Below are 115343 nucleotides of genomic sequence, written 5' to 3'. Positions count from 1 at the left end.
GGCCAGTTAAGTTTATTTAATATTCCAACGCAGGGACTTTCTATAACAAAAGCTTCTGACAGTTATATTACAGATTCTGCTGCCGGAGCAACCGCAATGGCAACGGGACATAAAACAAACAACAGATTTATAAGTGTTGATGAAAGCGGAAAACCTTTAGAATTAATTACGCAGCAATTGGCTAAAAAGAATTATAAAACAGCGATTATTTCAGCAGGAAATATCACAGATGCAACTCCGGCCGCTTTTTATGCACATCAGCCAGAAAGAAGTTATAACGAGCCTATAGCAAATGATTTCTTAAGCAATCCGTCGGATATTTTAATTGGCGGAGGAACAAAAGAATTTAAAGCCAGAAAAGACGGTAAAGATTTATATAAAGCATTAATCGAGAAAGGATATACTTTTTCAGATAAATTCAGCGCTTTAGATACTATTAAAAACAGCAAATTTGTTATTGCAGATGATGCAGCGGTAGTTTCAATGAAAAATGGAAGAGGAGATTTCTTAACTAAATCCTTTGCTAAAACGGTAAGTACTTTTGCAAAATCAAAAAATCCGTTTTTTATGATGGCCGAAGGTGCACAAATCGATTACGGCGGACATAGCAATAATGTAGAATATGTAGTTCGTGAAATGCTTGATTTTGACAAGTTAGTAGGGCAGGCAATGGAATTTGTAGATAATAATCCTGAAACTCTTTTAGTCGTTACGGCAGATCATGAAACAGGCGGACTTTCCTTAATCGACGGAAGTATCGAAAAAGGTTATGTTCACGGAAGTTTCAGCACAAACGATCATACAGCAGTTTCGGTTCCTGTTTTTGCATACGGAGCAGGAGCTCAGAATTTTGCTGGGGTTTATCAAAACACAGCCATTTATACTAAGATTATAGAACTGCTTAATACGAAGTAAAGTTCAAAAAAAAACAGCAGCAATAACCTCCAAATCTATTAGTTTTGGAGGTTATTTAGTTTTATGAAGCAAAGAATTTTAATAAATAGGACAGTGATTTTTTATTTCTAATTAAAAGAGTTTCTGAATTCTAAAGGAGTCAGATTTGTTTTAGTTTTAAACAGCTTACTAAAAGATTGTGGATGTTCGAACCCTAATTCATAAGCAATTTCTGTGGCCGATAAATCTGTCGTCGAAAGTTTTAGTTTAGCTTTTTCTATGACCTTTTGATGAATGTGCTGTTGGGTATTTAAGCCCGTTAAAACTTTAAGCAATTCACTTAAATAGTTCGATGACATATTGAGTTTTTCAGCAACTTTATGTACCGTTGGTAAACCGTTACTAGTCAGTTTTTCATCATTAAAATAATCGTTTAGAATATTTTCTAAATTTTCTAAAATTTGATGGTTCGTTTTTCTTCTTGTAAGGAATTGACGTTGATAAAATCGCTCAGCATAATTTAGCAAAACTTCTAGTTGCGCAATGATGATATCATGACTGAATTTGTCAATATTAGAATGGTATTCCTGCTTAATGCTTTCAAGAATATTATTAAGAACGCCTTCTTCTTTTTGCGAAAGAAATAAGGATTCATTAACCGAATAATCAAAATAGTTGTATTTCTTTATATTTTTTGCAAGCGAAGTATTCCAGAGAAAATCTGGATGAATCAGTAACATCCACCCAGAATGTTGTAATCTGGCATTTTGATCTATTTCGATTTTTAAAACCTGCCCCGGAGCCATAAAAAACATAATTCCTTCATCAAAATCATATTTTTGCTGACCGTAAAACAATTTATAATTCAAATTTCTTTTAATAGAAATCGAATAAAAATCAAAAACCACGCTTAAACTTTCCGGTAAATGCTGGATTTTCGAATAATCTACTATACTGATTAGGGGATTTTCAGGTAACGGAAGTCCCGCTTGCCTGTGAAATTCCGTTATAGATTTTATGTGAAATAGATTTGATTGTGCCATCTTTTATACCTGTTTTGCTTTTGCCTTTTCGATAGTTTTATCCATTACATTCAGGATAAAATTTGGGGCTAAGCGACTCATAAATTTAAGTATTTTAGCCAGTCCGGGCTTTATTTCTACTTTATTTTTTAATATTCCGTCTATAGCAATTTCAACCATTTTATCGACTTTCATATTCTGTTTTCTGTCGACAAATCCTTCAAAAGCATCGCCCAAAGGCGTTTCTGTTGCTGGCGGAGCAAGCTCAAAAACTTTAATATTTGTTTTCTTTAACTGAAGCCTTAATACCTGAGTATAAGAATGAATACCCGCTTTTGTGGCACTGTAAACAGGCGAGATAGGAAAAGGAACAAATGCCAAACCCGATGATACGTTTATAATTGCTGCTGACTTTTTTGTTTTTAGATGCGGTAAGAACTGGTGATTCATCCTGATTGGCCCGGACAAATTAATCCCTATTTCACGGGTAATATTTTCTAAATCCATACTGCTGTCATTCAAATCCAAATTACGCATAATTCCGGCATTATTGATAATAATATTCAATTCCGGAAATTGTTGAATAACGTCGGTATATAGTTTTTCTATTTCTGTTGGCTTACTAACATCACTTTGAAAAGTATAAATATTTGGAAATTGTTTTTTTGCTTTGTCCAATTTATCCAAATCGCGACCTGTAATAATAATATTTTTGACTTCTTTTTTAGTAAGTTGTCGAACAAATTCAAGTCCAATTCCGCTTGTTCCTCCTGTAATAAGGATTGTACTACCTTTTAATTCCATTTTTTTATGTTTTTATTGAATTCAAAGGTAAATAGCTGTCATTGATGGTTTGTAGCTAAAATCAGGTTTAGAGTAGTCAAAATCAGGTTTATGGCATAACATTTTGATTTTTTTTAATTATAAGCTCAATTCTTTGGCTTACGGTTAAATCGCCTGATATTTTTAGAATTGGTGATTCAAGAGTTGTTAACCAATTTTTATGAGCTTTCAGATTTCTGCTGGCAATTCCTTTACTATCATCATAATCACAAGCCCAAGCCATAAATTCCTCAAATTGTTTTATTCTTTCCGGTTGGGTAAAAATTACATTTCCATATCTTTCAAATTCTCTTTTCTTCAGCCTTTCCATTCTAATTTCTGGAGGAATGTATAAAAAGATTACTAAGTCAAAATCTGGAAAAACTTTTTCGCCCCACTCAAATATTGAACCTCCAAGAATCCAATTTTCCTGATTTTCGAGATCTGATTTTATAGTAGAATTTCTCTTGTCAGGATCTCTTCTTATGGTAAAAGGAGTTTCGGTTTTCTCCCAAAAATAGGCATCACTGTCAAAATAAGGTATGTCTAATTTTTTGGATAAGGCTTCACCAGTTGTCGTTACGCCGCTTCCGGATGCGCCAAAAATATGAATTTTCATTACGAAGAGTTACTTACTGATTTATACATCAAAATTACAAATCTTTTAATGATTTGCTAATACAGCGATTTTTAGAAATGCGGGAGCCTCTTGTAAAACCCTTTAAACACAGTAAACTGGTTTCAATATTAATAAATTATTAAATGACCAAATTGTAAAAAATAGGAATAAATGTTTATTATACTTTTGTAAGGGTCTTCTTTAACAATTAAAATTGCATTATGAGTTCTAATTTAATATTAAGGTTGCGTGCGGGAGATGATTCTTGTTTTAAGGAAATATATGAATTGTATCATTTTAAAGTTTTTTGTTTCGTCAAAAAATATACAGCGCAGCTTGCAGATTCAGAAGATGTAACGCAAAATGTATTTATTCATCTTTGGAAATACCGAGCAAAATTAGACCCAAACGTTACGCTCGAAGCCATTCTGTTTAAAAGTTCCAAACAGGAAATCTCAAAATGGTACAAAAAGCAAAACCGAATTTTTTCTGTAGAAGATGATCAATTGATTAAGGAACTCGACAGTGCCGCCGAACCTGATGAAGATATCAGTTCTCAGCTGGAAAAAATTGAATATCTGCTTAACAAAATTCCGGAAAAAAGAAGAAAAATTTTCAGCCTCCATAAATTTGAAGATCGCAGCTATAAAGAAATTGCGGTTGAAATGAATATGTCTCCAAGTGCTGTTGCCAACCAAATATCTAAAACTTTACAATTTTTAAAGAAAAACTCGGTAAAGAACCATGAACTTTATTGGTTTGCGCTTTTCTTTATAAGCCAGACTGAGTTTATTGCGTATTAGTTTGCCATTTCGAAATTCAGATTAGCAGAAAAGAGCCGAAGGTTCGGCCTATATTGTAGGGCCGGATTTTAATCCGGTTTACAAAGATTGGCGACAATATTGTCATTTCGACCGAAGGGAGACCCGAGCGATAGCGAACAGACGAAGTAAATCGCACGCGAAATTCGACAAAGATTGGTAATATGCTTCGTAAACCGGATTAAAATCCGGCCCTACAATATAAATCGAACCTTTGGTTCTTTTTTAAAATTCCGAAGGAATGATTCAGTGCTGTAGAAACGTCCCGATAGCTATCGGAATTAATCTGTTGATTTTTTTGTTTTCAATATTATGCTGCCAAATCTTCTCGCAGATTAAGAAAACGTTAATAGTAACAATACCCCGTGACATTTAAAAGAATGAAAATCTAATGTAGTTGAATCGGGGAGATTCGCGCATGATTTTTCGATTCTAAATAAATCTAAATGAGAAATAAAAAATTAAAAGAAGAATGGAATGCTATACCCAATAGAGGTATTCTTCCAAATGATACGGAAGCCCGAATGTGGGATAATATTCGAAAGGCGACAATTCATAAATATAGAAACCTTTACAATTGGGCTGCCGTGGCGTGTGCTGTAATTGTTCTTTCTATTGGAAGTTATCATTCTTTAAACCGATTAGATTTATCTAAACCTAAAATTACTTCAACCATAACTTTTAAAGACGATATACGTCTTATAACGCTGCCAGATGGTACAAGAGTTTGGTTGAATCAAAATACAGAAATAGATTATCCAGCAAAATTTTCAAAAAAGGAACGAAATGTAACTTTAAGAGGAGAAGCCTTTTTTGAAGTAAAGCGAGATGTTACACGTCCGTTTATTATTACTTCAGGAGCTGTAAAAACAACTGTTTTAGGAACTTCATTTAATGTTAAAGCCTACAATGATAACGATGCACAGGTAAGCGTAAGAACAGGAAAAGTAAAAGTAGAAAGCACACAAAATACGGTTTTCCTTGAAAGAGGTTACAGAGCCATATATGCCGAAAAAACGGCTACAGTTAATAAAGAGAAAACAAACAATTTTGAACCAGAGTGGAAAAAAGTTTTACTGTATGTTGATGGTTTAACTCTGGATGAGGTTATTACAACACTACAACGCGATCATAAGTTTACGGTGAATTATCTGGATGACGATTTAAAAAATCTAAAAATACAGGGAACTCTGGATACTCGACAAGGCTTTTATGAAACACTGCAAACCATTGCTTTTGCTTTAGAAATTCATATTAGTCCAGCCGGAAACAGCACTTATATAATCGGTAAATAAAATAAACAATAATTTATTGTCTTACAGCCATTATTATAAAATTACAAAATATTTAACGCAAAATATCTCATTAAATTAATTACACAAACTAACAATTTCAACTATGAACAATGATTTTTCCAGGCATTATTTTACTGCCATCTGGATTTTGTTTTTGGGATTTTTTCTCGGAACAAACACTATTTATTCGCAAACAGGAACCGTATCGGTTGATTTTAAAAACTCTTCGCCTCAAAAAATCATTGATAATTTAAAATCACAAACGCCTTATCAATTTGTTTATCAAAAAGACCTTGACTTAAGTTTTCCGCTTGTTACCTTAAAAAAAGATAATGTAACAATCGATGAAGTACTGAATGATTTACAAACCTTAACCAATTTAGATTTTAGAAGAACGGACAATAATATTGCGGTTAAAAGAAACGACGCAGTTAAAAAAAAAAGGAGAGGGAAAATTGTAGGAAAGGTGGTTGATAACAACGGGCTTTCGCTTCCTGGAGCTAATATTAAAGTTGTTGAAACAGGTTTCGGCGCACAGTCAGATATTGATGGTAGTTATACTTTAGAACTTGAAGCAGGAGAATATACTATTGAGATAAGCGTAATTTCTTTTCAAACCCAAAAAATTACTCACGTAAAAGTTGAGGAAGGAGAAGAGACACCACTGGTTGTTTCTTTGAAGGAAGATGCACAATCGCTAAATGAAGTAATCATTGTACAAAATTATAAACAGGCCACAGCTTCGGTTGAAGGAATGTTAATTCAGCAAAAAAAAGCGGCTCAGTTTTCTGATGGTATTTCGGCAGAACAAATCGCAAGAACTCCAGACAGAGACGTAGCGGCTTCGTTAAAACGTATCACAGGAGTTACAACCGTAAATGATAAATATGTTGTAGTACGTTCGATGGGAGAAAGATGGAACCAGGCCGTTATGGATGGAATCGCTTTACCAAGTACAGATGCTTATCAGCAAAACTTTTCTTTTGATATTATTCCAACTGCAATGGTAGAGAGTATCGTAGTAAGCAAATCTGCAACGCCAGATATGTACGCTAATTTTGCCGGAGGATATGTAGAAGTAAAAACAAAAGATATCCCAAAAGAAAATTTCACCAATTTTTCTATTAGTAATTCTTATAACAGCAAAAGTACTTTTAAAGACAGACTAACAAGACAAGAAGGCGATTACGATTACTGGGGATTTGATGACGGAAGACGTGATTATCCTACTAATCATACTACAATAGATCCGCCAACAAGTTTAGCGACATCTGGGCCTTTTATTGATTATTCTAAACAATTTACACAAGATAATTTTAGTACTTATAAAACATATGGAGCACCGGGAACTACGCTTCAGTTTGGTTTAGGGCGTGTTTATAAATTAAAAGGCAATAACAAATGGGGGTTTGTAGGTTCTCTTATTTTTAAAAACACGCAGGAAACCTTAGAAATTGAACACACTCAAAGAGGAAGTTACCAAATGAATTCTGAATTTACTCCAGAGAAAGACAATTCAAGTTATTCGACTTTTACAAAATACGGCTTTAGAAATTCAGGAAACAATTATAACTATAATTCAACATTAGGCGGAATGTTTAATGCTGCAATTCAGTTGGATAACCATAAAATTACAATGCGCAACACGGTTATGCATATTTACAATAATCAGTTAACACAAATTAGCGGCTGGGCAGATGGAGCTTATTCTATTCCGGAAATACTAAGCGGAAGCATTTTACCAACTACATCAGAGTCTAATTATCCTGTTTACACCACATTTATTCAAAATAAAGTGGAAGGAAATCACAAATTCGACAAACTCGAAGTGAATTGGTACGGAGCATACGGAAATGTTACAAAAGATACCAAAGACGCCACATTTGTAGCTATAGGAAAAGGAAGAGTAGGCGATGATATTATAACAAATTATAGTGTCGAGAACAATGGAAATAGATTTCCGTTTAGTCGAAGTTATTTTACAAATGATGAAGTAGATTACAACTGGGCAGTCAATTTTAAATACACTTTTAATTTTGGAGACTCTTTTACAAACGATATCAAAGGAGGATATTTTGGTACTTATAAAAAAGCAACCAATCAGCAGGAATCAGCTAAATTAATAACAGTAGGTCAACCAACTGGTTTTGCAACAATTTATGAACCTCTTCCAGAATTTCTAGACGGGTCAAACTATTATTATGGTGGTTTTGGCTGGCAGAAATATGGCATCTACGGAAACAAATATGTGGGAGACGTAAAAATACATTCTCCTTATTTAATGCTAGATGATAAAATTGGTCAATATGTAAGATTCGTTTGGGGAGTAAGGGCAGAAAGTTATTTATATACCCAAATAGAAAGCCAGTCAGAAAATCCAGATGGATTTTCTGAAGTGCAAGGAGATGATAAAAAATGGCAATTTCTGCCATCTGCAAGTTTAATTATTAGCCCAACTAATAAAATGAATGTAAGATTGGGTTACAATAAATCAGTTTTACGTCCGCAGTTTGCTGAACGTTTAGGTATTCCATATTATGACCCGCTTCGAGCTGCTAAAATTTACAATTATACAGACGGAATAGTTTCGAGTGTTGCTAATAATTACGATTTAAAGTTAGAATGGTTTCCTTCTGGAGGTGAAATTTTATCCTTTGGCATATATCATAAAGATATCGATAATCCAATTGAAGCTGTTGGTTTACTGAATACTTCAAATGTGAGAGATATTTATAATGTTAATTCAAATAATGCTAAACTTTGGGGAGTTGAATTAGAGTTTTATAAAAGCCTTTCTTTTTTAGGTGAAGGTGATCTTTTAAAACATTTATTTGTTTATGGGAACGCTTCTGTAAATGACACAAAAGTTACTTCATTCGTTAATATAGATGGTACGGGAGGGCTTTATGAAGCCAACAGACCACTTTATGGACAGTCACCTTATACTTATAACTTAGGAATGGATTATGTAGGCGACCGTTTTGGCTTCAGCCTTAGACATAATGCAGTTGGAGATCAATATATTTTAGTAGGTTTTGATTATTCGGCAGAGGAAATCCGTATGCCTTATGCACAAACAGATGCTCAGTTGAGTTATAAATTCTTCAAGAAGAAAGACCTGCAGTTTAAATTTAGTATCAAAAATATGTTTGATGCAGGGGTACAAACCTACAATAATAACAATAGTTACAGTAAAATTGAAGATGTTCCCTCAGGCTCTAATCCAAGATCAAGATACAGTCTTGGTGCCAATGCAACCAATAAATATGACCCGGATATCGATCAGGTAGTTTTTAAATCATTTGCTGGAAGAACGATTAGTATTTCTCTAAACTATGATTTTTAAAATTAGCTATTGTTAATACTAAATTCATAATCATAAGTATTTTCCTGCTGAATATTAAGAAAAAGTTAACAATAAAAAATACCCATGATATTCTGTTATTTCAAAAGCTAATACTAATAAATAAAGAAGTTGGGTAAAAAATAAAAACTCTTTTTGCTGAGAGTATTTTAAAATGTTCTTTGAGAAATTTAAATAGATAAAAGAATGAAACCTGCAGATATACGGAATCTTCAATTTAAGCCAAAACAATATAAAAGAAGACAAGGCATTAGGTTTATCATATCCAAAGACATTTATCTTTTTGTGTATTTAAATTTTAAAAGGAATCGAAGTTGATCCTTTCATTGAAATGAAAAAATCCTAATAGTGAAAGATGGAAGTTAGGTAAGCTCCCCCGGACGGTAAAACGGATGCGTTTGAAAAAACAAATTTACCAAAAACGAGAAAGACCTAAGGAAAGAAATTTTGCTGCTCTCTCCAAAGGCCTAGTTTAATAGCGGCAAATATAGCAATAATTAAATTATTATGAAAAAATTTTTTATGTTCGCAATTGTAGCTCTACTTGTGAGTTCTTGCCAAAATGATGATTCTTCTGCTGATTCTTCTTTTTCTATGAAAGCTGCTGGGGCTGACTACACAGGATATCCTGCAACTGTACAAACTGTAAGCGGAGATATTACAACTAACACAACTTGGACAAGTGACAAAGTTTGGGAAATTAACGGAGTAGTTCGTGTAAAATCCGGAGCTACATTAACAATTCAGGCTGGTACTTACATTAAAGCTAAACCTCTTGCTGCAGGTGTTGCTACTGGAGTTCTTGTAATTACTAAAACAGGGAAAATTAATGCACAAGGAACTTTAAATGCTCCAATTATTTTTACAAGTTACAATTTATTAGATGGTGTTGCTGGAACAACTGCAACTCCTGGAGATTTTGGTGGTCTTGTAATTTTAGGTGATGATCAGGTAAATAACGGATCAACTACTAATATTATCGAAGGATTAGGTGATCAGCCAAATGTTTCTGATTTCTACTATGGTGGATCAAACGCATCTCACAATGCAGGAACAATTTCTTATGTTCGTGTTGAATTTGCTGGTAGAATCTTAGATGCTGCAACTGGTGTTGAAATCAATGGTGTAACTTTTGGTGGAGTTGGTGCTCTTACTACAGTTAATCACGTTCAGGTTTCTTACGGTAGAGACGATTCATTTGAATTTTTTGGAGGTAGAGTTAATGCTACTCATTTAGTTTCTTTTGCTCCGGATGATGATAACTTTGACTTTGATTTAGGTTATACTGGATCTATCACAAAAGCAATCGCTCTTGCTGATATTAATTCTACTCACAGTACAAGTGGTACTGCACCAAACTTAGTACCAGATTCAAATGGTATCGAATTAGATAACAATGCTGGTGGTACTTCTACAACAATTATCACACGTCCTGTTATTTCTCAATTATCTATTATTGGTGTTAGTTCTGCAACAGCTGCTAACTCATACGAAAATGGAATCCACGTACGCAGATTAGGGCAAATCAGCCTTACTGATGCTACTGTAACAGGATACAACAGAGGAATCAACTGGGAATCTCCTTCAGTATCAACTGGTTCTTCTTGGTCTGCAATATCTATCCACGGATATGTTAATCCAGTATTGCCAACAACAGTTGCTTTAGGTTTTGGAAATGCTACATCTACTGTAGTTCCAGGACACAAATGGTCTTTAACTCAGCCATTCTTTAATGACAGTGCATTTGATCTTTCTGGTGCTACAGGTGCATTCAAAACTGAAGCACTTTGGACAGCTACTTGGACTAAGTTTTCAAATTTCTAATTAGTTAGGTTAAGCAATATTTAATTCAGCATGGGCAGCATTTCTGCCCATGCTTTTTACAAATAAAATATGAAAAAAATTATACTATTATTTTTATTACTAATGATTACAACTGTATCATCTGCCCAGTTTACAATTTGGGAAGATGATTTTGAGGATGGTGACGTTTCAGATTGGACTTTATTAGACAAAGATGGCAACAGCAGTAACTGGAGTGCCCGAAAAAACATTCAATTTGATGAAAATACAGGAGGAATTAAAGATGGTAATTTTAATGTATTAGGTACTTATAATATTGATTTAAATACGGGTGCGGCGCTTGATATAATAGAACAAAACTGGGCCATGCTGCCAGCAATAGATTTATCATATTACAGCGGAAAAATTGAATTAGATTTTACAGCACAAATGGCAATTTTCGGTGGAAGCAAAAATATTTTAGTCTACGGAGGAACATCTCCAGATCCAGCTTCTGCCACACTTTTAGGAACTATTTATATGGAAAGAATTTCACAATTAGATCCGGAATTTAAAGATTATGTGGTAGATATTTCGCAGTTTGTAGGTAATCAAAACGTTTACATTTCCCTTTTAAATGAAAACAGCAATTTTGTTGGATATGAAGTTGATAAAGTATGGATCACAGCCGAAGCATTATTAGGTGTTGACGATTTCGATAAAAATAATACAATACGTCTTAAACAAAATCCTGTTGCAGAAAATTTAGATTTAGAAATAAGCGAACAATTTCTAAACGAAGATTTTGCAGCAAAAATTTACAGCTCTGCAGGAATATTAGTTAAAAGTAATGCAGATTTAAAAGAAAATATTTCAGTAGCGAATCTTCCGCAGGGAATTTATTTTCTGGTAATATCAAATAATACAATTTCCAAAAAAATAAAATTTATCAAAAAGTAAACAGATAATTATTTTCAGAAATAATTATAAAGACAAAATATAAAATATGAAAACTAAAATTGTTCCAATACTTTTATTTTCAATTGTACTTCTCCTTTGCCAAGCCTGTATCAATGAAGATATGGTTCCTTATTATGAAGAACAGGAGCCGGGAAAAGTAGTAATACACGGTTATAATGCACAAAAAGATTCTATACAAATAGCGGTAGATGGAAAAATCCTTACAGAAGGAAAGAAAAATGCTTACATAAAAAAAGTTGATAAAAATTACGAATTTGTATTTTATTCAAACAAAACAAAACTGGTTGAAATTACTAATAAAGTAAGCAAGCAGCTTCTTTATTCTTATCAACTAACAACTGCAAAACCTATTGATACGATCTCTTTTTATACTAAAGAAGATTTATGGATAAATAATGTTCTGGATACGAAACCCGGTAAAATAACGCAGACAGGTAATGCCGGTTTCAAATTTATTTTCCCAACTCTTAATAAATATTCTGCCAGCGGTTATACCGGAAAACTAGACGGAATAATGCGCAAAGTAAACGGAGAAGTAGTAGGAGTAGTGAAAAACATTGGTAAAGATAATTTTAGTGATTTTATAGAATTTCCGGCAAGTCTGCCTCCAATTATCAAAATGGAATTGGTGAAACACAATACAACAGAATCTTATATAAGCGGAAAGCAAGTTATTACAACTATGTTGATGTTAAAAAATAAATCAGGATTAATAGTTCTAGATGAAAGAAAAGATGGAAATGGCAAATTTCAAAGTGTTGATGCAAGTCTGAACCTGGCAGATTTTTTTGATTTCACAGCTCATTAAAATAATTAATTCTAAGATTATTATCCAATGAAAAACTGTTTGCCTATTAAGCTGTTTTCTTTTTTATTTTTTACCCTGTTTCTTATTTCGTGTGAAAACACAGATGAGCCAGTAACGTATGAAGAAAACACAAATGAATATGTAAACGATTGGATGTACAATCAAATGAAAAGATATTATTTATGGAATAATGCAATAAAAAACCAAAGTAATTTAGCATCAGATCCAAAAGAATATTTTAAAACATTATTGCAGTCCGAAGATATTTATTCCTACGCGATACATCCAGAAAAACCCGAAACTTCACCTAAAAGCCTTAGAAGTAAATTCGGGTTTGACGTAAGTTTTGTAGCCTTTGAAGGAAAATATTATGGCGTAATATTATATGTTTTAGAAGATTCTCCGGCAAAAAATAATGGCTTACAAAGAGGACAGCTTATAACCCATATTGAAGGAACAGAATTGAAATTGGATAATTACGATAATCTATATAATAGTATGCTTGCCGATACGCAGCTGGATTTAAAAGTCGTTTCTTATTCTGCTCAATTAGGTTTTTCTAACCCAAAAACAGTTTCTATTTTGCAGGGTTTTACCTTTTTACAGCCCATTCCATATCAGGTAATCGAAAACAACAATACTAAAATTGGTTATGTAAGCATTCCGCATTTTGATGTTGGACAAGCACAATTGTATTTGCAAATGTTTCAGGAATTAAAAAGCAAATCGATAACAGAATTGGTTTTAGATTTAAGATATAATGGAGGAGGAGATGTCTCATCTGCGACAGCACTGAGTATAATTTTGGCTCCAAATATAAAAGCAGATGATCTTTTTATAAAATTTGAAGGAAATCAAAATGGAGGAAATGTTGACCAGTCATTTTCTACGGCTTTAAAAAGCAATGAATCTTCGGTAAGTTTTGATGCTTTACGCAATGCACATCCTGGAATTAATAAAATTTATATTTTATGCGGAAAAAGGACGGCATCAGCATCAGAACTTATTATAAATAATCTAAAACCCTATATGGAAGTTATTACAATTGGCGAAAAAACATTTGGCAAAGATGTAGCAGGATTTCCAATTGTAGACGACCGCAATCCGGATAAAAGAGGCTGGATATTGTACCCTTCTATATATAAATTGTTTAATGCCAGACACGAAGGAAATTATTCAAAAGGAATAAACCCTGAAATAGCTTTAAATGAATTACAGCAGCCGGAAGTATTTGCTTTAGGAAACCGCTCTGAAACTTTATTGCAAGGAGCCTTAAATAGAATGTCAGGAAATACAAACAAAATAGTAATAAAAACAGAAACTGTACAAACCTTGCCGCTCAGTAAAATAAGTACAGACATTGACCCGCTTTTGCAAATTATACCATGAAAATTATAAATACATTGATCGTTCGTTATGCAGGGAATTGATAACATTGAACATCGAAAATTGCTGCAAATTTTTGAGAAATATAAAGATGAAGCTATTGCGGTACAAACAACATCAGAAGATGATCTTAAGATTTATCAAAACATGGAAGAGCTCGATGTTTTGTACAATTGTTTTAAAATCTTATTAGCAGAATTACAAAAATGTACCAAAGATTATGAACTAAAGAAAAAATCAACCCGCAGCATTATTCATAAAAGCTTAAGGAAAATGAAATCTGAAACAGAAAAGAAATCATAAGAAGAAAATCTATATTTCAGGATTTATTACAATTGATAGCCCTTCTTTTTTGATTTGGCGAAAAGGCGTTCTGATTTTATTCCTTTTAAGCCTTATTTTCTTTATTTGATAAAGACAATCCGCTAGTAATGCCTTTATTTCTAAATAAGAATTATTATGAAAAGAACTGATATTGTATTTCAGTTTTTCGATATGGTTTCCGGCGTTTATTAAATCAGTTTCAAATATTTTTAATAAACCAACTTCTATATTTTTATTCTTTTTATAATAATGAATACAGTTATGAAGATCTTCAATTTGTCCCGTAAAATCAAAAACGGCTTTTTTAGAAACGGCCCGATGGTAGTAATAAGAAAACTCTAGTGGATTAAATTCAATTACCTTATCAAAATCTTCAATGGCTTTATAATGATGTTCCAGTTTTTGAAAGCAGCTCGCCCTTAATTCATAAGCCGTTGAATCAAATTCATAATTGACGACATTATCTAAATGAATAATAGCCTCTTGAAAATGGCTGGTGGAATAAAGCTGTTTTCCTTTCTCTAAATCCACAAAACTTTTTTTAAGGTTTGATTTAAAAAATTTGTCCTTAAATGTTGTTTTTAAAGTCACGAACCATTTCATAATTTTAAATTTAGGAAGTTACAATTTTCAGCTGGCTAAATTTTGATGGGACGTTAAAGTTAATAAAAAATTAATACACAGGACATTATAAAGTTAATTTAATAAAAAATAATCGTGTGTTTTTTACATTTTAAAAAACATTCTTTTTAAATTAGAGGTTTCAAAGCAAATAATGATAATGAATTCAGCCAAAGAAATATTTCTAAAATCAGTAAAGGAAATTTGTCCTAACGTTACTGACGCTGAACTTTCTCAATTTGCTTTAAAAATTACCATTGAAGAATTCAACAAAAAAGACTTCTTTCTTCAATACGGTAAAGTGCAAAAAACAATAGGTTTTATAGCAAGCGGATTAGTGCGTTCTTCTTTTATAGATAGCGAAGGCAATGAAATTACCGTAGGTTTTTATGCCGAAGGTGATTATGCTACACACTATCCCGCCTTTATAACACAGCAGCCCAGTAAATATTCAATTCAGTGTTTAGAACCCGTAATTATGGTTTGTCTTTCCTATGAAGACATGCAGTGGATTTATGAACATTTACCAAGCTTTGAACGATACGGACGATTAGTCGCCGAAGAAATTTTAAAACGTCAGCAGGCCCGTATCGAAAGCTTTATATTTCAAACTGCCGAGGAACGTTATCTCGATTTTATAAAGTGTCACTCAGAGCTATTTAACAGGATTTCCATTTCGCATCTTTGCAGTTATCTGGGTATTGAAAGACAAACACTTACCAGAATTCGTCAAAAATTAGCGCACCAATAGTTTTTGACACATTTGTGTCAGGAAGTCCTTCGCATTATTTAAAATCTTTGCAGTGTCAAATTAAAATGATGCGCAATGAAAACGAATATCTTATTAATACTTGGTCATCCTTCTCAAAACTCATTTTGTAATGCCTTGCTTAATGCATACAAAAAAGGAGTAGAGCGTACAGGAGCAATTTGTAAAACCATTTATATTTCTAAACTGGATTTCGACGTAAATCTGGCTGACGGATATAAAACCGGAAAAATAGTACCGCTTGAAAAAGATCTAATTCAGGCTCAGGAACTCATTTCCTGGGCAGACCACATTGTATTGTCTTATCCTAACTGGTGGGGATTTATGCCTGCCGTTACCAAAGGATTTATAGACAGAATCTTTATGCCTGACTTTGCATTTAAACATCACTCAGGAAAAATCTTCCCCGAAAAACTTTTAAAAGGAAAAAGCCTTAGGCTTTTAATTACGATGGACACTCCAAAATGGTGGTTCTATCTCATCTATCGTGCTTCTCAATATCAAATCCTCAAAGACATCGTATTTGGTTACGTAGGATTCGATCCTATCAAATTTTCCACTTTTGGATTTATGAGAAAATCAACAGAAGAACAGCGTATAAAATGGCTGAAAAAAACAGAAAAATTAGGAACACAACTTATATAAAACAATCAATTAATAAAATTTAATATCATGAGACATCTAGCAAACGAGCATACAATTGCTCACATTGACCCTAAAAAAGGTTTCAGAATTCACTTATTAGTATTTGTATTATCAATTCCTGCCATTTGGACTATTTGGTTTTTAACAGACAGAACGTATCTATGGCCGCTTTGGCAGACTGGCGCATGGGCAGTAGGTTTATTATTTCATTATCTGGGCGTTTTCATCTTTAAAAACGGAAATAAATAATTTTAAAATTTTAGAAGTTATGATAACAAAAGCAAAACTCACAGTTTCTAAAAAAGTCTTAGGGATTTTCACCGTTCTATTTTCATTGCAAAGCACATTGGCGTCAGCACAAAATGAAACAGCTAAAATTACACGCTACGAAGTAAAAGAGCAATATCAGGAGAAATTTGAAAAAGCCATAAGCGAGTATGTTCAAAAATCGCTTTCAAACGAAAGCAACATTATGTCTGAAGCTTATTTTGAACAAAACAACAAAACCGTTATCTGGTTATTTGAACGCTGGACAAGTAAAACGGCATTAGATAAAAACAATTCAAAATCCATAAAAGAACTTGCCAAAACAGCCTTAGTAAAACCGGAGAAAATAATCTATGTAAAAGATTTAGAACCTCTCACTAAAGAACAATGGAGAAGAACAAGTAAAAAAGAAGACAATCAGTTAACCATTATGCTTTTTGTAGATGCAAAAGCCGGAACAGAGAAAAACTTCATGGAGGTTTATCATACCGCAATGCCGCAGTTTAGAAGTGAACCTGGCGTAGTAACGTATCAGTTATCACAATTGGAGAATGATAAAACCCAATTTGTAACCTTCGAAAAATTCAGAAGCAACGATGCATTTCAATATCATCTCAATTTTCCGCCAATTCAGCCCGTAATAGATTACCTGAATACGAGTATAAAAAAACAGCCGTTTCAGGACGGGATTCATAACCTAATCGAATTTGCACCGCTTACTCGCGAGTAACATTCAACAGAAAAATTTCAACACAAATTATTAATATTTAAAACCTAAAAAAATGAAAACAATTAGTAAAATCATTGCAGCAGGTATAACAAGCGTACTTGCTGTAGTAAATGTAGAAGCACAAGTAACCGTAAAAACAAACGAAATGAAAACAAACTACAGTCATGAATTAGAAGTTGTAAATCAATTGTCTACTCAGTCAGCCGTTGTAAATATGCCGGTGACAAAATTATTAAACGCACCAGGGAACGAAGCATTAAAAGATTTCTTCTTTACACCTGTAAAAAACAAAACAGCCTTAAAAGGGAAAAAAATTGCCGTAATCGTAGCCGATGGTTTTGAAGAAATTGAATTAACAGGACCAGTTTGGTATTTTAAAGAATTAGGTGCACAAGTTGAAATAGTGTCACCAAAATTTAATCCGGCTCCGGAAAGATACGGTTTAGTATTTCCTGAAATGGCAAATACGCATGTTATGGCGATACAATATTTACAGCCCGTAGGATGGATAAAATTTGACCGTACCGCAGACCAAATAAAGGTAAGTGATTACGATGCAGTATTTATTCCGGGTGGAGCTTGGAATCCGGATAACCTTCGTTATGATAAAGATGTAATCAAATTTATTCAGGACTTTAATAAATCAGGAAAACTAATTGCTGCTATTTGTCACGCTCCGGTTGTATTGGCTTCTGCCGATATTTTAAAAGGAAGAAAGCTGACGGGATACTGGAACATTCAGGTAGATTTAAAAAATGCAGGAGGAACTATTCTTGAACAACCTGTAGTAACAGACGGAAACATTATTACCAGCCGTCACCCAATTGATGTGGCAGATTTTTCAAGAGCTGTTGAAAGCTGGTTAATTAAAAAATAAGAAAGCAGATTATTATGAAAATAGATATTTTTAAACCGGTACAGATTGGTTCATTACAATTAAAAAACCGTATCTCAATGGCACCAATGACAAGGGCAAGAAATGAAGATGGTATTCCAAACGAAAACAATGCGGTTTATTATGAACAGCGTTCTGGCGCCGGTTTAATTATTACAGAAGGAACAGCCATTTCTGAAACAGCAAAAGGCGTACTTTATATTCCCGGATTATATACAGCAGAGCAAGTTGAAGGCTGGAAGAAAGTTACTAAGGCAGTACATGAACAAGAAAGTAAAATATTTTCTCAATTATGGCATGTAGGCAGAGTATCACATACTTCAAATCAGCCTAACGGAATTGCTCCTGTTGGTCCATCAGATATTCAGGCGCAAAATACATCAGCTTGGGGATATAATGAAAATGGAGTAGAAGGTTTTGTTCCGGCATCAAAGCCCAAAGCACTTTCTGTAAATGAAATTAAAAATGTTGTTACCGATTTTGCCAATGCAGCTAAAAATGCGATTAAAGCAGGTTTTGACGGCGTAGAGATTCATGGAGCCAATGGTTATTTGATCGAACAGTTTTTTAATCCTTTTGTAAACAATCGTACAGATGAATACGGAGGAAGTATCGAAAATCGTTCAAGATTTTTACTGGAAATTATAGATGCTTCGGTTGATGTTGTAACCAATGAAAAAATTGGTATTCGATTAACGCCATACGGAGGTTTAGGAGACTTGCCGCATTATGATGAAATAGAAGCAACCTATCAATATTTGGCCGTAGAATTAAAGAAAAGAAACATTGCCTATATCCATATCATGGATCAGCAGTCAAAAGGAAGTCATGCCTTGCCGGGTGGTTTTATAGAACGTTTCCGTTCTTGGTACGATGGCGTTATTATTCTAGCCGGAAGTATGGACAGAGAAAAATCAGAACAACTTATTAATGCCGGAACTATTGACATTGCCGGATTTGGTGAACCGTTTATATCGAATCCTGATTTAGTAGAACGTTTACAAAACAATTGGGAATTGACGCAGCCAATCCGCGATTTACATTACGGATTAGGAACTCACGGTTATACAGACTGGGAAGTTTATAAGGAGCCAGTAGAGATTTAATATTATAAGAATAAAGTTTTCCCTGAATGAATTTCATTCAGGGATTTTTTTTGAACAGAAAAACTTCTGCGGTAGTTTATATCAAGATTTTATCTATTTTTATAAAGAACGAAAGCATCTTTAATATGGATTTGCCTAAGCTGCCTTTTTATAAAAAATACAGTCTTGTTTTTAAAGCCGCTATTGCCGGCGGAATCTTAGGTTTGCTATATGCCTCAATTACTGATGCAGAATCCAACTTTGATTATTTAAAGCTTTTGCCCGGCATAATTATAGGCGTTTTTATAGGTTTCATTATTATAACATTTGAGAAGCGTCTTATCAATTTAAACCGATATTCCTTTTTAGGAGCGATGCTTTTAAAAGCGCTGATTTACAGCATAAGCATATTATTGTTTTTACTATTCTTTGTTTTGATGTTTTCAGAAATGTTAGGACATCTTTCTTATCAGGAAGTTTTTATTAAATATGCTAAAGAACGTTTGTTTGAAGATTATATGTTTTCTCTTGGAGCGTCTATATTTTTAATTCTCTTTTTAGAAATCAGCAGTTTATTAAGTACCCGTTTTTTCTATAATTATTTTACAGGACAATACCATCGGCCCATTCAGGAAGAACGAATTTTTATGTTTGTCGACGTAAAATCATCCACCACACTTGCTGAACAATTAGGAGATATTCTATACAGCAATTTATTGCAGGATTTATTCAACGATTTTACCGATGCAATTCAGGCTTCGCGTGCAGAAATTTACCAATACGTGGGAGATGAAATTATTCTAACTTGGAAATCTGCTGTCGGATTAAAAGATAAACGATGCCTTTATTGTTTTTATCTTCTTAAACAATCTATAGAGAATAAACGGGAATATTATTTAGGAAAATACAATCTGGTTCCAAAGTTTAAAGCCGGAATGCATATAGGAACCGCCGTAACAACCTGGGTAGGAAAAGTAAAAAAAGAAATCGTTTATCACGGAGATCTCTTAAATACAACGTCAAGAATTCAATGCGAATGCAACAATTTTAATCACGATTTTGTTATTTCAGAAACTATGAAAAACGCACTTCCCGAAGATAATTCGATAACCTATATTCAAAAGGGAGAAATACTTTTGCGAGGGAAAGCAAAACCAATGAAATTATATACCGTTGATTTTAATTCAGCCGTTCTGTAGTTTCCAGTCTCAAACAATGTTCTGTACCTAAAAACAGTGGATTTCCATGTTTTTCTGACCAAAATCCATCCAGTACATCTTTAGTAATGCATCGGTAAACCGCAACGCCTTTGTATGTTTTATTGTCGTCGCCTTTGTAACTAAAATTAATGACCAGGATATTATCTTTAAAGAAACCATGACCTTTTTGTACCTGCGCATTATTGATGAACCATTTTGCCATAATTCTATTGTTATCGTCTAAGGATAAACTCAAAGTGCCTTTGTAAGTAACCTGATTACTTTCTTCCTGATTACTTCCTGAAATGGAAAAATCACCAATTAAATCTTGTATTGTCATTTATTTTTTGATGGAGAAATTGAATAGATGCTGAGGTATAAATTATCCTCAATAATTTTGCAAATTTATAAAATTTTAAAGTTTCGAAAAATTGCCAATCTATACCTTATTCGGTTTGCTGACATATTTATTTCCTTTAATAAAAAATCGCCACGGTAAAAGCGCATCTTCCTGTGCATACGCAACGCCCACGCGCGGTGAAGCTGCAATTTGATCTTCAGTATAGCGAATACCGTGATCTTCCAGCCAGATTTCTTCTCCGCCTAAATCTTTTTTATTAAAAGAACGGTCAATACCCAAAGCCTTTGCCGCAGAACCTGGACCAGCCGATATAGCCCCTTTTGATGCCGACATATTCCGTCTAGTTTCCATAATGTCTTTTCCGGTCAAAGGTTCAATTGCCCGAATCAAAACCGCATGAGGTTCACCTTCAACAGAACTAACGATATTAAAGAGATGGTGAATTCCGTAGCATAAATAAACATACGAAACACCGCCTTGACTGTATAAAGTCTCCGTTCGATCTGTTCTTCGTCCGCCATAAGCATGAGAAGCCTTGTCTTGTATCCCAAAATAAGCCTCTGTTTCTACAATTATTCCAGAAGTTATTTCACCGTCAATTTGAGTATAAAGTACTTTTCCCAAAAGATCTTTGGCAAGGAAAATAACATCTGAATTAAGATAATAAGAAAACGGAATTTTATTATGAGATTCGGCCATTGCTGTTCAATTATGATTTTGATACGAAGGTCGAAATTTCAAAGCAATTTATAATTCTAATTTAGGAACTAATTAAAGGCTTTTATTAGCGTCAAGGATTTTATTAATTAAAGCAAGAACCGTTACAACACTTCCGCCCATTAAAGTTACCTGATCATAACTGTCTTTATTAAGATACATTAGTAAAATTAAAGCACTGACTGCAATAATTATTATCGGGAATTTTAATTTGCTGTATGTTCCGTTTTTACTCTCCTCTTTAAATTTTTGAACAAATAATTCATCACGTTTACTTTTAGATAAAATAAAAATTCTAAAACTCAGGCTCATCATTTTTAATCTTCCCGTTAATTGATGACAGTCAATAATTCCTCTTTCCATAAGATTTATCAGGGTATCTTTATTTTTGTAATTTACAAAATGATCCTGGGCAAAATCAAAAAGTACATACTGCGTTTCTTCAGACAGGGATTCCCAAATATCTTCATACTGTTCACAAAATTGCTTGTGGTTGATATTCAGTATAAAATCCATTCTTAAATAAGGGCTTATTTCATTTTTTTTATCTTTATGAAAAACCTGATCGATGCTAATTTCACGTTCAGGACAGTCTTCATTACCGGTATATCTCTTATCGGGTTGTATTTCGCAGCTATTATGATCAATCTGAATCAGCTGTTTGATATCATAATCATTTACCATAGGTATAAAAATATGATCGTTTGCTAATTCATTTTTCGTACACGGATAATACTTTTCATAATAAGCCTGCATCAAATCATAAAAGAAGAAACGATTACTGTAATAGTTTAATAATTTATAAGCCAAAGCGGTAAGAAAGAAGAAATTGACCAACAAGAAAAAAAGTGTTAGAAACGAAAAACTATTGTTTCCGTTATGTAGAATTGCCTGCAGGTTTAGATAATATTTACGGCTAAGTTCATTAAATGTAAAATTTTTGATTTCGTAACTCGAAGGACGATCAAAAAAGCCAAGATTAGCCTTTTGCATAATTTGATCATTTGTTTGGTCTTTTGTTTGTTCCTCACAATTACAGTTATAAGCATTTGTGATTCTATCCTTTATAATAAAATCATTTTTATCTTTTATTTTTTGCTCTTTGGCATCAAGCGAAGAACAGTAATAACGCGCAAAATCATTCAATTCATTTACATAAAATGCACTAACAAGAACAAACGGAAATACAACAAATTGATACAATAATCTTGCTGTCAGGAATTTGGTATAAGCTCTTCTGTTCACTCCTTTATTTTTCTTTGCAAATACACTAAGCTCTGCTTTTTGTCTTTTTCTCCAGTTTCTGTAATACAAGATTATCAATGTAACATGTGTACCAAAAAGTGCAAGGGCAGCAATAAAAACATTGTAATAAAAAAACAAAACAATAGGCAGACAAATTGCCGGAAAAAACAAAATCAATACTAGCTTAATAAGCTCTTTTTTAGGGTTTAATGTGCGGATATTTAGAGTAATTAAATTAATAAATGCAACATTAATGCCCAGTACAATACAAAAGATAAATGCCAGCGAAGGAGAAGATTTGAAAGCGACTATTAGGGCCAACACGATAGAAACACAGTTAACAATTAATAGCTTTTTGTATTCAGTGGTTCGGCTGCTGTCTGGAAAAAGATAATAGAAATGATGTTTTGATAACGTACCAATTCGGCCGTTGTAAAAGATTGTTGAATAGATGTAGTTGATTAATAATATAAAAAAGCCATATATAACTGCAATTAAAAATCCGTTTGTAAAAGTAAATATCGACAAACGATTCATGTGTGATAAATCCCGAACAGTTAAAATATAAATGGGCGAGTCTGTTTCTTCGCTTAATTTTTTTGCATAAATCTGATAAGGTTTGCCTTGATATTCCATCTCAAATGATTCGGGAATTATACCAGATAGTACACTTGCAAATTCCGGATTGCTTTGAGATTCATAGAATAAATTTTGATATAAATTCTTTTCGGGATCGTTTTGCAGGATAATACCTCCGTATCGGTCTACAAACATATAACCGGTTCCCGGTGGTAATTCCAGTTCATCAGAAAAATATTCTCTAAAGGCGATACCTCTAATGCCGCTTACTTGTTTTTTAAGAGAATCTTTTTCGGCATATATTAATTGGTATTTATTATTATCTCTCGAAAAAACGGCCGTTAGTACAGGTTTATTTTTTATGTTGCCGTCATTTTTTTGCTGCAGCATTTTAAAATACATTCTATCTGAATACTTTCTTGGTATATCGAGTTTAGTATTGCTTAAATTTTTGGTAAGTATCCCTTCATAGTTCATTTGAAAATAATTATCCAGGTATTTAATGAGTTTTAAATTATTGGTATCTTTTTTAAAATCATTATTTTCAAGAATAAAATATTCACCTTCATCATCTGAATTATTTTTAGGAAGTGGATCTTCATTTAAATAATTGTTTTTTGAATTCGTTTCTACATATATTCTTGAAAATTTTTTTTCAGAATCCTTCCAAATTTTTCCAAATATCAGATCATCTTTTTTCCATGTCTCATAAGCCGTAATTTGATTGCTAAATGCGTTGTCAATTTTGTTTGCCAGCTGGTATAAATCATTTGTAGTTCTGGCTTTTATGGTACTGTTCCAATAAGTTAATGCCGAAAATATGACTAATATAGCGATTAACAATCCAATGGAAAATACAACACCGACCAAATCAAACTGACACAATCTTTCTTTATAACTGCTTACAATAGGTTTTATAAAATTGATGCCTAATATTAAAAGGATTACTGAAATAAGGCTGAAAATTAAAAGGTTAGAATTTATCTGACGAACATTTCCGTCAAATACAGATTTTTCAATTCCAACAGCCAAAAAAAGTGTCTTATCAGTTTGGGGAATATTTATTTGATTGGTGTAATAACGTTTTGAAGAATTTTTGAAACTAAAAGGCCCATTATTTCTGTTGTAACGAATCAAACTATCCTGATCAACAAGACTTACATTTTTTGATAGAAATGATTTATGAGATTGACATTGCCCGGCGACAACAGGACAAATATAAAATGAAGTAAAATTAGTTGTAGAGTCAATTTTATTTAAAAATTTTACCAGATCAATCGTGATATCATTTGTGATTTGTTTAATTGTATCTTTTTTATCAGGACTATTTGATCTTTTGAATAATGTAATTGTTCGGGAGAGTTTTATAGTTCCGTTTTCAAATTCCTGATATTTTTTTTTGTTAATGGTAATATTGTCAATATAAGTATCCGTTGAGCCCCTGTAAGAGGATAGGGATAAGCTGTCAATTTTATCTTCGTCAATATATTTAACCTGATCATCTATATAAGCTTCTAACTGTTTTTCAATGCCATTTAAAACAGTTATATTTTTAGCATCTTCTTTTTGCTGATTATTCGGCAGAATATAAGAAAGATATCCAAACGTTAATACAGCAATAATCACCGCCGTTACTATGGAGTAAATATGTTTTTCGAATAAATTGGTTATGCTGGAAGACAGTCCCATTGTATTTATTTCAATTAATTAAAATATCAAGTTCTTCTCGGATCTCCTTTTAAATACGTTTTACTGAATTTAAAATACTCCGCTGAGGTTCTTTCGCCTGCTTTTCCGTCAACTCTTAGGACACTTCCGGCTTTATTAAGCAGTGTTTGCAAATCTTTGGCTTCATTGGTAACAGTTCCAGAATAGTAAGTTGTTTTATTACCCTGCGCTAATATTTGTTCTATTATATTACCACTTGGAAGCGTTATCAGCTTTTGCTCGCTAAGACGTCGCAGTAATACCGCAGCTCCGCATTGTTTAGAAACCGCATTCGGATCATATTTTCCGTCTTTAACATATTTTCCTTTTGTATAATGATTCGAATAACTCCATAAATAAGGCGAATTAATGCCTTGTTTATAATAGCCCAAACCATTAAATAACTCTAGTTTATAGAGAATTCCGGCAATTTCCCAATTTGTCCATAAGTTTAGTTTATCAAAAATTAAAGCATCATTTGCACTAAATTCCCATGTAAAAGTAGGATTACCTGATTTTGGTCGTCCTGCAGGAACCTGAACGGTGCGTGCGGTAAGCGGATCACCATTGTGTAAATGAGTATCAAACCTTAAACTAGCTTCCATGCAATGGATTATTGCAATGACATACCACGGAATATTTAACGGATCTCCCACAGCTTGGTATCTGCTTTTGTTTGCAGCCATTTTTTCAACTAGTTTATCAATTTCAGGATATTTAGCATCTCTGATAATGCAGGAAGCAAATAATTTTTCATAATTGGCTTTCTTGTCTGGTGGTACTATTGAACTCATAATCGTTTGGTTTTAATTTATTAATTCATTTGATATCGTTATTTTAATTTCAAAAGTTTTATAAATAAAAGGGCAATGAGGTAATGAATACGTTATGCTGCTTGATTGATGCAAAAGCATATCAAATAAATAAAGCAGGGATTAAAAAGAAGGCATGTAGAATATTCTCGTTGTAGGTTCGTATGAGAATAAATAATTTACTGATTGTAAATGTGTTACGTAAATATTTTTCAAATTTATTATAATATAAGAAATCAAAAAAGGGTATAAACACCCTTTTTTTAAATTAAAAATCCCAGAGATAATTCCATCCTTTAGATACCTTGTTTTGTGACCAATAATTTCCGCTTTATGCCATTTTTTTATAATTGATTTTCTATCTCGTGTAATTTAGATTCATGGTAATCGCCATGCTTTAGAATACCCAGATTTACTAATCAAAAAAAATAAAAACGATGCTAAAAAGAAAAAACGGAGCCGATGAGTTAAACCTGCCTCATATAGCTCAAAATCTAGATGTAAGTAATAAACAATTACTATTCGGAGCTGATCAGGAAAAAGTCAGTAAAGGAATATTAGGAGATTTGATGGATGGATATTCAAAAGTTCAAATTGAAGATCCAATTAGAGCTTTTCATGAAAGTAATTTACAGCAAATTGTAAACAATGTCGATTATGGTATTTTAGAGGTATTACAAGGAACTTGGGTAAGTTATAATCATAACGGACAAAATGATAGAAAATTAATAGGAAGCGGAATCCATACTACCATTATGCCATCGCCGGGTACAAATGCAGGAACCATTCCCGGAAAATATAGTTTTGATTGCGAAGAGTACATAGAAAAGCTAACCTTTGATTTAGTGCCGGGCGGAGTTCGTAATCGCGGTGGAGCAAACGAACAATTTTGCGGAGCTGTTAAATACGAACAAAGTATAAAAAGTGTCAACACTGTAGAAGGTCAAGAAGCTTTAAAATACACTCCAATTCACGAAGAAAACGGTATGTACTTATGGCTGAGCGATATATTTAATTATGCCGCTACAGAGAAAACAATTAAAGAAGACCGCGGCGTGCATCCAGTATCGCCAACAAACCCGAATAAAGATTTGTATAAAAGCGGTTATCAGGACGAAACTCTATTTTTAGTTTATAATGATCTTGGCGAAAAAGAATATGTAACGCTGGAAAATCTAAACGGAAGACCTTATTCTGAAATTATTGCTTCTAAAGAATTGAAACCCGGAGCCGGACAAACTGGGCCTTATTTTATTCCAGATTATTCTATTTCACGAAGCGGCGTAATTCCGCACGGAAGTACTATAACTTTATTAGGAGACTTAGTTCAGGGCAGCCCAGGTTATTTAATTGATGGCGCACCTCAATTTCCTTATGGAGATGCAGCCTGGAAATACGATCATCTTTCTATTTCAAGAACTATGGGTGGAGCAGGAGCAAGTGAAAAAGATCCGATAAATCTGGATCAAGCGCCACCTGCCTGGGTATTTGAAAAACTGAACGATATAAACGATCCCGGAGAAAATAAAATCTATACACAGCGAATTCTTGCTAATGATTTATATCCCTATTCCGTAAGACCAGATTTACGTCTTCGTGATTCCATCAAAGGAGAAAACATAAAAAACCACGTACTTATTCAGTTATCATCTAAAAATAAAACAGGAGCACAAGGCGGTATATTAAATGTTCCGTTTGTAAATCGTTTTGTTACTACTGTTGAAATGAATATGAGATTATGGGTTGAAACAGTTATAGAAGAAGGAAAAGAAATCCTTCAGCTGCAATACGAGCAGATTATATTTTTCGAATTTGATTTCGGAGACGATGGCGGAACCACAAGCTGGCCTCACATTCAGGTAAATACGCTTCGTAAATTAGAAGATGTTTCTCCAGAGCAAAGACGTTTAATGGAAGAACAATTCCCAAGCTCAAATACCATTAAACCTTCTGCAGCAGCTGGATCTTCTGCACCTTCAGGATGCCCTTATCATAAAGAATAATTTTTTGAACACGCTTTTTGTTCCAAATAAAACCTCCAATTTCATTTGATTTTGGAGGTTTTTGCATTTAAATCTTAATCGCATGATTTAGGATAGAAATAAAGGCTTAAATACTTAAAAATATTCGCATAATATTTGGCAAACGTGTTTTTTATACATTAATTAATTGGCTTATTTGTGTTAAAAAAAATGATTCTTCTTTTTTTTATTTAAAAAATTGATAAATAAAGAATAAAACCTGCTCATGTTATTATTATTTGGAATAAATACAAATAATTTGGATTGTTTTAACACAACACATAAATTTGCGCTATTAAAAATAATTCTAAATAACATGAAGATAAAAATACTACTTCCGCTATTGAGCTGCCTTATGCTGCTTACGGCTGCAACTTCGTTTGCGCAGACAAGTACCATCAAGGGTAAAGTTTCACTATCTAATGATGAAATTGCTGATAATATTTCTGTAACTCTGAAAGGAACAAAAATTGGAACTGTTACTGATGATCAGGGAAATTATGAAATCAAAAACGTTAAGCCGGGTAATTATACACTAAAAGCTTCTGTAGTAGGTTTTTCACCAAAAGAAGAAGCTATCACTGTTTTAGCAGGAAAAGAACTTGTAGTAAACTTTACATTGATAACAACATCTGAAGCCTTGACTGAAGTATTTGTTAAAGGAAATGCAAACAAATATACAAAAGCAGAAAGCCAGTATGTATCTAGAATGTCTGTTAAAAACCTTGAAAACTCACAAGTTTACAATGTTGTAACTAAAGAATTAATTAAAGACCAGTTAGTAACAAACCAGGACGAAGCTTTAAAAAACGTTCCGGGTTTATACCAATTATGGGCAGCTACTAACCGTGCAGGTGATGGAGCTTCTTGGTATTCACTTCGTGGATTTACAACACAGAGTTTAGTAAGAAACGGTCTTGCAGGAAAAGTAAACAGTAATACTGATGCGGTAAACCTTGAAAGAATCGAAGTTATAAAAGGGCCATCGGCTACACTTTTTGGAAACGTAGTTTCTTCATACGGAGGATTAATCAACCGTGTTACTAAAAAACCTTTTGAAACTTTTGCCGGAGAAATTTCATATCAAAACGGAAGTTACGGTTTTAACCGTTTAACTGCTGATGTTAATACTCCAATCAACGACGACAATACAGCATTATTCAGATTAAATGCTGCTTTTGGAAATGCCAATACTTTTCAGGATTTCGGTTACTCAAAAAGCTTTTTCGTAGCACCATCTTTCTCTTATAAAGTAAATGATAAACTTACCATTTCTATTGATGCAGAAATAGGAAACCAGGACAACTCAGGAATGCCTTTAATTTATTTTGGTACATCTCCATCTCAGTTAGGAGTAAGCAATGCTAAAGATCTTGACATCAACTTTAAAAGATCATTTTTAGGAGATGAATTTGTGATGAATACTAAAACATTAAATGTTTTTGCTCAGGCTTTATACCAAATGTCTGAAAAATGGACTTCACAAACTGTATTTAGCAGCAGTTCTAATAAAGCAACTGGTTTGCAAACATGGTTTTATCTTTTAAAAGACCAGCAATTTTCAAGAAATGCATGGGATGCAAATGGTAGAGACAATGCCATCGAATTCCAACAAAACTTTAATGGTGATTTCAACATTGGATCAATGAGAAACCGCTTTTTAGTAGGTGGTGATATCTATTACGGTTCAAATAACTTGGTATTCAAAAATCTTCCAGGTTATGCCCCTTATGATGTAATTAATTATACTGGAACAGCAGCAAATTATTATGATTTTAATCCAACCAATGTAAAAAACAGACTTGTTGGAGATGGTGCTAATTATATTCCTTATACAAGCAACAGTGCTATAACAACTTACAGTGCTTATGTTGCAGATGCGATTAACATTACAGAAAGATTAATTCTTTCGGCAGCAGTACGTTTTGATCATTTCGAAAATCAAGGATCATTTGACCCACTTTCAGGTGCAGAGGCTGGTAAATTTTCTCAAAATGCATTCTCTCCAAAATTTGGTGCTGTTTTTCAAATCTTAAAAGATCAGTTATCTGTATTTGGTAACTACCAAAATAGTTTTAAAAACGTAGGATATGCAAATGCAAATGTTGGAGGTAATCTTGAATTGAAACAATTTGATCCTGAAAGAGCAAACCAGTTTGAGTTTGGTGTTAAAGCAAATGCTTTCCAAAACAAATTAAGTGCTACAATTAGTTACTACAACATCAAAGTAAAAGATATCGTAACTTCTGACCCAAGCCTGCCAAATGCAAGCATACAAAACGGTACACAATTTAGTAAAGGTTTTGAATTAGAAATTACAGCAAACCCAATCCCTGGATTAAACTTACTTGTGGGTTATGCAAAAAATGATTCTGAGTTAAATGATCTAAGACCTATAACTGCAGGGCCAGAAAATTTAATTAACTACTGGTTTAGTTATAACCTTCAAACAACTAAACTAAAAGGATTAGGTTTAGGATTTGGTGGTAACTATGGAGATGCTACATACGTTTACAATGCTGGACCAAGTGAAACTTTTGAACTTCCTTCTTACGCTGTAGTAAATGCTGCATTGTATTACGATCAGCCTAAATACAGAGTATCATTAAAAGTAAATAACCTTACAGACGAATTATACTTTAACGGTTATTCAACAATAAACGTTCAGGCTCCACGTACATTGATGGGAAGCGTAGCATATAAATTCTAAGAGAATTTAAAAGCAGTATTGAATAGCAAAAGGCTCGGACATTGTCCGGGCTTTTTTGTTTTTAGTATATTCATCTTATCACAAAAAACTTTTTTGATTATAAGAAAAAAACTATTTTTTTACATCCAATTAACTGCATAATAACCATTTTTATATTACTTTTGTTTAGACTAAATCTAAATAGTAAAAATGAAAAATTTCCTTATTGCCGATTCTGAAAACCTACACATAATTGGATTGAGGCACACACTAAAAAAGCTCGTCAAAACACCCAGCTTAAAAGTGACAAATTCACGAGAAGAGTTGTTTAAATGTTTGGATAAAAATAATATAGAATGCTTGATTATTGACCCCAATAATATTTTTTTGTTTTATGATGATGATCTCAAAATTATCAAAACAAAATACCCGCAATGCAAAATCATAATCCTTTCGTATTTTAAGAACAAACAAACCATTGACAGTTTCTTAAAAGAAAATATAAACGGCTTTATATCAAAAGATTGTGAAGAACAAACCATTTTTGATGCCTTATATAAAATTCAGCACGGGGAACGTTATATATGTCCCAAAACCTTAAATACATTTATTGATGTTTTTGCTCTGCCAACCGCCCAAAGTGATGAAAAACTGACGCTAAGAGAATTTGAAATTCTCAAGAAAATTGCGCAGGGTGATAATGGAAAAAATATCGCATCACAGCTTTTTATCAGCATTCATACCTTCAGGACACATCGAAAAAACATCATGAAAAAAACGGGCAGGCACACCACACCTGAACTGATACTTTATGCATTAGAGAAAAAAATAAAGTAATTTTCGTATTTTTTATAGAAATTTTATGCTTTATTTCCTACTATAATTGAGGTATTTTGACTACCTCAATTATAGAAATAATTTTCACTTTTTTATGGTATTGATTTAATTTTCGTACAAAACTACATTTGTGGAAAATTATTCTTTAGAATCAATCTAAATAAATACCACAATGGAGGCACAAGAAAAATTAGAAACAATACTGCAAGAAGTCATAATTGAAAATGCGCACGATAAACATGTTTTTTCTAACAACAATAAATCAATTGGGATTTATAAGAAAAGCATGAAAAAGGCCATTAAAACAATTGAAAATCATTTAAAAGAAAGAGATACACCCTTTACCGGAACCAGTATTTCGACGATTAAACGAAAAATTGATAATATTTATCTCGAAGAAAATAAAAGAGGAAAAAGCCTAGATTATGTTCTGGATGAATTAAAAGATATTTATTTAGATGATTGTATTCATTTTCATAATCCCAAATACATAGCGCATCTTAATTGCCCTATTTTAACGCCAACACTTGTGGCAGAAGCTTTTGTATCGTCATTAAATTCTTCAATGGATACGTACGATCAAAGTACGGGAGCAACTTTCATCGAATTAAAATTAGTCGAATGGACGCTTGACAAATTGGGTTATCCTGAAAATGCCGACGGAATTTTCACCAGCGGTGGAACGCAATCGAACATGATGGGATTACTTTTGGCAAGAGATCATTACATTAAAAAACATTTCGGGATCGATCCAAAAATGGACGGACTTCCGCCTGAAGCTTCAAAATTCAGGGTTTTATGTTCAGAAGTAAGTCATTTTAGTTTAAAGAAAAACTTAAGCCTTTTAGGTTTAGGGCAAAATGCCGTGATTCCAGTTGCTGTAGATCCTGATTTTAAAATGAATGTCAACGCTTTAAAAAAGGTAATTCAGCAGCAAAAAGATTTAGGAAATATTCCAATTGCAATTGTAGGAACAGCCGGAACAACAGATTTTGGTTCTATAGATCCATTGGCAGAAATTGCTTCAGTTGCCAATGAAAATGATATTTGGTTTCACGTAGATGCAGCTTACGGCGGCGGTTTATTAATTAGCAATCTTCATAAAGAAAAATTAAACGGAATCGAATTATCAGATTCTGTTACCATAGATTATCACAAAACTTTTTATCAGCCCGTAAGTTCAAGCGGCTTTTTTATGAGAGATAAATCATTTGTAGATTATATCAAATACCACGCTGATTATCTGAATTCTAAAGAACAAGAAGACGAAGGAATTCCAAATATGGTAAAAAAATCAATCCAGACAACACGTCGTTTTGATGCTTTAAAATTGTGGTTTACATTGAGAATGATCGGAACGGAAGGTTTGAGTTCTTATATGGAAAAAGCCATTGCTAATGCACAATTTACAGCAGATTTACTAAGAAACAGAGAAGATTTTGAAATCATCCATAAACCGGAAATCAGTGCGATTGTGTTTCGTTACACGCCATTTACCGGAAACGAAAACTCATACTGCGGTATCAACAGTTACATTCGTAAAGCCATATTTAACGAAGGTAAAGCCATCATTACCAGTACAAAAGTCTACAACGAAGTATTTCTCAAATTCACTTTATTAAACCCGTTAACAACTCCAAAAGATATTGAAGAAATCATCGATTTGATTGTATATCACGGAAATGAATATTCATTAAAAAATTAAAATAAAATGCAAAACAAAATATACGATTTCATAGCAGTTGGAGTAGGGCCTTTCAATTTAAGTTTGGCATGTTTAACCGCACCAATTGAAAACCTTGACGGATTATTTTTTGATAAAAATGAATCTTTCAACTGGCATCCGGGAATGTTGCTTCAAGACACGACGTTACAAATTCCGTTTCTGGCAGATTTAGTGACTTTGGCAGATCCAACAAGTCCGTTTAGTTTTTTGAATTACATCAAAGAACAAGGAAAAATGTATTCGTTTTACATTCGTGAAAACTTCTTATTACTGAGAAATGAATACAATCAATACTGTCAATGGGCAATTAAAAAGTTACCGAATATCTATTTTAATACCGAAGTTACAGCAATTGAATATGATGAAAATCAGCAGCTTTATATCGTAACAACGCTTTCTACAAAAACGAATGTTGAGACAATTTACAAAACCAAAAAGATTGTTTTAGGAACCGGAACTGCACCGCATATTCCAAAATCTTGTCAATCTTTAAAAGGAAAAGCGATTCATTCTTCAGCATATATTCAGAATAAAGCTTCACTTCAAAAACAAAAATCAATCACAGTTTTAGGAAGCGGACAAAGTGCTGCTGAAGTTTTTAACGATTTGTTGCAGGAAATTGATGTTTACGGATACCAGTTAAACTGGATTACAAGATCGTCAAGATTTTTCCCAATGGATTACAGCAAGTTAACGCTTGAAATGACTTCTCCGGAATATGTAGATTATTTCTACAATCTTCCATCAGACAAAAGAGATCATTTGTTGAAGAACCAGAAATTATTGTACAAAGGAATCAATAAAGATTTGATCGCAACCATTTTCGATACCATTTACAGCAAAAAAGTAATTACAGAAATTGATGTGAATTTAAGAACCAACGCGGCTTGTACCAAAGGAATTTACGATGAAATGAATCAATCTTTTGAATTAGAACTACATCAGGTGGAGCAAGATAAAAGATACCGCCACAAAACCGATGCATTGGTTTTAGCAACTGGTTACGGTTATAAACTGCCTCAATTTTTAGAAGGAATTGCCAGCCGAATTCAATGGGACGTTAAAGGTCGTTTTGCTACAAACAGAAACTACTCGATTGACCAAAACGGAAGCGAAGTTTTTGTGCAAAATGCTGAATTACATACACACGGTTTTGTAACACCAGATTTAGGAATGGCTTGTTACAGAAACTCATACATCATTAAAGAAATAACAGGAATGGAGCATTACGCTGTAGAAACCAAAATTGCTTTTCAGGAATTTGGTGTTCCCGCAGCAGAAGTGATTGAATCTCCGGCATTTGAAACCATCGCATAATTATGGAAGCAGTACAACAAAAAAAGAGAGTTTTGGCGATCGATATTGCCAGAGGAATGAGTGTGATTTTGATGATGATGATTCACACGATGTTAATTTACGGAACAATTGAAACCCAGACAAAAACCGTTTTAGGCGAAATTATTTTATGGTTAGGCCGCGGAACAACTATGTTTTTGGTTAGTATGGGAATTTCTTTTGTATTATCAAGAAGACAAACTTTTACAGCCGTTTGCAAAAGAGCATTATATATTCTGGCTGTTGGTTACGGAATGAACCTTTTAAAATTTCTGGTTCCAGAATTCATTTTTGGAGGACTTCCAGAAGCTTTCGTTTCGGCGTATGGTTTAAAATCAGGAACATTAGAAACCGGAATTTTCTTTTTGCTTTTGGGAGATATTCTACAATTGGCTGGGCTCACATTGTTTATTATGGGACTCATTAATCATTATAGCAAAAGTAAATATGTTCCATTGATTGTGGCTTTAGCAATCATTGCCGTTTCAAAAGAATTAAGCGGTTTCAGAGTCGGCATTGTGGGCTTAGATTATATCTGTGATTTGCTTTTCAGCAATCAGTTTAATGTTTATTTCCCTGTTTTTCCATGGAGCGCTTTCATTTTAATCGGAATGTTTTTAGGAAGATGGTACAAAGAACTCAACGAAAATCAGGAATTATTTTTTAAGAAAATGTTATTCGTTGGTTTAGCTTTTATCGCCGTTGGCGGAATTTTAAACTTCTCCAATCCCGAATATCATTTTGGAGATTATTATCATTTAGGACCAGGCGGAAGCATTTTATTACTCGGAACAAACCTTGTTTTATATTGGTTGATAAACATTGTCGTTCACTTGTTTAAAGAAAACAATGGCGTATTTAACTTATTGATTTTTTGCAGCAAACACGTAACAAGTTTATACGTAATTCAATGGGTTTTGATCAATTGGGGAATGTACGTTTTAGGTTTTTGGGAACACGATCAATGGTTTGTTTTAAGTTTATTCCCGGTTGTAATTGCCACAAGTATAAGCATTCAGCTGGTTTATAATCAAATTAAAATACAGTTGAAATCTAAGTGGAGCAATAAAGACAGCAATGAATTAATTGTAAATAGTTAGAATCAAAAATTGGACGTAATTTATTTAAACACATAGAAACATAGATTTTCTTAGATTGAGATTGAAGCATGTTTTAGAAAATCTAGATTTTTTCACATAGCTATGCGATTTATTATTAGTGAAATGCCTTTTTGCAGTATGATAAGCTATGTTTCTATGTGTTTAAATAAATTACACTCAAAGAATATTTCATTCACAAATGAAGTAAAATTTAATTAAAACAGTATAAAATGGATAAATATAAACCTATATATAGTATAACCATTCCGGATTTCGGGACTATAGATTTTCGTCCGTTGCACTTGCCTGCAGACGCTGCCATAATTCATGATTGGGTCAATCGTGATTATGCACAATATTGGGGCATGCAGGGAAAAAATCTCGAAGAAGTTCGTTTAGAATATGAAAAAATAACCAAGGAATCTGATGTTTTTATCGGATTGGTAAATGAAGAAATTTCGTTTTTATTAGAACGTTATAACCCAAAACAAGACATTATCGGGAACTATTACACCGTTCAGGATTACGATTGCGGCATTCATATAATTGTCGCGCCGTCAACAAAACCGGTACATCAGTTTACGTGGCATATTTTTTCGAGTATCATGAAATTTATTTTCAGAGATCTTACCATCGAAAGAATATTGGTTGAACCTGACATTCGCAACAAAAAAATGTTTGATATCTGCCATCGCGTAGGTTTCGAAGATGCCGATGCAGTCATTTTACCTCATAAAACCGCATTATTGGCTTTTTGTACAAGAGAGCAATTCATTAAAAAAATAGATTCATTTAACCTCAATTATACCGAAATGAATAACGAAAATCAATTAGAATTTCCGGAAAAAGCCATCACACATATTCAGCCCGAAGTTTGGGAAAAAGCCAATCGTTTACTGGTAAAAAAAGCCATTTGTGAGTTTTCCCACGAACTTTTAATAAAACCAATTTTAGAATCAGGAAATACATATTCGTTGTTTTCTGATGATAATTCGGTTAAATATACTTTTGAAGCAGAATTACTTGCCATGAATCATTTGAATATTGAAGTAAATTCGATTTCAAAATATAAAAATGAAGTATTAATTCCTTTAGATGCCGTTGATTTTATTCAGGAATTCAAAACAAGTTTAGGAATTTCAGAACAATTAATTCCTTCTTATCTGGAAGAAATTATAAGCACACTTTACGGGAGCTGCTATAAATTACTAAAGGAAAATTCGACTTCAAAATCACTTGCAAATTCTGATTTTCAAACCATAGAACAAGCCATGATGGAAGGTCATCCGGGCTTTGTTGCCAATAACGGAAGAATTGGTTACAACAGCATGGATTACAAAGCCTACGCGCCCGAAGCCGGAAATCCATTCAAAATTTTGTGGCTTGCTGGACACTGCGACAGAACCGTTTATGCCGGAACTCAAAAACTGGATTATGATACGTTAATTCAACAAGAATTAGGAGCAGAAACCATTGCGAAATTCAATGCCACAATTTCAGAAAAAGGACAAAATCCAAACGATTATTTCTTTATTCCCGTGCATCCATGGCAATGGTTTAATAAACTTGCCAATTTGTTTTCGCCGGAAATAGCCAAGCAAAAACTAATTTGTGTAGGTTACGGCCCAGATTTATATCAGGCACAGCAATCGATCAGAACTTTATTCAATTTAAGTAATCCTAAAAAATTATATACCAAAACATCACTTTCGATCCTGAATATGGGCTTTATGAGAGGTTTACCGGTTTTTTATTTAGGAACGGCTCCAGAAATGGCAGAATGGCTGGATCAATTGTTAAGCGGAGATCAATACCTGCAAAAAGTAGGTTTCGGAATGTTGGGTGAAGTGGCTTCTGTAAGTTACATCAATCCGTATTTTGAAAGCTTTGGAAAACACAATCCGTACAATAAAATGATTGCTTCATTGTGGAGAGAAAGCCCCGTGGCAAAACTTAAAAATGATGAACAATTGATGACAATGGCGGCATTTTTACATTTGGATAAAGACGGAAATTCATTATTATCAGAAATTATAAAAGCCTCTTCATTATCAATAGACAATTGGCTTGCCGAATATTTCAAAGTGTATTTGAGTCCGTTATTACATTGTTTTTATCAATACGATTTGGTTTTTATGCCGCACGGCGAAAACCTTATTTTAGGATTAGAAAATCATGTTCCGGTACGTTCTTTCATGAAAGATATTACCGAAGAAGCCGTAATTCTAAATCCTGATGTTGTAGTTCCTAAAAATATTGACAGAATTTATGCTGAAGTTCCTGAAGACGTAAAATTACTTTCGATTTTTATTGATGTTTTTGATGGATTTTTCCGTTTCATGTCCGCAATTTTAGTTTCGAGTGATAATTATTCTGAAGATCGTTATTGGGAATTAGTGGCAGAATGTATCTCTGATTATCAGGAACAAAACCCACATCTGGAAGCTAAATTTGAGCAGTACGATTTATTTGCCAACGAATTTCAGTTGTCTTGTCTGAACCGTTTGCAATTGAATAATAACAAAACCATGATCGATCTTGATGATCCTGTGGCGTTGTTACAATTTCAGGGAAAACTGCAAAACCCAATCGCTCCGTATAAAAAAATAATAGCTTAATTCCTTTAAAGATGAATAGTATAATAACTCATCCTGAAAATGATGTCGCGAGCGATGTTGTTTTTGTAAAAACAATTCCCGGTTTAGGGGTTTTTGAGCTGCGCCCGCTTGATATGGAATTAGATATTCCGTTGATTCACAATTGGGTAAACCGTGATTACGCCGTTTATTGGGAAATGAATGGATTTTCTGTAGAAGAAGTAAAAAATACCTACTATAATATTCAGGAAAAAGCGCAGGTTTATATAGGGAAATTCAATAACAATGTTGCCTTTTTACTGGAATGCTACGATCCCAAAGATGATATTGTAGGCAAATATTACGAAGCCGAAAAAGGAGACAAAGGCATGCATATTTTAGTTGCACCCTCAGAAAAACCAATTCCGAATTTTACGTGGAATATTTTTACCGTAATTCTTGATTTTATCTTTAGTGATGCCAAAAGTAAGCGTATTGTGGTTGAACCCGATGCGAGAAATCATAAAATTCATTTACTGAATAAAAGAGCCGGATTTGTTTTTCAGCGTGTTCTCGATTTGCCGCACAAACAAGCACATTTGGAATTTTGCACGCGTGAGGATTATTACAAGGCATTACAACAGGTTTAATTTGAAACAAATGAAAATAACAACCCAAAATATACAGCATTTAACGAAGGAGAATTGGGACAAAGCGAATTCCATTTTATTAAAGAAAACGGTAAGCGAATTTGCACACGAATTATTGATTGTTCCAATAAAAAAAGCTTCAAACTCTTATAGCATTTCTTCGCCTGATAAAAGAGTTGAATATACTTTTGAAGCCACTATTTTAGCCCTAAATCACTGGTCAATTGCAGTAGATTCTATACAAAAGACAATCGAAGGAAAAAATTCACCTTTACGTTTATTAGAATTTATTATTGAATTTAAAGATATTTTAGGAATCAGCGAAAGTTTATTGCCAACATATTTAGAAGAAATCACAAGTACGTTATACAGCACGGCCTATAAAATCGCGAACGAGAAATATACTTCGAAAGATTTACTGGAATTAGATTATCAAAAAATCGAACATGCCATGACCGAAGGGCATCCGTGTTTTGTCGCCAACAGCGGTAAAAATGGTTTTAATATTGATGATTTTGCGACTTTTTCTCCGGAAGCCAACGCACCCGTAAAATTATTATGGATTGCCGGACATAGGAGCAAAGCCACTTTTACCGCAATTGATACATTAGATTATCAAAAAGTATTGCAACAAGAATTGTCTACGGAAAACATTGGATTGTTCGAAAATGTATTAAAATCGCAAGATTTGAATATAGACGATTATTATTTCTTTCCTGTGCATCCGTGGCAATGGTTTAACAAACTGGCTTTGATTTTTGCGCCAGATATTCCCGAAAACCACTTGGTTTGTCTGGGTTATGGCGACGACGAATATTCTGCACAGCAATCAATTCGTACTTTTTTTAATACTTCATCGCCAGAAAAATTTTATGCCAAAACAGCACTTTCTGTAATTAATATGGGATTCATGCGCGGACTTTCTCCATATTATATGGAAAGCACGCCGGCGATTACCCAGTGGGTTGCAGACTTAGTTGAAAACGATTCGTATTTACAGCAAAAAGGTTTTACGCTTTTAGGAGAAGTAGCCACAATTGGTTATCGCAATTTCTTGTACGAACCTTTAGGAAGAAGTATTCCGCATAATAAAATGTTAGCCACATTATGGCGCGAAAGCCCGATTCCCAAATTATCGAAAGGACAACATATCATGACAATGGCGGCTTTATTGCATGTTGATCAATCCGGAAATGCTTTTGTTTCTGAATTAATTAAAAAATCCGGAATCAACGCAAAATCGTGGATTAGTCATTATTTAGACGCTTATCTTTCGCCTTTATTGCATTGTTTTTATGAGCATGAAATGGTTTTTATGCCGCATGGCGAAAACCTGATTTTAGTGTTAGAAAATCATATTCCAGTAAAAGCAATTATGAAAGATATCACCGAAGAAGTGATGATTTTTAATGGAGAAATTCCGCTGCCGGAAAAAGTAAAACGCATTCATATTGACATGAAAGAACCGTTGAAAATTCTATGCATTTTTAATGATGTTTTTCAGTTTTATTTCCGTTTTCTTTCCGCCATTTTATCCGAAACCAAAACACTTTCCGAAGAAGATTTCTGGTCTGCAGTTGCCGATTGTATTCAGGATTATCAGTCTGCTCAGCCACATTTACACGAACGATTTAAAAAATACAATTTGTTTGTCCCTGAATTTGATTCGTGCTGCCTGAACCGTTTACAATTGCGAAATAACAAACAAATGCTTGATTTAGCAGATCCTATTGACAGTCTTCAATTTGTTGGAAAATTAAAGAATCCTGTTGCTGCATTTAGTCAACAAACGATCGCTATCTAAAAGCCATTAATTGCAAAGCCTACGTTTTTTTTGTCATTTCGACGAAGGAGAAATCTCCGCAAGTAACTCCGCAGAGAGAATCCAATCTTTGTAGAGCTTCTCGCGAAGATTTCTCCTTCGTCGAAATGACAAGATTGCGATAAAAAACTTTGCGACTCTGCGACTTTGCGAGATTATAACATCACAAATATTAAAAATAAAACTTTGCGCCCTAGCGCCTTAGTGGCAATAAAAAAAACTATGTTCAAACGCTTAAATAAAATAATGCAATATGCCGAATCATTTGATTTTACCAAAGGAAGTATCAGAAAAGGAATTCTAATCCTATCCATTCCAATGGTTTTAGAAATGGCAATGGAATCTGTTTTTGCTTTGGTTGATTTGTATTTTGTCGGACATTTAAAAGAAAGCAATTATGCGATTCAGGTTGTGGGTTTAACCGAATCTGTTTTTGCGATTATTTACTCCATTGCCATCGGAATAAGTATTGCAACAACCGCAATAGTTGCAAGACGCATTGGTGAAAAAGAAACCCAAAAAGCCGCAGAATCTGGTGTACAAGCCATTATAATTGCAATTGCCATTAATATATTCATTAGTTTGGGAGGATTTATTTTAGCCAAAGAAATTCTCATGTTAATGGGGGCTTCTGCATCTGCTGTAGTTTATGGCGTCAATTATACCAGAATTATGATGGCAGGAAGTGTTTTCGTGATGCTGATTTTCCTGATTAACGGAATTTTCAGAGGTGCCGGAAATGCCATAATCGCCATGAAAAGTTTATGGATTGCCAATATTTCGAATATTATTTTATGTCCGATTTTGATAAACGGATTTTGGTTTATTCCCGCAATGGGCGTTACGGGAGCTGCTATTGCAACGACTATTGGAAGAGGAATTGGTGTTTTATACCAATGTTATTTCCTTTTTTACGGACAGGGAATTTTAAAAATCAAATGGAATTATTTCCTACCGAATTATAAATTAATTCAGGGCATTATAAAACTGGCAACTCCCGGAGTTTTGCAATATGTAATTGCTTCTTGCAGCTGGATTTTCTTGGCTAATCTTGTTGCCACAACTGGGGGAGATTATGCGTCATCAGGTTATCAAACAGCAATTCGAATTATGATGTTTTTCATTCTTCCGGCTTGGGGATTAAGTAATGCAGTTGCGACTTTGGTTGGACAAAATTTGGGTGCTGATGAAATAGGAAGGGCAGAAAAATCCGTTTATAAAACTGCCAAATACAATATGATTTTTATGGGATCGATTATGTTGGTTTGTTTTTTTAGTGCGCATTTTTTAATTTCCTTTTTTACGAATGATCCCACCATTATCAGAATCGCCGTAAACGCTTTGCAGATTATGAGCGTTGGTTTTATTTTCTACGGTCTCGGAATGGTTTTGAACAATACATTTAATGGAGCTGGAGATACATGGACACCAACCTGGATCAATATTTTAGGATTCTGGATTTTTCAGGTTCCGTTTGCGTATCTTTTGGTGCATTATTATGAAATGGGACCAACAGGCGTTTTTATCGCAATTCCAGCTGCCGAAACTTTGATTACGATTTTGAGCGTAATTGTATATAAGAGAGGACGATGGAAGAGAATTTTAGTTTAAGAAATTTTAATTATTTCTTTTTATTCTCAAGCTCTACCGTGAATTTACCATAAAAAGGATTATCAGCCATTTGCGAATGCCCAATTACTAAAATATAGTTTCCTTTTTGCTCGAGGTTGGTTTTCAAATCGATTCCGAAAGGCCCGTCTGATTTTTTATCTGGAGAAATAATTTGGTTGAAACGGATATTTCCTTTCCCTCCGGCTGGAATAATCTTTCCATTCAATTCTCCTAAATCTTCATTTTTAAATTTCACATATACTCTCGAATGAATGGAATTTAAAGCACCTTCAGCAATATAAAGATCTTTTTCATTCTTAAAATTCATGAAAATAGTATCGCCAATTTGTTCGTTTTCGACTTTATTTTCTTTTACAATAATGGAATCTTTTGCAACAATTGAATCTGAGCTAGAAACTGAATCGGTTTTAGTTTGCTTTTGTTGACATGAAAAGAAAAGAATTGAAAGGAAGAGGATTGAAATATTTTTCATAGCGGTATTTTTAGTAATGTATTTCAAATTTAGTTTTATTTTAAAGATGAGTTTTTATACAATAATATTAGAAATTTATAGGATTCAGATATATAAATTTGATTTTCATCTTTTTAAACAATTGAAAGAAATAAGGTTTCAGTTAGCTAAATGTCGATCTGTATTGTGCAGGAGATATTTTGGTTTTCAATTTAAAGAGCCTGCTGAAAGACTGCGGATAATCAAACCCTAATTGATAAGCTACTTCGTTAATCGTTAGACTAGTTGTTGAAAGTAAATCCTTTGATTTTTCGATCAGTTTTTGATGAATATGCTGCTGAGCGTTTAGGCCAGTTAGCGAACGAAGCATATCACTTAAATAGTTAGGCGTATAATTTAATGTTTCAGCCAGATATTGAACAGTTGGCATTCCGTTATTGACTGCTTTTTCTTCAAAATATTTATTCAATAAATCTTCAAATTGCTGAAGGAGATCATTATTAACTACCTGTCGTGTCAGGAATTGACGTTTATGAAATCGCTTAGCATAACTCAAAAGTAATTCGATTTGAGCAATGATTACTTCACGGCTGAAATCATCAATTCGGCTATTCAGTTCATCACGAATAATACTGAATATGGATTGCATTGTTGTTCTTTCCTGCTCTGACAAATGAAGAGCTTCATTGGCAGCATAAGAAAAGAAACCGTATTGCTTGATTTTTCCGGCTAACGGGAAACCTTGCAGGAAATCGGGATGAATAAATATCGAAATGCCTTCACTATTAGTATCTGCTTCAACTTTGCCTACAACCTGATTGGGAGACGCAAAAATCAGGCTTCCTTCATTAAAATCATAATGTCCCTGACCGTACTTAAATTTTCCATTCATCTTTGTAACTAAAATGATTTTGTAGAAACTTAAAACGTATTTTAAATTTGATTTACACATGTCTAGTAAATCTATCGCGTCTATAATAGTGATCATTGGATGAACAGGACCTGAAAGACCTGCAATGCGATGTATGTCCGTAACGGATTCCAGCTTAATGATCTTAGGAGTTTCTTTCTTCATATGTTAAAGATAATAAATATAACCGATGGCGTTTAAACCATCGGTTATAAAGTAAATTAGAATTTTTTAAAAGATTACCACGGAAGCGGACCATCGGGACCAGTAAAACTGCCAGTTGGACTGTCTACATCAAGAGCTGCCAAAACAAGTGCTCTTGCGCCAACTTCTACCGTGTCAGTACCCATGAAATCGTTAATCGCAGTTGCTGTAAAACCAGGACTGGCTGCGCGAACTTTTATTCCTTCTTCTTCGAGTTCAATTGCCATTGCCAGCGTTAGGGCGTTGAGAGCAGTTTTTGTAGCCGGATAGGTTGCTCCAAAATAAGGTCGGTATGGAAAGTTAGGATCCGAATTTAATGTTAATGATCCCAACGCGCTAGAAATGTTAACAATACGACCGGATGCAGAAAGTCGAATAAGCGGAAGCATAGCCTGTGTAACAGCCAATACACCGAAAACATTGGTTTCAAAAAGAATTCGTATTTCGTCTAATGATGCTGTACTTGCTTTGCTCGCTTCTAAAATCTCCGGTACCGAAGAATAACGGCCTGATTGCGCAATCGCCGCATTATTGACAAGAAGATCTAAACGTCCAAATTCGTTAGTGATGCGCTCGGCTGCGGCATTAATGCTTTTAGCATCAGTTACATCCAATTGAATGGGATATGCGCCTTCGCCAATATTTTCGGCAGCTTTTTTTCCATTGTCGAAATTTCTTGACCCCAAAAGAACCAGATAACCGTTGCTTACCAGTTCTTTAGTCACTTGTTCGCCAAGTCCTTTATTAGCGCCAGTAACCAATGCAATAGGCTGGCTAATTGATGATGATTTGATTGTATGTTCCATAAGAATAATTAAATAAATTAATGAAGCAAAATTCATCATTCATTAATCTGCCATTGTAACCAAACCAAGGACATTTATAACCAAAATAAAAGGAGTTCAAATATTGAAACAATAGTTGAACTCCTTTTATTTTTTTTATCTTATGGTTGTGTTTCTCTACTTTCCAATACAGAAATTTGCACTCCAGTGTTTACTGGTATTGGCAGATGCCGAGGTACAAATAAAGTACTAATTTTGATTTAACCAATTAACTTCTAAGTTTAGAGAGTTTGGTCAAAACTTAATTTATATAAAGTTAGAAGCTTATAAAGTCAATTTTTCTGTGTCCCTTTTTAGGTATGAACTCCAAAATTTATCAACGATAAAATTATATTAGTAGCTTTAAATTTTGTGGTAAAATTGGCGGCAGCCCAATTTCCATTTTTGCTCTGTCAATTTACAACTGTATCAATTTGAACGTTTATTTTATTTGAAACTTTGTCTTTTACCAGACTTGGTATCTCAATATTAAAATCATTTGCATCTACAGTAAAATTAGATAAAATATTAATTCCCGTTGCTGACTTACGTATTCTTGCTGTGATTTTTATATCCTTAGATTTTCCGTGAAGTTCCAGTTTTCCTTTTATGGTAAAAACTTTAAAATCTGTAGTTAGGTTATTAAAATCAAATCCATCTATTTTTCCTTTAAATACTGCTTTTGGATATTGGTCACTTTCAATATAATTTTCATTAAAGTGCTCTTCCATTAAAGCGACTTTAAATTGAAAACCTTTCATAAGAGCTAAACTTGCGATGTCTCCTGTTGCTGGATTCAAAACAAAAGTAACATTCTTATTTACTGCCTTAACTTCTTCAAAAGAAGGAACTGAAGCTTCAAAAGTAATTTTTCCTGATTTACTAATCATTTTTTCTTGTGAAACGCCAATAGCACAAGCACATAACATTGTAAGGAGTATGATTTTTTTCATTATTTTATCTTTGTTTTTTATAAAATCATTATGTTTTGATTAGCTCTTATTTTAAAACCGCAATAATTTGAATTTTGACTTTATTATCCAATTTATATTTAATAAGCGTTGGAATTGGAATACTAAAATCACTTGCATTTACTTCAAAATCAGAAATAAAAGTAATGCGAGACCCCGATTTTGTAATTTTTGCATCAGCATTTATATCCTTGGATTTTCCATGTACTTCTAATTTTCCTTTTATCGTATAATCTTTATAATCGTCTGTTAGATTTTTAATGTCGAAGCCTTCAATTTGTCCTCTAAAAATGGCTTTTGGATACTTATCGGTTTCCATGTAATTTTCATTAAAATGTTCCTCCATTAATGCCATTTCAAACTGGAATCCTTTCATTAAAGCCAGACTTGCTATTTCTCCAGTTGCGGGATTTAAAACAAAAGTTATGTTGCTATTAGTTCCCACAACCGGCTGAAAAGAAGGAACTGAAGCTTCTAGAGTTATTGTTGCTGATTTAGTTACTATTTTCTCTTGCGAAAAAACAATAAAAGAAGCCAATATCATTGGCATTATTATGATTTTCTTCATGTTCTTTTCATGGATTATTGTTCTAATAATCCATCTTGATTCCATTTATTTATAATATCTATAGTAGTTTGAGGCAATCTAGGTCCGCCTTGCGGCATTAATGAACTATTACCATTTTCTAAAGAGATTCGTGTAAGCAATCCTCGATTTAAAACTGCATTTTTCACCTGATCATAAGTAACTAAAGACATTGGTGCTCCATTTTTTGGAACTGCGGCATGACATACAATACAGTTATTATCAATAATAGATTTTACATTTTGATTGTATGTTGCCAAACCATTAATTGGTGAAGTGTCAATTAAGGTACTTGGATCATCATTGGCGCAGCTTACAAAGATTGAAGCTAATGATGAGATGGCGAAAAGGGTTTTTAAATTCATAAGATTGGTTTTTAGTTATAAATAAATACATGATTTTAAGAATCATCAGGCATTTCAAAAACATATACGTTGAAAAGAATAATAAAGATTTGGCAAGAGGCATATTTAATGATTTAAATCCAATAGGTATTTTTTAACGTAGATAAAATCAAATACTAAAAACATGCCATGAGAAAAAAATTACTAATTACAATTTTCCTTTTTATAATAATCGGAATTTCGATGTGCCTTTACATTTACAAAGGGCATAGGGATATAGAATCAGAAACTGCCGACTATGTTGTAACCGTTAACGAGCTAGAAAGAGAGTTTACTTCAAACGATAGTCTGGCTTACATCAAATATCAGGACAAGACAATTGAATTAACCGCACGTGTAACAAGTATTGATAAAGCCAGTAATGGGATTGTTATGAGCGAAAAAGTATTTGTGGCATTCAAAAACCGTTTGCCACAAAATATAATATCTGGGAAAAGCCTAAAAATTAAAGGGCGTTTTTTAGGATATGATGAATTGCTCCAGGAATTTAAAATAGACCAATCTTCAGTTGTACACTAATACAAATAACAATTTAAAACTAACCAGATGAAAAACTTTATTCTATTATTTTTTTTATTTCCGCTATTAACCTTCTCTCAAACAGATTTGCTGTCTGGAGTAGAAACTCCTTCTACAAAAGAAAAAGTGACATCTGCATTTAAAGCCCTAAAAATAGTTAATCTCGAATCTACAAAATTGGCTGCAAAAGGCGATTTGTATTTTGTTGTTGCACACCGATTTGGATCCATTAAAGATGGTTTTGAAGGTTTCTATGGATTGGATAATGCAAATACACAAATAAAATTTATTTACGGTTTAACAAATGGACTTAATGTAAGTGCAGCCAGAAGTGAATTTGCTTATGATTTTGCAGCAAAATATATGTTATTCCCTCAAATAAAAGACGGTTTTCCTATTACTATCGCCGGGTTTAATAGTTTGTCTATTAATAACACTTTAAAAGAAAGTCTGTATCCTAAACTTCAATTTAAAGACAGATTGACTTATGTTGCGCAGTTACTAATTTCCAGAAAATTTTCTGAAAAGTTGTCTTTAGAAATAGTGCCGTCATTTTTTCATCAAAATTTTGTTGAAGACGTAGACCAAAGCAATACGCAATATGCCGTGGGGTTTGGAGGTAGATATAAATTCGCTAAACGCTGGTCTTTAAATATGGATTATGCGGCGCATTTAAACAGAGCACCAAATTCTCTTTATAAAAATCCATTATCTATAGGTTTTGATTTAGAAACCGGCGGACATGTTTTTCAAATGCATTTTACCAGCTCTCAGGCAATTGATGAAGCTGGATATCTTGGAAGAACAACAGGAGACTGGACAAAAGGAGATATATTTTTTGGATTTAATCTTGCCCGAGTTTTCTAGTATCTCCTTTATAATTAAATTATTAGGTAATTTCTGTATTTATAACAATTCTAAATTGATCGATTTACAACTATTTCTAAAACCACAGGGATGAAGTACTCGTAAGTAATTTAAAACATAAAAAAATTATGAAAACTAATAAAATAATCAAAAAAGGACTTTTTATACTAAGTGGAATAGTTGTACTATTTATCGCCATTTTGCTTTTTCACATTATAACAGCAAAACCACCCGTTTATGATACTCCAAATCTGCAAGTAAGCCGAATTGATTTTAAATCAGATATCGATTCTTTGCAAGCAAAAAAAATCTGTGCCGACTTAAGAAGCATAAAAGGCCTAACATCAGATTCTATTATTGTTAAAAGAAATGTTGTGGTGTATTTCCACAATAATAAAATTACAAACTCTGAGAAAGTTTTTAATGAGTTGATGGCTAAAGGACGTTATGACGCTCAGCGTTATATTTTACCTGCGAACTTGGCAAACAAAGAAGTTTGTCCTATGAATCAAAATAGTTTGAGCTACAAATTGTCTCAAAAAATAAACCGTTTTTTTAATTAACCCTTTAATACCTTATTTATGAAAATTTATTTAAAACTTACACTTAGTGTATTACTTGTTGCATCTGCAACTATGATTTCTTGTAGTAGCAATGATGATGATGCAGCCCCGGAACCAGTTGTAAAGGCTTCTATTTACGAACGATTAGGCGGAACTAAAATGGTTTCTGATCCAGATAATTCAGGTCAAATGATCGAACAGGGACGTTTGAGTTTCCGCAAAGTAGTAAATTCAACTATTGGATTAATTGTTGCTGATATTCAATCAAATGCTTCAGGTAATTTACAAGCACATTTTGCTCCTTTATTAGCAGAAACTGGAACTACTCAGTCTACTAACATTGCTAAATTATCAGATAATTTAACTGATTTCTTTTCGTTCAATACAGGAGGTACAAGTCCTGTAAATACATATTCTGGATTGAATATGGTAGCAGCGCATGATCCTGCAAAAAATCCTCGTATGGGAACAAAATCTAGTAGTGCAGACTATACAAAATTTGAAGGATATGTTGGAGCTGCAGCCAATGCAAATGGTGTTGCTTCAAATACAGAACTTTATACAGATATTGTTGCTGTTTTAGAATCATTGAGAACTCCTATAGTTCAAAAATAATTTTCTTCTCAAAACGCTGCCTGAAAAAGGCAGCGTTTTATATTTTAATACTATTTTGAAGTATATAAATATTTTTGAAAACCTGTTATTGTTATAATGTTAGGAAATTATATAAATCGCCAATTTGAATCAATTTATTCTATAGCGATATAAAAGGTATTTCCAGCGTTGTTGTATAAATTAGTAAGTAATAATTCTTGAATTTTTTAAGGAAAGCATATATGGAAAATTTTAATATGTCCAGAACTACCACTTTTTACGCATTAGGGTTGAGCTATAAGAAAGCAGATGCAGCTATTAGAGGAAAATTTAGTTTAGATACAAAAGCACAATCTGATTTATTGGTACAAGCCAAAGCAGAAGGTATAGAATCATTAATTGTAACTTCTACTTGTAATAGAACTGAAATTTATGGTTTTGCCAATCATCCTTATGAGTTAATCAAATTGCTTTGCGAAAATAGCAATGGTTCTTTAGAAGAATTTCAACAAGTTGCTTATATATACAAGAATGAAGAAGCTGTTAACCATATGTTTCGAGTAGGGACAGGCTTAGACAGTCAGATTCTTGGTGATTTTGAAATCATCAGCCAAATTAAAATCGCTTTTAATCATAGTAAACAACAAGGTTTAGTGAATACTTTTCTTGACCGTTTAGTAAACACTGTTATTCAAGCGAGTAAAAAGGTAAAAACAGAGACTAAAATTTCTTCTGGAGCAACATCCGTTTCTTTTGCATCAGTGCAATATATTATCCGAAATGTTGCAGATATCGGAAACAAAAATATTTTGTTATTCGGAACAGGAAAAATAGGCAGAAATACTTGCGAAAATTTAGTAAAGCATACTAAAAACAGCCATATTGCTCTTATAAACAGAACAAAAAACAAAGCTGAATTATTAGCTGGAAAACTGAATGTTATTGTAAAAGATTACGTCAATCTAAAAGAAGAAGTACAACAGGCAGATGTGCTGGTTGTAGCTACTGGAGCACAAAATCCAACTATTGACAAAACATTGCTGAATTTACAGAGACCCTTATTGATTCTGGACTTATCCATTCCAAGAAATGTAAATACTAATGTAGAAGAAATACCTGGAGTAACTTTAATACATTTAGATTATTTATCACAAATTACTGATGACACGCTGGAAAGAAGAAAACAACATATTCCTGCCGCAGAAGCTATTATTGATGATATGAAATTAGAATTGAATATATGGGTAAATGGTCGAAAATGTGCACCCACTATTCATGCATTAAAAGCAAAGTTAAATGATATTGTATCAGCTGAATTTACTTTGAAAAAAAAGCAATCAATCAATTTTGATGAAGTTCAGATTGATTTAATCAGCTCCAGAATTATTCAAAAAATAACAAATCATTTTGCTAGTCATTTAAAAAATGAAAACACTTCATTGGATCAAAGTATTGAATTTATTGAAAAAGTATTTCAAATAGGGCAGTTTAAGCCAAACCAGTCTTCTTCATCAGCAGAAGAAAAATACAAAATCAATCTTTCATAAATATTTTTAAAAAAAACTTGAGCCATGAGTCTGACAAAACCGCAAAAATAAAATTTTTAAGCTATTATTTTGGAACTTTTTTTTGCTATCAAATTTCAATACAAAAATTAGTAACCTGGTATTTACAATAGTTTACAATTTGCGGCGTACAATTGAGGTACAAGATTTAACAAAGTATCACGTAATAAATACTAATAAACGTAGATAAATTTTGGATCGTAAGGAAAGTCCTTTCAATTTGGTTGTCTTTATTTATTTGCACCCATTTTGTATTTAGATATACTTTTTAATTATCGCAGAACGAACCAATTTGCTTTAAATGCCTTTCGGTCTGGTATTTATTAAAGTTGTCCCATTTTGGAGCGGTACTTGTTTTTTGTCCGTACATAGCATCCAGGCAAATGTTGTTGTCCTTGTATTTGTCATGTAAAACAGCCAAAATTTTAAAGAAAAATTCATCCAGCATGATGATGGCTTCAAATTCTGATTTTAATATGTTGTAATTAGAATCTGAAGGATTTAATAGCTGTAGTAAATTTAAAAGTTCTTTCTTTTCTTCTTCATTAATTTCAGTGGCATAACCCGTTTTTAAGGTTTTAAAGACCAGATTATTCCAGGCTTTGCTGTCATGTCCCCATTGCACATCAGGCAGGTTTAAGGAATGTTCGCAAATTAGAATAATAGAAAAAAGAACATCATTTAAATACTCCGCCGGGAATTCGTCAAAGCTTCTGAATTCGAAACCACTCTGGTACATTTTTTCCTGATTAAAATCAAGCCCCACTTCCGAAAGCATTTCATATTCCATATCGGCTTCAATCTGATCGCGCCACCAGATATTTTCTTCTTTTGTAAATTTTAGTAATTTTCTAAAATCGTCTACCTTATAGGTTAGAATTTTACCTTTTGGCATTGATTTGTTATAGGTTCCAACACCTATGTAACGGGACATAGCATTTCGCATTGAACCCAAAGTGAATTTTTTGTCTAAACTGTATTTATCACTGATCACACCCATAATATCAGGGCTTCCGAGCGTGGATATGAAAAATGGCTCAAACCACTGTAATAGGTAAATGGCGTTAGCATGTGTTTTTTCAAAATCATTGTAATCCACAATTCTGCTGTCTTCTGTTAATGACGGTAAAGTGATATGAAAATGGTAGGTTCCGTTATTGAACAAAACCAGATTTTCCTGATTGGTCATAAACATATTAAGGCCGTTGTTGTAATCCGGAAAATTTAATTTTCCTTTTAACACAGATGATTCGTTGATTTTATCCAAAAACAGTTTTTTGGTCGCTTTCAATTCTTTGCAGGAATCAGTAATTGTTCTGTTTTCAAAATATTTGGTTACAAATTCAATAGAATCACCATCAAAATGCACAGATCCCATCGTTTTGTTTCTTTGGGTAATCATACTCTGAATGTTGTATGGCTGATCTTCAAGGAAAAGTTCCATGATCGATTTGCCTAGATATTCCGGATTTTCAATCGGTTCTGAGGTCGTTTCACCGGCTTCCGTATCGATTAATGTTTTTACTGGCGATAATGTCTTGTGCTGATAATTGATATCGAGCTTTTCCAGCGAATGACTGTTCATCATTCGGCTTACTTTATAGCTTTCAGTCAGGTTAAAAGCTTTTTTCAGCATAGGAGCCAAGCTTTCGGGTTTATAGCATTTTCTGTAATCAATACTATATTTTTCAAAACCAATTTTTTCTTGTATAAATTCACCAGAAACTATTAGGGGTTCTTCAAATTGCATGTAGGTTTCGTTTTCCAATCCTATTCCCCAATAATATTTTTTTGTCTGATTGTCTTTCATTTATACTTACTTTCTTTTTTAAGGTTAATTATAATTCTTTAAATCATTATTTCATTTAGAAGATACAAATCCGGCGTATTACCATTAGCGACAGGAAATCTATAACGGATTAAGCACATTATTGCCTCCATTATAAAAGTTTTTGTTTACTTTAAAAATATAGGAATTTGTATTTTAGATATTTCGCACTTTTTATCGAAGGAAAGATCAAATAAGGTAAAATTTTGTAATAGGGTTATAAAATTACCAATGTTATTAATCGCTTTTGTATCAATAATTTAAGCAAGGGAACGGCTAAATGATAACTTTTGCTGTTCTTGTTTTTTCTAAGTTGCAAAAGTAGTTTTTTATTATCGTATTTCCAAGTAGTTATCTCGTTGATAATCAATATTTTTTTGAATGTTTAACGATATGGCGAATTGTATTTTATTCGTGATAATAAAAAACATAAGAGGAATACAAATCATCATTCCACCAGTCTTTTCTCACCTCCGAAAAGTAATTGTAATTCAGTTTTCCTGCCTGTGACTGCAGCGGATATACGACAACACCATTTTCGCGGTACGCTTTATGCAGCTCTGTTTCAGGAACCACCGGAACAATGTGTCCGGAGAGACCTTTTTCTCTTCTCTTGGCGCAGATTATTCCAATTCCGCCATGTACATTTACCTTCTGCTGGATTTCTTCAGCTGTAAACATTTTTTCCCACCCAAAATTTGATCCCCATTCTAAAAACCAGTCGTGTATGGCACTGGAATAGATGCGGTCTACAGTTTGTTCAAAAACAGCTTCTACATCTTGTCCCTGTATAATTTTTTCAAGGGATTCGGGAGTCCACCAAACGGTTGGAAGATATACTTTTGCAAAATAGCAATAATCATAAGAATATACATTGCAATAGGTGTCTTCTACAGTTCTTTGATATCTAAGACTAGTTTCAACGTCCAGTTTATCAATTATTCGGGCAATACTTTCTTTTTTACTCGCTGTATCTGTCAGGTCCCTGTAAGGAATTGCAGCATCCATTATCGGTTTTTCTTTCATTTCCATAGAATCCAGCCGCGATTGCAGATCTGGTAACAAATTGGCTTTCTTGATTTGAATATTCGATAGTGTATGATCATTTAAAGGTAACGATGCTACTGTTACAGTATGTTTTTCCATCTTGACTGCTTAAAATTAATTGACCTGACACTGCTAAATTGATTAATTATACAGCGAAATTTGGTTAGCCAGCGGGTAAATGTAAGGATTTTAAGTTGCTAAAGAGTTTTAGAAAAAGACAAATTACAGAAAACGGTATGATTACTTTAAATTGTTTTGTCCTTTTAAACACAAAAAATGCCCGCAGACTTCTAATGCTGATGATCTATTAACTATCAGTCGGGCAGTTGAATTTACTCTAATTGCTTATTTGTGGTACAAGGTTTCTTTTACTAATTTAATTGATCAGATTGAAATATTGATAAACCAGGTATCGATGGTTCCATCTTTCATTGGCAAATTTGCTGAAGGATAAAAAAGATATAATAATAAGAACAGCCCTGCCGTACCAGTTTAAGCACGGAAGGAGACATAAGTATAAACTTAAAAGGCACAGCGATCGAAACAGTTTGGAATTGGCTTCATGTTTTTCCAATTCAGGAATTATAACAGGACTGTTCATTTTTACATACGCTTCCGCTTTTTTTAGATGATCGGAAAGAATTGGGATTTTTTGATCTATCTGTGTTTCAACCTTTGTTACAAATTCTATATGTTTTCCAATTTTCCATTTCAGATATGTGTTTTTATAAACAGGATTTAGAACCAGGGCACAAATGTGATGAAGAAAATGACCGGTGATATATGATACTAAAACTAAAGAAACCCAAAAAAAGGTAATTACTGTATCATTTTTTATTTCCACATATTCCTTTACAGGGTAATGAAGTATAAAAGGCAGTGTGATACAAAGAATAAAGCCGGGAACGATAAAGGCTAAAAATTCCATCAGTCCAAAAAATAAATCTCCGGGTTTAAAACTCATCGCATTTGTGTTAGTTTGTATAAAATACTGATTGCATTGTAATTAGCTAATATAACTAAAAAGTTTTATATAGTTAAAGAACCTAATTATGTAATACCTCTTTTCTGGATGATATTCAATTCCTTATTAAAAGAATTTCTATATTTTTTGATATACTCCGAAGGTTTCATCCCAAACAATTTTATGAACTGCTGACGGAAATAACGCTGATCTTCTATGCCAACCTGAGGTCCAACCTGTGCGATATTAATATTTTCAGTAAGCATAATTACTGCGGCTCTGCGGATTCTGATAGATCTGATAAAAACATTTACCGTTTGTCCTGAAATTGCTTTAATCTTTTTGTAAAGACTTGAATGACTCATACCCATTGCAGCAGAAAAAGTCTTTAGATTAAAATCGTTGTTTTCAAGATTAGCTTCTACGATTTCGATGCATTTGTCTAGAAATTCTTTGTATTCAGTGGGAACTTTATTTACATTTTCGCGAAGCGTTATACTATCTAAGAAATACTTGCGCAATTGGCCTCTGTTGCGAAGAACGGAATCTACTCGTGCCAGAAGTATATCACTGTCAAAAGGTTTGGTAACATAATCATCGGCGCCTTCTGTAATACTTTGCAAATGAATGTCATTACTGGTTGTAGCGGTGAGAAGTATTACCGGAATATGGCTTAAATCATCATTTTGCTTAATTTTTTTACATAAATCCAAACCGTTCATGCCTTCCATAGAAATGTCGCTCAGTACAATATCGGGCATGTGTTTTTCTACAAGTTTTAATCCTTCAAGTCCATTTGCTGCTGAATAAACAATATAGTTTTTAGTGAAAAGCTGTACGAGATAATGATTCATTTCGGGATTGTCTTCAACAATTAGCAATACTTTTTTTGTACTGATTAATTCGTCCTGTAGATTTTCTGGATGCGATGGCTGAATTTTATTTTCAGATGAATTTTGATGATCGGCTGGCATTCCTTCAAGAAGTTCTCCCACAAGTGGCGACATATGCGAATGATTCTCGTTTATGTTCATTTCTGCAAAATGGCTATTTCCTTTTAGAAGCTTAATAATGAACGAAGTACCTTCTCCAGTTTTACTTTTGCACTCTATTTCGCCATGATGTTTGTTTACAAAATATTTGGCAACATAAAGTCCTATTCCAAAACCATTGCTGGCTTTAGATTGACTTTGTTTGAATTTTTCGAAAATAGTGTCGATTTCATTTTCATTAATACCAGTTCCGGTATCCGATATAATGATTGAAACATCAGCAAGATTCTCGATAATCTCAATAGTTATTGAACCATTATTAGGAGTGAATTTGAAAGCATTTGAGATTAAATTGAACAACGTAATCTCTAATTTTTCATAATCGCCATATATTTCGGTCGGTGTATTTTCTTCAATAAATTGATAATTTAAACTTTTTACGGCTGCCATTTGCGTAAAGCTTTCGTAGATTTCACGACAAAGTAAGTTTAAGTTAATCTTCGAAATTTTGAGTTCATCAAGATCTGTTTCGGCTTTTCTAAACAGCAGTAATTGATCTGTAAGACTCAATAATCGTTTCGCATTTTTATAGGCGAGATTCAGGTCAAGATCATCTTCAGAACGATTTTTTCTTTCGATTACACTTTTAAGCGGATTTATAATTAAAGATAAAGGAGTTCGCAATTCATGCGCGATATACGTAAACATAGAAAATTGTTTTTCGGCATGTTCCTTGTCTTTTTTATGTTCCATGCGCGCAAGTTTTATTTCATACCGAAGTCTTTCTTTGTTTTTATGATATCCTACGTATGCGTAAATTGCACCAATTGCAGCGATCAAATAAAATGTATACGCCCACCATGTTCTGTACCAAGGCGGAAGAATTGTTACCGTTGCCAGCGTTACTTCATTAGTCCAATTTCCAAAAATATCGGTTGTTTTTACTTTAAAAACATAAGTTCCTTCAGTCAATCTCGAATAATTTGCTTTGTTATCTTTTGAAGCATAATTCCAGTTTTTATCCCAGCCTTCGAGAAAGTAAGCGGTATTTATTTTTTCGGAATTAACATAATCAAGATAAACAAAATCAAAACTTAATGCCGATTTTTCATAAGGGAGTTCGACACCGCTTATCATTTCGAGTTTTTTTTCGGTTACATAAGGAGTGTCTAATTTTAAAGACTGATTGTTTACCAGTAAATCATTCAATAAAAATTTACCGGTATTTTTTTTGTCTTTTATATTCTCAGGATCAAAAACATTGAATCCGTTTATACCTCCAAAAATAAATTCTCCTGTAGAAAGTTTTGTGCCTGCATTCCAGCTAAATTGATTTCCTTGTAATCCGTCAGCGACGCCAAAATTTCTAAAAGTATTATTCTTTGGATTTAATCTTGAAATTCCGTGATACGTACTCATCCATAAATTTCCTTTTTTGTCTTCTAAAAGGCGAAGTACGGTATTACTCGAAAGACCGTTTTGAGTGGTATATTTTTTAGAAGTGCCTGTTTTTCGATCAAATAAAAGCAAACCGCCTTCTACGGTACCAATCCAAAGATTTTTATTTTGATCTTCAGTAATACATCTGATTGTGTATTCAGAATGATAGGTTTTTACTTTTTTTGTTTTTGGATCTATTTCAAAAAAAGAATTGAATGTTCCGCCCCATATTTTTCCGTCTTTGGTTTCATAGAGACAAGTTACATCGCGTAAAGTGTTGCTATAGCAAATGAATTTATTTTGTTTTCGATCAAATTGATATAAGGCACCTGCATTAGTTATGGCAAGCCACAAGGTGTTTCTTGAGTCTAAAAAGAGCAGCCATGATTCTTGTTCTGCTTTTTTAGTGTATTGATTATAAATTGAAAAATTTTGAATTGACTTTGATTTGGGATCGATACGACATACTCCGCCTTTCCACATTGCTACCCAAATGGCATTATCAGAATCTCTGACTATACTTGTAACAAAATTACTTTGCAGTTTTCTTCCGCCAGACGATGTTGTAGAATAAACATCGTAAGTATTTTGTTTCCTGTTCCAGTATCTCATTCCCGCACCATCTGTGCCTATCCAGATGTTTTTCTTTTCATCTTCGCAAAAAGAAAGCATGAAGTTTGCGGCAGGATCTTCATCTTCTTTATTAGTCTGTGGGTCTTTGCTTTTAAAGTGATTAAAATAAAGCGGCTTTTTCCCCATCATACTTACACCGCCGCGCAGCGTTCCAAACCACATTTCGCCGTTTTTGCTTTCAAAAATATCATAAAGAGATTTACTGTTAAGCAATGAAACAGGACCGCTGGCACGATAAGAAACAGGGGCAGGCTGTTTTTTTGTAATCGTGTAAAGACCCGCACCGTCAGTAGCAATCCAAAGTCTGTTTTCTTGCTGAAAAAAATCACGTACTACTGTTTTTTCCTGAAAGTAATTTTTAGAATAAGTATTCAGACTCTCATTGTACAAATAAGCACCTTCATCTGAGCCAATCCACAGTCCTTCATTTGTCAGTTTTAGACAATTTGCGCCTGTAATGGTGTTGTTGAGAAGTGTTAGTTTTTTAGATTTAAGATCATATTGACAAAGACCAGAACCAGTTACAAAAACATAAAATATTTTTTTCTTTGCGTTATAAGCTATTGATCTTGCGATATAATTTAATTTTCCGTTGAATGGTATTGCCGTTCCAATTTTCTCGCCTTCCTTATAAAGTACAATCGACTCTTTTGTGGCAACGAGAATTATATTTTGAGAATGTACAGCAATTATTTCGTAAGCGGTAATTTTTAAAGGCCTGATTTTTTTGTTTGTATCGTAATATTTCAGCGGACTAAAAGAAGATCGTTCTGCATTAAAAACAACAGGACCTGCTGTTGTTCCTATCCACAAATTATTTTGATAGTCACCTTCTATACAGCTAATGGCATTTCCCTGAATAGAATTAGGATCAGTATGGATATTACGGTAAATTTTAAAATCATTTCCATCATATCTGTTAAGCCCGTCAAAAGTTCCAAACCACATATAGCCATTTTGATCCTGATATATTGTCGCAACAGAATTATTAGAAAGTCCTGATGAAATATCAAGATGTCTTATTGGGTAATTCTGTCCAAATACATTTATAGAAAGAACGCTAATAATAAGAAAGGACTTTAGCTTATTCATAGAAATTTGTTTAAAAAGCTTGTGGCTCTTTGATATACGAAAAATACAAGGAATGTGATCTGAAAGCTGGATCAATTTTTTATGTGAAAAAATTTGAAATATGATACTTTGCGAAATTAACACAATTATTATGTAATGTTTAAAAAACACTACTGGTTTTTTTAGATTAACAATCATTAGATTAAGCGGAAATCTATAAAATTACTATAGTTTAATCAAGAAAATAATTAGAAAAATCCGTTTTTATCAGCGTTTTCGCTTTAGCGAATCAGTGAAATCAGCGTATAATTTTGATGCAGATAAAAATAGATTTACTTCGTAAAAACGCGGATAAAAACGGATTTTATTTGTAATAATTTGTTAAAATAATTAGACCCACGTATAGTTTCTGATCTTGCTATTTTTAAATTTTCTCATTTAAAAATTAAGATTTGAGACTTTTTAAAATTATTTTTTTGAGAATATACCGATTAAAAATCACAAACTGATTGATTATTAATTCTATTATTTTAAAGGTTGATTATTCATATTTTGATTTTTTTTAATGCAAAAAAATACAGAATATGCTATTTTGAAGTGTCGTGTGTACACTTTTACGAAATTGTCCCCTTTTATAAATGAATTTTTCCCTGTATAAATACCTTGCTCTGTACTTAATTTGCAGAATCAGTTGACAAGCTATAACGTTTGAGTAGTAATACTTTATTATTTTTCAGAATAAGTCAACTAAAACCAACTAACTAATTATCGTAACCAAAAACAATTTAAACATGACCAGCATTCCAATTAAAATTTACCAGAAGAAATCTTTCTTTATTCTAAAAAACAACAAGAGAGTAAGCTTATTTTAAGAAGCATTTTATAATCTTAAGAAACGATTTTGCAGAAACAATTATCCAAAAGAAATACCCTTTGTTTCTTTAAAAATTATATGACTGCAATCATTTGTAACCAAACCAATTAACAAAAACTAACTTAAACAAAACCAATTTAAAAAAAGTATGAAAAGAATTAAAACCAAATTTTTACTTTTATTACTCTTACTTCCTTTTTGTGTTTTTGCTCAGAACACAATTAGCGGCGTTGTCTTGGAAAAGTCTACCAAGCAGCCCATACCGGGAGTAAATATAAAAGTATCAGGAGCAAATATCAGTACCACGACTGACTTTGACGGAAAATTTCAATTATCTGGAGTAAAAGCAGATTATAAAATTACATTTTCCTATACTGGTTACAGCAATCAAACCATTCCGGCTGCCGGACAGAAAAATATAACGGTATATCTTGAAGAAGACACTAATTTATTAAAAGAAGTAGTAGTTCAGGTAGGTTATGGAAGCGTTAAAAAGAAAGATGCTACGGGATCTGTTACGGCACTGACTACAAAAGACTTTAACAAAGGAAATAACATTACAACAGAAAATTTGCTTAATGGAAGGGTAGCGGGTTTAACCGTAAATTCAACGGGTGCTCCGGGTTCTAGTTCTCAAATTAGAATTCGAGGAGGAAGTTCGCTTTTTGCAAGTAACGATCCTCTTATTGTAATTGACGGATTACCTCTTGATAATGCTACAAATACAGGATCTTCTTCCTTTTTAGCATCATTAAATCCAGCAACTGTTGAATCGATAACGGTTTTAAAAGATGCTTCGGCTTCGGCAATTTATGGTTCTCGCGCTTCAAATGGTGTAATTATTATAACTACCAAAAAAGGTAGCAAAACATTATCTGTAGATTATAATGTACAATATGCAGCGGGCAGACTGACTAAAACGGTTGATGTTTTTAGTGCCGATGAATTTAGAAGTGTGATTGCTGACAGAAGAAGCGATGATCTAAATAAGCTGGGAACTGCAAATACAGATTGGCAAAGAGCAATTTACAGAAACACCGGAACGGTAGATCAAAGTTTAGCCGTTAGAGGAAATTTATTCAATGTCATTCCAACAAGTTTAACTTTAGGAAGCACAGATCAGCAAGGATTGCGTTTAACCAATAATTTTAAAAGAAATACGGTTGGTTTGGTAATGAATCCAGCTTTCTTTGACAATCATTTAAAATTGAGGCTTTCGGCGAATTATACAGACGAAATTAACAGATTTACAGATGCTGTTGAAGGAGCTGCTATTGGTTTTGACCCAACACAGCCAATAAAAGTTGAAGGTGCACCTTATGGAGGCTATTTTGAATATACTACCGGAGTTGATGCCAACGGAAATTATCCATTAGTTTCAACTGCAGCAAGAAATCCTGTTTCGCAATTGTTGAATACAAATGACAGAGGAACTAATGAGAGAATTTTTGGAAATTTTGAAATTGACTATAAATTTCATTTTCTTCCTGCTTTAAGAGCCGTTGTAAATATTGGTTTTGATGAATCGAATGGAGAAAGAAGAAGATTAGTTGGTGCTGATGCCGGTTCTGCTCCATCAAACAACAACATTCCGTATGGTACAAATGAATATACAGAAGCGACAAGAAAAAATAAATTATTAGACACGTATTTAGTTTATAATAAAACATTTAAGTCGTTGAATTTTGAAGCGACGGGTGGTTATTCGTATCAAAAATTTCAAAGCTCAAGATTTGAAACAGGAAATGTTTTAAATCCGGATTTACCATCAACATTTCCTGAAACTACTCTCGATACAGATGTTGTTTTGTTAGGATTCTTTGCCAGAACAAATTTAAATTTCAGAGATAAATACTTATTGACATTATCTTACAGAAGAGATGGTTCTTCAAGATTTGAAGAAGCGAATCGTTGGGGGAATTTTCCATCGGCAGCATTTGCATGGAAAATCAAAGAAGATTTCTTTAAAGACAGTACGGTTTTATCTGATTTAAAATTAAGATTAAGTTATGGTATAACAGGACAACAAGATATTCCTGAGCCAAACGGATATTTGCAGAAATACCAAGTTGGAGGAGGAAATTCGGAGTATTATTTTGGAGATAGTCCGGTTCCGGTTGCACTTCCTTCAAAAAGAACAAACAATTTGAAATGGGAAGAAACAACTTCATACAACGCAGGTCTTGATTTTGGTTTTTTAGACAATCGTTTATCTGCCGGACTTGATGTGTATTACAAAGAATCTAAAGATTTATTAGTAAACGCAGCAATATCTGATGGTAGTAACTTCTCTAACCGAGTATATCAAAATGTTGGAAGTTTTACCACAAAAGGAGTAGAGTTTACACTTAATGCGAACGCCGTTAAAACACAAAATTTTAACTGGAATATGAACTTTAATATTGCCAAATTCGAAAGAAGAATCAAAAATCTGGTTAACGGAACTGATATCTTTTTAGGAGACAATATCGCGGGAACAGGAACTCCGGGACAAATTTTCAGAGAAGCATATACGCCTTATTCTTTCTACGTATACAAGCAATTATACAACAACGAAGGAAAACCAATCGATGGTGCTTTTGCAGATTTAAATGGTGATAATATTAAAAATGATTCAGATAAATACATTTATAATAATCCGGATCCCGATTTTACATTAGGATTTGCCTCTAATATGAATTACAAAAAGTTTGACTTTTCATTCAATTTAAGAGCAAGTGTAGGTAATCGAATTTTTAATGCCGTAGATGCCAGCAGAGCACAATATGACGCTATGGAAAACGGAGGTGTTTTAAGTAATATTCCATCTCAGGTAACAGAAACTAATTTTCAAACTACTTCAAATGTTGTATTATCAGATCTTTATATTGAGAATGCTTCGTTCTTAAAATTAGACAACGTTACGTTAGGTTATACATTGAATAACTGGTTAAACAGTAAAACCTCATTAAGAGTGTCAACCGGAGTTCAAAACGTTTTTGTACTTACAAAATACAGTGGTTTAGATCCTGAAATTACAAATAACGGTGTCGATAAAACGATTTATCCAAGACAAAGATCAATCCTGTTTGGTGTTAATCTTAAATTTTAATAACGAAATCATGAAAAAATATATAATACTAACAATAGTTGCATTGACTGTAATTTTTCAGTCGTGTACAGATGATTTAAATGTAGTTTCGAAAGATGACGACGTTCTTTCTTCTGATGTACTATTTTCTACACCTGACGGATACAAAAAAGCTTTTGCCGGAGTGTACGGAAATTTAACCTTGACAGGAGTTTTGGGTCCTGATAACTCTTCACTTGAAGGTGTAGACGCCGGAACAAGCCAGTTTACAAGATGTTTATTATACTTGCAGGAATTAACAACAGACGAATTGGTTTGGAGTTATGAAAATGACGGAGGAACGGCAGAATTACAGCGTAATATCTGGACACCTGCAAATCCTGTTATTTTAGGAATGTTTAGCAGAACGATGGTTTCTGTATCGTATGCAAACGAGTTTTTACGTCAAAGCACACCAGAAAAATTAAATTCAAGAGGTATTACAAATACAGCTGATATTGAGCTTTATCGCAAAGAAGTTCGCGTATTAAGAGCGTATGCTTATTACAATATGATGGACTTATTTGGAAAAGCACCAATGTATACCGAAAATGATCCTGTAAATTTTACCGGACCTGAGTTTAACAGAAAGCAATTATTTGATTTTATCGAAAGTGAATTAAAAGCCGTTTTACCAGATTTAAAAGCACCCAGAACAAATGAATACGGAAGATTAGACCAATCTATGGCGCGCATGATTTTGGCTAAAATGTATTTGAATGCCCAGGTATATATTCAGGCCAATCGTTTTGATGATTGTATTACAATGTGCAACGAAATTATTGACGACGGTTATACTTTGAAATCAAAATATCTGGACAATTTTAAGGCAGACAACAACACTTCTCAGGAAATTATTTTCGGAATTCAGTCTGATGGAGCAGTTTCTCAAAACTGGGGCGCAACAACTGTTTTAACAAACGGACAAATTGGTGCCTGGGAAAATAATGGTGCTGATTTTGGAATTGGCGGCTGGACAGGAGCACTTAGAATTAGAAAAGAATTTGCTCAAAAATTTGATGGTGCAAAATTCAGTCAGGATACCAGAAATACAATAGGAAAAGGAGTTCAGGGTGATCCGGGAAAACAAAGATCTATTGATATTGAAGATATTGGTGTAAAAACACAAGGCTATATTTTATCTAAATTCTCAAATAAAACTTCGACAGGAGTTAACGGAATCAGTTCTACTTATGCTGATACAGATTTCCCATTATTCAGATTAGCCGATGTTTATTTAATGTATGCCGAAGCCACTTTAAGAGGCGGAAACGGGACAACTGCTCAGGCTTTAAATTATGTAAATGCTTTAAGACAAAGAGCCAATAGTAATTCGACTGTTGGAAACATTACTTTAAGTGAATTAACACTTGATTTTTTAATTGATGAAAGAGCAAGAGAGTTACACTGGGAAGCACACCGAAGACAAGATTTAATTCGTTTTGGAAAATATACCGGAGGATCTTATAACTGGGCATGGAAAGGAAATTCTTCAAAAGGAATCTCTATTCCTTCATATATGAGTGTTTTTCCTATTCCGGAAGGATCATTGGGAGCCAATAGAAATTTAACTCAAAACACGGGTTACTAAAACTTTTTTTAAACTTAAACGATATACAAAATGAAACTTATATATAAATTATTTATAGCTGTTGTTTTACTTACAGGATTTTGGTCTTGTGAAAACGAAGAAAATTTAATGATTTTAGAGCCTCAGGAAGCTGCTTTTTCTATCATAACGCCAGAAAGTGGATCTTCTACAATTTTAAATAAAGACACACCAAACAATACAGCCCTGACTGTAACCTGGGAAAAAGTAAATTACGGAACCCCAACAATTGTTACCTATACAGTGCAGTTTGCCGCGAGTAATACAGAGTTTGCAGCACCGCTGGATATTACAACTTCTACAAGTACTCATGCCGCTATTACAGTTGCAGAACTGAATGCAAAAGCGCTGGAACTTGGACTTACAGCCAGTGTTGAAGGAACAATTGATGTGAGAATTAAATCTACAGTTGGAACAACACTTTCAGAACCAAAATTTTCTACGCCAATTACGATTGCATTAACACCTTACAGAGGTGTGTTTCCTAAAATTGATTTGTTTCTAGTTGGTCCTGGTACTGCTGCAGGTTGGAGCGTAACGAGCAATAATATGCCAATTTACAGAGATACAAAGGAAAATGCAAAGTTCTATTATACCGGATATTTTAATAAAGATGGTTTTAAATTAATCGAGCAAATTGGTTTCTGGGCTCCGGCTTATGGAACAAATGGTGCCAAAGTACAATACAGAGCAACAGAAAGCGATACTGATCCGGGTGTGTTTCCAACTACAGCTTCAGGTTATTATAGTTTTGAACTTAACCTTGAAGAATTGACATACAAAATCACACCTTATACAGGACCAATGACAACGTATGCAACAATTGGATTGACAGGATCTGTATTAACAGGCGATGATACAGGTTGGAATACTGAAGTTCCTTTAGTGAAATCTGATTTTGATGCCCATATCTGGAAAGTTACGCAAACTTTAAAAGCCGGAAAAATGAAATTCAAAGCAAACAATAGCTGGGATGTAAGCTGGGGTGATAATGGCGGAGATATTATTGTAGAAGCTGGAAAATATGAAATCTGGTTCAATGACCTAGACGGTCGTTATATGTTCATATCAACTCCATAAATTGAATTAAAAAATAAGAGAAGCCTCAGCTTATTTTGAGGCTTCTTCTTTAAATTCAAAATTTCACTAACTACAATTCAAACTATGAAAAAATATATAAAAATTCTTGGATTACTTGCCATAACAGCAATTCAATTTTCGTGCTCAGGCAATGATGCAGACGAAGCTGCAGCTGTTAACCCGCCAGATGCAACGGATACTTTTATCAGAGCATCAGATGTTTCTTTTCTTCCTCAAATGGAATCTTTAGGAACTAAATTTTACAGCAATGGCAAAGCCGAAGGAATGCTGACAACACTAAAAAATGCAGGTTGTAATACAGTCCGAATTCGTTTATGGAAAAATCCTGTAAACGGTCGTTCCGGCTTAAACGAAGTAAAACAGCTGGCTCAAAAAGCAAGACAGGCCGGTTTAAGAGTCTGGCTTACCGTTCACTATTCTGATAATTGGGCTGATCCGGGTGTTCAGACAACTCCGGAAGAATGGAAAAATCTAAATTTCGCCGATTTAAAAACCGCTGTTACCAATTACACAGCAACAATAATGTCAGAAATCAATCCTGATATTATTCAAATTGGTAATGAAATCAATAGCGGATTATTGTGGCCGCAAGGAAACTTAATCAGTAACGAACAACAATGTATTGCAATATTAAGTGCTGCAAGCGCAGCGGTTCGCAGTAAATCACCAAGTACAAAAATAATGATTCATTATGCTGGTGTAAATGGGGGCGGGACAGATTGGTTTTTTAATAAAATGAAAAGTGTTGATTACGATTATATCGGATTATCGTATTATCCTGTTTGGCATGGTAAAGATTTAAATGAAGTAAAAAATACTATTGATGCTTTAGGAAAGAAATTCAGTAAAAAAGTCCTGATTGCAGAAACCGCTTATCCTTTTACTTTATTGCATAACGATCAAACTAACAATATTGTTGGTACGAGTGATCAGTTAGTTCCGGGATATCCTGCAACTCCTGCCGGACAAAGAACTTTTGTTATGGATATTAAAAACCTGGTAAAAACATCAGAATTCGGACAAGGATTTGCGTATTGGGGTGGAGAATGGGTTGCTTTTAAAGGCCCACAATCTCAAAGCGGTTCTACATTTGAAAATCAGGCTTTATACAGTTTTGATAATAATGCCTTATCAGTAATGCAAGCTTTCAGTAAAGAATAAAACATGAAAAAAATATTTAAAATTGCCTCTTTTTTAATGCTGATGGGTATTGCTTTTACTTCATGTAAATCAAAAATGATCAGCGAAAAAAAGTCCTTTTCAAACGGAGCAGATGTGGGCTGGCTGCCGCAAATGGAAGCAACAGGTTATAAATTTTATGATGCAGACGGTTCTCAAAAAGACTGTCTGCAATTATTAAAAGATCGCGGCATAAATACCATTCGTTTGCGCGTTTGGGTAAACCCCAATGATGATAAAGCCAGCGGCCACTGTAGTCCCCAAGAAACAGTTGTCATGGCGGTTCGCGCGCAAAAAATGGGAATGCGCATCATGATCGATTTTCATTACAGCGATTCGTGGGCAGATCCGGGAAAACAAAATAAACCTGCGGCATGGGCAAAACATTCTTTTGAGGAATTGTTGACCGATGTTTATCAGCATACTTATGATGTTTTGCAACTGTTGAAAAAAGCCGGAGTAACTCCAGAATGGGTTCAGGTTGGAAATGAAATTCCCGGTGGTATGCTTTGGCCGGAAGGCAGCACCGATAATTTTAAGCAATTAGCACAATTGCTTGATAAAGGATATGAAGCTACAAAAGCTATCGATCCAAAAATTAAAGTAATTGTTCATTTGGACGAAGGAAATAAAAGTGAAAAATTCAGATGGTTTTTTGATAAAGCCACAGAAAATAAGGTGAAATATGATGTAATAGGATTGTCATATTATCCATATTGGATCAAAACCGATTATCAAAGTACCATTTTAGATTTAGAGAATAATCTAAAAGATATGGCTTCACGTTACAACAAAGAAGTTATGGTTGTTGAAGTTGGTGGTGATTTTGAACAAGTACAAAATACCAAAGAAATGCTTGAAGCCACAATAAAAGCGGTAAAAAGCGTGCCCAATAATAAAGGTTTAGGAGTTATTTATTGGGAACCACAAGGCGAAAAAAGCTGGAGCGGTTATCAACTTAATGCCTGGCTTTCTGACGGAAAACCTTCGCCGGCATTAGATGCTTTCAAAAATTAAATAAACAATTAAATTTTACCATTAAGATATTAAGTGATTTAAGCTTGTTTTTAATAATGCATAAAAAAACTAAACACATAGAAACATAGATTTTATGTGTTTGAAAAAGATTATTGAAAGAAACTTGTTTCTCACACATAGTCCCGATAGCTATCGGGATTTGTTAATGCAAGTGAAACGCCTTTTTTGAGTTCAATAATCCTATGTTTCTATGTGTTAAAAATTATTATGTTCAACGAGTTACCTTAATATCTGAAGGGTGAAAAAATCAAAACAGAAAATGAAATTAATTTTTAAATCAGTATTATTCTTATTTCTACTTGTTTTTTCATCTGGAAAAATGAGGTCACAATCTACTAATGTTGTTTTAAAAGATAACTGGCGCTTTTCTAAAGAGATAAAAGGAGATGCTTTTTCTGTAGATTTTGATGCTTCAAAATGGGAAAAAGTAAGTGTTCCTCACGATTGGGCAATTTACGGACCTTTTGATAAAGAATGGGATAAACAAGTTTCGGCAATTGAACAAAACGGAGAAAAAGTTCCTACCGAAAAAACAGGCCGTACAGGAGCACTTCCGCATATTGGAACAGGCTGGTATCGCAATACATTTTCGCTTCCGGAATTTAAAAAAGGAAAGAAAGCACTTCTTATTTTTGAAGGCGCGATGAGCGAACCTCAGGTTTTTTTGAATGGAAAAAAAATAGGAAATTGGGGTTATGGATACAGCTATTTTTATATCGATATTACTAACGATCTTAAAGTAGGATCAGAAAACATATTGGCTGTAAAATTGACGAATTTGCCATTTTCTTCAAGATGGTATCCGGGTGCAGGTCTTTATAGAAAAGTTAGTATTGAAGTAAAAGAGGAGGAAAGTTTCGCACAATGGGGCACTTTTATTACAACTCCAGACATGAAAGATAATAATGCTGTTGTTGATATAATAGCTGAAGTTCATGGCAGTAATGTATCAATGGTAACCCAAATAAAAGATGCTGATAATAATATAGTAGCAACACAAAAAGATACAGAAATTAAGGATGGAAAATTCCATCAAGTAATGTCAGTTGCAAGCCCTCATTTGTGGAGTCCTGAAACGCCTTATTTATATACTGCGACAACTAAATTATACGCAGTCGACGGAACTTTAAAAGACGAACAAAACATAAAATTTGGTATAAGATTTATTAAATACGAAGCTAATAAAGGATTTAGCCTTAATGGTAAAGTGACGAAATTTAAAGGAGTTTGTCTTCATCATGATTTAGGACCTCTTGGCGCGGCTGTAAACAAAGCGGCACTTCGCAGACAATTGACGATTCTAAAAGATATGGGATGCAACGCAATTAGAAGTTCTCATAATATGCCTTCTTTTGAACAGCTTGAATTGGCTGACGAAATGGGATTTATGTTTCTGGCTGAAAGTTTTGACGAATGGGCAAAACCAAAAGTTGAAAACGGATATCACCGCTTTTTTGAAGAATATGCAGAAAAAGATATTGTAAATTTAGTTAGAGCCACAAGAAATCATCCTTGTATTGTAATGTGGAGTTCAGGAAATGAAGTTCCGGATCAATGGGGAGCTGAAGGGGTAAAACGTGCCAAATGGCTGCAGGACATTTTTCACCGTGAAGATCCTACAAGACCTGTTACTGTTGGTATGGATCAGGTAAAAGCAACTATGGAATCTGGCTTTGGAGCTTTGCTCGATATTCCGGGATTAAATTATAGAGTACATCTTTATGAAGAAGCGTATAAAACATTTCCGCAAGGATTTATTTTGGGTTCTGAAACGGCTTCTACAGTAAGTTCAAGAGGAATTTATAAATTTCCTGTTGTAAAAGCAAAGAATAAGCAATATGATGATTTTCAAAGTTCGTCGTACGATCTTGAAGCATGCGACTGGTCCAATGTTCCTGATGAAGATTTTGTACTTCAGGATGACAAACCTTGGGTTATTGGCGAATTTGTCTGGACAGGTTTTGATTATTTAGGAGAACCTACGCCTTATGACGAAAAATGGCCATCAAGAAGTTCTTATTTTGGAATTTCAGATTTGGCAGGACTTCCTAAAGATCGTTTTTATCTTTACAGAAGCAGATGGAATACGACGGATAAAACGCTTCATATATTACCACATTGGAACTGGAAAGGAAGAGAAGGCGAAATTACTCCGGTTTTTGTGTACACCAATTACGACAGCGCTGAGCTTTTTGTAAATGGAAAAAGTATGGGAATTCAGAAGAAAAACAATTCAACTCCGCAAAATCGTTATCGTCTGATGTGGAATGATGTTAAATATGAACCTGGAACTGTAAAAGTTGTAGCCTTTGATTCGAATGGAAAAATAGCAGCAGAAAGCGAAGTAAAAACTGCAGGTGATCCATATAAAATTGTGCTAGATGCAGATCGTCAAACTATCAAAGCTGATGGCGAAGATATTTCTTTTGTAACGGTTTCGGTAGTTGATAAAAACGGAATTCCATGTCCTACAGCAATCAATGAGTTGCAATTTAAAGTTACCGGCGCAGCAACTTACAGAGCTGCGTGTAATGGAGATGCTACATCATTAGAAATATTTCACGAGAATAAAATGAAGCTTTTCAGCGGAAAATTGGTGGTTTTGGTTAAAGCGATCAAAACTCCGGGCGCAATTCAATTAGAAGTAACAGGAAAAGGACTTCAGAAAGGAAAGATAAATTTAAAGTCAGAGCTTTAATAATTAGAATATTGTAATCTTGAAAAACCAATTTTACTTTTCAAAATTACTTTCAAATTTTTTATTTCTTGCAGAAAGATAACAAAGCCACTGCGTTTCAGTGGCTTTGTTGTTTTATTTTCTATATCAAGGACTGGTTTGTAAAGTATAAAAAAAGAAAATACCTGTTATCCTCTTTATTTTGTTATTCTATTTCCCAATGCAAAAGTTAGCAAAAATATTCCCAAGCAATTCATCATTAGAAACCTGACCTGTGATAAGCCCAAATTGATACAAAGCCTCACGAATATCAAGCGCAATTAAATCACTTGAAAGATTGGTTTCAAGGCCGAATTTTACTTTTTGTATTTCATCTAAAGCTTTTAATAATGAATCATAATGTCTTGTATTTGTGACAATAGTTTCATTATTACGTAAAGCTCCAGTATTAACAAAAGAAAGTAATTTATCTTTTAATTCCTCAACACCAATTTTCTCTTTAGCAGAGATTTTTAAAAGCGTTAATTCTAAAGTCTCGAGTTTTTTATTGATTAAATCAATTTCAGTTTCACTCAATAAATCAACTTTATTTATAACGACTAAAATTGGTTTTAGAGGATATTTATTTTTGACTTTTTCAATTTCAACAATATAGTCAGAACCTGAAACTTGAAATTTGAAACCATCAAACAAGAAAATTACAACTTGAGCCTGTTCAATTTTTTCGAAAGTTTTTTTGATTCCAATGCTTTCTACAACATCTTTGGTTTCACGAATTCCGGCAGTATCAATGAATCTAAATCCAACTCCGCCAATAACTAATTCATCTTCAATAGTATCGCGGGTTGTTCCGGCAATGTCAGAAACGATGGCGCGTTCTTCATTTAATAAAGCATTCAATAAAGTCGATTTACCAACATTTGGTTCTCCCACAATGGCAACTGGGATTCCGTTTTTAATAACATTTCCAACTGCAAATGAATCTATTAAACGTTTTAAAACAAATTCAATTCTATTTAATAATTCATGAAATTGCGTTCTGTCTGCAAATTCTACATCTTCTTCTGCAAAGTCTAATTCCAGTTCAATTAAAGAAGCAAAATTCAAAAGTTCTTCACGTAATTTGGCAATTTCGTTGCTGAAACCACCTCGCATTTGCTGCATGGCAATTTGGTGAGATGCTTCATTATCTGATGAAATTAAATCGGCAACCGCTTCCGCTTGCGATAAATCCAGTTTTCCGTTTAAAAAAGCTCTTAATGTAAATTCTCCAGCATCAGCCATTCTGCAACCTTTTCGCAATAATAACTGAATAATCTGCTGTTGAATATAAGTAGATCCGTGGCATGAAATTTCGATCGTATCTTCACCTGTATAGGAGTTCGGTCCTTTAAAAACAGAAACTAAAACTTCATCAAGTGTTTTTTCATTATCGATAATATGACCCAAATGCAAAGTATGTGTTTTTTGCTTCGTTAAGTCTTTATTTTTTATGGATTTAAAAACAGAATTTCCTATTGAAATAGCTTCAGCGCCTGAAATACGAATGATAGCAATAGCTCCGGCTCCAGAAGGAGTCGCTAATGCTACTATAGAATCTTGATTTATCATGGTGCAAAGGTAAGAAAAAAGCAGAAAATTCTAAAGTCTTAATCACAGGTTCGTTATCTCTTAAAAAGGTTCAAACCGGCAATTATTTAAGAAATCATTAACTGTTAAATTCCTGATAATTATCAGGTTGTTTTGGATTTAGAATGATTAAATTTGAGTAACAAACCTATAATCTGAAATAAAATGAAAAAGATATTATTCCCTACCGATTTTTCTGAAGCAGCCACAAATGCGTTTGTGCACGCTTTAGAATTTGCCAAAGTTGTCAAAGCCGAACTTGTTTTATTGCATACATTTGAGATTCCGGTTTATGACAGCCAGTTTTTTCCAGAAAATTATGCATCGATATACAGTTCTATAGAATTGGCAAAATTTGAAATGTTTAAGGATGAAATTCCAAAACTTCGGGCAATTGCAGCCGAACGTAATCTTGAAAACATCGTAATAAAACACCGACTGATGGATGGTGACTTGATTTATAACCTGAAAAATGCGGTTGAAGAAGATGAAATTGATTTTGTAATAATGGGAACTACAGGCGTTTCTGACTGGACAAAATTCTTTACCGGATCTAATACAAATTCGGTAATTTCAGAAGTAAAAGTTCCGGTTTTATGCGTTCCGATTGATGCTAAATTTAAGAAAATCAAAACAATTGGTTTTACGACCAGGTATCGTGAAAAAGATAAAGCTGAACTTAGAAAAGTACTTAAAATTGCGAAGAAAACAGATGCAAAAGTAAAAAGTCTTTATGTTCGATCTTCGACTACAGATGTTTCCGATATGACGATTAAAGAATGGCAGACTGAATTTGCCAACGAAAATGTAGAATTTCTGGTGTTGCCAAGCGACGAAGTAAAAGAAACAATTCTTGATTTTGTGCTTTTTAAAGACATTGACATCTTAACTACAATTACACATAAACGATCTTTCTTTGAATCTATTTTCGATTCAAGTTTTAGTCAAAAAATTACAAAAGAAGTTTCTATTCCAGTATTGATAATGCATGAGAATTAAAATTCTACTTTAAATGAATAGCTTTTTTGAAAGTGTAAAACCTATATTTGTATTTCATTAAATTTAAAAAATGGAAGCATATTTAAGTAAGGTCGAGCATTATTCAAAAGTTTTTAATCAAACCAGCAAAAGGTACAACAGCATAAGTCTTCTGCGACTTTTAAGCATATTTTTTTGTTTGTTTATGTTGTTTTATTACATCAAAACTAATGAAATTGGATATGCCATAACTGCTTTTTTATCTTTTGCTGGTTTTCTTTTTTTAATGCGAATCCATTCAAAATTATCTTTTAAAAGAGAATTGACAAAAGCTATTTTAAAAATTAATGAAGATGAAATATCGTACTTAAAAAGAGAAAAACTTCCTTTTGAAAACGGAATTGAATTCAATGATTTTCATCATCCTTATGCTTATGATCTGGATATTTTTGGAGAACACTCCTTATTTCAAAATTTAAACAGAACCGCTGTTTTTATCGGTAAAAAAACATTAGCAGATAAATTATTAAGTTTATCATCTAATGAAGTTATTCTTGAAAATCAGGAAGCCATAAAGGAGTTAAAAATCAAAATAGACTGGCGTCAGGATTTTGAAGCTCTTGCCATTGTAAGTACTGACAGTAAAAGTGCTTATGACTCATTAATTCATTGGATTTCATTTAAAAATAATTCTTTATCTAAAGTTTTAATTTCACTGTCTTTTATTCTTCCGGCACTCTTTTTCGGTTTTGTAATTGCTTACTTCATTACTTCAAAAGCGAATCTTTTATCTTACGTGACTTATATTTTTATTTTCAATTTAATTGTTTTGGGAAGATCATTAAAACGAATTCAATCTGAAATTGCCAAAGCAGATAATATTGATAAAACGATTAAACATTATAGTCTATTGGTTCAAAAGATAGAATTGGAAAAATTTGAATCTAAAAAACTTATTGCATTACAAAAACAATTGGTTTCTAAAAATGCATCAGTGAGTTCTCATTTAAAACAATTATCAGAGTTGTTTTCTAGAATGGATACGATTAGCAATTTTGTTACTGCTATTGTTTTTAACGGATCATTCCTGTTTAATCTGCATGTTTTAAAAGCGCTTTTAAAATGGAAAGAAGATTACGCGCATGAACTAGAGAACTGGATTAATATTATTGGAGAATTTGAAGCTTTAAATAGTTTCGCAAATTTAGCGTTCAACAATGCAGATTTTGTTTTTCCTGAAATCAATTCAGAATATAAAATTGGGTTTGAAAATTTAGGTCATCCGTTATTAAATCCAGCGACAAGAGTAGGGAATGACACTCATTTTTATCCGGAATCTTTTATGATTTTAACCGGTTCTAACATGTCTGGAAAAAGTACGTTTTTAAGAAGCTTAGGGATTAATATGGTTCTTGGCGGAATTGGTTCAGTTGTTTGTGCTTCAAAAGCTAATATTCATCCACTTCCAGTTTTAGTTTCAATGCGATTATCAGATTCTTTGGCAGATAGCGAATCGTATTTCTTTGCAGAAATCAAACGTCTAAAACAAATTATGGACGCCTTGGAAGAAGGCCCTGCTTTTGTTTTATTAGATGAGATTTTAAGAGGAACAAATTCTGATGATAAACGTAACGGAACTATTGAAGTTGTAAAAAAAGTTATTGGCAAAAAAGCAATTGGTGCCATTGCAACACACGATATCGAAGTCTGCTTAACAACTAATGATTATCCGGAAACTTTAACGAATCAATGTTTTGAAGTCGAGATTCAAAATAACGAACTGCATTTCGACTATAAACTCCGCAGCGGAATCTGTAAAAATAAAAGCGCGACTTTTTTAATGCAGAAGATGGGAGTTATATGATTTTAGATTTTAGATTCTGAACTGAATGTTTTTTTAACGCAAAGCACGCTAAGTTTTTTTCGCAATATTTTGTATTTACAATATGAAAAGTTCGCAAAGGTTTGTACTCACCAAGCTTTGCGAACTTTTTTTATAAAATTATATGTAAAAAAACTTAGCGTGCTTTGCGTTAAAACTACACATTAAGTTTTGTTTCAAATTTTGAAAGAATAGTTAAAATTAACAAAAATTCAAGAAGATTTTTTTTCAAAATAAGAGCTAAAAAATAACTTAAAAACACATCAAAAGCTTATCAAATTATCACATTTACTATTAAAAACGTTATTATAGTCAAAATGGAAATAAGTGAGTAAAATACCGTGATTACTGATAATTCTGTTTTATTTTGGGAGAAAAAAATCATTTTTTTGAAAATAAATTTTACTAAAACGATTTTGTTGGTTTCGTTTGCTATATTTGCCATGTACTAAAATAGTCAAGAATATAAATAATACCTGATGAAAAAGATTACAATTAAAGATATTGCTAAACAGGCAGAGGTATCTATTTCTACAGTATCTTTTGTTATCAATGGTAAAGGAGAGAAAATGGCGATAAGTCCGCCGGTAATAAAAAAAGTTCAGGACGTTGCCCAAAAACTTCAGTATAAACCAAGCATGATTGCGAGCAGTTTGCGAACTGGAAAAACAAGATCAATTGGACTTATTGTTGAAGATATAGCCAACCAGTTTTTTGCAGATTTGGCAAGAGTAATTGAAGATGAAGCAAAAAATATAGATTACAGGGTTTTCTATTGCAGCACAGGTGATGACAATGATCGTTCTGAAGAATTAGTGCAGAGCCTTTTGCAGGCAAATGTTGAAGGATTTATTATTACACCAACAAAAAATTTAGAGCGAACCATTGGTATGCTTTTAAAAATGCAAAAACCGGTTGTACTAATTGACAGGTATTTTGCCAATCAAAAAGTAAGCCACGTGGCAATGGATAATTATGAAGGTTCTTATTCTGCTGTTAAGTATTTAATTGAAAAAGGCCGAAAAAATATAGCCGTTGTAAATATTAAAACTGGAATGATCCAGATGAAATTACGGGAAAAAGGATATATAGAAGCTCTAAAAGAAGAAGGAATTTATAATGAAAATTTTACGCTGCATTTAGAATATCAGGTAAGTGAAAAAAGCAGGATTGATTCCATTGTCAATTTTTTTAAGGAAAATCCTGAAATTGATGCGGTATTGTTTTTATCTAACTATTTGGGACTTGCCGGGCTTCAGGCCTGCAGAATTTTAAATTATAAAATTCCGGAAGATATTGCTGTAATAAGTTTTGATGATCATGACAGTTTCGAACTGCATACGCCAATGATTTCAGTAATTGCTCAGCCTATAGAAGAAATAGCCGTAAAATCAATACAATTGCTGATGAGCCAAATGACAAATTATGAAGATTTTAAAATAGAAAAAGTCCTCAAAAAAGGAAAATTGATCATTAGGGAATCAGTTTAAGAGAAAAATGTAAAAATAAGAAGAAGACTATTTTTTTAGTCATTTCACTAAATCGATTTAGTTAAAACAACCCTTGAATTTACTGGTGTTAACGCCGTATTTTAAGAAGTATTTTTTAAAGAAAAAACCATAAGATAACGCGTTTTTTGAATATTCACCGTATTGTCCGAAAGGTTCTATATCCACAATTAAGTTCAAAATTTTATTAATTATTTAAACAAACACAAAACAAAAACAAACACAAACGAACAAAACAAAATCCAAAACCCAAACCAAAAAAAATGCTTATGAAACGAATATTAGCAGTGTTGGCAATCGTATTGTTGGGCAGCTTAAGTGCTGCGGCTCAAAACCGATTAATAACAGGCATAGTAACAGATGCAGAGAACAAAGGAATTGTTGCCGCATCAATCGAGGTTCAAGGAAAACCATTTAGTGCAATTACAGATGCCGAAGGGCGTTTTAGAATGAATGTTCCTGAAGGTAAAGTTACCCTAAACGTATCTTCAATAGGATTTGAGTCAAAGTCAGTAGTACTTCAGGAAAATGAAACAAGAGCTGCTGTTACTTTAACAGAAACTACACAAGAACTTAAAGATGTTGTAGTAACTTCTTTTGGAGTGAAAAAACAAAAGAAAAGTCTGGGTTACGCCGTTGGAGAACTTAAAGGCGACGACCTGACAAAAAATAAAGAAATTAACTTAGGAAATGCTTTGCAAGGTAAAATTGCGGGGGTAAACGTTTCTGCTCCGGTTACAGGACCATCTGGTTCAAGCCGTGTTGTTATTCGTGGAGCAACTTCTGCATCAGGGCTTAACCAGCCATTGTATGTTGTAGACGGAATTCCAATTGACAATACACAACAAGGAAATGCAGGAATGTGGGGAGGTGCCGACAAGGGTGATGGTATGTCTTCTTTCAATCCAGATGATATTGCTTCGATGTCAGTATTAAAAGGTAGTGCCGCTTCTGCTCTTTACGGGTACAGAGGATCAAATGGTGTTATCTTAATCACAACTAAAAAAGGTAAAAACGGAACTGGAATTGGAGTTGATTTCAACACAAATTCAACTTTTAATACACCAGCAAGTCTTTTAAACTGGCAGGATCAATATGGTGCTGGAGCTCCAAATGCAAGTGGCGTTCCAACAAGATTTACAAATCTGCAGGAACTTAGAGATTCGTACTATTTTGCTTGGGGTGATAAATATGATGGAACACCTTCTCTTGGTTTAGACGGTACAACCAGACCTTATAAAGCATACGGAAAAGATAATGTTGAAAATTTCTACAGAACCGGGTATTCTTTCAGTAATACTTTAGCACTTTCTGGAGGAAATGAAACAACTAATTTCAGATTATCTTTCGGAAATACTAAAGATGAATCTATCATGCCGGGAACTACTTTTGGTAGAAATAACGTGGCATTAAGTTTAAATTCATCTCCAAATAAAAGTATCAGCATCGAAAGTAATGCACAGTATATTTCTGAGAAAAGTCATAACAGACCTTATTTGAATGACTCGCCAAGAAACCCATCTTTCCCAACTACTTTCATGACACCAGGTTCTGATATTAGATGGTTAAGTAATCCATATGATGCAAACGGGGGTGAAGAAGATTTTTTAGGAGCAAACGTATATCATACAAACCCTTATTTTGCAACAAAATCACCATTAAACGATGACCTTAGAAAACGTTTTATTGGTTCTGCAAAAGTAACTTACAATATTACAGATAAGATTTATGCGAAAGGTGTACTTGGAATTGATGATATCAACTACGAATATACTGAAATCGAACCAACTGGAATTAACTACAGCCCAGGCGGATCTATCGAAAACAGAATCGAAACTCGTTCTGAGGTAAATGCTTCTGGTTTCTTAGGGTACAAAGGTAATATTGTTAAAAACCTTTCTTTAGATGCTTTCATTGGTGCAAACCGTCAACATAACAGATACAGCGGTATTAAAATGAAAGGAAACAACTTTATTGTTCCATTCGAATATTTCTACGGAAATACACAGCCGGACAAAACAGAAAAATTATTTTCTGAAAGTGAAGTAAACTCTCTTTTTTACTCTGCTGATCTTGGATACAAAGATTTCTTATATGTAAGTTTAACAGGTCGTGAGGATTGGTTTTCAACTTTAGATCCTAAAAACAACAGTACTTTTTATCCTTCTGTAAGTTCAAGTTTTATTTACTCTGAAGTTATAGGTCTTCCTGAATGGATTTCTTACGGAAAATTCAGAGCAGGCTGGGGTAACGTTGGAGGTGCATTGCCAGAAGCTTATGCTTTAGCATTGACTTATACTACGCCAGACGGACAAACAGATTCTTTAGGACAGCCAATTTTAGGAGTTAATGGAGAAACAATTCCAAACAGAACTTTGAAACCTTACAATGTAAGTACAATCGAATTTGGTTTTGAAAACACATTCTTCAATAACAGAGTAAGTACAGATTTGACTTTCTACCACAAGAAAACAACAAATGATATTACAGATGCTGACGTTTCTCAGGCTTCTGGTTACAGAACTACAAAAATCAACGTTGGAGAAATCCTGAACAAAGGGGTGGAGTTTGCTATTAGTGTAAAAGCAATAAAAACACCAAGTTTTGCTTGGAGCGTAGGTTATAATTTTGCTTATAATGATAGTGAAGTTATCAGCCTTTCTGATAAAATTACAACAAAATCATTAGAAGGAAACAGAGACGGTAGAGCTAACGTAGTTTTAGAAAAAGGGCAGCCTTTTGGAGTTATTAAAGCGTATGATTATTTAAGAGATGCCAGCGGAAATATTGTTCTTGATACAAACGGTAAATTCATGAGAGGAGATTTAATCATTGCTGGACAAGGTGTTGCACCAACTTCAATGGGACTTTCAAATGATTTCTCTTATAAAAACTTTACACTTTCAGTTTTTGTTGATGCTAAATTTGGAGGAGAAATCTATTCTGCAACAAACCAGTTAGGAGCTCGTTACGGACTATCTGAAATGACACTTCCAGGACGTGAAGGCGGTGTAGCAGTAAGCGGAAAAGATGTAAACGGAAACGCTGTTAACACAACAGTTTCTGCATACGATTACTGGAGAAGTTATAGTGATGTAACATCAAACTTTGTATACGATGCTGATTTTGTGAAACTAAGAGCGATTTCTTTTGCTTATAATTTTCCAAAAATGTTTTTACAAAAAACACCATTTCAGTCTGTTAGTTTAGCATTTTCTGCTCATAATTTATGGACAATTTATGACAAAGTGCCAAACATTGATCCAGAGTCAAACTATTCTAATAGTAATGCACAAGGTATGGAGAGAGCTTCAATGCCATTGACAAGAAATTATGGTTTTGCTCTTAATGTCAAATTCTAATATTTAAAAAGATGAAAAATAGATATATAAAAATATTTTGTGTCGCAATTGTTAGTGCCTTGACATTAGCTTCATGCGATAAAGGATTCGAAGAAATGAATAAGAATCCAAATGCATTAACAGATCCAGCTGTAAAATCAATGTTTACACTTGCAGAGATCTATGTTGACGGACAAGATTTTTCTAACACCAGAGGAAATAACTTATACGCTGCACAAATCGTACAGCAGTTTTCTTCACTTGGAGGACCAGGTTCTAAGTACACGTATTCTTCTGAATATTCAGCAGCACTTTTTGGTGAAACATACGGAAAAGGATTAAACCAAATTTTCCAATTATTATCAGTAATAGATAATACTCCTGAAAATTCAAATATGATTCAGGCTTGTAGAATCATGAAAGTTTTCTTGTTCCAAAAATTAACAGATACGTATGGTGAAGTTCCTTATTTCGACGCTGGAAAAGGATATAACGGAAACGTTTTTTCTCCAAAATACGATACGCAGGAAGCTATTTACAATGATCTTTTAAAAGAATTGGATGAAGCAGGAACTGCTTTAGATGCTGGAAAACCATTTGTAGGCAATGCCGACTTGTATTACCAAAGTGATGTAGCAAGATGGAAAAAACTAGCAAACTCTTTAATGTTGAGAGTAGCAATGCGTTTGTCTAAAGTAAATCCTGCGAAAGCAAAAGAATATGTAGAAAAAGCATACTCAAAAGGAGTTTTTACTTCAAATGATGATAGTTTAGTTTTAAAACACGATGCAGGTCCTGCTGGGGTTAAAACAAATCCAATTACTTCTTCATGGGTTAGAAATGACTTAAATGGTGGAGAATCAAACATCAAATTCAGTAAAACATTTATCGATTTGTTGAAAAACACAAACGATCCACGTTTAAGAATTTATGCAAAATTGGAAGCTACAGGAAATAACAATCCGGCAAGTCAGCAAGGTTTAGCTAATGATGCTAAAGAATTTCCGGGAGGAGACAAAAAACTTTTCTCAGATCCTAATACATCAACAGTATTACGTTTAGACGCACCTACATTAATTATGTCTTATGCAGAAGTTCAATTTATATTGGCAGAAGCTTCAGTAAAAGGATGGAATGTTGGCGGATCTGCACAGACTTATTATGAAAACGGAGTAAAAGCTGCAATGAATATTTTAACCATTTTTGGAGATAAAGTGCCTGCAGTTACAACAGCAGAATACAACACTTACATCACAACGTATCCTTATAAAACTGCTGGAACAGATGCACAAAAAATCGAGCAGATTATTACACAAAAATGGATTGTTTTATTATTCAATGGTTTTGAAGCATTTTCAGAATACAGAAGAACAGGTTACCCAGTATTAGTTCCGGTTAATGACCCAACAGGAGATACACAGGGAACTATTCCAAGAAGATTAATTTATGATCAGTCAGAGCTTGTTACAAACGCGGCTAATTATAGAGAAGCAATTCAACGTCAAGGTTTAGATTTAATGACCACTAGAATCTGGTGGGATAAATAATTTTTAAATTGGTTGGTTAGTTAAAATAAGTCGGGTACTGAGCATGCCCGGCTTATTTTTAAATCTCTTTATAAATGGGGTAATAACAATCCGTATTAAACGAGTTTAATTTATTGATTTAAAAACCTTTTTTTTCGCAGCAGCAAAGAGTGCTCTGCTGAAAAAGATGGGATTATCTTCAAAAAATAAAAAAATCTCACAACAATACAGATGTTTAAAGTTCATTGATAATCAGAATTAAAAACAACCCAAATCAAATTAAAAGCATACATAAGGCAGTAGTAAAAGAAAATATTTCGAGTTGTTTTTTTGAGTTAATAACGAAAAATAAATTCTAAGGAGAAGGAATAACTTTAGTACGTTCAATTCCTTCTCTAAACTGCCAAATGATTAAATTATTATGCCTTTTTTAGTAACTTTAAAAGGTATAAATAGTATTAGAATAAAATGAATTTTCAAACAAAATTTCTTTGGATAATTTTCCTTTGTCTTTCAAATTTTTCATGGACAGCTTTCGCTCAAAATGTTGATTTGAAGAACAATTGGAATTATCGGGAAGAAAAAACACAAAAGTGGTTTCCAGCGACAGTTCCGGGAGAAATCCATACCGATTTACTCAACAATAAATTAATTCCAGATCCATTTTACAGGGACAACGAAAAGAAGTTATTGTGGATAGAACGCAAAAACTGGGAATATAAAACCACATTTAAAGTTGCGGCAGCAATGCTGAAAAAGAAAAACACAGAATTGGTTTTTGACGGATTAGATACGTATGCATCTGTATACCTAAATAATCAGCTGGTTTTAAAAGCTGATAATATGTTTCGTCAATGGCGTGTTGATGTCAAAAAGGTACTCAAATCTGGTGATAATAATTTAGTTATAGTATTTCAATCGGCACAAAATGTTGTTGATTCGCTTGCTAAAAAAGATCTGCCTTTTAAAATTCCAGACAATTCGCGTGCTTATGTTCGCAAAGCACAATATCATTTTGGATGGGATTGGGGACCAAAATTTACAACTTGCGGAATTTGGAAAACGCCGAGACTTGAAGCTTATGACGAAAAAACTCCAGAGAAACCATACGTTCTTAATCGTAAAATTGAATTAGTACAAGAACCGGATAGTCTTGGCCGATCTTTTTATTTTAAGATTGATGGAAAACCGGTTTATATGAAAGGTGCCAATTATATTCCGTCAGATGCATTTCTTTCAAGGTTAACTAAAAAAGAATACGAAAAAGTAGTTTTATCTGCCAAAGATGCGAATATGAATATGCTTCGTATTTGGGGCGGCGGAATTTATGAAGACGATTATTTTTATGATTTATGCGATAAATACGGCATTAATGTCTGGCAGGATTTCATGTTTGCCGGCACAATGGTTCCCGGCGATAAAGCATTTTTTGATAATGTAAAAGAAGAAGTGCAATATCAGGTAAAACGTCTGCGCCATCATCCAAGTATAGTTTTGTGGTGCGGCAATAACGAATCTGACGAAGCCTTTAAAAATTGGGGATGGATGAGAAGTATGAAATTGTCAAAACAAGATTCAACCCGTTTGTGGCACGATTACGTTCGTTTATTTCACGATAGTATTCCAAAATGGGTTAAAGAAGTCGATGATAAACGTCCGTATTTAAGTTCTTCGCCTTTACATCATTGGTCCAAACAAAAAAGTATTACCGAAGGAGACAGCCATTATTGGGGTTTATGGTGGGGATTAGAAGATATTGAAGCAACACAGAAAAAAACAGGACGATTTGTGAGTGAATACGGAATGTTGTCTATGCCGAATTATTCTTCTATAGAAAATTTCACATTGCCGGAAGACCGACATTTATATTCAGATGTAATAAATGCGCATCAAAAATCAGGCAAAGGATTTATAAAACTGAATTCGTATTTGAACCGATATTTTATCGATTCAACCAAAATAAAAAAGATGAATGTGGAAGATTATACGTATCTGACACAATGTTTACAATATTATTCAATAAAAAATATAGTAGGCATTCATCGATCTAAAGCGCCTTATAATATGGGAACTTTAGTATGGCAGTTAAACGATTGCTGGCCCGTTGCAAGCTGGAGTATAACAGATTATGATAACCGACAGCCAAAAGCAGGTTGGTATGCGATTCGGGAAGCGTACAGAGATGATAAAACGCCAGAAATTGATCTTACACGCCCAATAGATTTAAAATTAGAAGACCCGAAAATAAGCTGGCAGATAAAAGGAAATAAAGTAATTTTAAAAGCCCAAAAGCAGGCAAAATATGTTTACATTTCCATGAAAGGATACACCGGAAAATGGAGCGATAATTACATAGATTTAGCCGCCGGAGAAGAGAAAATAATTTCATTTGAAGGGAAAATTGTTAATCCGGAGATTAAGGTTTTTTCTCTATATGAGATTTTAGGAAGGTACTAAGAGGCTAAGGTTCTAAGTTGCTAAGAAAGTGACAAAGGGGCAAAGTGACAAAGCGACAAAGGTTTTCCGTAGAGGCGCACAGCAGTGCGTCTAACACATAGAAATTAAAACATTCGTGTAAATCTGTTTAATCCGCATAATCCGTGGGCTAAACCAATATAATAAAAGTGACAAAGATTTTCCGTACAGACGCACAGCAGTGCGTCTAACACATATAAATTAAAAAACATTTGCGTCAATCTGTTTAATCCTTGCAATCAGTGGGCTAAAACATTACGCAATCAAAAATAAAAATAAATGAGAATAATATTTAGCGGCTTTTTAGCTTTAAACCTATTTTTTGCAAATCCAGCAATATCACAGCATAAAAAGGCAAAACACACAAAACAAACAAAACAAACAAAAACAACAGACATAAATTACACACAATATGTAAATCCGTTGATAGGATCTGCGGGTCACGGTCACATATTTGTTGGTGCAAATGTTCCATTTGGAGCTGTGCAATTAGGGCCTGTAAATGTTTTTGAAGGCTGGGATTGGTGCAGTGGTTATAATTATGCGAGTAATACAATTTTAGGATTTACGCATACACACTTAAGCGGAACAGGAATTGGTGATTTAAATGATATTTTACTTTTGCCGGTATCAGGAAAAGTGGCACTTACCAAAGGAACAAAAGAAGACATGACAACCGGTTATGGCTCTTATTTCTCTCATAATAACGAAATTGTAAAACCTGGATATTACAGCGTTTTATTAGATAAATACAACATCAAAGCAGAATTAACTGCGAGTGAAAGAGTAGGTTTTCATAAATACACTTTCAACTCAGATGATGATGCTCATGTTTTAGTAGACCTTGCAGACGGAATTGGCTGGGACAGACCCGTAAAAACCTTTATAAGAAAAGTTGATGAAACTAAAATTGAAGGTTATCGTTATTCTGCGGGCTGGGCAGCAGATCAACGTATTTATTTTTCTATGGAATTTTCTGAACCAATAACAAATATTGTTTTATATGATAGTACTGCTGTGGTAAGAGGTCATGGAGGTGAAGGTTTAAAAATGAAAGCGATTTTAGATTTTGCTACATTAAAAAACAAACAAGTCCTGGTAAAAGTTGGAATATCTCCGGTAAGTTCAGAGAATGCTGCAGCGAATATTAAAGCCGAAATTCCGACTTGGGATTTTGATAAAACAGCAAAAGAAGCCAATTCAAAATGGAACAAAGAGCTTAATAAAATTCAGATAAAAGGAGACGAAAAAACAATGAAAGTTTTCTATACTTCTTTGTATCACACCATGTTTGCGCCATCTATTTTCAATGATGCCAACGGAGATTATCTGGGAACAGATAAAAAAGTCTACGAAAAAGCGAATTTTACAAACTACACGACTTTTTCACTTTGGGATACGTATCGCGGTCTACATCCTTTATACACGATTACACAGCCGGAAAAAATTAATGATATTGTTAAATCATTTTTGGCAATTTATCTGCAGCAAGGAAGATTACCTGTTTGGCATTTAATGGGCAATGAAACCAATACAATGAACGGAAATCATTCAATTGCTGTTATTGTCGATGCATACTTAAAAGGATACCGAGATTATGATACCGAATTAGCTTACGAAGCCATCAAAAAAACAGCCATGCAAACCCGCGACGGAATGGATTATGTTCAGAAATTAGAATATATCCCAGCCGATAAAATGCTGGAATCTGTTGGAAATGCTCTTGAATATGCAATCGATGATTATTGTATTGCACAAATGGCAAAAGCTCTAAATAAAACAGAAGATTATACTTATTTCACCAAAAGAGCCAATTTATACAAACTTTATTTTGATAAAGAAACTACTTTCATGAGAGGTAAATTAACCAATGGAAAATGGAGAACACCATTTAATCCGCTTTCATCAGCACATCGAAAAGATGATTATGTAGAAGGAAATGCGTGGCAGTATACTTGGTTAGTTCCTCAGGATCCTTATGGTCTAATCGATTTATTTGGAAGTGAAGAGAGCTTTTTAAACAAACTGGATGCTCTGTTTTTAATAACCGATAAAGTAGAAGGAGAAGATGTTTCACCAGATATCAGCGGTTTAATAGGGCAGTACGCTCACGGAAATGAACCGAATCATCATATTCCGTATTTGTATGCTTTTGCAGGACAGCCTTGGAAAACGGCAAAATTAATCCGTGAAATAGATGATAAATTTTACTCAACAAAACCAGACGGATTATGCGGTAACGAAGATTTAGGTCAAATGTCGGCTTGGTATGTTTTATCTTCAATGGGGTTTTATTCTGTAAATCCTGCAAACGGAATTTACGTTTTAGGAAGTCCGTTAGTAAATACAGCAGTTATAAATTATAAAAAAGGAATTTCATTTAAAATAAATGCAATTGATAACAGCGCTGATAATATTTACATTCAAAGAGCAGAGTATAACGGACAACCGTATACAAAATCATATATCACACAAGAAATGATAGCTCAAGGTGGAGAATTCAAATTATATATGGGAAGCAAGCCATCCTTGACATTTGGAGTAAAGAAAGAAAACAGGTCTAATTGATTTTAGATTTAAGAGTTTAGATTTTAGATTTTTAGCCTAAAGCCTACAGCTTAAAGCGTATAGCATAAAAAAACAAAAACTATGAAAATAAAAAGTTTAATTTTTTTTGGATTAATACAGTATTGCATTTCTGTAAATGCACAAGTTAAAGAACCCGTAGAATATGTAAACCCGTTAATGGGAACGCAGTCGCTGCATAATCTTTCAAACGGGAATACCTATCCCGCAATCTGCAGGCCTTGGGGAATGAATTTCTGGACACCGCAAACCGGTAAAATGGGCGACGGATGGGCGTATACCTATACCGCAGAAAAAATAAGAGGATTTAAGCAAACGCACCAGCCTTCACCGTGGATGAATGATTACGGTCAGTTTTCGATTATGCCTGTTACAGGTAAAGTGGCTTTCGCCGAAGAGGAAAGAGCGAGTTGGTTCAGTCATAAAGCAGAAGTTTCAAAGCCTTATTATTACAGCGTTTATCTGGCTGATTATGATGTAACAACAGAAATTACTACTACAGAACGAGCAGCACATTTTCAAATTACTTTTCCTGAAAACGAAAAATCTTCAATTGTAATTGATGCATTCGACAAAGGATCTTATATCAAAATAATTCCGTCAGAAAATAAAATTATCGGTTATACAACCCGTAACAGCGGCGGCGTTCCTCAAAACTTTAAAAACTATTTTGTTTTAATATTTGATAAACCATTTGCAACAAATTATACTTGTATTGATAGAGTTTTGATTAAAGACAAATTAGAAGCAGTTGGACTTCATACAGGTGCAATAGTTGAATTTAAAACCAAGAAAGGAGAAAAAGTTAACGTAAAAGTAGCTTCTTCTTTTATAAGTCCGGAACAAGCTGAACTGACTTTAAAGAACGAATTAGGTTCAGCATCATTCGAAGAAACTTTGGCACAATCTAAAAACGAATGGAACAAAGTTTTAGGGAAAATTACGGTTGAAGATACAAACGAAGATCAGTTAAAAACTTTCTATTCTTGTTTATACCGCACCGTTTGTTTTCCGCAAAAACAATATGAAATAAATAAAGAAGGCCAAATTGTGCATTACAGCCCGTATAATGGGAAAGTTTTACCGGGATATATGTATGCAGGAACAGGCTTTTGGGATACATTCCGTGCCTTATATCCTTTGCTAAATTTAGTTTATCCTTCTATAAATAAAGAAATGCAGGAAGGTTTAATAAACGATTATAAAGAAGGCGGGTTTTTACCAGAATGGTCGAGCCCGGGCTTTAGAAACGTTATGGTGGGGAATAATTCTGCCTCAGTAGTTTCTGATGCTTATATGAAAGGATTACGCGGTTATGACATTAATATTTTATACGAAGCTTTGCAACACGGAGCCAATAACGAAGGCCCGCTGGAAGCTGTAGGTAGAAAAGGAGTACAGTATTACAATACTTTAGGATACGTTCCTTACGATGTTGAGATTAATGAAAATGCAGCCAGAACGCTTGAATATGCTTATGATGATTTTGCAATCTGGAAATTAGCAAAAGCCTTAGATCGTCCGAAAAAAGAAATCAATCTGCTTGAAAAGCGAATGATGAATTATAAAAAGTTATTTAATCCGTCAATCGGATTAATGAGCGGACGTAATAAAGACGGCAGTTTTCCGCCAAACTTTAATCCGTTTAAATGGGGAGATGCTTTTACAGAAGGAAACAGCTGGCATTACAGCTGGAGCGTATTTCACGACATTCAGGGGTTAATTGATTTGATGGGCGGAGAGAAAAAATTCACTTCAAAATTAGACGTTGTATTTACAACGCCTCCGGTTTTTGATGATACTTATTACGGTTCTGTTATTCATGAAATTAGAGAAATGCAAATCATGAATATGGGGCAATACGCACACGGAAATCAGCCCATTCAGCACATGATTTATTTATACAATTATGCAGGCGAACCTTGGAAAACGCAATATTGGTCAAGAGAAGTGATGAACCGATTATACAAACCAACGCCAGATGGATATTGCGGTGATGAAGATAACGGACAGACTTCTGCCTGGTATATTTTCTCTGCAATGGGATTTTATCCGGTTTGTCCCGCAACAGAAGAATACGTTTTAGGCGCGCCATTATTTAAGAAAACAACTTTACAGCTTGAAAACGGAAAACAGCTTATTATAAATGCCCCAAATAATTCAGATGTAAGCAAGTATGTAAATGAATTGAAATGGGATAATGCATCTTATACTAAAAACTATATCAATCATTTTGATGTATTAAAAGGCGGAGAATTGAATTTTGACATGACCAGTTCTCCAAATTTAAAAAGAGGTACAACATCAGAGGCGTATCCATATTCTTATTCAACTTCAAAGTAAAATTTATGCAGTCACGTAGAAAATTTATAAAAAATACAGGAATTTTTTCCGCAGGATTATTAGCGCTTCAAACGGATGTTTTTGGACTTAATTCAGATACATTTCAGTTTCCTTTAAAAGATTTTATCAGTAAAAGACCTCCGCTAGCCGAAAGAAAATTTACAAGTAAAGCAGTCGAAGCGGCAATTGTGAGAATCAAAAAACAAATAGCAAATCCGGAATTGGCCTGGTTATTTGAAAACTGTTTTCCAAATACATTAGACACTACAGTCGATTTTGAAATCATCGACGGTAAACCGGATACATACGTAATTACAGGAGATATTGATGCAATGTGGCTGCGTGACAGTACAGCGCAGATTTGGCCTTATATTCCATTTGTAAAAGAAGATCCAAAACTAGCCGAACTAGTAAAAGGAGTAATCAATCGTCAGGCGAAATGTATTTTGCTTGATCCTTATGCCAATGCTTTTTATAAAGATTTTACCAAAGAAAGCGAATGGAAAAACGACCTGACTAAAATGCAGCCCGGAATTCACGAAAGAAAATGGGAAATTGACAGTTTGTGTTATCCCGTTCGACTAGCTCACGGATATTGGAAAGAAACCGGAGATATCAGTTTGTTTGATGCAAAATGGAAAGAAGCCATGTTGTTGATTCTGCAAACTTTTAAAGAACAGCAAAGATTAGATGGAAAAGGCGGTCCATATAGTTTTCAGCGTCAAACTGCCTGGGCTACAGACGGAGTTCCGTTAGGTGGTTACGGTTATCCGGTAAAACCTTGCGGTTTAATTGTTTCTACTTTTAGACCAAGTGATGACAGTACTTTGTTTGGGTATTTAATTCCAAGCAATATGTTTGCGATTGAAGTATTAGGTTATTTAATCGAAATTTTCTCTTTACCCGCTTTAAAAGACAATGATTTGGTTGCCAAAGCTACAGAGCTAAGAGATCAGGTTCAAAAAGGTTTAAAAGAAAACGGAATTATAGAACATCCAAAATTCGGAAAAATCATTGCTTTTGAAGTAAACGGATTCGGCAGTTTTCACATGATGGATGATGCCAATGTTCCTTCATTATTATCACTTCCTTATTTGGGTGCAATTGCTCCAAACGATCCTTTATATCTAAATACTCGTAAAGTTGTGCTTTCAGAAAACAATCCGTTTTTCTATAAAGGAAAAGCCGGAGAAGGAATTGGCGGTCCGCATACCGGAGTTGATACAATCTGGCCAATGAGTATTGTTTTGAGAGCGATTACAAGTGTAGACGAAAAAGAGATTAAAACATGCATCAGTAATTTGATTAAAACAAATGCCGATACCGGATTTATGCACGAATCATTTCATAAAGACGATGTAAACAAATTTACGCGTAAATGGTTTGCATGGGCAAATACACTATTTGGAGAAATGATTGTACACACAAGTATTCATTATCCTCAAATTTTAAAAGACAAAAATATCTAGTACTAAAAAGCTAAACGATTAAAAATGAATACATCATATGCCATTGGGCTAGATATAGGAGGAACACATATTACCGCGGCGGTTATCAATAAAACAGAAATGAAAGTAATGGAACTTTCATTATATAAAGAATCATTTGACTCTAATTTGCCTGTAAATCAAGTAATAGATATTTGGAAGAAAGTGATTAATACAGCAATTGAAAACTCAAAAGTTGAAAATATTACAGGAATTGCTGTTTGCATGCCCGGCCCATTTGATTATGAAAAAGGAATTTGCTGGATTAAAGATCAATCTAAATACGAACATTTCTACGGATTGAATGTTAGAGAATTACTGCTAGAAAGTCTTAATTTTCCAAATGATTTTCCGGTGCTTTTTGAAAATGATGCCGTTTGTTTTGGAAAAGGAGAAGTTTTTAAACAACAGGAAAATCTTTCTAAAAAAGTAATGGCGGTTACTTTAGGTACAGGATTAGGAGCTTGTTTTATCGATAAAGGAGTTTCAATAAGTACAGGAAACCAAGTGCCAACAGATGGAGAAATTTACAATCTCGAATATAAAGAAGGTATTGCCGAAGATTATGTTTCTGTGAGAGGTCTTTTATCTCATTATAAAACGTTAAGTGGTTTTTCGCTTAAAAATGGTTTAGAGCTTTATGATTTAGCTAAAGATGGAGATCAGCAAGCTGTAAAAGTATTTGAAACAATGGGAGAAGATTTAGCCGAAGTTGTAATTCCTTGGATAAAGAATTTCTCAGCAGATCATATTATTATTGGCGGAAAAATTGCTAATGCGAGTGATTTATTTCTTTCATCATTTAATAAAACCATAAAAGAATCCGATTTAGAAATACAGGTTTCTATTTCTACAGATAATGAAATTGCGGCCTTATTAGGAGCAGTAAGTTTTCTTTGTGATTAAATTAAAACAAAACGGATGAGCAATTTACTCATCCGTTTTGTTTTACTATTTTAATTTCAATTATTTTAAACCTTCTTTAATTGTCTGAACAAAAGCTTCAACTGGCTGAGCGCCCGAAACGGCATATTTTCGGTCAAAAACAAAAAACGGAACTCCTTGCACGCCAATTTCCTGTGCTTCTTTAATATCGCTTTGAACTTCTTTTAAATATAAACTTTCGCTTTCCAGAACTTCTAAAACATCATTTTTACTCAATCCTGCTTTTTCAGCTAATTCAATTAAAGTTGGACCGTCGTTTAAGTCTCTTCCTTCTGTAAAATAAGCTTTAAAGAAGATTTCCTCCATTTCATCGCCTAATTTTTTAGTTTTAGCCAATTGAATAATTCTATGCGCTTCTAAAGAATTTGAAATAACCGCTTTATCAAAGTTATAATCTAAACCAGCACTTTTAGCGCGTTCTGCGACACCTTTATGCATTTCTCTTGATTGTTCAACAGACATGCCTTTTCGTTCTGCTAAATACGTATAAACGTCTTTTTCTGGTTGTGGAGTAATAGTTGGATCAAGCTGAAAGCTTTTCCACTCAATTTCAAAATCATTATTTGGAAATTCAGCTAAAGCCGTTTCCAACTGTCTTTTTCCGATATAACAAAACGGACACATGATGTCCGACCAAATTTCTATTTTCATGTTACAAAGTTAAAAAATTTGTTTCAAGTTTCAGGTTTCATGTTTGAGAGCTTTGTCAAAGTTTTAAACTTTGACAAAGCTTTGGCGTAGTAAACATTTTGTTTCAAGTTTAGATAATTCTTTTATGATAAAAGAAAAATCCTTTTCATATATAAAAAACAAGTATTTTTAGTACAAAAGTCAATGGAAAACTAATTTGTTGATTTAGATGTAATTATAAAATTTATTATGAAGAAAAACATTTTCTATTTTTTATTGATCTTATTTTCAGCCAATTCTAATGCGCAGATTAGAGGTTTTGTTGATTTATCTTTTTATCGTCATACCGATTTTCAAGGTTCCAGTTATGTTCAGGGCGGGTTAGGTTTAGAAACTAAAGTATACAAGTTCTTAAAACCTGAGTTTGGAGTAACTTATTATTATGGAGCTCTCGAAGATTATAATAAAACAGATGCTGTTGGAAACATTACAAGTGTAGCAAAAGTAAACGCTAAAGCTTTAAATTTTGGATTTACACCTAAAATATGTCTTTCTTGCGGAGAATATAGTGCAGGAGATGTTCTTCTTCAAATTCTTCCTACTTATAATATATCAAGAATCGAAGCTCAGCAGAATTATACCACAATCAATCAAAATAATCCGTCTCTATCTAAAACCAAAAAAGATATTGTTACAGAATGGCAGCAATCTGTAGGTATTGGGCTTGGTATAGATATTATTCTTTCAGATAAAAATTATGATTCTTTGGCGATCAATCTATATTACACAGGTGTAAATATGGGAAAAGCGATAGGTGAGGTAGAAAGTACCAATACCAGATACGACAGCCGTACTTTAGGATTTGGATTGAACTATTATTTTGGTTTCAAGAAGAAGGATTAAAAGACTGGTGAATTGTTTCAGGTTTAAAGTTTCAGGTTTCAGGTTGAAATGCGATTAAACTTTGTGCTGATATTTTAACGCAATTTTTAACGCAAAGCACGCTAAGATTTTTTAATAAGTTAGGTTTTTATAAAACCGCTAAGTTCGCAAAGCTTTGTGTAGATATAGCTTTGCGAACTTAGCGCATTGTAAATACAATCTATATCAAAAAAACTTAGCGTGCTTTGCGTTTAAATTTCACACCGAACCTGAAACTTAAAACTTGAAACCTGAAACAAATTTACCAAAAATAAAAAACCGCAACTCTTTTAAAGAATTGCGGTTTCTAGGTATAAAAAATGGTTGGTTAATAGCGATATTTTTTTTTACAATGATATGTCTTTAATTTCAAATTAAAAAAAATCCCTGTAACAAAAAGAAGTTTTGATGTTAACTATTTAACATTACCGGCATTACCAACATTGTTACGGTTTCACCTTCTTCTAAACCGTCGGCAGGCGTTAAAATTCCGGCTCTGTTTGGCAATGACATTTCCAACATAATCACATCAGATTGAAGGTTTGTCAGCATTTCGATTAAGAAACGAGAGTTAAAACCAATTTGTAAATCATCACCTTGATAATCACAAGTCAATCTTTCTTCTGCTTTGTTTGAGTAATCGATATCTTCAGCAGAAACATTTAATTCAGCTCCTGCAATTTTTAAACGAATTTGGTGTGTAGTTTTGTTTGAGAAAATCGCAACACGACGAACAGAGCTTAAAAATAAAGAACGATCGATTAATAATTTGTTTGGATTTTCTTTTGGAATTACCGCTTCGTAATTAGGGTATTTTCCGTCGATTAAACGACACATTAAGATATAATTGTCAAATGAGAAAGTCGCATTCGAATCGTTGTATTCAATTTTCACTTCAGCATCAGAACTTCCTAAAATACTTTTTAAGATATTTAAAGGTTTCTTTGGCATAATAAAATCAGCAACCTGAGACGCTTTTACATCTGCACGGGCATATTTTACTAATTTATGAGCATCTGTAGCAACAAAAGTTAAACCTTCTGGAGAGAACTGAAAAAATACTCCAGACATTACCGGACGTAAATCATCGTTTCCTGCAGCAAAGATCGTTTTACTTACAGCAGTTGCCAAAACATCAGCAGGAACTAAAGTTACAGATGGATCTTCAAGATTTACAGACTTAGGAAATTCTTCTCCGGCAGCGTATGCTAATGCATACTTTCCTGAGTTAGAACTAATTTCAACTGTATTATTGTCTGCAACAGTAAAAGTTAAAGGCTGCTCTGGAAATGTTTTTAAAATTTCAAGTAAAAGTTTTGCCGGTACAGCAACGCTTCCTTTACTTTTAGAATCGATTGATAATGTAGCCGACATTGTCGTTTCAAGATCTGAAGCCGAAACAGTCAACTCACTATTGTTTAGTTCAAATAAAAAGTTGTCTAAAATAGGCAACGTATTGTTACTGTTAATTACACTACCTAAAACTTGTAATTGTTTTAATAAGTACGAACTCGATACTATAAATTTCATCTCTTTTGTTTTATTTTTTGAGGTATTCCCAAGCATTTAGGCGCTGGGAATATGGATTACAAATATATCGTAAACATTCTTAGTTTCGCAATTTTTTTATTAACATCTATCGGCTGTATTTCTTTTTTCGGAGAAAGGTAAATACTAATCCAAAAACCAATAAAATAAGGATTGGAAGCCCGATAGTTATGAATTGCGTTGTCGTATAATTTTCGTAAACTTTTTCTTTATCCAATAAAGGCAGTTCGACATCTTTACTTCTAATGTTAATAAGTCCTGTATCATCAAGAAGATAATTGACACAATTCATCATAAAATCTTTATTGTCATAAAGGTTTCCGGTTCTTTGGTCATAGCCCAGTTCAACGGGCATCATGTTTTTATCCAATTGATTTCTGGCGATATCTCCATCAGCAACTACGATCATTTTGGTTGGTTTTCCTTTAGCCTGAAAAGAACTTTCTTTAAAAGGTAAAACACGATTCTCAAATGCCGAATGAAAACTTCCTTCTAGTAAAACAGAAAGATTTATATTTCCTTTATTAGCATAATCTGCCGGTGAAGTTTTCTCTGTTACAGTATTTAGATTAATTTCAGATGGAGTTCCAATTGTTTTAGAATATTGAGACGATTGCAATAAAACAGTCTTTTTGATTCCGTTTTTTAAAGTGTCGATTGGACTGGCAAAATCAAATTTGATTCCGCCTAAATTTTTTACAATTGGATGCTGACTTGCTGGCTGAACCAGTGGTGCAAACTTCCAGATAAAATCCTGATATTGAGTAGCACTTCCTTGTTCTCCTGTTGCCAGTTTTATTGGGCTTCCGTTTTCGTCTTTAACCAAATCAGGATTGATTCTGAATCCGTATTTGAAGAACATATCGTTTAAATTCAAATCTCTTGGATAAGCCAAAGTTGCGCCCGCCTGATTGTATAAACTGTCCATATCTGCCGCAACCTGATCAATCAGCCATAAAGTTTTACCGCCATTCATGATAAATTGATCCAGAACTTGTTTTTCTTCGTCTGAGAATTTTTCAGTTGGTTTTGAGATAATGGCTAAATCATATTTTTCTAAAGCAGCTAAAGTTCCGTTTGGATCTTTCACAACAGAATCTAAAGTAAAAGGTCCAATATAATAACTTTCCTTAATTTGTCTCAATAACTTACCAATATGAATTTCAGACAATTCGCCATTTCCTTTTATAATGGCAACTTTCTTTTGTCTGTCTTTGGTAATTTTATTGATCGCATCGGCAATTGAATATTCTAAATGCTGAATCGATCCAATTACTTTTTGCGTTGTCGAAGCTCCCATAATGTTTTTCAACAAAGGAATATTAACTTCTTTATTATTGTAAACGGCAACTGCCCACGGAAAAACCATTTCCTGAGATTGTTTTCCTTTATCGTCAACAGTAATGTTTATTGGTGTAAGTCCTTTTTGGTAAAGTGATTTCACAACTTCCATATTGTCTTCTCCGTTTTCCATCGGGTTAACGAATTCGAAAACAATATTGCTGTTGTAAGCCTGAAATTCTTCTAGTAATTGTTTAGTTTCAAGTTGTAAACGTCTGAAATCTGCAGGAAGTTCGCCCTGCATATAAATCTTAATTGACAATGGATTTTTAACCTGTTTTACGATTTGTAAAGAAGTTGATGATAAAGTATATCGTTTGTCTTTCGTTAAATCAAAACGATGAAAAAATAAGCTTCCGAGAACATTTAAAACAATTAAAATAAAAATTGTAATGCCTAATGTCTTTAAATTTAATTTATTAGATGCTTTCATTACGCTTTAAAAGATTTTAATTGATAAACGGTAAAAGATAAAAACAAAACGCTGATGCTTAAAAAGTAAATCACATCGCGAGTATCAATAACGCCTCGGCTCATACTTTTAAAATGATCCTGCATTCCAAATGCCGAAATAATGTTTGATTGTCCCGGAACTAATGAAGCCAAACCTTCAAACCCAAAATAAAATAAAAAGCATAAAAACACGGCAATAATAAACGCAACAATTTGATTTTCTGATAGAGTAGAAGTGAAGATTCCAATTGCAGAATATGAAGCAATTAAAAACAATAATCCGAAATAAGAACCAATTGTGCTTCCCATATCGATATTTCCTTCTGGCAAACCTAAACTCGAAATTACTTTTACATAAATGAAAGTTGGAATAATTGCCAAAATAATCAGGAAGAATGAACCTAAAAATTTCCCGTTTACAATCTCCCAAATCGATAATGGCTTGGTTAAAAGTAATTCAAGTGTTCCTTGTTTTCTTTCGTCAGAGAAACTTCTCATAGTTACGGCCGGAATCAGAAAAATTAAAATCCACGGTGTTAAAGTGAAAAACGGAGTTAAATCAGCATAACCTGTATTTAATATATTGTAATCTCCCTCAAATACCCATAAAAACAGTCCGTTGCTGATTAAGAAAATCGCAATGACCAAATAGCCAATAGGAGAACCAAAAAAGGATTTTATTTCTCGTAAAATGATTGATTTCATGTATAACGTTTATTCGTTTATTTGTTTAATCGTGTAATTGTTTATTCTTTTTAGTATTGGAATATAGAAATTATTTTCCGTGTGTAATTCTTAAGATTTTTGAATTTCGAGCATCAATTATAATTAAAAAAGTTCCTCCTTTAGAATTTTCAGGCAAAGTTCCTTCAATAAACCAGTAGTATTTATCTAGAAAATAAACTTCATAAGGTTTTTGATCTAATATATTTTGTTTTCCATAAATACCAAATAAAATTGATTCAGCAACTTTAATCGCACTACTTTTATCTTTTAAAAGTATTCTTTCATTATCAACATAGTTACCTGGTGCTTCTTCTGATAATGTTGTTTTTAACTCTTTTTGTGCATATTCTTTTCCCAAAATAAGACGTTTATTTTGCGAATAAGCGTTAAAAGACAATATTAAAAATACAACTAAAAAATATTTCATAAGAAGCAATTTGAAAAATTAAACTAGAGAAACCACTTTATCAACACTCCACGCTTCTGGTTTTGCATTGAATAGTTTTTTTGTAAAATCCCAAACTGTATTAAATAATTCAGATTGTCTGTAATTTTCTAAATCTTGTTCGGTTTCCCAATAACTATAGGTAAAGAAAATACATTTGTCATTTTTATCCTGATACAATTCTAAAAAACGATTTCCGTCTGCATTTCGTATTTTATCTTTCACCGATTCAAAATTCTCCAGAAAATCTGGAATTTTTTCCTCGTGAAAACTCATTTTTACTATCCTTACGAACATGTATTCAATTTTAGATTTTAGATTGTTGATTTTAGATTTGTTCGAAACCTAAAAGTCTTACAGGTGCGCAAAAATACCAAAATTGATTGTTCTTTTTAAGAAAAAATAAAATATTCTAAAGACATGGTTTTTCTACGATATTGTCATTGCGAGGAACGAAGCAACCGCACTAATAAAAGATCACTAATTGAATAAGTAAATGAGATTGCTTCGTTCCTCGCAAAGACCAATCTTTGCGGAGTTACTTGCGAAGATCCCTCCTTCGTCGGAATGACAAGAAGACGAAATATAATCAGTGTAAAACCGTTCAATCCGTAAAATCTGCGGGCTAAAAACATTTTTATTATTCAATAACCTTATCTAATCTCAAAATTATTGTATCATTCGATTTAATAAGATAAATAGAGTCGTTGTTCTTTTCTTTGAAAATCTCAAAAGGCGCTTCAATATCAGATAAACGAGGTATATTCTTTGCTCCTTTTGGTCTCCAAATTGCATCATCTTCAATATGAATACCTTTGATGTTTTTTGGAAGTAGGAGTGAACTCTTTAAATAATATTTATCATTCAATATATAGATTCCTCTTTCATTATATGCTCTATTAACTTTAAGAGTTAATTTGGATGATTGATCTATTTCAATTAAATCAGTTTGATAATTGTTACATGCTATTTGCGAAACAATCAGCATTACGGAGAATATTTTATTAAATTTCAAAATATCTTTTTTAGTTTACTTGACATATAAATAATTACGAAAACTTAATGGTAATCACATCACGATAATTCAATCCCAACAAACTATTTGCAGAACCCACTTTAGAAGGATTACTTCTAAAAATAGCAATCTCAAGAAAACCGGCTTCATTAAAAATAGCCAGTTTTTCACCTTCATAAGTTTTAATTGGATATTTGTCTGAAGTTGCAATAGCCGAATAATTAGGCAGAATTGTTTTGATACTTTTCGGTTTCATCACAATTTCATAAGGACGACCTTTTGCAACTTCTAAAAATTGCTGTTTTGAAATATTAGTTACTACATTTCCAAAATGATCAATATAAATAACGTAGCCTTTTAATGAATTTCCATCTGCCGCAACTACAGGCTGCAATTCAGTTACTTCTTTAACAGCAGGAATTTCTTTGCCAATAACATTCAGTAAACCGCCTTTAGCAATATGACAGGCAACCTGAATAAAAATATCCAAATCACTGAATTCAATGGGAAACCGATCATGAATATTGATTTCGACAATTTTTTGCGGTACAATCTTCTGCGTAAGCATACTTAAAATCCCGTTATCGGCACAAATAAAGAAATGATCGTTCCATTGCATAGCGATATGCTGGTTCTCTTTATTGCGTTCAATATCGACTCCAATTAAGTGTACAGTCCCTTTTGGAAAACTCAAATAAGAGGCTCCAATAATGTAACTTGCTTCGGCAGTGTTGAATGGATCAATGTCATGCGAAATATCAATAATTTTTGCTTCTGGAAGTTCAGAAATGATTTTACCCTTCAGCGAACCAACAAAGTGGTCTTTTAAGCCGTAATCAGTAGTGAGGGTAATTATTGACATCATTTTGTTTATAACTATTGATAGTATTTAAATCTAATTTTCATTAAATTTGAGAAATGCAAATCTAATAATAGTAAATGCAAATTGAAAGTAGAAAAATCAAATTACATTTAAAGATATGAACATACCCGACAACTATAGATTTTCAAAACAAATTTATTTTTAATTTAAATTTATCTCATTTGAACGAAAGAATTATCGAGCTTATAGACATCGCTCCAAAAGACTTTTGGGGCGCGCAGGATTCTCATCTTGAAATTATTAAAAAGTACTACCCAAAGCTTAAAATCGTAGCGCGAGGGACAACTTTGAAAGCCTTTGGCGAAAAAGATGTTTTAGATGAATTCGAAAAGAGATTTCAGAGGCTTATGCTTCATTTTACCAGATACAACAACATTGATGATAATGTAATTGAACGTGTAATAATGAGTGATGGTCAGGATGAAAAAAAAGCATACGATCATGACAAAATATTAGTTCACGGAGTTGGCGGTAAGATTATTAAAGCCATGACACCCAACCAGCAGTTACTGGTAGATACCATCAGAAAAAATGATATGGTATTTGCAATTGGACCTGCCGGAACCGGAAAAACTTACACGGGTGTTGCAATGGCTGTTAAAGCACTTAAAGACAAAGAAGTAAAAAGGATCATATTAACGCGTCCGGCGGTAGAAGCAGGAGAAAATCTTGGTTTTTTACCCGGAGATATGAAAGAAAAACTAGATCCTTACATGCAGCCTCTTTATGATGCTTTGAGAGATATGTTACCAAACGAAAAACTCGAAGATTACATTTTAAAAGGAATTATTCAGATTGCGCCTTTGGCATTTATGCGCGGGCGAACACTTGATAACGCCTTTGTAATTCTGGATGAAGCGCAGAATACAACGCACTCACAAATGAAGATGTTTTTGACTCGTATGGGAAAAAACGCCAAGTTTATGATTACGGGAGATCCTGGTCAGGTCGATTTACCACGCAGAACTATTTCGGGTCTTAAAGAAGCTATTTTGGTTCTTAAAGATATAGACGGCATAGGAATTATTTATCTTGATGATAAAGATATCGTGCGTCACAGATTAGTGAAAAAGGTAATCGACGCTTATAAGCAAATAGAAAACCACGACTAAGTTTTATTTTTAGTGAAATGTTAAATGTAAATCGTAAAATGTGTTTTAACATTTATTAATATTCGTTTTATTCATTTTCTTTTTAGAGATGAGTAAAACGAATATTTTTTTGAATTATAAATTGCTATTGAATGAAGTGTAAAGAATTCTATTTTTTATTATTTATCTGTTTAATTTCGTGTAAAAAAGCAGAAATCACACCAAATAAATTCCTCGGAACTTGGTATGATACAGAATATATTGTTCCTGGGAAATCAAGTATTAAAATAAATGCTGATAGTACTTTTTATTATAGAAGTCATGGTTGTGAAGGTGGGTCTGTTTCAAAAGGTAATTGGAAAATTGTTGGTGATTCAATTGAACTAAATAGCATAAGTAGTGATACTTGTTATAAAATGTTTCCCTTTATATTTTGTTATCCTTTTGAAAAAAGCAGCAAAAGAGATCTACTGACAATTCCTAATTGTAATCCTGATAACAATACATTTTTTGCAATATTTTCAAAAGAAATATTTTATATTAAAAATGATTCCTTAGTTTATAAATTAAAGCCAAGTTCGAATTGTCCCGATACTTTGAAAATTGTTTTTGCTAAAACTCAAAAGATTAGAAAATGAAACAACTAGATGATTTCTACCTAAACCAAGAAGAACCAATAAAAGGAACATTTTTGGCATTAAAAGATATTATCTTAAAACAAGACAAAGACATAACACATGTTTTAAAATACGGAATGCCATTTTTCTGCTATAAAGGAAAAATGTTCTGCTATTTATGGATTCATAAAAAACTGAAACAACCTTATATTGGAATTGTGGAAGGAAAGCATTTTGAAGAACCTTTTTTGATTCAGGAAAAAAGATCGAGAATGAAAATTATGAAGTTTAATTCTGAGGAAGATTTACCTTTAGAACAAATAGAATTGGTTATTCAGAAAGCAATAAACTTGTATAAATCTGGAATTATTAAAGTTTAAAAATTATGATATCAAAAATAGTTGGACAGCTTAAATCATTGGATTATGACTCTGATTTTTTTATAAGTGAACCATATTTAATACCCTATTTTAATGATAAGAAGCTAAAAATTGGTTTTGTTGATGCAATGCACGAGCCATATTTGACTGAAGCTGACAAGGTATTAGAAAATTTCTTAAAGCTGAATAATGAAGGAAGAATTAAAGATTCGCAACTAGTCTTTAATTATTATAAAGAAACGTTACATCTTGGATATACAAAATCTCTTGATATTGAGGTTACTGAACAAGTCTGGGATTTTGTTCATCCATCAGAAATAATTATTGATTGGGATGAAAATGGTGATTTTTATTTATGTATTTCTTGTGAATGCGAATGGGAAGATGAACATGGTTTGTATTTAGTTTTTAAAGATGGATTAAAACTGACAAGGGCGAATGGACATGATGGAGGATTTACAGATTAATGATAATATGTTGCTTAAAATGAATAAAAATGGATATTTAACCGAATAGTTAAATAAATAATAAACTTGCCTCATTTTTAGCTTTCAAGGCTTGTAATCTTTGCTCAGCTGAGCGTAAAGCCGTAAATTTGCACATCATAAATATTTGATATTGATATGACAAAACTTAAAAATATAAAAGTTGTAGTAAGTGATTTAGACGGAACTTTACTCAACCCTCAACACAAAATCTCAGATTATACCAAATCAATTTTTCAGGAACTTCACAATCAAGGTTATCTTTTAGTTGTTGCAACAGGTCGTCATCATCTTGATGCAATGGCTATTATTGAAACGCTTGAAGTACCCGTTTATTTAGTAAGTTCAAACGGAGCAAGAATTCATTCACCAAATAAAGAAGAGCTTTTTGCATTTAACTTAAACAGTGATGTTGTAAAAGCAGCTTTAAATGTAGAAATCGATCCTGAAATCACAGTTGTTTTATTTAAAGAAAATGTTTGGCAAACCAACAGAATAAGCGAAAAACTTAATGCTTATCAGTCAGAATTAAATTACCGTCCGGAATTAGTAGATTATAAAACGCTGGAAGATTTTGGAGCTATTAAAATTTTCTTTTCATGTGATAATCATGAAAAATTAGTAAAACTAAAAGATGACGTTTTAGCCAATTCTTCAGAACATTTGCACCATGCTTTCAGTTTACCAACTTGTTTGGAATTTATGGATAAATCTATAGACAAAGCTGTTGCAATCGAACAAGTTTTGGAAAAAGAAGGTTTTACTTTGGCCGAAGCAGTTTCATTTGGAGACGGTTTTAATGATGTTCAAATGTTATCAGCATCTGGAAAAGGTTTAATTATGGGAAATGCTCCTGCATTATTAAAAGAAACTTTGCCTGATTTAGAAGTTATTAAAACAAATGCCGAAGATGGCGTAGCAAAATATATCGCTTCAAAAATATTGGATAAAGAACTTGTTTAGAGTTTTTTGCCACGACCCGAGCGATAGCGAATAGGCGAAGCAATTACACGAATTTCCACGAATTATTTGTTGAAGTAATCAAACCGATTTAACAGCTAAAAAATTCGTGGAAATTCGTGTAATTCGCGGCAAACCAAACCCAATTAATAACATTTCTTATTTATCTTTTTCTTTGATGATGTAACTCTCTGAAATAATTTTAAATTTGCATTCATAAAAAACAACACAACAAGATAATGAGCAATACAATTACAACCACAAATTTTAATTTCCCGAATCAGAAATCAGTTTACCGCGGAAAAGTTAGAGAAGTTTATAACATCAACGACGATCTTTTAGTAATGGTAGCAACTGACAGACTTTCGGCTTTTGACGTGGTTTTACCAAAAGGAATTCCGTACAAAGGACAAATTTTGAATCAGATTGCGACAAAATTTATGGAATTAACGCAGGACATTGTTCCGAATTGGTTAATTGCAACTCCAGATCCAAACGTTGCTGTTGGACATTTATGCGAGCCTTTTAAAGTAGAAATGGTTATTCGCGGTTACCTTTCAGGACACGCTGCACGTGAATATGCAGCAGGAAGAAAACAAATCTGCGGTGTATCTATGGCTGAAGGTTTAAAAGAAAATGATAAATTCCCGGAACCAATTATTACACCAACTACAAAAGCAGATAATGGTTCTCATGATGAAGATATTTCTCGTGAAGATATTTTAGCAAAAGGAATTGTTTCAGAAGAAGATTATTTAGTTTTAGAAAAATATACGCGTGCTTTATTTCAAAGAGGAACAGAAATTGCTGCTTCTCGCGGATTAATTTTAGTTGACACAAAATACGAATTCGGAAAAACAAAAGAAGGCGTTATTGTTTTAATTGATGAAATTCATACTCCTGATTCTTCTCGTTATTTTTATGCTGAAGGATATGCAGAAAGACAAGAAAAAGGAGAGGAGCAAAAACAATTATCTAAAGAATTTGTACGCCGCTGGTTAATCGAAAACGGTTTTCAAGGTCAGGAAGGACAGCAGATTCCAGATATGACAGACGCTTACATCGAATCAGTTTCTGAAAGATATATCGAGTTGTACGAGAACATTTTAGGAGAAAAATTCGTGAAAGCTGATATTGATAATATTGACCAACGTATTGATAAAAACGTATTACAATACTTAGGATCTAAATAGTAATTTTCGGGTTTAAACTAACTATTTGAACCATGAACTTTATAACAAATAAAACAAATGCCTTGTTATCTCTATGTATGATAACAGGGCATTTTCTTTTTGCGCAAATCGATAAAAATGCAACAAAAGAAACCAAAATTTTGTATCATAATTTAAAAGCTATTTCAAAAGAACATATTCTGTTTGGTCATCAGCACGCCTTAGAATATGGCCACGGATGGAGTAATGAACCCAACAAATCAGATGTTAAATTAGTTACTGGTTCACATCCTGCAGTTGTTGGAATTGATTTTAGCGGTTTTTCAGGATATTCAAAAGAAAAAATTGAAGAGACAAAAACGGTTTTAAAAAAGAATGTTATTGATACTTACGAACGCGGCGGAATAACAACTGTTTCCTGGCATTTTAATAATCCGGTTTCCAAAGACGGATTTTACTGGAAAGATTCAATTTCTGTAGCAGCAATGTCATTAATCAAAAAAGGAGGCTTACATCACGAACAATACAAGGAAATTTTAAAAACCATTGCCGATTTTGCCCATTCTGCAAAAGCAAAAGACGGAAAATTGGTTCCAATGATTTTCAGGCCTTTTCATGAATTTGACGGTGATTGGTTTTGGTGGGGAAAAAAATATACTTCCCGAGAAGACTTTATAGAAGTCTGGCAGTTTACGGTTTCTTATTTAAGAGATACTTTAGGAGTCCATAATTTTATTTACGCCTTTTCTCCAGATACCAGATTTAATTCTGAATCAGAATATTTAGAACGTTATCCCGGAGATGATTATGTTGATTTATTTGGTATGGACGATTACGGCGATTTTGGACGTGATGGAAAATATGATTTAGATGCTGGTGTCAAAAGACTTAAAATAATATCTGATATTGCTATTCAAAAGAAAAAACTTGCAGCTTTTACTGAAACGGGACTAGAATCTATTCCAAATCCCACTTGGTGGACAGAAACGTTATTACATTCCTTAAAAAAAGAAAAAATTGAACTTTGTTATGTTTTAGTTTGGCGAAATGATGCTAAAAGTTTAACCCATTATTATGCTCCATTTCCGGGTCAGATAAGCGAAATGGATTTTCTTAAATTCTATAATGATCCCTATACTTTATTTGAAAACGATTTGAAGAACATTTACAAGAGGAAATTTTAAATAATTTCCTCTTTTTTTTGATTCAAGACTAAAAACTATTTCGTTATATTTTGGGATTTTTCTTATTTTTTACGTCTGCAGTGAAAGTTTTTTATTTTAGTGAGAAATCCACAAAATCCTGCTTAAAAATTTTGTTTTAATGAAAAATTTCTGCCTTTTTTGTGCATAATAATATTGTATAGTTAAAAAGGTAGAGTATTGCTTTTAATTTTTCTTAAAAAATCTACAGACCAAAATGAAAAAATATTTGAATTCGTGTAACATTTCTACATTTGCAGCGTCTTTTATATAGAATTTCAATTTTAGAAAGACAATATTTCGAATTCATTAATAAAACGTTAAGAATTAGTTAAAACAAAGTACTTGGTAATACAAGTTACTAAAATTAGATTACATTTGTCAAGAATTTAAATCAATTCATTATCAATCAAATAATTATCAATCAATTTAACAAACCCAATCATTATGAAAAATTCAGTTATTTATTTAGGATTAGCTTTAGTAACATTTGTAAATGTAGCAACAGCTTCAAATAACACATCAGTTGTTAAAAATCAAGTTGCAGTATCAGCTGTATACGATGACGGAACACCTCTAGTAGTTGCTGTAAGCAAAGGAGATATCGAAACAGTTAAAAAATTCATTGAATATGGTGTTAATGTAAACGAAAAAGCAGACGATATGTCTCCATTAATGACTGCTGCTCGTTACAACAAAGTTGAAATCATTAAAGTTTTATTAGCAGCTGGTGCTCGTCCATCAGATAAAAATGAAAAAGGATATACAGCATTAAAATTTGCTCAATTATCAAATGCAACAGAAGCTATTGCACTTTTGAAAGACGCAAAATAATAGTTTAAAAAGTTTGAGTTAGTACAAACGGCCATCTTTGAGCGGATGGCCGTTTTTTTGTACTTTATTGTTTCGTTGAATAATTTATATAAGCAAAAAAGCACCATTAATTTTAATGGTGCTTTTTCTTTCTAAACCAAATTAATCTAACCAAAAATTAATTTTATTGTAAATACTGCTATTCTATAGGAGCATGTTTTTTCTTGTTGAATATCCAGAATAAAATAGGGAATACCAATAACGTCAGGATTGTTGCTGTTACCAAACCTCCAATAATAACAATTGCAAGAGGTTTTTGAGACTCAGATCCAATTCCCGTAGAAATTGCAGCCGGCATTAAACCTATCGAAGCCATAAGCGCAGTCATAACTACAGCCCTTGTTCTGGCTTTTACGCCCATAAATATGGATTCTTCAAGTGAGAATTTTGCCTTGAGATTATGATGAAATTCTGATATCAGAATTACTCCATTCTGAATACAAATCCCAAGTAAAGCAATAAAACCAACTCCAGCAGAAATTCCGAAATTCATTCCGGTTAAATGCAAAGCAATAATTCCTCCAATTACGGCAAACGGAACATTGGCTAAAACTAACAGCGAATCTTTGAAGTTTCCAAACAAAATAAATAACAGTACAAATATTCCAATTAAACTGATTGGTACAACTTGGGCCAGACGCGCACTGGCACGAACCTGATTTTCAAATTCTCCCGTCCAGCCTGTTGTATATCCCGGAGGCATTTTTACTTCTGCCACTTTAGATTGTGCTTCGGCAATGGTACTTCCTAGATCTCGATCACGAACAGAGAATTTTACTCCAATAAAACGTTTTGTATTATCTCTGTAAATAAATGCAGGACCAGTTATCGTTTTAATATCACAGATTTCTTTCAACGGAATTTTTGCTCCGCTGATTGTTGGTACTTTTAACTCGGCTAAATCTTCTTCATCTTTACGATATTCTTTAGAAAAACGAACTCGAACATCAAATTTCTTTTCATCTTCATATTTTTGAGTAGCTGTTTTTCCTCCAAAAGCCAATTCTAAAACCGCCTGTGCATCGCTTAATGTTACGCCATAAGCAGCCATTTTTTCTCGATCAAGAATTACACTAATTTCAGGCTGACCAACATTTCTAAGAATTCCGACATCTTTAATACCGGGAATGTTTTTGATTTTCTCCAGTACCTGATTTGACAATTCATCTAATTTATCTAAATCATCGCCATAAATCTTAACCGCATTTGAAGCTTTAAATCCAGCAACAGATTCGGCAACGTTATCAATTACAGGCTGAGAATAATTATAAGTAATTCCCTGATGAACTTTTAATTTGTCATCCATTTCATTAATTAAACCATCCATCGTGATTTTTCGTGTCCATTCGGATTTTGGTTTCAAATCAACCTGAAGCTGAATAAATCCAAATCCATTAGGGTCTGTTCCATCATTGCTTCGTCCGGTTTGCGAAAGCACATTTTTTACTTCAGGAAAACTTTCCAGATCTTTTCTGATCATTGCTGCGGTTTTTACACTTTCTGGAAGTGAAGTACTCATAGGTAATTCTGCCGTTACCCATAATGCTCCCTCATTTAACTGAGGTAAAAACTCTGTTCCTAAAAACGTAGCCGAGAAAAAAGTTGCAGCAATCACACTTAATGAAATAACTAAAGTTTTTACTTTATGCTTAAATGTCCAGGCAAAACCTTTAGCAACATTTCTGTCCCAAAAGTTTACAAAGGGATTATTTTTTTCTTTTACGTTTTTATTCAATAATATATGAGATAAAACAGGAACCAAAGTCAAGGTAAAAAGTAATGCTCCCATTAACGCAAATCCTAATGTATAGGCTAGAGGAGAGAACATTTTTCCTTCTACTTTCTGGAATGAGAAAATTGGCAGTAAAGCAGTAATAATAATTAATTTAGAAAAAAAGATGGCTTTACCCATTTCTGTTCCCGTTTTCTTAATAATGCTTCCTTTTGCAATTTTATTATAAGCTGTCATTCCCAATTGATGCGCTCGATGATCGAGTACAACAAATAATCCTTCGACCATTACAACCGCACCATCAATAATAATCCCGAAATCGACCGCACCCAAACTCAGTAAGTTGGCACTCATTCCCATCATTTTCAAACATAAAAAGGCAAATAATAAAGAAAGAGGAATTACGATAGAAACCGTAAAAGTAGTTCTCCAGTCGGCCATGAAAAGAAACACAACGCACGTAACGAGAATAATACCTTCAAATAAATTATGCATTACCGTTTCGGTAGTGAAATTCATTAAATTATCACGATCATAAAAAGTTTCAATTTTAATATCCTTTGGGAGAACATTATCATTCAAATCCTTTATTTTATCTTTAATCAAGGCTAAAGTTTCCTGAGCATTTTCGCCTTTACGCATTACAACAATCCCTTCAACGGCATCATCGTTTTTACCAATTCCGGTTTGTCCGACTCTTGGCATCGAACTTTCATAAACTGAAGCTACATTTTTTACCAAAATTGGATTTCCGTGAGCATCATCTACAATAATGTTTTCAATATCCGATATCGATTTTAAAAGCCCAACACCACGAACTACAAAAGCCTGTCCGTTTTTTTCGATAATATCACCACCAACATTTAAGTTTCCTGAATTTACAGCATTATAAACCTGAAGTGGTGTAATATTGTATTTAGCTAATTTTACTGGATCAACACCAACTTCATAAGTTTTAGTTTGTCCTCCAAAAACGTTCAAATCAGCAACACCGGGAACTGCACGTAATTGTTTGTCAATAACCCAGTTTTGGTAAGTCAGCAACTCACGACTGTCGCGGCTGTCACTTTTTACAATATATCTGAAAATTTCTCCAGTTGGTCCGTACGGTGGCTGAACGTCTGGTTCAACATCATCAGGAAGCGTCACATTTTTAAGTAAATTGTTTACCTGAAAACGGGCAAAAGTATCATCGACACCATCATCAAAAATAATTTTGATAACAGATAAACCAAACATCGTAATACTTCTAACGCTTGTTTTTTTCTGAACCGAGTTCATCGAGATTTCGATAGGAGTAGTTACAAAACGCTCTACTTCTTCGGCACTTTTACCATTCCATTGTGTAATGATAATAATTTGAGTATTCGTTACATCTGGAAAAGCGTCAATTGGCATATTTTTGAAGGAAATGAATCCGGCAACAGCCAATATTCCAACCCAAAAAAAGGTAAATGCTTTATTCTTAAGTGAAAAAGCAATTATATTTCGTATGAATTTGTTCATGTCTTAATCGTTTAAAGCGCGATAAATAAATAATTGATTATTGGTAATGACTTTTTCATTTTCCTTTAAACCGCTTGAAATGTAAGTTGTGTCGCCAACAACTCGGTAAACTTCAACTTGTCTTGTTTCGATATTATGGCGATCTTTAAAAATCATGACGAAATTTTTACTTTTATCAAAAACAATAGCGTTGCTTGGAATCGCAATCATTGATTCATTTTCGTTATAGGATAATTTGATATTAGCATTCATATCAGGTTTCAATAAAAAACCAGGATTTTGAAGTTTAATACGCGCCTGCATCGCTTTGGTTTCAGGATCGATTACATTGAAAATTTTATCGACTTTTCCTTTAAAAATTTTATCAGGATAACTTAAGGTTGTTACACTTGCATCAATTCCTAACTTAATTTTATTAATGTCAATTTCATTAATATTAGCCATCGCCCAAACTTCACTAATTTCAGCAATGTCAAAAATGTTCTCAGAACGATCAGAACGTAAAAGCATATCCTGATTTATACTTTTCTGAATAATAAATCCACTGATTGGCGCTGTTACTTCATAAATAGAACCGGCTTTAATATTGTAGATTTTATACGTTTCCTGAATTTTGCTCAATTGAGACTGCGCTTTATTTACTTCAGCTTTTGCCTGCAGCACATCACTTTCAGAATTTAATTTTCCGTCAAATAATTCCGTCGCTACCTTCAAACTGTTTTTTGCAACCAGTAAATCACTTTTAGCATCGATAGACTGCTTTTCGAAATCAGCAATATCAGTACTTTTTATCGTAGCTAAAACTTGCCCTTTTTTTACATAATCTCCAAGTTCTACATTTACTTTAACCACGTTTCCACCAACAAGAGGGTAAACATCAATTAATTTATTATTGTCGGCTGTAATTTTTCCGTAAAAACTCAATTCGTTTTTTACAGTTTGTTTTTCTGCAGTTGCTGTACTCGTAGTTTTTAGCATACTATCGCTCAAGGCGAAAGAAGTATTAGTTTGTGGATTTTCTACTTCCTTTTTACAGCTCGTAAGTGATAAACCTACAATTGCAATTCCTATAATTAGTGTATGTTTCATTATTATTTAATTTTAAAATAAATCCTTGTTGATGGTAGTATTTAATTCTTCACCTGATAGAGCCAGTTTTTTCTTCAATTCATTTAACTGAATATTAGCCTGATTATAACTTTCCATAAAATCAGTAAATTCTAATAAGCTGATATTTCGCTTTTGAAAATTGGTTAAGATTCCATTATAAACAGCTTCAAAATCTGAATTTACAGTAGGTTTAATAACCGCATAGTTTTTACGGGATTCGTCCCATTTATTCCATGCCGATGTAATTTCAGTTTCCAGTTGAAGTCCAAAATTTTGTTTTTCAACTTTGGATTGTTCCAGGACAACCTGAGCATTTTTAATATTTCCTTTGTTTTTGTTCCAAAGTGGCAGCGGAATTCCAACAGACACATTTGCTTCTCTATTAAAAGCACCGCTTCGCTGATCATAATTTGCACCCAAAGTAATATCAGGAATCGAAAGTGATTTTTGCCATTTTAAATTTAGCTCATTCGCTTCAATCTCTTTTTGTTTGGCTAAATAATCAGGACGATTGGCAATCGCTTCATCTTCAAAAGACTTTAAATCAAATGGGATAATTTTTAAGTATTTATTAAAATCATCCTTAGATACATCGGGAATTATAGTTTCAGTTGAATTCAATAACAATTTTAAATTTGCCTGCTCTTCAATGCTGCTATTCACAACTTCCATTCTTTCATTTTTAAAATTTAGATATAGAGATTGTAAACGCACAACATCCCGCAAAGGAATATTTCCTTTTTGAGCCTGAATAGAGTAGGAGTTGATTAAGTCTTCAATATGAACAAGTTGTTTATCTGTTATTTCAAGACTTTTTGTATTGTAATAAACCGTATAAAAACTTTGACGTAACTGCAGTTTTAATGTTCGAAGTAAATCATTAAACTGAAGTTCTGCTAATTGTTCATTAGTCTGTGCCAATTTAACTTCATTGCGTTTTTTTCCGCCTAGATAAATTAACTGCTCAATCCCAAAAACTTTTTGACCTTCTTTACCAATGTCAAAATATTTGTTCCTTTCGGGGTTGTAAGCATTTAATTCTGCAGTAATTGTGGGATTGTCCCATATTCGGGACTGAATGGTCATGGCTTTTGCAGCATCGATATTATAATGAGATGCCAGCAAAAAAAGATTATTTTTAAGAAACTGACTCTCACAATCCTGAAGTGTGATTGTTTTTTGAGCCATAACTACCTGATTTAGGAGTACAAGTAGTAATAATGCATATAGTTTTCTCATTGTATCTATTTTATTTTGTACAAATATGCTATCGCCAGACTTTAAGAGTGCTTAAAATCTACCTTAAAATTAGCTTAAAATAAAATATTAATGAAAGAATAATTGGAATAAATTTTCTTTACTGTTTGGTATGCTGTAAGTTATGGAAGATTTATGCAGCGTTAAAATACGATTTACAATACGTAAACCAAGACCAAAACCAGATGTTCCTTTAGAATTTTTTCCGCGCATAAAAGGCTGAAAAAGATTTTTTTGTTCTGCTTCGCTTAAAGTTTTTCCAGTATTCAAAACAGAAATAACCAAATGATTTCCTTGGGTACTTATTTTTACCAAAGCCTGTTTATTATCTGAATAAACACAGGCATTTTTTAAAACATTAATTAAAGCAATCTCTAAGAGGTTTTTATTTCCTTTAACTTCTAACGCCGTATCTAAATTGTCACTTTCTTCAATTTCAAATAAAATAATAAATTCAGGAAAGCTTTTCTTTAAATTTTCAATTGAAGAAAATAGAATTTCATCCATTCTATGAACTTCATTGTCCTCATTATTTTTATTGCTATCAATTTTTGACAATATCAATAAAGAACTAATCAATTCCGTTAAATGATTTACATCTGATAAAATAGTAGTTAAGAAAGTTTTTCCCTTTGCAGAAGTTGCAGGATCAGCAACTGTATTTTCTATTTGAGCCGTAATTCTCGAAAGCGGCGTTCTAAGTTCATGCGAAGCGTGAGCAGTAAATTCTTTTTGCTTTTGATAAGAAACCTCAATACGGTCCATCATGAAATTAAATTCGTTGGCAATCAAATCAATTTCATCCTTGTTGCTTTTTGAAGCAATACGAGTATCAAGATTATTCTCGTTGATATTTTTTATTTTCTGATGAAATAAACTCAAGGGATTCATGGCCTTTTTAACCATAAACGAAGTTAAAACCCAGCAGATACAAGTAAATAGAATATAAGATATAATGAGAGTATATCTTAAAAAAAGCAGTTTTCGTTTTCCGTAGTCATCCGTAGCCGAAATTAAAGCATAAAAATCTTTATCCTTTGTATCATAAAAAACACCGTAAACCTCATAATCACCTTGCTGCTTAAAGAAAGTTTTATGTTTTTTCAGATATTTTAAATCCTCAACAGACCAGTTTATTTTGGCATCATCAATACTGCTGTAAATAAGTTTAAAATGAGAATCAAAAACCAAAGTCTTTTCGTCATACAGCTTATTAATCGAATTTTGGTCAATAATCTTCAAAAGCTGATCGTCAACTTCTTTTACATTAACCAAAAGTTTAATGTTCGAAAGCGCTTTAATTTCTAAACGATCTCGAAATTCTTCTTTTCTAAAATTAGAATACAAAACAAAAATCACCGTAGAAGCCAATCCAAAAAGGATTGTAAACAGTAAACTTACTAAAAGTGATATTCTGTTTTTTAAAGTCATTCTTCGTTGCTTAAATAATATCCATATCCAATTTTGGTACGGATAAGTTTTATCTCGTGATCTTTATCTATTTTTTTTCGAAGGAAATTAATATAAACTTCAATCGTATTTTGATTCGTTTCGATATGATAATCCCAAAGTTTATCGGCAATAAATTGTTTAGACAAAACTTTTCCTTTCGCATGAGCCAAAATTAAAATCAATTTAAACTCTTTTGGAGTAAGTTTAATTTCTTCTCCAGAACGAAAAACCTTCATTTCCTCTTCCAGAATTTCTAAATCTTCAATAATAATTTTCTTTTCTGTTTGCTGCGGAATTTCTTTTCTTCTTAATAAAGATAAAATTCGGGCATACAATTCGTCAAAATGAAATGGCTTAACCAAATAATCATCGGCACCATTATCAAAAGATGCCAGTTTATCTTCAATTTCGCTAAAAGCCGTCAGCATTATAATAGGAGTTTTTTTGTCAACCTCTCTAATTCCTTTGCAAACATCAATACCGTTTGTGCCGGGAACATTAATATCGAGAATGATTAAATCATATTCGTAAGGAAAATATTTTTTTAATAATAAAGAACCATCATAATAAGGTATACACTCGAATTCTTTGATAGTAAAGAATGCGGAGATTTCTTTAGATAAAGTAAAATCGTCTTCGAGTAGTAAAATTTTCATGCTTTGTTTGTTAATAAATTCGGCTGTTTAAACTAACAGCCGAATTTATGTTTTTAAAAATATTATTGGAAATAAGAGAAACTCTGATTGTTCTCTATTTTCAACAGCGATTCATAAATCAGCTGAATCACATTTTCTACATCTTCTTTGTGAACCATTTCAACCGTTGTATGCATATAACGTAACGGAAGAGAAATCAATGCCGATGCGACACCGCCATTGCTATAAGCAAAAGCATCAGTATCTGTTCCGGTTGCTCTCGATGTTGCATGACGCTGAAACGGAATTTTATTTTCTTCGGCAGTATCTACAATTAAATCTCGAAGTTTATTTTGAATCGCTGGAGAATAAGCAATAACAGGGCCTTTTCCCATTTTTAAATCCCCTTCAACCTTTTTATCAATCATTGGAGTAGTAGTATCATGGCAAACATCAGTCACAATCGCAACGTTTGGTTTAATTGTATGAGCAATCATTTCTGCCCCACGAAGACCAATTTCTTCCTGAACCGAGTTTACAATATATAAACCAAAAGGAAGTGTTTTTTTATTTTCATGTAACAAACGAGCCACTTCAGCAATCATAAAACCACCCATTCTGTTATCAATAGCACGGCAGACAAATTTGTTTTCGTTCAAAATCATAAATTCATCTGGATAAGTAATTACACATCCCACATGAACGCCCATTGCTTCAACCTGTTCTTTAGTTTCGCAACCCAAATCAATAAAAATATTACTCAGTTTAGGAATCTCTTCTTTATCACGCAAACGAGTATGAATCGCCGGCCATCCAAAAACACCCTTTACAATTCCTTTTTTAGTATGGATATTAACCCTTTTCGAAGGAGCGATTTGATGATCTGAACCGCCATTTCTTATTACATATAATAAACCATCATCTGTAATATAATTTACATACCATGAAATTTCATCAGCGTGCCCTTCAATTACAACCTTAAAAGGAGCATCTGGATTAATAACACCCACAGCCGTACCATATGTATCAGTAATAAAAGTATCAACATAAGGTTTCAAATAATTCATCCACAATTTTTGTCCTTCACTTTCGTAACCAGTCGGCGAAGCGTTATTTAGATAGCTTTCCAGGAAAGCAACAGAAGTATCATTTAAGATAGATTTTGTATTCATAAAAATATTTTTGCGCTAATTTATAAATTTGGTATTAGAGTTGTATATAAATATATAATTTTACATTTAAATTAAGACTCCATGAGATTTACCAGTATTTTGTTTTTACTATTGATTGCATTTACAAGTCAAGCCCAAGTTACTCCAAAAGAAAATCAGGAAATGGGCAATATTTTAACCGAACAAGATTCTATTCTGAATGATACCATTCAGCTGCCCGAGATTATTATCTCAAAAGGAGAGAGAATGAGTGCCGAAGAAATGAAGCAGTTTCAGATTCTGCAAAACAGAGTCTATAAAGTCTATCCTTATGCAAGATTGGCTGCAGATAGATTAACGGCACTAAATAGCGGAATGGCGCGATTGAAAACCAATCGTGAAAAAAAGAAGTATTTTAAGATTGTAGAAGACTACCTTAATAATGAATTCGAAGACAGACTTAAAAAGCTTTCCAGAAAACAAGGGCAGATTCTTGTAAAACTAGTGCATCGCCAAACCGGTAAAACAACTTATGAGTTAATTAAAAACCTAAAAAGTGGTTTCAAAGCCTTCGTTTCAAATACAACAGCCAATTTATTCGACATAAGTTTGAAAACCGAATACAAACCCTACGATGTAAACGAAGATTATTTAATAGAAACAATCCTTGTAAGAGGTTTCGAATCTGGACGTCTATTAAATCAAACTCCAGCCAATCCCGTAAATTATAATAACCTTATGGAACATTGGGAAACAAAAGCTAAGGAGCTCAACAAAAAATAGCATACATATATAAGTATATATATAAGAGCATATATAAGATTAGATTTTATTCTCACAACCCGACAGTTTTTAAAAACGTGTCGGGTTTGTTTTTTATACATATATATATATATATAT

At 33.3% G+C, this 115343-nt stretch carries 90 protein-coding genes (1 of these 90 running past the window's edge); 57 read left to right on the top strand and 33 right to left on the bottom strand.

Annotated features, from left to right (window positions below; all coding sequences use genetic code 11):
• A protein-coding gene (locus B3C18_RS14565) for an alkaline phosphatase (RefSeq protein WP_291148006.1) crosses the window boundary here: on the top strand, nt 1–915 show its 3' portion. 909 nt of this gene lie to the left of the window's left edge; 915 of the gene's 1824 nt are visible here — the last part of the coding sequence; its start codon lies beyond the left edge, outside the window; the stop codon is at nt 913–915.
• Between the two features lie 107 nt (nt 916–1022).
• Here the strand turns inward: B3C18_RS14565 and B3C18_RS14560 are convergent, their stop codons facing one another.
• The 3 genes from B3C18_RS14560 to B3C18_RS14550 form a co-directional block, all read right to left on the bottom strand.
• Nucleotides 1023–1937 carry a helix-turn-helix domain-containing protein gene (locus tag B3C18_RS14560; RefSeq protein ID WP_291148004.1) on the bottom strand — a complete coding sequence of 305 codons (915 nt, stop codon included), beginning with the start codon at nt 1935–1937 and terminating at the stop codon, nt 1023–1025.
• 3 nt (nt 1938–1940) lie between these two features.
• Nucleotides 1941–2720, bottom strand: a complete 780-nt coding sequence (locus B3C18_RS14555) for an SDR family oxidoreductase (RefSeq protein ID WP_291148002.1) — start codon at nt 2718–2720, stop codon at nt 1941–1943.
• Nucleotides 2721–2808: 88 nt separating this feature from the next.
• Complete coding sequence (locus tag B3C18_RS14550) at nt 2809–3357, bottom strand: AAA family ATPase (RefSeq protein WP_291148000.1); 549 nt, start codon at nt 3355–3357, stop codon at nt 2809–2811.
• Nucleotides 3358–3578: 221 nt separating this feature from the next.
• Here B3C18_RS14550 and B3C18_RS14545 point away from each other — a divergent pair, with 221 nt between their 5' ends.
• The 8 genes from B3C18_RS14545 (at nt 3579) to B3C18_RS14510 (ending at nt 14097) form a co-directional block, all read left to right on the top strand.
• On the top strand, nt 3579–4160 hold the full coding sequence (locus B3C18_RS14545; RefSeq protein ID WP_053472702.1) for an RNA polymerase sigma factor: 582 nt from the start codon (nt 3579–3581) through the stop codon (nt 4158–4160).
• 464 nt (nt 4161–4624) lie between these two features.
• A complete protein-coding gene (locus tag B3C18_RS14540) occupies nt 4625–5473 on the top strand; it encodes a FecR family protein (protein WP_291147997.1) in 849 nt (282 codons plus the stop codon).
• A gap of 103 nt (nt 5474–5576) precedes the next feature.
• Entirely contained in the window at nt 5577–8819 is a 3243-nt protein-coding gene (locus tag B3C18_RS14535; protein WP_291147995.1) for a TonB-dependent receptor, read from the top strand.
• A gap of 525 nt (nt 8820–9344) precedes the next feature.
• On the top strand, nt 9345–10661 hold the full coding sequence (locus B3C18_RS14530) for a hypothetical protein (protein ID WP_291147994.1): 1317 nt from the start codon (nt 9345–9347) through the stop codon (nt 10659–10661).
• Between the two features lie 69 nt (nt 10662–10730).
• Nucleotides 10731–11579, top strand: coding sequence for a T9SS type A sorting domain-containing protein (locus tag B3C18_RS14525; protein WP_291147992.1), 849 nt, complete (start codon nt 10731–10733; stop codon nt 11577–11579).
• Nucleotides 11580–11625: 46 nt separating this feature from the next.
• On the top strand, nt 11626–12408 hold the full coding sequence (locus B3C18_RS14520) for a hypothetical protein (RefSeq protein WP_291147990.1): 783 nt from the start codon (nt 11626–11628) through the stop codon (nt 12406–12408).
• 27 nt (nt 12409–12435) lie between these two features.
• Nucleotides 12436–13797, top strand: coding sequence for a S41 family peptidase (locus tag B3C18_RS14515; RefSeq protein ID WP_291147988.1), 1362 nt, complete (start codon nt 12436–12438; stop codon nt 13795–13797).
• Nucleotides 13798–13824: 27 nt separating this feature from the next.
• Entirely contained in the window at nt 13825–14097 is a 273-nt protein-coding gene (locus B3C18_RS14510; protein WP_180860488.1) for a hypothetical protein, read from the top strand.
• A 9-nt stretch (nt 14098–14106) separates the two neighbouring features.
• Here B3C18_RS14510 and B3C18_RS14505 read toward each other — a convergent pair whose 3' ends face one another.
• Nucleotides 14107–14721 carry a hypothetical protein gene (locus B3C18_RS14505; RefSeq protein WP_291147985.1) on the bottom strand — a complete coding sequence of 205 codons (615 nt, stop codon included), beginning with the start codon at nt 14719–14721 and terminating at the stop codon, nt 14107–14109.
• A 178-nt stretch (nt 14722–14899) separates the two neighbouring features.
• Between B3C18_RS14505 and B3C18_RS14500 the strand changes: the two genes are divergently transcribed.
• The 7 genes from B3C18_RS14500 (at nt 14900) to B3C18_RS14470 (ending at nt 20329) form a co-directional block, all read left to right on the top strand.
• Nucleotides 14900–15490 carry a Crp/Fnr family transcriptional regulator gene (locus B3C18_RS14500; protein WP_291147983.1) on the top strand — a complete coding sequence of 197 codons (591 nt, stop codon included), beginning with the start codon at nt 14900–14902 and terminating at the stop codon, nt 15488–15490.
• Nucleotides 15491–15565: 75 nt separating this feature from the next.
• A complete protein-coding gene (locus tag B3C18_RS14495; protein ID WP_291147980.1) occupies nt 15566–16153 on the top strand; it encodes an NAD(P)H-dependent oxidoreductase in 588 nt (195 codons plus the stop codon).
• A 27-nt stretch (nt 16154–16180) separates the two neighbouring features.
• Nucleotides 16181–16402, top strand: coding sequence for a 2TM domain-containing protein (locus tag B3C18_RS14490; RefSeq protein ID WP_073487653.1), 222 nt, complete (start codon nt 16181–16183; stop codon nt 16400–16402).
• 19 nt (nt 16403–16421) lie between these two features.
• The gene (locus B3C18_RS14485; protein ID WP_291147976.1) at nt 16422–17150 is read left to right on the top strand and encodes a putative quinol monooxygenase; all 729 of its coding nucleotides are present in this window, start codon (nt 16422–16424) and stop codon (nt 17148–17150) included.
• Nucleotides 17151–17202: 52 nt separating this feature from the next.
• On the top strand, nt 17203–18027 hold the full coding sequence (locus B3C18_RS14480; RefSeq protein WP_291147975.1) for a type 1 glutamine amidotransferase domain-containing protein: 825 nt from the start codon (nt 17203–17205) through the stop codon (nt 18025–18027).
• Nucleotides 18028–18041: 14 nt separating this feature from the next.
• On the top strand, nt 18042–19151 hold the full coding sequence (locus B3C18_RS14475) for an alkene reductase (RefSeq protein ID WP_291147974.1): 1110 nt from the start codon (nt 18042–18044) through the stop codon (nt 19149–19151).
• Nucleotides 19152–19177: 26 nt separating this feature from the next.
• Nucleotides 19178–20329 carry an adenylate/guanylate cyclase domain-containing protein gene (locus tag B3C18_RS14470; RefSeq protein ID WP_291147971.1) on the top strand — a complete coding sequence of 384 codons (1152 nt, stop codon included), beginning with the start codon at nt 19178–19180 and terminating at the stop codon, nt 20327–20329.
• Here B3C18_RS14470 and B3C18_RS14465 read toward each other — a convergent pair.
• The 4 genes from B3C18_RS14465 to B3C18_RS14450 form a co-directional block, all read right to left on the bottom strand.
• Entirely contained in the window at nt 20310–20669 is a 360-nt protein-coding gene (locus tag B3C18_RS14465) for a hypothetical protein (protein WP_291147969.1), read from the bottom strand. The two genes, B3C18_RS14470 and B3C18_RS14465, sit on opposite strands and share 20 nt — an antisense overlap.
• 99 nt (nt 20670–20768) lie before the next feature.
• Nucleotides 20769–21389, bottom strand: a complete 621-nt coding sequence (locus tag B3C18_RS14460; RefSeq protein WP_291147967.1) for a DNA-3-methyladenine glycosylase — start codon at nt 21387–21389, stop codon at nt 20769–20771.
• 72 nt (nt 21390–21461) lie between these two features.
• A complete protein-coding gene (locus B3C18_RS14455; RefSeq protein ID WP_291147965.1) occupies nt 21462–24920 on the bottom strand; it encodes a hypothetical protein in 3459 nt (1152 codons plus the stop codon).
• Nucleotides 24921–24946: 26 nt separating this feature from the next.
• Complete coding sequence (locus B3C18_RS14450) at nt 24947–25732, bottom strand: hypothetical protein (protein WP_291147963.1); 786 nt, start codon at nt 25730–25732, stop codon at nt 24947–24949.
• 455 nt (nt 25733–26187) lie between these two features.
• Here B3C18_RS14450 and B3C18_RS14445 point away from each other — a divergent pair, with 455 nt between their 5' ends.
• The 10 genes from B3C18_RS14445 to B3C18_RS14400 all read left to right on the top strand — a co-directional run bounded on the left by B3C18_RS14445 (nt 26188) and on the right by B3C18_RS14400 (nt 42117).
• The gene (locus tag B3C18_RS14445) at nt 26188–27753 is read left to right on the top strand and encodes a peroxidase, FMP-type (RefSeq protein WP_291147961.1); all 1566 of its coding nucleotides are present in this window, start codon (nt 26188–26190) and stop codon (nt 27751–27753) included.
• 334 nt (nt 27754–28087) lie between these two features.
• Complete coding sequence (locus B3C18_RS14440) at nt 28088–30481, top strand: TonB-dependent receptor (protein WP_291147958.1); 2394 nt, start codon at nt 28088–28090, stop codon at nt 30479–30481.
• A gap of 189 nt (nt 30482–30670) precedes the next feature.
• Nucleotides 30671–31297 (top strand): LuxR C-terminal-related transcriptional regulator, encoded by a 627-nt coding sequence (locus tag B3C18_RS14435; protein WP_291147956.1) that lies wholly within the window; start codon nt 30671–30673, stop codon nt 31295–31297.
• A gap of 172 nt (nt 31298–31469) precedes the next feature.
• The gene (locus B3C18_RS14430) at nt 31470–33002 is read left to right on the top strand and encodes a pyridoxal phosphate-dependent decarboxylase family protein (RefSeq protein WP_291147954.1); all 1533 of its coding nucleotides are present in this window, start codon (nt 31470–31472) and stop codon (nt 33000–33002) included.
• Between the two features lie 6 nt (nt 33003–33008).
• Nucleotides 33009–34340 carry a lysine N(6)-hydroxylase/L-ornithine N(5)-oxygenase family protein gene (locus B3C18_RS14425; RefSeq protein WP_291147952.1) on the top strand — a complete coding sequence of 444 codons (1332 nt, stop codon included), beginning with the start codon at nt 33009–33011 and terminating at the stop codon, nt 34338–34340.
• Between the two features lie 2 nt (nt 34341–34342).
• Nucleotides 34343–35458: a heparan-alpha-glucosaminide N-acetyltransferase domain-containing protein gene (locus B3C18_RS14420; protein ID WP_291147950.1), complete on the top strand. Its 1116-nt coding sequence runs from the start codon at nt 34343–34345 to the stop codon at nt 35456–35458.
• A 230-nt stretch (nt 35459–35688) separates the two neighbouring features.
• Entirely contained in the window at nt 35689–38076 is a 2388-nt protein-coding gene (locus B3C18_RS14415; protein WP_291147948.1) for a GNAT family N-acetyltransferase, read from the top strand.
• Between the two features lie 11 nt (nt 38077–38087).
• Nucleotides 38088–38684 carry a GNAT family N-acetyltransferase gene (locus B3C18_RS14410; RefSeq protein WP_291147946.1) on the top strand — a complete coding sequence of 199 codons (597 nt, stop codon included), beginning with the start codon at nt 38088–38090 and terminating at the stop codon, nt 38682–38684.
• 10 nt (nt 38685–38694) lie between these two features.
• Complete coding sequence (locus tag B3C18_RS14405; protein ID WP_291147943.1) at nt 38695–40488, top strand: IucA/IucC family protein; 1794 nt, start codon at nt 38695–38697, stop codon at nt 40486–40488.
• A 240-nt stretch (nt 40489–40728) separates the two neighbouring features.
• The gene (locus tag B3C18_RS14400) at nt 40729–42117 is read left to right on the top strand and encodes an MATE family efflux transporter (RefSeq protein ID WP_291147941.1); all 1389 of its coding nucleotides are present in this window, start codon (nt 40729–40731) and stop codon (nt 42115–42117) included.
• A 10-nt stretch (nt 42118–42127) separates the two neighbouring features.
• Here B3C18_RS14400 and B3C18_RS14395 read toward each other — a convergent pair whose 3' ends face one another.
• From B3C18_RS14395 to B3C18_RS14370, 6 genes are all read right to left on the bottom strand, one after another.
• The gene (locus B3C18_RS14395) at nt 42128–42610 is read right to left on the bottom strand and encodes a hypothetical protein (protein WP_291147939.1); all 483 of its coding nucleotides are present in this window, start codon (nt 42608–42610) and stop codon (nt 42128–42130) included.
• Between the two features lie 142 nt (nt 42611–42752).
• A complete protein-coding gene (locus tag B3C18_RS14390; protein ID WP_291147937.1) occupies nt 42753–43664 on the bottom strand; it encodes a helix-turn-helix domain-containing protein in 912 nt (303 codons plus the stop codon).
• Nucleotides 43665–43738: 74 nt separating this feature from the next.
• Entirely contained in the window at nt 43739–44509 is a 771-nt protein-coding gene (locus B3C18_RS14385) for an SDR family NAD(P)-dependent oxidoreductase (RefSeq protein WP_291147935.1), read from the bottom strand.
• Between the two features lie 431 nt (nt 44510–44940).
• Nucleotides 44941–45480 carry a YceI family protein gene (locus B3C18_RS14380; RefSeq protein WP_291147933.1) on the bottom strand — a complete coding sequence of 180 codons (540 nt, stop codon included), beginning with the start codon at nt 45478–45480 and terminating at the stop codon, nt 44941–44943.
• 46 nt (nt 45481–45526) lie between these two features.
• Complete coding sequence (locus B3C18_RS14375) at nt 45527–46066, bottom strand: YceI family protein (RefSeq protein WP_291147931.1); 540 nt, start codon at nt 46064–46066, stop codon at nt 45527–45529.
• 14 nt (nt 46067–46080) lie between these two features.
• On the bottom strand, nt 46081–46449 hold the full coding sequence (locus B3C18_RS14370) for a hypothetical protein (protein ID WP_291147929.1): 369 nt from the start codon (nt 46447–46449) through the stop codon (nt 46081–46083).
• 168 nt (nt 46450–46617) lie between these two features.
• On the opposite strand from B3C18_RS14370, the gene B3C18_RS14365 reads away from it, so the two are divergent.
• The 5 genes from B3C18_RS14365 to hemA all read left to right on the top strand — a co-directional run bounded on the left by B3C18_RS14365 (nt 46618) and on the right by hemA (nt 50578).
• Complete coding sequence (locus B3C18_RS14365) at nt 46618–47007, top strand: OB-fold protein (protein WP_291147926.1); 390 nt, start codon at nt 46618–46620, stop codon at nt 47005–47007.
• A gap of 27 nt (nt 47008–47034) precedes the next feature.
• Nucleotides 47035–47874 carry a DUF5777 family beta-barrel protein gene (locus B3C18_RS14360; RefSeq protein ID WP_291147924.1) on the top strand — a complete coding sequence of 280 codons (840 nt, stop codon included), beginning with the start codon at nt 47035–47037 and terminating at the stop codon, nt 47872–47874.
• Between the two features lie 128 nt (nt 47875–48002).
• Nucleotides 48003–48437, top strand: coding sequence for a hypothetical protein (locus B3C18_RS14355; protein ID WP_291147922.1), 435 nt, complete (start codon nt 48003–48005; stop codon nt 48435–48437).
• An 18-nt stretch (nt 48438–48455) separates the two neighbouring features.
• Nucleotides 48456–49052, top strand: coding sequence for a hypothetical protein (locus B3C18_RS14350; protein WP_291147920.1), 597 nt, complete (start codon nt 48456–48458; stop codon nt 49050–49052).
• A gap of 221 nt (nt 49053–49273) precedes the next feature.
• On the top strand, nt 49274–50578 hold the full coding sequence (hemA, locus tag B3C18_RS14345) for a glutamyl-tRNA reductase (protein ID WP_291147918.1): 1305 nt from the start codon (nt 49274–49276) through the stop codon (nt 50576–50578).
• A gap of 286 nt (nt 50579–50864) precedes the next feature.
• Here hemA and B3C18_RS14340 read toward each other — a convergent pair whose 3' ends face one another.
• From B3C18_RS14340 to B3C18_RS14325, 4 genes are all read right to left on the bottom strand, one after another.
• Entirely contained in the window at nt 50865–52406 is a 1542-nt protein-coding gene (locus B3C18_RS14340) for a hypothetical protein (RefSeq protein WP_291147916.1), read from the bottom strand.
• Nucleotides 52407–52832: 426 nt separating this feature from the next.
• On the bottom strand, nt 52833–53570 hold the full coding sequence (locus B3C18_RS14335) for a hypothetical protein (RefSeq protein WP_291147914.1): 738 nt from the start codon (nt 53568–53570) through the stop codon (nt 52833–52835).
• A gap of 277 nt (nt 53571–53847) precedes the next feature.
• Complete coding sequence (locus tag B3C18_RS14330; RefSeq protein ID WP_291147912.1) at nt 53848–54435, bottom strand: hypothetical protein; 588 nt, start codon at nt 54433–54435, stop codon at nt 53848–53850.
• Nucleotides 54436–54521: 86 nt separating this feature from the next.
• Nucleotides 54522–58592: a hybrid sensor histidine kinase/response regulator transcription factor gene (locus B3C18_RS14325; protein ID WP_291147910.1), complete on the bottom strand. Its 4071-nt coding sequence runs from the start codon at nt 58590–58592 to the stop codon at nt 54522–54524.
• A gap of 1001 nt (nt 58593–59593) precedes the next feature.
• Between B3C18_RS14325 and B3C18_RS14320 the strand changes: the two genes are divergently transcribed.
• The 6 genes from B3C18_RS14320 (at nt 59594) to B3C18_RS14295 (ending at nt 70179) form a co-directional block, all read left to right on the top strand.
• On the top strand, nt 59594–62536 hold the full coding sequence (locus B3C18_RS14320; protein ID WP_291147907.1) for a SusC/RagA family TonB-linked outer membrane protein: 2943 nt from the start codon (nt 59594–59596) through the stop codon (nt 62534–62536).
• A 10-nt stretch (nt 62537–62546) separates the two neighbouring features.
• Complete coding sequence (locus B3C18_RS14315) at nt 62547–64145, top strand: RagB/SusD family nutrient uptake outer membrane protein (RefSeq protein WP_291147905.1); 1599 nt, start codon at nt 62547–62549, stop codon at nt 64143–64145.
• Nucleotides 64146–64175: 30 nt separating this feature from the next.
• A complete protein-coding gene (locus B3C18_RS14310) occupies nt 64176–65243 on the top strand; it encodes a SusE domain-containing protein (RefSeq protein WP_291147903.1) in 1068 nt (355 codons plus the stop codon).
• Between the two features lie 84 nt (nt 65244–65327).
• Nucleotides 65328–66425, top strand: coding sequence for a glycoside hydrolase family 53 protein (locus B3C18_RS14305; RefSeq protein ID WP_291147901.1), 1098 nt, complete (start codon nt 65328–65330; stop codon nt 66423–66425).
• Nucleotides 66426–66428: 3 nt separating this feature from the next.
• A complete protein-coding gene (locus tag B3C18_RS14300) occupies nt 66429–67460 on the top strand; it encodes a glycoside hydrolase family 53 protein (protein ID WP_291147899.1) in 1032 nt (343 codons plus the stop codon).
• Nucleotides 67461–67740: 280 nt separating this feature from the next.
• Nucleotides 67741–70179 (top strand): DUF4982 domain-containing protein, encoded by a 2439-nt coding sequence (locus B3C18_RS14295; RefSeq protein ID WP_291147897.1) that lies wholly within the window; start codon nt 67741–67743, stop codon nt 70177–70179.
• 189 nt (nt 70180–70368) lie between these two features.
• Here the strand turns inward: B3C18_RS14295 and mnmE are convergent, their stop codons facing one another.
• Nucleotides 70369–71769: a tRNA uridine-5-carboxymethylaminomethyl(34) synthesis GTPase MnmE gene (gene mnmE / locus B3C18_RS14290; protein WP_291147895.1), complete on the bottom strand. Its 1401-nt coding sequence runs from the start codon at nt 71767–71769 to the stop codon at nt 70369–70371.
• 183 nt (nt 71770–71952) lie between these two features.
• Between mnmE and B3C18_RS14285 the strand changes: the two genes are divergently transcribed.
• The 10 genes from B3C18_RS14285 to B3C18_RS14240 all read left to right on the top strand — a co-directional run bounded on the left by B3C18_RS14285 (nt 71953) and on the right by B3C18_RS14240 (nt 90819).
• Nucleotides 71953–72786: a universal stress protein gene (locus B3C18_RS14285; RefSeq protein WP_291147893.1), complete on the top strand. Its 834-nt coding sequence runs from the start codon at nt 71953–71955 to the stop codon at nt 72784–72786.
• Nucleotides 72787–72856: 70 nt separating this feature from the next.
• Nucleotides 72857–74629, top strand: a complete 1773-nt coding sequence (locus B3C18_RS14280; RefSeq protein ID WP_291147891.1) for a MutS-related protein — start codon at nt 72857–72859, stop codon at nt 74627–74629.
• A gap of 497 nt (nt 74630–75126) precedes the next feature.
• Nucleotides 75127–76137 (top strand): LacI family DNA-binding transcriptional regulator, encoded by a 1011-nt coding sequence (locus tag B3C18_RS14275; protein WP_291147889.1) that lies wholly within the window; start codon nt 75127–75129, stop codon nt 76135–76137.
• Between the two features lie 287 nt (nt 76138–76424).
• A complete protein-coding gene (locus B3C18_RS14270) occupies nt 76425–79517 on the top strand; it encodes a SusC/RagA family TonB-linked outer membrane protein (RefSeq protein WP_291147887.1) in 3093 nt (1030 codons plus the stop codon).
• 11 nt (nt 79518–79528) lie between these two features.
• Nucleotides 79529–81043 carry a SusD/RagB family nutrient-binding outer membrane lipoprotein gene (locus tag B3C18_RS14265; RefSeq protein ID WP_291147885.1) on the top strand — a complete coding sequence of 505 codons (1515 nt, stop codon included), beginning with the start codon at nt 79529–79531 and terminating at the stop codon, nt 81041–81043.
• Between the two features lie 447 nt (nt 81044–81490).
• Complete coding sequence (locus tag B3C18_RS14260) at nt 81491–83479, top strand: beta-mannosidase (protein WP_291147883.1); 1989 nt, start codon at nt 81491–81493, stop codon at nt 83477–83479.
• A 297-nt stretch (nt 83480–83776) separates the two neighbouring features.
• Nucleotides 83777–86065: a GH92 family glycosyl hydrolase gene (locus B3C18_RS14255; protein WP_291147881.1), complete on the top strand. Its 2289-nt coding sequence runs from the start codon at nt 83777–83779 to the stop codon at nt 86063–86065.
• Nucleotides 86066–86146: 81 nt separating this feature from the next.
• Nucleotides 86147–88426: a GH92 family glycosyl hydrolase gene (locus tag B3C18_RS14250; protein ID WP_291147879.1), complete on the top strand. Its 2280-nt coding sequence runs from the start codon at nt 86147–86149 to the stop codon at nt 88424–88426.
• Nucleotides 88427–88431: 5 nt separating this feature from the next.
• The gene (locus tag B3C18_RS14245; protein WP_291147877.1) at nt 88432–89895 is read left to right on the top strand and encodes a glycoside hydrolase family 125 protein; all 1464 of its coding nucleotides are present in this window, start codon (nt 88432–88434) and stop codon (nt 89893–89895) included.
• Between the two features lie 24 nt (nt 89896–89919).
• Complete coding sequence (locus B3C18_RS14240) at nt 89920–90819, top strand: ROK family protein (RefSeq protein WP_291147875.1); 900 nt, start codon at nt 89920–89922, stop codon at nt 90817–90819.
• A 60-nt stretch (nt 90820–90879) separates the two neighbouring features.
• On the opposite strand, the gene B3C18_RS14235 is transcribed toward B3C18_RS14240, so the two are convergent.
• Complete coding sequence (locus B3C18_RS14235; protein WP_180860587.1) at nt 90880–91509, bottom strand: DsbA family oxidoreductase; 630 nt, start codon at nt 91507–91509, stop codon at nt 90880–90882.
• Nucleotides 91510–91737: 228 nt separating this feature from the next.
• On the opposite strand from B3C18_RS14235, the gene B3C18_RS14230 reads away from it, so the two are divergent.
• A complete protein-coding gene (locus B3C18_RS14230; protein ID WP_291147874.1) occupies nt 91738–92391 on the top strand; it encodes a hypothetical protein in 654 nt (217 codons plus the stop codon).
• 429 nt (nt 92392–92820) lie between these two features.
• Here B3C18_RS14230 and dnaN read toward each other — a convergent pair whose 3' ends face one another.
• From dnaN to B3C18_RS14195, 7 genes are all read right to left on the bottom strand, one after another.
• Nucleotides 92821–93939 carry a DNA polymerase III subunit beta gene (gene dnaN / locus B3C18_RS14225; RefSeq protein WP_053472764.1) on the bottom strand — a complete coding sequence of 373 codons (1119 nt, stop codon included), beginning with the start codon at nt 93937–93939 and terminating at the stop codon, nt 92821–92823.
• A gap of 106 nt (nt 93940–94045) precedes the next feature.
• On the bottom strand, nt 94046–95731 hold the full coding sequence (gldG, locus tag B3C18_RS14220) for a gliding motility-associated ABC transporter substrate-binding protein GldG (protein WP_291147873.1): 1686 nt from the start codon (nt 95729–95731) through the stop codon (nt 94046–94048).
• A complete protein-coding gene (gene gldF / locus B3C18_RS14215) occupies nt 95731–96456 on the bottom strand; it encodes a gliding motility-associated ABC transporter permease subunit GldF (protein ID WP_232681888.1) in 726 nt (241 codons plus the stop codon). The genes gldG and gldF overlap by 1 nt, the downstream gene beginning before the upstream one ends.
• A 70-nt stretch (nt 96457–96526) precedes the next feature.
• A complete protein-coding gene (locus B3C18_RS14210) occupies nt 96527–96904 on the bottom strand; it encodes a YbbC/YhhH family protein (protein WP_291147872.1) in 378 nt (125 codons plus the stop codon).
• Between the two features lie 18 nt (nt 96905–96922).
• Nucleotides 96923–97219 (bottom strand): putative quinol monooxygenase, encoded by a 297-nt coding sequence (locus B3C18_RS14205; protein WP_291147871.1) that lies wholly within the window; start codon nt 97217–97219, stop codon nt 96923–96925.
• 343 nt (nt 97220–97562) lie between these two features.
• The gene (locus tag B3C18_RS14200) at nt 97563–97937 is read right to left on the bottom strand and encodes a hypothetical protein (RefSeq protein WP_291147870.1); all 375 of its coding nucleotides are present in this window, start codon (nt 97935–97937) and stop codon (nt 97563–97565) included.
• 34 nt (nt 97938–97971) lie between these two features.
• On the bottom strand, nt 97972–98799 hold the full coding sequence (locus B3C18_RS14195; protein ID WP_291148853.1) for an SAM hydrolase/SAM-dependent halogenase family protein: 828 nt from the start codon (nt 98797–98799) through the stop codon (nt 97972–97974).
• 182 nt (nt 98800–98981) lie between these two features.
• Between B3C18_RS14195 and B3C18_RS14190 the strand changes: the two genes are divergently transcribed.
• From B3C18_RS14190 to B3C18_RS14155, 8 genes are all read left to right on the top strand, one after another.
• Nucleotides 98982–99932, top strand: a complete 951-nt coding sequence (locus B3C18_RS14190; RefSeq protein ID WP_053472652.1) for a PhoH family protein — start codon at nt 98982–98984, stop codon at nt 99930–99932.
• A 131-nt stretch (nt 99933–100063) separates the two neighbouring features.
• On the top strand, nt 100064–100549 hold the full coding sequence (locus tag B3C18_RS14185; protein WP_291147868.1) for a hypothetical protein: 486 nt from the start codon (nt 100064–100066) through the stop codon (nt 100547–100549).
• Nucleotides 100546–100908 (top strand): DUF1801 domain-containing protein, encoded by a 363-nt coding sequence (locus tag B3C18_RS14180; RefSeq protein WP_291147867.1) that lies wholly within the window; start codon nt 100546–100548, stop codon nt 100906–100908. The genes B3C18_RS14185 and B3C18_RS14180 overlap by 4 nt, the downstream gene beginning before the upstream one ends.
• Before the next feature lie 5 nt (nt 100909–100913).
• On the top strand, nt 100914–101375 hold the full coding sequence (locus B3C18_RS14175) for a DUF6985 domain-containing protein (protein WP_291147865.1): 462 nt from the start codon (nt 100914–100916) through the stop codon (nt 101373–101375).
• Between the two features lie 156 nt (nt 101376–101531).
• On the top strand, nt 101532–102356 hold the full coding sequence (locus tag B3C18_RS14170) for a Cof-type HAD-IIB family hydrolase (RefSeq protein WP_291147864.1): 825 nt from the start codon (nt 101532–101534) through the stop codon (nt 102354–102356).
• 236 nt (nt 102357–102592) lie between these two features.
• On the top strand, nt 102593–103546 hold the full coding sequence (locus B3C18_RS14165; protein ID WP_291147863.1) for a phosphoribosylaminoimidazolesuccinocarboxamide synthase: 954 nt from the start codon (nt 102593–102595) through the stop codon (nt 103544–103546).
• Between the two features lie 32 nt (nt 103547–103578).
• Nucleotides 103579–104709 (top strand): glycoside hydrolase family 26 protein, encoded by a 1131-nt coding sequence (locus B3C18_RS14160; protein ID WP_291147861.1) that lies wholly within the window; start codon nt 103579–103581, stop codon nt 104707–104709.
• A gap of 465 nt (nt 104710–105174) precedes the next feature.
• Entirely contained in the window at nt 105175–105561 is a 387-nt protein-coding gene (locus B3C18_RS14155; RefSeq protein WP_291147860.1) for an ankyrin repeat domain-containing protein, read from the top strand.
• 178 nt (nt 105562–105739) lie between these two features.
• Here B3C18_RS14155 and B3C18_RS14150 read toward each other — a convergent pair whose 3' ends face one another.
• The 6 genes from B3C18_RS14150 to B3C18_RS14125 all read right to left on the bottom strand — a co-directional run bounded on the left by B3C18_RS14150 (nt 105740) and on the right by B3C18_RS14125 (nt 114464).
• Entirely contained in the window at nt 105740–108838 is a 3099-nt protein-coding gene (locus B3C18_RS14150) for an efflux RND transporter permease subunit (protein WP_180860611.1), read from the bottom strand.
• 3 nt (nt 108839–108841) lie between these two features.
• Nucleotides 108842–109927, bottom strand: coding sequence for an efflux RND transporter periplasmic adaptor subunit (locus tag B3C18_RS14145; RefSeq protein WP_291147858.1), 1086 nt, complete (start codon nt 109925–109927; stop codon nt 108842–108844).
• Nucleotides 109928–109939: 12 nt separating this feature from the next.
• Nucleotides 109940–111187, bottom strand: coding sequence for a TolC family protein (locus B3C18_RS14140; RefSeq protein ID WP_291147857.1), 1248 nt, complete (start codon nt 111185–111187; stop codon nt 109940–109942).
• An 87-nt stretch (nt 111188–111274) separates the two neighbouring features.
• Nucleotides 111275–112636 (bottom strand): HAMP domain-containing sensor histidine kinase, encoded by a 1362-nt coding sequence (locus tag B3C18_RS14135; RefSeq protein ID WP_291147856.1) that lies wholly within the window; start codon nt 112634–112636, stop codon nt 111275–111277.
• On the bottom strand, nt 112633–113313 hold the full coding sequence (locus tag B3C18_RS14130; protein ID WP_232681877.1) for a response regulator transcription factor: 681 nt from the start codon (nt 113311–113313) through the stop codon (nt 112633–112635). Before B3C18_RS14130 ends, B3C18_RS14135 begins: the two co-directional genes overlap by 4 nt.
• 62 nt (nt 113314–113375) lie before the next feature.
• A complete protein-coding gene (locus B3C18_RS14125) occupies nt 113376–114464 on the bottom strand; it encodes a M42 family metallopeptidase (protein WP_291147854.1) in 1089 nt (362 codons plus the stop codon).
• Between the two features lie 81 nt (nt 114465–114545).
• On the opposite strand from B3C18_RS14125, the gene B3C18_RS14120 reads away from it, so the two are divergent.
• The gene (locus B3C18_RS14120; protein ID WP_291147852.1) at nt 114546–115226 is read left to right on the top strand and encodes a DUF4294 domain-containing protein; all 681 of its coding nucleotides are present in this window, start codon (nt 114546–114548) and stop codon (nt 115224–115226) included.
• Nucleotides 115227–115343: the final 117 nt, after the last annotated feature.

Origin of the sequence: Flavobacterium sp. UBA7680 (assembly GCF_002482975.1) — a bacterium.
Taxonomy (GTDB): Bacteria; Bacteroidota; Bacteroidia; order Flavobacteriales; family Flavobacteriaceae; genus Flavobacterium.
This window is presented reverse-complemented; position numbering and strand designations above follow the sequence as displayed.

Excerpts from the sequence above, each read along its gene's own strand:
- B3C18_RS14165 (WP_291147863.1), top strand. The coding sequence starts at position 102,593 with ATGAGCAATACAATTACAACCACAAATTTTAATTTCCCGAATCAGAAA.
- B3C18_RS14135 (WP_291147856.1), bottom strand. The coding sequence starts at position 112,636 with ATGACTTTAAAAAACAGAATATCACTTTTAGTAAGTTTACTGTTTACA.
- B3C18_RS14180 (WP_291147867.1), top strand. The coding sequence starts at position 100,546 with ATGAAACAACTAGATGATTTCTACCTAAACCAAGAAGAACCAATAAAA.
- B3C18_RS14280 (WP_291147891.1), top strand. The coding sequence starts at position 72,857 with ATGGAAGCATATTTAAGTAAGGTCGAGCATTATTCAAAAGTTTTTAAT.
- B3C18_RS14545 (WP_053472702.1), top strand. The coding sequence starts at position 3,579 with ATGAGTTCTAATTTAATATTAAGGTTGCGTGCGGGAGATGATTCTTGT.
- B3C18_RS14535 (WP_291147995.1), top strand. The coding sequence starts at position 5,577 with ATGAACAATGATTTTTCCAGGCATTATTTTACTGCCATCTGGATTTTG.
- B3C18_RS14310 (WP_291147903.1), top strand. The coding sequence starts at position 64,176 with ATGAAACTTATATATAAATTATTTATAGCTGTTGTTTTACTTACAGGA.
- B3C18_RS14455 (WP_291147965.1), bottom strand. The coding sequence starts at position 24,920 with ATGGGACTGTCTTCCAGCATAACCAATTTATTCGAAAAACATATTTAC.
- B3C18_RS14175 (WP_291147865.1), top strand. The coding sequence starts at position 100,914 with ATGATATCAAAAATAGTTGGACAGCTTAAATCATTGGATTATGACTCT.
- gldG (WP_291147873.1), bottom strand. The coding sequence starts at position 95,731 with ATGAAAGCATCTAATAAATTAAATTTAAAGACATTAGGCATTACAATT.
- B3C18_RS14375 (WP_291147931.1), bottom strand. The coding sequence starts at position 46,066 with ATGAAGAAAATCATAATAATGCCAATGATATTGGCTTCTTTTATTGTT.
- B3C18_RS14555 (WP_291148002.1), bottom strand. The coding sequence starts at position 2,720 with ATGGAATTAAAAGGTAGTACAATCCTTATTACAGGAGGAACAAGCGGA.
- B3C18_RS14340 (WP_291147916.1), bottom strand. The coding sequence starts at position 52,406 with ATGAAAGACAATCAGACAAAAAAATATTATTGGGGAATAGGATTGGAA.
- B3C18_RS14380 (WP_291147933.1), bottom strand. The coding sequence starts at position 45,480 with ATGAAAAAAATCATACTCCTTACAATGTTATGTGCTTGTGCTATTGGC.
- B3C18_RS14395 (WP_291147939.1), bottom strand. The coding sequence starts at position 42,610 with ATGAAAAATATTTCAATCCTCTTCCTTTCAATTCTTTTCTTTTCATGT.
- B3C18_RS14260 (WP_291147883.1), top strand. The coding sequence starts at position 81,491 with ATGAATTTTCAAACAAAATTTCTTTGGATAATTTTCCTTTGTCTTTCA.
- B3C18_RS14410 (WP_291147946.1), top strand. The coding sequence starts at position 38,088 with ATGAATAGTATAATAACTCATCCTGAAAATGATGTCGCGAGCGATGTT.
- B3C18_RS14470 (WP_291147971.1), top strand. The coding sequence starts at position 19,178 with ATGAATTTCATTCAGGGATTTTTTTTGAACAGAAAAACTTCTGCGGTA.
- B3C18_RS14420 (WP_291147950.1), top strand. The coding sequence starts at position 34,343 with ATGGAAGCAGTACAACAAAAAAAGAGAGTTTTGGCGATCGATATTGCC.
- B3C18_RS14500 (WP_291147983.1), top strand. The coding sequence starts at position 14,900 with ATGAATTCAGCCAAAGAAATATTTCTAAAATCAGTAAAGGAAATTTGT.
- B3C18_RS14325 (WP_291147910.1), bottom strand. The coding sequence starts at position 58,592 with ATGAATAAGCTAAAGTCCTTTCTTATTATTAGCGTTCTTTCTATAAAT.
- B3C18_RS14350 (WP_291147920.1), top strand. The coding sequence starts at position 48,456 with ATGAAAATTTATTTAAAACTTACACTTAGTGTATTACTTGTTGCATCT.
- B3C18_RS14300 (WP_291147899.1), top strand. The coding sequence starts at position 66,429 with ATGAAAAAAATATTTAAAATTGCCTCTTTTTTAATGCTGATGGGTATT.
- B3C18_RS14125 (WP_291147854.1), bottom strand. The coding sequence starts at position 114,464 with ATGAATACAAAATCTATCTTAAATGATACTTCTGTTGCTTTCCTGGAA.
- B3C18_RS14140 (WP_291147857.1), bottom strand. The coding sequence starts at position 111,187 with ATGAGAAAACTATATGCATTATTACTACTTGTACTCCTAAATCAGGTA.
- B3C18_RS14150 (WP_180860611.1), bottom strand. The coding sequence starts at position 108,838 with ATGAACAAATTCATACGAAATATAATTGCTTTTTCACTTAAGAATAAA.
- B3C18_RS14295 (WP_291147897.1), top strand. The coding sequence starts at position 67,741 with ATGAAATTAATTTTTAAATCAGTATTATTCTTATTTCTACTTGTTTTT.
- B3C18_RS14320 (WP_291147907.1), top strand. The coding sequence starts at position 59,594 with ATGAAAAGAATTAAAACCAAATTTTTACTTTTATTACTCTTACTTCCT.
- B3C18_RS14195 (WP_291148853.1), bottom strand. The coding sequence starts at position 98,799 with ATGTCAATAATTACCCTCACTACTGATTACGGCTTAAAAGACCACTTT.
- B3C18_RS14445 (WP_291147961.1), top strand. The coding sequence starts at position 26,188 with ATGCTAAAAAGAAAAAACGGAGCCGATGAGTTAAACCTGCCTCATATA.
- B3C18_RS14185 (WP_291147868.1), top strand. The coding sequence starts at position 100,064 with ATGAAGTGTAAAGAATTCTATTTTTTATTATTTATCTGTTTAATTTCG.
- B3C18_RS14270 (WP_291147887.1), top strand. The coding sequence starts at position 76,425 with ATGAAACGAATATTAGCAGTGTTGGCAATCGTATTGTTGGGCAGCTTA.
- B3C18_RS14405 (WP_291147943.1), top strand. The coding sequence starts at position 38,695 with ATGAAAATAACAACCCAAAATATACAGCATTTAACGAAGGAGAATTGG.
- B3C18_RS14145 (WP_291147858.1), bottom strand. The coding sequence starts at position 109,927 with ATGAAACATACACTAATTATAGGAATTGCAATTGTAGGTTTATCACTT.
- B3C18_RS14250 (WP_291147879.1), top strand. The coding sequence starts at position 86,147 with ATGAAAATAAAAAGTTTAATTTTTTTTGGATTAATACAGTATTGCATT.
- B3C18_RS14120 (WP_291147852.1), top strand. The coding sequence starts at position 114,546 with ATGAGATTTACCAGTATTTTGTTTTTACTATTGATTGCATTTACAAGT.
- B3C18_RS14510 (WP_180860488.1), top strand. The coding sequence starts at position 13,825 with ATGCAGGGAATTGATAACATTGAACATCGAAAATTGCTGCAAATTTTT.
- B3C18_RS14130 (WP_232681877.1), bottom strand. The coding sequence starts at position 113,313 with ATGAAAATTTTACTACTCGAAGACGATTTTACTTTATCTAAAGAAATC.
- B3C18_RS14275 (WP_291147889.1), top strand. The coding sequence starts at position 75,127 with ATGAAAAAGATTACAATTAAAGATATTGCTAAACAGGCAGAGGTATCT.
- B3C18_RS14480 (WP_291147975.1), top strand. The coding sequence starts at position 17,203 with ATGAAAACAATTAGTAAAATCATTGCAGCAGGTATAACAAGCGTACTT.
- B3C18_RS14305 (WP_291147901.1), top strand. The coding sequence starts at position 65,328 with ATGAAAAAATATATAAAAATTCTTGGATTACTTGCCATAACAGCAATT.
- B3C18_RS14255 (WP_291147881.1), top strand. The coding sequence starts at position 83,777 with ATGAGAATAATATTTAGCGGCTTTTTAGCTTTAAACCTATTTTTTGCA.
- B3C18_RS14235 (WP_180860587.1), bottom strand. The coding sequence starts at position 91,509 with ATGAAAATAGAAATTTGGTCGGACATCATGTGTCCGTTTTGTTATATC.
- B3C18_RS14540 (WP_291147997.1), top strand. The coding sequence starts at position 4,625 with ATGAGAAATAAAAAATTAAAAGAAGAATGGAATGCTATACCCAATAGA.
- B3C18_RS14360 (WP_291147924.1), top strand. The coding sequence starts at position 47,035 with ATGAAAAACTTTATTCTATTATTTTTTTTATTTCCGCTATTAACCTTC.
- B3C18_RS14460 (WP_291147967.1), bottom strand. The coding sequence starts at position 21,389 with ATGGCCGAATCTCATAATAAAATTCCGTTTTCTTATTATCTTAATTCA.
- B3C18_RS14560 (WP_291148004.1), bottom strand. The coding sequence starts at position 1,937 with ATGGCACAATCAAATCTATTTCACATAAAATCTATAACGGAATTTCAC.
- B3C18_RS14390 (WP_291147937.1), bottom strand. The coding sequence starts at position 43,664 with ATGAAGAAAGAAACTCCTAAGATCATTAAGCTGGAATCCGTTACGGAC.
- B3C18_RS14315 (WP_291147905.1), top strand. The coding sequence starts at position 62,547 with ATGAAAAAATATATAATACTAACAATAGTTGCATTGACTGTAATTTTT.
- B3C18_RS14170 (WP_291147864.1), top strand. The coding sequence starts at position 101,532 with ATGACAAAACTTAAAAATATAAAAGTTGTAGTAAGTGATTTAGACGGA.
- B3C18_RS14335 (WP_291147914.1), bottom strand. The coding sequence starts at position 53,570 with ATGGAAAAACATACTGTAACAGTAGCATCGTTACCTTTAAATGATCAT.
- B3C18_RS14160 (WP_291147861.1), top strand. The coding sequence starts at position 103,579 with ATGAACTTTATAACAAATAAAACAAATGCCTTGTTATCTCTATGTATG.
- B3C18_RS14205 (WP_291147871.1), bottom strand. The coding sequence starts at position 97,219 with ATGTTCGTAAGGATAGTAAAAATGAGTTTTCACGAGGAAAAAATTCCA.
- B3C18_RS14370 (WP_291147929.1), bottom strand. The coding sequence starts at position 46,449 with ATGAATTTAAAAACCCTTTTCGCCATCTCATCATTAGCTTCAATCTTT.
- B3C18_RS14245 (WP_291147877.1), top strand. The coding sequence starts at position 88,432 with ATGCAGTCACGTAGAAAATTTATAAAAAATACAGGAATTTTTTCCGCA.
- B3C18_RS14425 (WP_291147952.1), top strand. The coding sequence starts at position 33,009 with ATGCAAAACAAAATATACGATTTCATAGCAGTTGGAGTAGGGCCTTTC.
- mnmE (WP_291147895.1), bottom strand. The coding sequence starts at position 71,769 with ATGATAAATCAAGATTCTATAGTAGCATTAGCGACTCCTTCTGGAGCC.
- B3C18_RS14450 (WP_291147963.1), bottom strand. The coding sequence starts at position 25,732 with ATGAGTTCAATAGTACCACCAGACAAGAAAGCCAATTATGAAAAATTA.
- B3C18_RS14355 (WP_291147922.1), top strand. The coding sequence starts at position 48,003 with ATGAAAACTAATAAAATAATCAAAAAAGGACTTTTTATACTAAGTGGA.
- B3C18_RS14210 (WP_291147872.1), bottom strand. The coding sequence starts at position 96,904 with ATGAAATATTTTTTAGTTGTATTTTTAATATTGTCTTTTAACGCTTAT.
- B3C18_RS14485 (WP_291147976.1), top strand. The coding sequence starts at position 16,422 with ATGATAACAAAAGCAAAACTCACAGTTTCTAAAAAAGTCTTAGGGATT.
- B3C18_RS14465 (WP_291147969.1), bottom strand. The coding sequence starts at position 20,669 with ATGACAATACAAGATTTAATTGGTGATTTTTCCATTTCAGGAAGTAAT.
- B3C18_RS14265 (WP_291147885.1), top strand. The coding sequence starts at position 79,529 with ATGAAAAATAGATATATAAAAATATTTTGTGTCGCAATTGTTAGTGCC.
- B3C18_RS14520 (WP_291147990.1), top strand. The coding sequence starts at position 11,626 with ATGAAAACTAAAATTGTTCCAATACTTTTATTTTCAATTGTACTTCTC.
- gldF (WP_232681888.1), bottom strand. The coding sequence starts at position 96,456 with ATGAAATCAATCATTTTACGAGAAATAAAATCCTTTTTTGGTTCTCCT.
- B3C18_RS14515 (WP_291147988.1), top strand. The coding sequence starts at position 12,436 with ATGAAAAACTGTTTGCCTATTAAGCTGTTTTCTTTTTTATTTTTTACC.
- B3C18_RS14400 (WP_291147941.1), top strand. The coding sequence starts at position 40,729 with ATGTTCAAACGCTTAAATAAAATAATGCAATATGCCGAATCATTTGAT.
- B3C18_RS14490 (WP_073487653.1), top strand. The coding sequence starts at position 16,181 with ATGAGACATCTAGCAAACGAGCATACAATTGCTCACATTGACCCTAAA.
- hemA (WP_291147918.1), top strand. The coding sequence starts at position 49,274 with ATGGAAAATTTTAATATGTCCAGAACTACCACTTTTTACGCATTAGGG.
- B3C18_RS14230 (WP_291147874.1), top strand. The coding sequence starts at position 91,738 with ATGAAGAAAAACATTTTCTATTTTTTATTGATCTTATTTTCAGCCAAT.
- B3C18_RS14475 (WP_291147974.1), top strand. The coding sequence starts at position 18,042 with ATGAAAATAGATATTTTTAAACCGGTACAGATTGGTTCATTACAATTA.
- B3C18_RS14495 (WP_291147980.1), top strand. The coding sequence starts at position 15,566 with ATGAAAACGAATATCTTATTAATACTTGGTCATCCTTCTCAAAACTCA.
- B3C18_RS14365 (WP_291147926.1), top strand. The coding sequence starts at position 46,618 with ATGAGAAAAAAATTACTAATTACAATTTTCCTTTTTATAATAATCGGA.
- B3C18_RS14415 (WP_291147948.1), top strand. The coding sequence starts at position 35,689 with ATGGATAAATATAAACCTATATATAGTATAACCATTCCGGATTTCGGG.
- B3C18_RS14385 (WP_291147935.1), bottom strand. The coding sequence starts at position 44,509 with ATGGAACATACAATCAAATCATCATCAATTAGCCAGCCTATTGCATTG.
- B3C18_RS14285 (WP_291147893.1), top strand. The coding sequence starts at position 71,953 with ATGAAAAAGATATTATTCCCTACCGATTTTTCTGAAGCAGCCACAAAT.
- B3C18_RS14440 (WP_291147958.1), top strand. The coding sequence starts at position 28,088 with ATGAAGATAAAAATACTACTTCCGCTATTGAGCTGCCTTATGCTGCTT.
- B3C18_RS14155 (WP_291147860.1), top strand. The coding sequence starts at position 105,175 with ATGAAAAATTCAGTTATTTATTTAGGATTAGCTTTAGTAACATTTGTA.
- B3C18_RS14550 (WP_291148000.1), bottom strand. The coding sequence starts at position 3,357 with ATGAAAATTCATATTTTTGGCGCATCCGGAAGCGGCGTAACGACAACT.
- B3C18_RS14435 (WP_291147956.1), top strand. The coding sequence starts at position 30,671 with ATGAAAAATTTCCTTATTGCCGATTCTGAAAACCTACACATAATTGGA.
- B3C18_RS14525 (WP_291147992.1), top strand. The coding sequence starts at position 10,731 with ATGAAAAAAATTATACTATTATTTTTATTACTAATGATTACAACTGTA.
- B3C18_RS14240 (WP_291147875.1), top strand. The coding sequence starts at position 89,920 with ATGAATACATCATATGCCATTGGGCTAGATATAGGAGGAACACATATT.
- B3C18_RS14505 (WP_291147985.1), bottom strand. The coding sequence starts at position 14,721 with ATGAAATGGTTCGTGACTTTAAAAACAACATTTAAGGACAAATTTTTT.
- B3C18_RS14330 (WP_291147912.1), bottom strand. The coding sequence starts at position 54,435 with ATGAGTTTTAAACCCGGAGATTTATTTTTTGGACTGATGGAATTTTTA.
- dnaN (WP_053472764.1), bottom strand. The coding sequence starts at position 93,939 with ATGAAATTTATAGTATCGAGTTCGTACTTATTAAAACAATTACAAGTT.
- B3C18_RS14430 (WP_291147954.1), top strand. The coding sequence starts at position 31,470 with ATGGAGGCACAAGAAAAATTAGAAACAATACTGCAAGAAGTCATAATT.
- B3C18_RS14530 (WP_291147994.1), top strand. The coding sequence starts at position 9,345 with ATGAAAAAATTTTTTATGTTCGCAATTGTAGCTCTACTTGTGAGTTCT.